This window comes from Larkinella ripae (genome assembly GCF_054780775.1).
The window spans coordinates 1-115,343 of the sequence record NZ_BAAGVR010000033.1; the positions used below are offsets into that span (position 1 = coordinate 1).

Here is a 115,343-nt window from a genome sequence, read left to right on the forward strand (position 1 = left end):
TTACTGAATTGTCTCTTCTCATTTTCACCCATTTTGTCCACTTTCATTTGACGACATACAATTCAAAGGATAAGGGATGAACTTGTCGAGAGTTTAAAAAAGCATTCTGAAGTCTGCCAACATCCTGACTCGTGTTCTGAATCCTTAGGTTCAGAACAAGCTATAAACTCTATGAACAAGCGGTTAGACGAAATGGAAAAATATATTGAACCTGCTTTTCTTCAAAATATCTCTCCTGAGCAATCGCCCAATCATCCAACAGAACACACAACTGCCCGGCAAGTGATCGCTATTCGTTTTTTGCTACAATACGCAAAAATTAACGTGTTGAATGACAAATCTGCTGAACGTTTCATCCATTTTTTAACGGGAAAAAGTAAAGACAATATCTATAAAGCTTGGAGGGTAGCATCAAATAAGGATTTAGAAACAAACCGAGTCGATGATTTACGCTTTGTAAGAAAATTTTTTGAAGATTTAGGAGCAAGCGAAATAGTGAAAATGATTAATAATGAGATAGATACTGAATAGGTCAATAAGTTTGGGTAACTGATTTGGGTTACCTAAATACTTTTTACGCCTGAATATTTGGCCCAACGAAAACGCATAAAATCGTTGAGCCAATGGAAAATATAGTTCTTACACAGTTATCAATCCCTGAAGTACGGCAACTTTTCCGGCAAGAACTGGAAAATTTCTTCACCGCCCGTCCACCTGCACCGCCAAATTCGGCGGCTTCTACTGAAGACCTGTACACCCGTCAACGAACGGCGAAAAAGCTAAAAATTAGCTTACCAACATTGGATGACTATACCCGCCGGGGCATTATCAAAGGCTACCGGGTTGGCCGTCGTGTTTTGTATCGTCCCGACGATGTAGAAGCTGCTTTAAAGGAAATTAACACGGTCAAGTATCAAAGAGCCTAAATAGAAACGGGCTTGTCCCCACAAGCCCTTATTTCTAACCTCAAACATAAAGCAAGGCTATGACAAACGATGCTTCACGGGGCAAATATACGAGGTTGAAACGTACACCGAATATTGACCCAACTTTCAATTTTGATGTGTGGCAAGCTAGCCAACCCGAAACGGCCATTCCGATTGATGAGCTAAGACGGGACACCGAACCCGGTACTACTGAGCCGGATTTGACTGAAAGTACAAGCGGTTTCCAATTGGAAACGGAAACATTTAATGCCGAATACTTTACCCAGGATATTTACAGCAACTTACCAGACTTATTAAAAAATGGCTGTTCAATCCTTACTGACCAAATTGAGAAAGAGGTTTTCTTGGTGGGTGCATTGGGCGTTGTTAGTGGTTTACTACCCAACGTTCGAGGTTTCTACGATACTCGGTTTTACAGTCCTAATCTGTACTGCTACATTTTAGCCCGTTACGGTTCGGGCAAAGGCTCATTAAACCTTTCGTACTGGTTGGGCGCAGTTGTACATCAACGTAAGAAAGAACAATATCAGAAAGCTTTGGCTGATTACAAGGTCGATCTAACCCGGTATCGCAAAGACCTGAAACGCTTTCAACAGGACAAAACAGGCAATGTTGAGGAGCCTACTGAGCCTACCGAACCGCCGTTAACTGTCTTGTTCATTCCGGCCAACAACAGCCGGACCGGAGCATTTGAAATGCTCAACAACAACGAAGGGCGGGGTATCATTTTTGAGACTGAGGGTGATACGTTGGCTGAAACCGTAAAGCAGGATTACGGTAACTACAGTGACGGTTTACGTAAAGCATTTCATCACGAACCGATTACTTACTACCGCCGTACCAGTAAAGAGTACTGCGAAATTGAAAACTCTCAACTGTCGGTTGTCCTTAGCAGTACGTTCGACCAGCTACTATGCTTGATACCCACCGTTCAAAACGGATTGTTTAGCCGGTTTCTTTTCTACGAACTGACCCCTAATCCAAAGTTCAAGGACGTATTCGATTCTCGGAAAAGTCAGTACCCGGCTTTCTTCAAGGGATTAGGTGAGCAATTTGCCGAAATCTATGATCACTTGTCAGGACTGAATGAACCGTTGACCATCCAATTAACGACCGATCAGCAACGCCAATTTGTCCAATTATTTCAGCATTGGAAAGACGAAGTTCGGGAGTACGTAAGTGAGGATTTAGACGGTTCAGTAAACCGATTAGGCTTGATTGCATTTCGGGTAGCAATGATTCTAACCACACTCAGAGCCTTTGAGACGGGCGAAATCCCCGACGTACTAACCTGTAACGATTTAGACTTTGAAAATGCCTTACGGATTGTTGAGACGTTGAAACGACATGCGCTACGGGTGTTTTATCGGCTACCAAAGCCCAAAGAAGGGAATACAAACAATAAATACGCTGTCAAAGCTGATCAATTAGCAAAAGCCCGACAACTATTTAGCCAGGGGAAGAATTACGCTGAGATTGCGGCTGAAGTGTTAGGCGACGCTAAGAAGAAAGGAACAATCTGGAAATGGTTAAAAGCGTGAAAATGGGTTTCCCTGTTTCCGGTTTCCAAATGGAAACGAGGTTGATTCTGCACAAGGAAATGAACCAGCACCGCTACATCCTGCAACCCTATAAAGGGCCAGCCAGCCGCTACACTTGCCCAGCTTGTGAGCAACCCCGACAATTAAGCCGATACATAGACACTGAGACGGATGAACTATTACCCGATCATGTTGGCCGCTGCAATCGAGAATCGAGCTGCGGCTATCACTATACCCCTCGCCAATATTTTGAGGACAATAAAATTATGCTGGTGGGTACCCAGAAAAGAGATGAAAGGAGCATGCAGGATTGGATAAAGGACGTGCCTATTAATAAACGGCCTCAAACAATTTCTCAACCGTCGGTCCTGCCTTTTAAGCTATTCAAACAGAGCTTGAATCATTATGATCAAAACGAGTTTGTCAACGGCTTGTATGACCTGTTCAACGATAAAATCACGAACGATCTAATAAGTCGGTTTTATATAGGCACGTCGAAGCATTGGCCAGGGGCAACGGTTTTTTGGCAGATAGACCAGTACGGACGTATTCGAACGGGTAAAATTATGTTGTACGATTCGCTGACGTTAAAGCGAATTAAGCAACCTTTCAACCATATTGATTGGGTGCATAGCATTCTCAAAAAGCAGGGACGTTTAAAAAACTTCGAGTTAAACCAATGTTTGTTTGGACTGCACCAGCTAAAAGACCAACCCGTTAACCGGCAAATTGCTATTGTAGAAAGTGAAAAAACGGCTATTCTGGCAACGGTCTATTTGCCTGAATACATCTGGTTAGCTTGTGGCAGTTTGAGCAATTTAACGACTGAAAAATTACTACCCGTAGCTGGTCGCCCGGTTACGTTGTTTCCTGACCTCAACGGTTTTGAGAAATGGAGCCAGAAAGCTGAAGAGCTACGGTCGGTTATAGGTCAGCAACTTTCTGTTTCGACTGCTTTGGAAAAGCGGGCTACTGACTATGATCGACGGAAAGGCTACGATTTAGCCGATTATCTGATTCGTAACCGTGACTCCGTAGCGGGTTGGGCGTTGACCGATGCCGGGTATCCGTTATATTGGGATTATATACCGTTCACAATTTCGGTAGATTCAACAGATGGAACGCATGAGCCGACAAGCAAGAATGATTCGGCTAGAATAGCTTTGCCGCTAAGCCTGACCGAACGGGCATTGCAGCGGATGAACCAACGCAATCCGGTCTTGAATGACCTGATTGAAACGCTTGATTTGGTGAATCCCAAAACCGGCCAACCGTTTCGACTGATGGACCAATAACAGGCTATTAACAGGTTATGCTTCCCAGACTATGCGAGATGATATTTATAAAGACGGTATTGCGACTCGGTTTCAGAAAGGAAGGAGCGGCAACCCCAAAGGCAGACCGAAAGGTACCAAGGGCAAAGCCAAAATGATACGGCGTTGTTTGGGGGTAACGACCAAAGCAGATAATCAAGTTACAAGTGAGCAAATGATGCTAAGTGTAGAAGAGTTAATAACGCTTGCAATTCTTGCAAATGCCCTAAAAGGAGACTCGGCAGCTTACCGGGCAATTATGGATTCGGCTTATGGAAAAGTACGATAACCCACTAAACTGATGCAAAACGAACTAACCTTAACGGCCCGACAACGGAAGTTTGTTGAGGTATTTTGCGACTGCCTGAACGCAACTAAAGCCGCCAGAGCTGCGGGATACTCCTATGCCAACGCCCGGATTATTGGCCGTCAGAACTTAACAAAACTTAACATTGCGGCCTCTATTGAACAGCGAATGGCCAAATCAGTTATGACCCCCCAGGAAGCGGCTTACCGGCTTACCCAAATAGGGCGCGGAACGTTTGGACATTTTCTGGCAGTTGACCCGATTACCAATTTGGTTCGTATCGACCTCAGCACGGCCGATGCCCAGCAAAATACACACCTGCTAAAAAAGGTAAAGCAACGCCGAACGGTTCGATATACAAAGGGAGGGGAGATAGTAGAATCGACATACACCGAAATAGAACTATACGACGCCTTAGACGCGGTTTGGAAGATTCTGCAACTGCACACTCGTTTCCTTCATCTAAAATAAGCCGTCGGAAGTAGTTAACACGGTGGCTTATCGATCATTAGATGGTTAGTGAATTCGCATTTGATACGAGCAACTTAAAAATCGTAAAATTTCTAAGGGCAAATCTCTATTTTCGCCTTATTCTTCCGAGCAAATCTATGATTTTAGACATCCAGCAACAAAACGATAAAACCCAACCCAACAGCGACCAGCTCGCCATTCTGAAAGAGCATTTTCCGGCCTGCTTCCGGGCTGATGGTTCATTTGATATAGAACGTTTTAGAGCCGAAATAGCCGACAAAATCAACGTTGTGCAGGAAGGCTACGAACTTAAATTTCTGGGTAAGAGCTACGCCAAATTACTGGCAAGCACCGACACTACTACCGTCATTCAACCCAACGAATTCCACAACAGCCTGCCCGAAAATGTCCATAGTCAGAACATTTACATTAGTGGGGACAACCTCGATGGCTTGAAACACCTACTCAAATCGTACTATCGAAGCATTAAGTGCATCTACATCGATCCGCCTTATAACACTGGCACCGATGGCTTTGTGTATCAGGATAAGTTTAACTACACCAAAGAGAGCTTACAGGAAAAACTCAGCATTAGCGAAGAGGAAGCTGCCCGCATTTTGGACTTAACCAAACGTGGCTCGGCCTCACACTCGGCATGGCTTATGTTTATGTACAGCCGCCTGCTGCTCGCCCGCGACTTACTGACTGACGATGGCGTCATTTTTATCTCTATTGACGACAACGAGCAAGCTAACCTCAAACTGCTTTGTGATGATGTGTTTGGGGAGGAGAATTTTGTAGCAACATTTCCGTGGAAAAAAAGAACAGCAAAGAGCGATGTTCCTTTTGGAGTGTCGCAAGACTATGAGTGGGCATTAGCTTATACGAAAAAGCAATTTCAAGCAGGATTATCTATTGAAAGAAAATACTTTCAAACTGATGACATTCCAAATGACCGTTGGAGATTATCGGATTTGACAACACAGAGAACAGAAATTGAACGGCCCAATTCAGCTTTTAAAATGGTTGACCCGAAGACGGGTATTGGTTATAAGTATAATCCAAAACGAGTTTGGGGAGTTTCGAAAGACACATTCCAAGGTTACTACGACAAAAGGAAAATTGTATTCCCTGGTGACTATAATTTTTTAAACATTAATGGACCGTCCTTCAGAGTTTTTGAAAGCGAAGACAGAGCAAAGGCTCTAAAAAAGTATGGAACCGAAGATGCACAAAAAGCGATTTCGACATTTCTGCCCAAAAGTGTTGGTATGAGCGAGGATGGAAATGAGAATATTATTGAGCTTTTTGATCAAAAATTGTTTTCTTTTCCCAAACCGGTTAATCTATTAAAGTTTTTTCTGAGCACGATTTCCGATAATGATTTCACGGTACTGGATTTTTTCTCCGGTTCTGGAACTACTGCACATGCTGTTCTGCAACTTAATGCCGAAGATGAGGGTCAGCGGAATTTTATAGCTGTACAAGTACCTGAGATATTGAGTGAAGAAAATACGTCGCAAAAGACTGCCTTTCAGTTTCTTCAAGAAAGCAATCTCCCCACCACTTTAGACTACATCGGCATTGAGCGCATCAAGCGGGCTGCTGTCAAAATCAAAGCGAGGTATCCGGACAAAGAATTGGATTTGGGCTTTAAACACTTCATCCTTCAGGAGCCTGCTCAAAACACATTGGATAAACTTGATAGTTTTGATAAATCGGCCTTTATTGTTGATACTAGCATTTTGGACGATTTTGGCAAGCCTACCATTTTAAATACCTGGCTCAACTCTGATGGCTATGGCCTTACCGCCACCGTTGAAGCGATTGATTTGGCCGGTTACACGGCCTACTATTGCCAGAAACATCTCTATCTCATAGACGGAGGCTTTACGCTCCAAAGCATGAAAGCTCTGCTCAGTAAATACGATGCTGAAGGACGCTTTAATCCTGAAAATCTGGTTTTATTCGGCTACAGTTTTCCCGATTGGAGCATCAATGAAATGGTGGAAAAAAACCTCCGGGTTCTCAACGACAGCGAGAAAAATTTGAAAGTTAATTTAAGTGTAAGGTACTAATCAAAGCTATGGAACTGATTCTAAAGAATGATTTACCTCATCAGGTAACTGCCTTTACCGCCATAGCTAATGCCCTGAGTGCGGAGTTAATTCAAAAAAACACGCTTTACTACCAGAACCCCATACTGGAATTAGACCCGCAAAGCTTGATGGCCAATCTTGCAAAGGTTCAGAAAGACAATGCTATTCCCAGCGAGTACAAAGCCAAGAATGAAATTGGCAAATATCTCAATCTGGATGTGAAGATGGAAACCGGCACAGGCAAAACCTACGTCTACACCACGGCTATGTTTGAGTTGCACAAACGGTATGGCATTAATAAATTTATTGTCATCGTCCCGACCCTTCCCATCAAAGCCGGTGCCAAACAGTTTATGCAGGACGGCTACACCAAGCGACATTTTAAAGACCAATGTGGCTTTGGTACAGAATTGGATGTGCTTGTCTTAGAAGCCACCAAGAAGAAAAAAGGAAAAAACTTTTTTCCGAGTGTGGTGCGCGAGTTTGTGACTGGTAGTAGTCAGAACACCAACAAAATTTATGTCTTGCTGACCAACATGAACCTATTGGGCGGCACCTCCAAAATACTGACCGATAACTACGACTACGGTGTAGAGGGTTTTTATAAGCCTATTGAGGGCATCAGAGCTACGAAACCGTTTGTTATTATCGACGAGCCCCACCGCTTCAGCAAGTCTCAAAAAACATGGGAGTTTATCGAAAAAGAAATTTGTCCGCAAGTCATTATTCGGTTGGGTGCTACGTTTCCTGATATAGAGATAGGTAGAGGTAGAAATAAAACAAAGCAGAAAGATTACCACAATCTGCTATATGATTTAAATTCCTTTCAAGCGTTCAATCAGAACCTCATTAAAGGCATTGCTAAAGAGCACTTTGAACCGATTAGTCGGAAGCCGATCAAAGTGAAGCTCATAGGGGTGCAAAGCAAAACGGCCGCCCGCTTCAATCTGATTCAAAAAGACGGCCCGACTCAACCATTTGAGCTTCGTAAAGGGGATAGCCTCGGCCTGATTGCGCCGGAGCTGGAGGGCATTGTCATCGAGGCTATCACAAACAATACGGTGGAGCTTTCTAATGGTCAGATAAAATCAACGGGCGAAGAGTTTAGCACGGATATTTACTCCACCTCTTATCAAGAAAGTATGATGCGGCTGGCATTGGAGCGTCATTTTGAAACCGAGCGAACAAACTTTAGCCGAAATGCCAAAATAAAAACATTGGCCCTGTTTTTCATCGATGATATTTATTCGTATCGCGTAAACGATGGGCAGGAAAAGCAACCATACCTGAAAGAAGCGTTTGAACGACTGTTAACCGAAAAGATAGAGGCAGTTTTGCCAAAACTCACCGAGCAGGAGAATGAATACAGGGACTATTTGCTGGCATCAAAAGCGGATTTAAACGCCACACATGCCGGTTATTTTTCGCAAGATAACAGCATTTCGGACGAAGCCATCGCGCAGGAAGTACAGGAGATTTTGTACGAAAAAAAGAAGCTACTTTCTATTGAAGACGAACAAGGTAAATTCAATACCCGACGGTTCTTGTTTTCGAAATGGACCTTGAAAGAAGGCTGGGATAATCCGAATGTATTTACGATTGCGAAGCTCCGAAGCAGCGGCAGCGAAAATAGCAAAATACAGGAAGTGGGTCGGGGCTTGCGCCTGCCCGTAGATGAGTTTGGGAACCGCATTTCCAACGAAGAGTTCAAACTCAATTATATCATTGACTTTACCGAAGCTGATTTTGCTGAAAAGCTGGTGAGCGAAATAAACGCCGATATACCACAGGGCTTTATTATAACAGATGAGGAACTGGCTAGGGTAGCAGAGAAATTAAATATCAGTCGTAACGATTTATTCAAAAAGTTGTTGATCAGTGACTATATTGACATGGACAGGAATATTGTGGTCGAAAATTCAGTAAAATTTTTTGAAGAGTACCCTGAATTTACAGTTGGTTTACAGCCGGGTAAAGTAGAAGACCGCAACAAAAATCAGAATAAAAAGATCAAAATTAGAAAAGCGGTTTTCGACGAGCTAAAGACCCTTTGGCAGGAAATAAACCGCAAATACATTCTGCACTACGAAAAGATAGAACAGGACAACTTTTTGTTTCGGGAGCTGCTTGAATTATTGAATAACGGGGTTTTTGCAGATACCTATATCATTAGCCGACGCGAAGAGCTTAACAGCAGCGGCACACAAGCAACTGTAAAAGAAGGTTCAGGTGTTCAATTTAAAATAAATAGACCGCTGCCTTATAATGAATTTTTGAAGCGTATCAACCGTCAGACCAATCTTCCGATCCAGTTATTGCATTCCGTAATCACAGAATACGCGGAAACGCATACTATCCAGTCTGAACGAATTAATGAACACAGCGCATCCAATTTTGTTAAATCATTTCAAGACTGGAAAATAAAGAAATTAAACGGCCGGTTCAGCTACTCAAAAGCTAACTTATTTGTAAAGGCAACAGCGTTGACTTATTCGGATGGAACGCCAAAATCCGAAATCACACAAGGAGTAATCGGCACTAAATTTATTGAGGGTAATCCTTCAAATAAATATCTCTACGATGTATACGCTTTTGACTCACAATTGGAAAAAAATAATTTGCTGGTAGATGGCATTCAAGAAATTATTGTGTATGGTAAAATTCCCAAAAGTAGCATTGCCATTCCTACGATTACCGGGCAATCTTATAGTCCCGACTTCATGTATGTAGTCAAAAAAGATAATGGAGAGAAAGTGCTCAATGTCATTGTCGAAACAAAAGACGTGGAGAATCAAACCACACTTCGTGCCATTGAACAGGCAAAAATTGACTGTGCAAAGGTGTTTTTTGAACAATTAACCATTGACGGATATAAAGTGGAGTTTAAAACGCAACTAAATAATAAGAAAATTAAACAAATAATTGATGAGGTAGCGGGAGAGTCAAATCAACCTGTATCAACTATTCTATAAATACTATTTTCTCTAAGAATTTAGGTTTCAACTGTGTGAAAGCACTCTTCATCTATGGCACGGATACCAACTTTTCGGGACAACTTTAATGATTTGCTGAAATTTAATCTTGCCGATTTGAAGAGACACGGTTACTTAGTTGGTTGGTGTTCACAAGTCCTTACTTGGACAAGAAACGGTAATAAACGAGGTAGCATACGTATCTCGGTCAATCTTGACTGCTTCTATCCTGGAAACTTTGTTGAGTTGGAGTACACAATTCATGAAAAAAAGATGAAGTACCGGATTGGCTTAGAACAACTTCCAAGCAATTTAGGGAAAGGGCAAGTCTGGTACTTTATATGCCCGTTGACGGGTGAACGTTGTAGGACGCTCTACGAGATAGGTAATTACTTTGCATCCCGTAAAGCCCAAAAGAATACGCTCTACGAATCGCAAACCTACTCCAAACATTATCGTTGGTTAGACAAGACTTTCGGTCCTGCTTTCAAATTGGACAATGCCTTTGATGATCTGTATAAACCATATACTAAGAAGCACTATCGTGGCAAACCAACACCTAAAGCTCTAAAAGTGTTGAAATGGAATCAGCTTAACCAAACTTCAGAAAAGCAGTATCCAGGCGGTTTAGATGGTTATATAAGTATTTAGGTTGTGAATATTTTAGAGAATGATGTTTAACTTAATAATTTTATTCAAAATTTATGATTCAACAGTTTCAAAATTCGTTCAAGATATTCTGGAAAGTAAAGGATAAGTACATTTTTATCTTTTTGATTATTATTTTTTATATATTAACAAAGTTGTTTGCATTTTATCCATTAAACGAAAAGGCTGATGTTAGTCAACTTCTTAATAATGTCGTACAGTTTTCTGCAATATTTTCTGCTATACTCATTACTTTCATAGTATCAAAAGTAATCCAGATCAGACAAGAAAGAATGGAAAGATACAAAGAAATAATCCAGCTTTCTAATAAAATTACTGATTTTAGAAGAATTGCCAGAGCTCTAAAAGATTGCCGTAATTTTTGGAACGAGCAAATGTTAAATAAATTAAATAATAAGTATAGAGAATTAGATCATTTTGCTATTCGTTTATGGGATCACGAGGATTATGCAGTCCCTGAAAAAAAGAAATTACTCGATGATTTTAATGCAGAGACTAATATTTGTGGAGCTTATTTATATCTTGAAATAAGAAGTCTTGTTATGGAGAATGTTTTTATTGATCAGACTCACTTGTATTCAGAGTATGATTACAATAAAGTATATACATTTGAAATATTAGAAAAGTGGTTTGAAGCTGATTCTGGTAATACAATTTGGACGTCTTTAGAATATAAGTGGGCATCATATTCCGGTTGTTTTAATTTCAATGCCTTTAGTTTAATTCAGCAAGAAGAAATAATTACACTATGTAAAAAAATAAATTTGCAAAAGTATAACGATAAACCATTTGATAGGCATTTAATAGCATCAATTGGTGATGAATTTCATACATACATTATACCTAGATTATACAGATTGGTATATTATAATTCTTTACCAATTCCTAATTCTTTAACTTTTATATTAACTATACTATTCTTGACTATAGTATCAGGAGTACTAATACCATTGCTGTTATCAGCTATTAAAGTTAATTTGCAAATACAATTAATTGCATCAAGTTTTGTTGCATATGTACTGATCCTGAGTTTGTTTTATTTTTTGCTTAAATTTAAAGGTATCTTAAATGAAGAAATTCAACTAAATAAAAGATGAAAAATATTTATTAGCTAAATTAATATACTTAAAATAGAATTTAACAAGCCGGATTATATATCTAGCAAAATATAGAATTTGAAAATTGTTCGAGAATTTGTAAGAGCTTGCATCAAAATTTTAATAATTAGAATAGAAGCGTTAAAATTAAATTTAGGCGATCAAATATAATGATCTCCAATTCTTGTACCAGCACTTAAGTTTGTGGAATGGTTGCTAACTTAGTCAATCATGAAAACAAAAAGCCGTCGTCAATTCACCTCAGAGTTCAAGGTGGAGTTAGCTTTGGAGGTATTATGTCAAAACATAAACCTGGCTCAGATTGCCAGTGAGTATCAACTGCATCCCCAAATGGTTCAAACTTAGAAGCTGGTGTTGCTAGCGGCTTCCCTGCTAGTATTTAAGCAACAAAAAAGAGCAGAGAAGCATTTAGATGAAACCGGGCCACTTTTCGACCAAATTGGTCGGTTACAACTGGAAGAGAGTTGGCTCAGAAAAAATTGGAGAACAGTCTCTAAGTCAACGGCGAGCCATGATTGAACGATCCCATGTTGAGTTAAGTCTCCGTCGGTAGTGTTGGCTGTTAGATATTAGTTGGGCGAGGTTATCTTATCAACCGGTAGCGGCTGACGAAAAAACCTAAAAATTGATGCGACGGCTTGATGAATGTGGCCCATCCAGCTCTGGGTCATCGGTGTTTGGTAGTACTCCTAAACCAAAATGGTTGGACGATCAATATTAAACACGCCCGTCGGTTAAGAGCTTTGATGGGCTTACAACGCAGTTTCCCCGGCCCAATATATCAACGCCCGGCGTACTTGAGAGGACTTTTGCATGGGACGCAAAATTGATTTAGTGCACAAAAACTACTTTTTGCTCGCCCCCAACTTTTCCGATTGATCCGATAAATCCTACGCACTCCACAACATTATGATTTGATCCTCCTTGATCCATAGTCAATCCGTCAACAAACCCGTCAACAGAACAAAAGCAAAAAGCCCGTATATATTTAATATACAGGCTTTTATAGATTGACTTATGCGGACCGGACGGGACTCGAACCCGCGACCTCCGCCGTGACAGGGCGGCATTCTAACCAACTGAACTACCGATCCATTTATTCCGCCTTCGGTTATTTCCCGAAAACGTGGTGCAAAGGTAGATGCTTTTTGAAAGAACGCAATACCTTTACAGAAAAAAACGATAAAAATGTATGAAAAAACCGTCGCCGTCCGAGTATCCAAACGGGAGTAATTTCGCTACCTACATCGATCTGGTTGATACCGAGAACGTTATTGATATTCTGCGGCAACAGTTTGCAATGGTCGAAAGTTTGTTTAAAAATTTAACGGTTGTGCAGCAGGAGTACCGCTATGCCGAAGGCAAGTGGTCGCCCAAGGAAATGCTGGGCCATATGATCGATACCGAACGCATTTTTATGTACCGGGCGCTGTGTATCGCCCGCGGAGAACAGCAGTCGCTGCCCGGCTTCGACGAGAATGCGTACGCGGATACCGGCAATTTTAGCCGCCAATCGCAGCAGCAGCTCCTCAATCAGTACGGTTTTGTGCGGCAATCCACGCTGGCGCTGGCCGAAACGCTGACCGACGAAGCCCAGGAGCGCATCGGAACGGCCAACGGACTCGCCCTATCGTCCCGCGCTTTCTTCGCTATTTTGGCTGGTCACGAACGCCATCACCTGAACGTGCTGGCGGAACGCTATGGATTCAAATGAGAATAAAGGATATTACAAACCTGCTGGAAGCCTGGGCCCCGCTGGCTTACCAGGAAAGCTACGACAATGCGGGTTTGATGGTGGGCGACGGGGCCGTTGAGGTGACAGGTGTGCTGGTGACGCTCGACATTACGGAAGCGGTTCTTGAGGAAGCCATTCAAAAAAAATGCAATCTCGTCGTGGCGCATCACCCGATCGTTTTTCGCGGATTGAAAAAGCTGAACGGCCGGAATTACGTGGAGCGCGTTGTCATCAAGGCGATTAAAAACGACATCGCGCTCTATGCCGCTCATACCAACCTCGACAACATCGCCGGTGGCGTCAACTTCCAGATTGCGGATAGACTCGGCCTGCAAAATGTCCAAATCCTGGCTCCGAAAACGCAGGTACTGACAAAACTGGCGGTTTTTACGCCCTATGAAGCCGTGCAAACGGTCTTGAAAGCGTTGTACGAAACCGGTGCCGGGCAAATTGGAGCGTACGAACACTGTTCGTTCCGGACGGGCGGAACCGGGACGTTCAAACCGCTGGCCGGAGCGAATCCGACCGTGGGAACCGTCGGAACAGACGAGGAGGTACAGGAACAGCGTATCGAGGTAATTTTTCCGGCCTATCTGGAGAAAACGATGGTGGCTGCCCTGAAAAAAGCCCATCCGTACGAAGTGCCGGCCTATGATCTGTATCCATTGATCAACGAAAATCAGGAGGTGGGTTCCGGGGCGGTTGGTGAGTTGCCGGAAATGCTGAGCGAAACCGCCTTTTTTGCCTATCTAAAGGAAAAAATGAATCTTTCGGTCATTCGTCATACTTCCTTGCGGGGGCAGCCCGTGCGCCGGGTGGCGGTGTGTGGTGGAGCGGGCGGTTTTTTACTGAACGATGCGGTTCGGGCCGGAGCGGATGTATTTATTACGGCTGATTACAAATACCACGAATTTTTTGACGCCGACCAGCGTATTATCATTACGGACATTGGACATTACGAAAGCGAAGTATTTACTAAAGACTTGATTCAGCACTATTTGTTGAAAAAAAATCTTACCTTTGCGGTAATTTTGTCCGAAATAGACACTAATCCGGTGTCCTACTACTTTTAGGCAGCAAAAACCGCACGAATGGAACTGACGATTGCGCAAAAACTCGAAGCACTTCTTAAACTTCAGTCAATTGATTCTCAGCTTGATGAACTAAAAAAGATCCGCGGTGACCTGCCGGAAGAGGTGCGCGATCTGGAAGACGATATTGCTGGATTTGAAACCCGTATTGGTAAATTTAACACCGATATTCAGGGGTTAGATGAGGAAATCGACCGCAATAAAGCCGTCAAGAAGGACGCTGAAAAGTTGATTACCCGCTACAAGGACCAGCAGATGAACGTCCGCAACAACCGCGAATTCGACGCCATCTCCAAAGAAGTGGAGCTGCAAACGCTGGAAATCGAACTGGCCGACAAAAAAATCAATGAAGCCTCGTTCAAAATCCGGAATAAACAGGATGAAATTAAGGCAACGCAGTCGGCGCTCGACGAACGCAAGGAAGATCTGAAAGCCAAGATGCAGGAGTTGAACCAGATCACGTCCGAAAGCCGCGATGAGGAAAAAGCCCTGCTGAACGACCGTGATGATCAGGCGACGCATATCGAAGAACGCTTGCTGAAATCATATAACAAAATCCGCGAGAACGCTTTGAACGGCCTGGCCGTCGTGATCGTTAAACGCGGTGCCTGTGGAGGCTGCTTCAATGTGGTACCCCCGCAACGGCAGGCCGACATTCGGGATAAAAAGAAAATTATCGTGTGCGAACATTGCGGCCGGATCTTCGCCGATGTCGAAGGTGTTCCCGAGCCGGTATCGTCGCGCCGGTAATCAAACCTATTCTTTTCCATTAAGAGGTCGCCCGGTGGTGGCCTTTTTTTGTTGTCTTTGTGCGGTTTTAAATCCGTTGCCGACAAATTCTTAATTTCGTACCATGCGGGTTTTCTTCCTTTTGTGGATTCTGATTGGCGCCGTAAATTCCAGTCTTGCGGCTGATTTTGACTTTTCACCCAATCTCCAGCGCGCCTATGCCGACATTCTGAAACTGAAAGTGCAGGAAGGTCGGCGGACCCTGGCGGGTGAAGGGAACCCGAAGAATGGAATTGCCATTTACGTTGATGATTTGGCGGAAATGGTGACCCTACTGGTTTCCGACGACCGGAGGGCGTTTGAGCAGTGGGAAGACCGGGAAGATCGTCGGCTCGATCAGCTCCGGGATCTGGACGGAAACTCGCCCTGGCAGCGGTTTACGCAGGCCGAGGTGCGCTTACACTGGGCGTTCGTCAAACTCAAGTTCGGGCAGGAAGTGAGTGCGTGCTGGGATGTTATTCGGGCGTATAAACTGCTGGAAGAAAACCGCAAAAAATTTCCCGGTTTTTTGCCGACCTATAAATCGCTCGGTTTGCTGCACGTGATGATCGGCGCGGTTCCGGATAATTTTAGCTGGGTGACCCGGATGTTGGGGTTGCGTGGCAACATCCGCCAGGGGATGCAGGAAATCCGGTCGGTGGTGCTGAAAGATGCGGTTTTTCAGACCGAAGCCCAGGTGATCGACCTGCTGATCCGGGCGTATGTCCTGAAATTTACGCCGAACGATGCGGCCACGCTGAAAAAACTGGTGGAGGAAAACCCGGATAATCTCCTGCTGCATTTTGTGGCCGTTTCGGCCCTGATGAAAGAAGCCCAGAGCGAAGCGGCTCTCGCCCTGCTGACCGACCGGCCCGGCGGCCCGGAGTACCTGCCGTTTCCGATTCTGGAAAATTTGAAAGGCGATATTTTCCTGCAAAAAGCCAGTTACCCGCAGGCCGCCAGTGCCTACCGGACGTTTCTGAACCAGTATAAGGGCGTCAACTTTCTGAAGGATGCGTATTACAAGCAGTTTTTGTGCTACTGGCTGAACGATGACGACGCCAAGGCCGTACCGCTGCTCCGGCAGGTAACGCAGGTGGGAGCAACCGTGGTGGAGTCGGACAAGGCGGCTCAGAAATTTGCGGAATTGTACTTCAGGAAAGGCCTTTCACCCCGGCAGAAAATTCTGATGAAAGCCCGGCTGGCGACCGATGGCGGTTTTTACGATACGGCTTTGCAGACCCTGCGGCCTTATGCAGAAACGGCTTTTCCGCTGGTGAACGAAAAAGCCGAATTCAACTACCGCAAGGGACGGATTTACCAGCGCCGGGGCGATGTCGACGAAGCCGTGCCGTATCTCGAAAAAGCGATCAGTTTAAGCGAAACTGACCAACTTTCCCACGGCGCGACGTCGGCCCTGCAACTGGGCTATATTTATCAGCAGAAGCGAAATCTGGCCAAAGCCCGGCAGTATTTTCAGAAGGCGCTGAGCTACAAAAAACACGAGTACAAAAACAGCATCGACAACAAAGCCCGGGCGGCCCTGAACGAACTCGCTACAAACTCATCAGCTCCTTGAACCGGATGGCCTGACGACGGCTGATCTCAATTTTGTCACCGCCCTTCAACGTCACCAGCAACCCCCCGCTAAACCAGGGTTCGATCTTCTCGATCCAGGGCAGGTTGATGATGTGCTTGCGGTTGGCCCGGAAAAACGTGTTCGGGTCCAGACGATCTTCCAGACTGTTCAATGATTTCAGAACCAGCGGTTTCTGATCGTCGAAGTGCAGCCGAACGTAGTTTCCCATCGACTCGAACAGGCGAACTTTGCCCAGTTTGACAAACCAGCACTTCTCGCCGTCTTTGACAAACACCTGGTCGTTTTCGCCCAGAATCTTGTTCGTGTCCCGGCGGGGGGCTTCGGTCTCGGGGTGGTGGTTGTTTTCTTCGATGCGGTTAATCGCTTCCGAAAGCCGGTTCAACTCGATCGGTTTCAGCAGGTAATCCAGCGCATTGTATTCAAAAGCTGTGATGGCGTATTCGTCGTAGGCCGTCGTGAAAATCACTTCCGGGGATTTGCCGTCGATGGACGAGAGCAGCTCAAACCCGTTTTTGCCCGGCATCTGAATATCCAGAAACAGGAGTTCCGGTTGCAGGTCATCAATCATTTTGAGGGCTTCGTCGGCGTTGGCGGCTTCGCCAATCACTTCAATTTTAGGGAAATTGTCCAGCAACCGGCGGAGTTCGTTCCGCGCCAGCCGCTCATCATCAACGATCAGGGTCTTCATTCGTTAGAGTTTACGGTTTTGGGTTTTCGGTTTTGGGTTTACGGTTTTCAGTTTGCGGTTTTCGGTGGCTTGCGCTTAAATAAGATTGCGTCAAGTGCCGTATACCGTAAACCCAAAACCGTACATCTTGAACCTTAAACCCTTTTCAATTCTTCGGTTCGTTTAAAAACGCCCGCGGACTGCATCGGGATTACGACGTGGGCGCAGACAATATCGGCCGTTTCCTGCTGAATACGGAAGGTGGCTTCCGGGCCATAGAGCAATTCCAGCCGTTGCGACGTATTTTTCAGGCCAAAACCGCCCGAGGCTTCGGTGTTGCCCAGCACCCCGGTATTGCGGATGCGAATGAACAGCAACCGGTCTTCCAGCCAGGTTGTCAGTTCGACAAAACCGCCGGTAATGGCTTTCTGAACCCCGTGTTTGATGGCATTCTCAACCAGCGTCTGGAGCATCATGGGCGGCACCTGCAGGTACTGGGTTTTGGGATCGATTTCCAGCTGGCAGTTCAGCCGGTCTTCGTAACGAACTTTTTCGAGGGCCAGGTAATCCTCAACGGTTTTGATTTCTTCGCGAAGTTCGACGGTTTTGCGCCGGTCGGCCAGCAACGAATTGCGGAGGATGTTGGAGAGTTGCGTGATGCTGTGCTGGGCTTTGGTGGGGTTTTCGAGCACCAAGGCGCGGATGCTGTTCAGGGCATTGAAGACAAAATGCGGATTGAGCTGGGAGCGCAGCACCTTGGCTTCGGATTCGCGGATGGACGTTTTCAGCAGAATTTTCTCGATTTCGGCATCACGGGAACGCTCGACGTAATGGTAGGCGGTGTAGCTCAGCACCCAGGCCAGCATGCATTTTCCCCAGTTGAGCAGATAGCCCAGCACAATCGAAGGTTCGTCGGCCAAGTACTGCGGCAGCACCTGTTTATCAATGGGCAGGTTGATAATCGTCATGATAACGGCCAGCACGAAAACCGATAGAATGACGCGCGGAACCAGCTGAAAAAAAGGCAGTTGCACCCACCGCCATCGCTTGATCATCAGGCGGTACAGGTGGGTCAGCAGAATGCACAGAATGATGGTGGCAATGGCTTCGTAAAAGAAATCCGCTTTGTAACCTTCCGCAAACGTAAAAATGGCGAATTCCGCCATGATAAGCATCGTCCACCCGACAATCTGGCAAAACCAATATATTTGATTCTTAGACATGCGTTCACTTCAAAAATCTACTCCAATAGACACTGTATGCATAGCGAATATAGTGTTTTGTAGATGAAGTGCGGTTATTTTTACAGGAGTGGTAATATAGAATTGCCAGTTGCCGGTTTTTGGTTATGTAACGGGGCCGGTTTTCGACGGCGGTTCTTCAGCTGGGTTTACTGGTGCATAACCAGCGACAGCAAATGCGTGCTGTCGTTCGAGACCTCGATGGTGAATTTCTGGGTGTCGTAGTGATAGGTAAGTTGATACAGACACAGGTTGCTGTGTTCGTAAATGTCCATCGTTGCCAGCGACTCATCCATGAGCCACGACAGCAAAATCCGGATGGCGCGCCCGTGCATGCAAATCAGAACGGGGTTTTCGTCGGGCCGGGACAGAATCAGGTCAATCACCGGTTTTTGCCGGCGGGCCACCTGTTCGGGGCTTTCGCCGTCTTCGGTCGGGTAGTCGGTATGACCAGCGGCCCAGTTTTCGATGAGCGTACGGTAATATTCGTTGTCGAAACTGTTGGGTGTTTTGCCTTCGCGCGCGCCCCAGCTAATTTCGTTCAGCCCTTCGTAACTCTCGTGCGGAAGACCGGCGTCAATGAAATACCGCACCGACTGCATCGTCCGCCGGAGCTTCGAAGTGTATACTTTAGTGAAGGGAATGTGCTGGTATGCCTGGTAAAAGGCCAGCGCCTGGGCCTGCCCCATTGCATTCAGATCCGAATCAACACCACTGCCCTGCACAATGCCCTGCCGGTTGTAATCGGTTTCGCCGTGGCGAATGAGGTATATCGTTTTTTGTTTCAATCTCGCTTGTATAATATTGACGATGAATAACGAACGGCCGAATAACGAATTGAATGCTGACTGCGATTTAACAACGGAATGGTTCGTTCTTCACTAGAACCTGTTTTCACCGGCGGTTTTCCGAAAACGCCTGCAAAATTACGAAAAAATCTTCATAGAATGAAGCCAACCTGGACATTAGAATCCTTACAGAAGTTTCATGCCAATTCCATCGTCAATCATCTGGGAATTGAGCTTACCGAACTGGGCGACGGTTTTCTGACCGCCCGAATGCCCGTCGATCACCGGACCCACCAGCCGTTCGGAATTCTGCACGGCGGAGCCTCGGTGGTGCTCGCCGAAACGCTGGGAAGTGTAGCGTCGGTAATGCAACTCGATGACCCCAATCGGCAGCGGGCCGTGGGACTGGAAATCAACGCCAATCACATTCGCTCCGTGAAAGAAGGCTGGGTTTACGGAAAAGTGACGCCGATCCATGTGGGCCGGACCACCCACATCTGGGATATTCGCATTACGGATGAAGCGGGCAAGCTCGTTTGCATCAGCCGGTTGACGGTAGCAGTCATCGACAACCGTTAAAACCGTCTTTGAGTCTCTACTTATCATTTTGCGCAATAAACCGTCAGTTAACAGACAAAAATAGCTCGATTTTTAATGAATTTACGGGCGCTGGTACCGAAAACTAACTAAGTATTTATAGAAGAAGATTTTTGCCTGATAATTGCTTGTAAGAGATTCGGTTAAGTATTTATATTTAAGCGATTTCACGGAAACGATATGGGTAATTCTGAAAACAGTAGTTTTTCCTTTTCGACGAGTCGTCAGGCTGCGGTTGGGTTCGGCCCCACACTCTACATCATTGAGGATAACGATGACAATTTGATGCTCTATGAGTGGATATTTACCCGCCACCTGCCCAACTACACCTTCCATCTTTTCTCCGATGGGCTTTTCCTGCAAAATCACCTGAAAATGGCTTTGAAAAAACCGGATTTGATCCTGTTAGACCTCAAAATGCCTTATCTGAGCGGATTTGAAATTCTGGATCAGCTGAAGCAGGACCCACAATGGCAAGCCATTCCGGTTATTATTTATTCCCATTCAACTTCGGAGAAAGAGGCCGAAGCCTGCTACAAAGCCGGAGCAGTTGATTTTGTGAGTAAGGACATTTCGGTCCACGGCATCCGGTCCCAGCTGGAAGGCATTTGCAAGCAGTGGATAAATCACAACCGTTCATTTGCCTGACTTGTATTTATACTTATATATTTTGTTTGTTAATTGGTGTTTTTATAAACCGTTTTTACGTTAAAATTGTCTCCGTTGTTGGAGACAATAACGGAACACCGACTAGAAATTTTTCGTCATCGTACTGAATCGTTACCGACGAATGGGCGAGTAGTTTGTATTTGATCATGATGTTCTGCAAACCGATCTGACTGGACGGAACGGCCACTTTCTTTTTCTGCAAATTATTCTCCACAAACAGGTGACCGTCGCTCGTGTAAAGCTTGATGGTGAGCGGGCGACTGACGGCAATGACATTGTGTTTGATGGCGTTTTCGAGCAGAATCTGGAGCGTCAGGGGCGGAATCAGGTACGCCATGAAAGGGGGCTCAATGGCGATTTCCATGAAAATGCCGTCGCCATACCGGGTTTTGAGCAAATGAAAATACGCTTTAATGAACTGCATTTCGTCGTGAAGCGGGCACAAGTCCCGGTTGTTCTGCTGAAGCAGGTAGCGGTAAACCGACGAAAGTTCATCCACAAACTGTTCGGCCTGCTCGGTGTCGCTCGTGATCAGTGACGACAGCGAATTGAGGTTGTTGAACAGAAAATGCGGATTGATCTGGGTTTTCAGGGAGTCAAGCTGGCTTTGGAGATTCACTTTTTTCAGCTCCTGCGCTTCCGAATACGAAACCTTCCAGCGCTGGTAGAGGTAAACCCCTTCGTAATAAGCCGCGATCTGCACGGTTCCGATCACCGAAACAAGCGTGTTGAAAAAGTAGGGTTTGAACAACAGATAATCTTCGCCCGGCCAGAGTCCGATGAGTTCATAGAAAAAAGTCTGGGTGATGCGGATCAGACTGGCAAAAAACAGAAACCAGAGCAGTTGGTACAGCACCCGGTGCCGCGTCTGGGTCAGTTCCGGATACTTCCGGCGGGAGAGAATGATGCCCCAGCGGTTGGTTTCCCAAACCGCCACGCTGCCCAGAATAAAGAAGAAAGGAATCCGCCAATCGTCGGGATAGGGGACATTCGTGTACCCGTACATGGTCCACTGCCCCGTAAATGCCAGCAAAGGAACGCCAATCAGGCGCATCCATTTGTCATCGAGCTTCTGCATTCTATCTGACGATCCACGCTTTGAAATCCCGGGTGCGGTCGCGGCTGACCACCACGTCCTGCACTAAACCGCCGGATTTCAGATCCAGTTTAAGTTGCCCGTTAAGGTAAGCATGAATTTGCGAAACGGCTTTGAATTCGACAATAAACTGGTCGTTGACCCGGAAAAAACAGGAGGGTTCGAGCACTTCTTCCAGCGCGTCGAGCGAATAATCCACCACATACCGCTTGTTGTCACGGCTGTACAGATACGTAATGCCATCCTTGGCGAAGAAAAAACTGACATCGGGCGCGTCGACCGACACCAGTTGCTGCTGGTAGCGGGCCAGAAACTGGCTTCTGAATTCGGGTTTTAGGGTTTGTTTCCGCAGATCATCGATCAGAAAACCGATGTCGGAGGAAGTAACGCTGGCGGATGGACCTTCCTGATGTTTCCGGAAAACCTGCTCCAGCTCCTCTTTCTTAACGGGTTTCAGGAGGTAATCGAAGCGGTTAATCTGAAACGATTTGACGGCCGATTCGTCGTAGGACGTGGTGAAAACGACCGGGCATTCGATGGAAACCAGGTTGAAAATCTCGAAGCTCTGACCATCGGAGAGTTCAATATCCATCAGGATCAAATCCGGTGACGGATTGGCGTTCAGCCAGTCCACCGTTGATTCGATACCGTCGGTGACACCGATGATCTGAACCGTCGAATCCACCAGATTTACCAGTTTAACGAGTTTCTGAACGGCCAGGGGTTCGTCTTCAACGATCAGGATGTTCATGATGGGTACAAGTTAAAAAGAGACGAAGTACCGCTTATTCGGGTAGCAGACAAACGGAATCGGACACAAACTGTATGAAAGTCGGCATGAACTGTTATTTTGCAAACCTGAATTGTAAACCGGCTGAAAAGTCGTATTTGAGCTGAAATTGTGGAGCAAAGAAAAGAATTATCATGATTTTTTCGGGTTGAAGGCGGTTTAGCGCACAAAAAATAAGAACAAACTGTTATTGAATTACAGCTCATTTTGCAGCGCTGTTGTTTATATAATGCAATTTTCAACGCACTTGTCATCAACCGTACAAACGCAGCAAACCTTCCGGTCGCTCTGGCAGGCTGCTGTTCTGGAAGGGTATCCCGCAGCGCTCTGGCGGCAGCCCAACCGAACCGATCGGGAATTGATTATCGACGCTTCCGGGACGGTTTCGACCGTTGCGATGGATCTTGAAGAACTACCGATGGGGTTTGCCATCAGCTCGTTCATCAATCCGGATGCCGAGCATACCCGGTTTTTGAAAGCCGACTTTTACTGGCGTTTTGATGAAGAAGGTACCATCATTGCCTCCCAGAACAAAATGCCCGACGGCCACCCGGCAGTTGACGCCCTCCTGGGGCAAAACCGGCCCGTTACTCAATCCGACCGCATCCCGGCCATCCGGATCGTTGACTCGACGGATCACCAGCAGACGCAATTTGAGAAAACCGTCAACCAGGCTATCCGGCAGATGGAACGCGGGAAGTTTCGGAAGGTAGTGCTATCGCGGACCAAAACCGTCCGGTTTGAGGAGCAGCCCGACATTCCAACGCTGTTCAACCGCCTGTGTCACGCCTATCCGAACGCCTTTATCTCCGCCGTTTATTTGCCGGACCGCAACCAGATCTGGATTGGCGCCACGCCCGAGCGGCTGGTGAGTGTCGACGCAGCCGGAATTTTCCACACCGTTGCCCTGGCCGGAACGCAATCGGCTTTTGATTCCGAAGGACGGCCCAAACGGACGGCCGATGCGCCCTGGACGCAGAAAGAGATTGAAGAACAGGCGCTGGTGAGTCGGTACATCATTGGGTGTTTCAAAAAAATCCGGGTGCGAGAATACATTGAAGAAGGTCCCAAAACCGTAACGGCCGGCAACCTGATGCACCTGCGCTCCGATTATTCGGTGGATACGCAGGCCGTTAATTTTCCGCAATTGGGCACGGTGATGCTGCGCCTGCTGCACCCAACTTCGGCGGTTTGTGGCATGCCCCGCGAGGCAGCCCAGGAGTTTATTCTGCAAAATGAAGTACACCACCGCGATTTTTACAGCGGTTTTTTGGGACCGGTCAACATCTACCAACCCGAAGGGGCCGAAACGCATTTGTTTGTTAACCTGCGCTGCATGAAACTGGAAGGGCAGGAGGGAACGCTCTATGCCGGAGCCGGCTTAACCGCCGATTCCGTTCCGGCCAAAGAATGGCGCGAAACCGAGCTAAAATGCGCCACTCTCCTGAATGAGTTAGGAGGAAAAAAGTAAGCGTAAGGAGTTGGTTGACGCAAACCGAAAACAAGTGCATCAGTTAACTCCTCACGCTTACCATGTACCGTTCTAAGCGCCCTCTGCCGGCTCGTTTGGGGCCAGATGTTCGTCCGTACCGCGGTTGCCCTGCGCACTGCTGGCCGACGACTGGGTGTCGCTATCGGGAGCGGTTGCTTCCGATTCCTGATCGGTTTTCTCGGTTTCTTTCGGTTCCATTCCTTTTATGGCGTTAAAGCTTCGTATGACTAAACGTCATCATCTTCGTCTTCTTCATCGTCAGCGAGATCTTCGTCCTCGTCGTCGATGGTAAGTTCTTCTTCATCATACTCCTCCTCATCATCGGCCGGTTCGGGGGCGGCCGAATAGCCGCCGTAGCCGCTGGTGGTCATGTTTTCAGGATATTCGGCAGTGGCAGTACGGGTTTCAGTTGAGGCAATGGGGGTGTTTGGAAGTGACATAACAAAACAGGTTTGATTGGAAATACCACTAAAACGCGACGCGCGAAAGAAGGTTTCAAAGATTTTAGCACATTGACAGAATGGTAACGATTATTTAAAATGACAATCGTTCTTTTCTAGCTATTTGCCTGGCTACGAACACTTTACTGGAATGCTTCGGTTTAGGCGTTGTTTTCGGTCCAATCCGATGCGGACGCGGAAAGCCGGGTGGAATGGGAACACCTAAAACCGCCTTTTCAAGCCGTTGTATAGGTGTAGGGCGGATATAAGCGGTTTAAATCATTGATAGGTTCAACATCCGAAGAACCGTAACGTATACCCTTTATAGGAGAAAAGTAGGAGCGGAGAAAGGCATTAACTCCCTTCCTCCACTCCTCCTTTTCTCCTCTTTTAAAACCTGCCTCCCAGGGCTTTCAGGAGTGCAACGGTGTACGATGCCCGCTGACCCTGTAGCACTACCAATTGACGCTCGGAATCGAGCACGGTACGCTGGGCATCCAGCACTTCCAGAAACGTGGTTAACCCCTTGACGTACAGTTCGCGATTAAGCCGTTCGGTGTAACGGGCCGACTCCAGCGCGATGTTCTGTGCATCGATTTGCTGGCGGGTGTTCTGCAGATTGTCCAGAGCGGTTTCGGCTTCGCGCTGGGCCGTCAGCAACCGTTGCTGGTACGACAGGTCGGCAGTCCGGAATTGCTGCTGAGCCAGGACGATGTTCTGCTGGTTGCGTTTTCCTTCAAAAATCGGAACGCTGGCGTTAACACCGAGCAGATAGGTCATACTGGCCGGAAAAAACAAACCGCCGATCCGCCCGGTGAGCGTTCCGCCAGAACCGAGCAGGTTGATACGGGGGTACAGCGCCGAGCGATTAACCTGAATCTGTACATTAGCCACCTGGCTTTGCTGATCGGCCTGTACGATGTCGGGGCGACGGCGGAGCTGCTCGGCAGAAATCGACGCAAACGGCAGTTCGGGCAAGGCAGTTCCGAGTCGACCGGGCGCCAGGCTGAAGGTGGCCGGATTTTGCCCGCAAAGATTGGCCAGGCCGTTGATAAGTTCGGTCCGGCTGCGGTCCAGACTCAACAAAAGAACCCGGATGTTAGCCAGATCGGTTTCGGCGCGTTTGGCGTCAATTTCGTTGGTCAGACCGGCCTGAAACCGGGCGCGGATGATCGAAATGGTGGAATCGCGCAGCACGATGTTCCGGCCAACGACGGTTTGTTCGCTGTCGTTGGCCCGAATCAGGTAGTAAATTCGGGCAATCTCCGACGCCACGATCAACTGCGTGATCTGCACATCCGACTCGGAAACCTGCCGTTGCAAATCCGTTACCCGAACCGTATTGCGAATGCGTTTAAACAAATCGACTTCGTAACTGGCGTCGATTGGCAGAATCTGGAGCGTGTTGAGTTGCAGGCGGGGTAGTCGTTCGCTGGTGACCGGAACGGCCACCGGGCGGTATTCCGATAAACTCTGGGTGTTGAAGTTCAGGCTGCTGCGAATTGAAGGCGACAGATATGACTCGGCCACCCGCACCCGAATCCGGGCTTCTTCGACCCGGCTGACGGCCACCCGAATGTCGGGATTGCTGGTTAAACCCAGATCGATCAGGGAATCGAGCGTGGCATCCCGAAAAACCGCCCAGCCGTCGCGGACCGAACCCACTGATGAAACCGGGGGCTGGGCCGGTGAAACCGTACTGGCAACAACTAAAACCGTAAAACTGAAAAGAAGCAATTTTCTCATACTTTTTGATTTGTGGCCGATCGCTAGCCCTGCAATTAAATCCGAACCTACTGCCCGTCTTTCCGCCGGTCGTTGGGGTTGGTTACGACCTGTCCCGGCCCTGCAAACCCGATAACACCCAGAGGGTCGTCTCGAAATCCCGGTTCAGCGTAATGGACTGGAAATGCCGCACCCCGTTGGGCTGAACCACCACGATGCGCGGCCCTTCCAAAGTTACCAAAAAAGCATTGGCCGGAATGATATGGAAGATTCGCTGGAAAAACAGGAATGCTACGCTCAATAAAACGGAACTGATCGAAGGTGAGATGGCGCGGAAGCAGAATGATGGAACAACAGCTATCGATTTTGAAAAGGTTCGGTAACCTCATGGATTTATGTAACTTCTTTGAATTGCCAAATTGCTCTATCGTAAACCGTGATTTTAGACCCGAATGATCTGTTGATCAGACCATAGTGAATTTGGGCTAAAACCGACTTCCGTCGTGGGTGCGTCAGAACTGGCGATCATCCCGATCCGGAAGCGCGGAGGTTTCCGCCGGTGATGCCGGAACCGTGTTGGAGGGCCGCTCGATGGGCGTGGGGCGGGGCCAGACCCCGGGTTGGGGCGGTTCCGGAGCCGGGCCAAACAGCCGGTTGAACGAGCGGGTGTACTGAATGCTCATGCCGCCCCCGGTCGTAAGCGTGCCGTAGTTGGTGGCGCTGAAAATACCGAGCTGGTTCTGGTTGCGGTTGTACATTTTCAAACGGAGTTGCCCGTCGGGCGACAGCCAGTACTCCAGCGTCCATTCGCCCAGCAAACTGGCCACGCTGGTCTGGTTTTGCCCGTACGTAAAACCGCCGTCGCGGCTGATCCGGAAGCGGTCGTTGAAGCGGTACGAAAGCCGGACCTGCAGGTTGTTGACCAGATTCTGATCCAGACCATTCAGCGAAACGCCCACATCCAGATTTTTGTCCAGGGTCGAAGCGAGCCGGCTGATCTGATTGGAAAGCAACTCGCTGAGGCTATTGGTCAGGCCCGATCCCACGATGCTGTTGTTGGCCGATGCGGGGTCGATCAGGCCGAGTCCTTCGCCGGGGGCTAACTGACTGAACAGCAAAATGCTGCTGACCTGCCGTCCCAATTCCTGATCGTTGCTTTTCAGGCGCGATTCAAAAGCCGCCACCGCCTGCCGGAAATCCGGTTGCTGCGGGTATTCCTTTACTTTTAGATCGTACGAAATTTCCGGTTTTAGCAGCCGTCCGTTCAGGTTAATTAGTAAATCGACCGGATACCGGCGGTTTCGGTCGGGATTGTTGGACGAGGTGGCCGAATAAAATTGCAGAATCGGGGCCAGCGAGGCATATTGGGTATAGGCGGTTTTTACGTCCACCATCGCTTCGTACGGGTCGCCTGTCCAGGTGATCCGGCTGTTGGGCAGCATCTGAAACCGCTTGTTGATCACATTTTCAAAGGTGAAGGTATACTCACCCTGCTGGATTTCGTACGAGCCGGTCATGGTGAAATCACCTTTGGTGTCGATCCGCATGGCCAGCTGGCCGGTTCCGTACGCCTTGATGATGTCGCCGGTCTGGCGGTCGAGCTGAATTTCACAGTAGGCTTCGGGCGTGATCGACAGATTGAAATCCATCCGGATTCCCGACAGATCGACCACCGGTTCGGCGGTTTTGCCGACACTATCGCGCTGGGCGGGGTTAACGTTGATAAATCGGATGACCTCTTCCTGCGAAACCGTAGCCGCCTGATCGAGCGGAATGAAAATGCGTGTGCCCCGGCTGCTGGTTACATTGGCCCGAATCGCCAGATTATCAATGGGGCCTTCGATGCTGGCTCGTCCGCTGGCTACGGCGGTGCCGTAAAAATCGTCGTTGTCCTTCAGCGTGGTGTTCATGATCTTGAAATCCTTCATATCCAGGATGTTCATGTCCACCGTGAAATACTTGAAATTATCGTGAAAAACACCGCCCCGCAAGGTTGCGCGACCGCCGTTCGGGTCGGTCAGCAGCATGTTGCGGGCGACGATTTCGTTGGGGCCAAAGTGAATTTTATCCGAGAAGCCGATGTCGGCCTTCAGGTAGTCGAGGGTCAGCCGGCCGTTGGTAACATCCACTGTTCCGCCCAAAACCGGACTCCCGGCTTTGCCTTTGATCGTTACCACGCCCGTGGCGGTTCCGCCCATGTTGGTGGCTAACCCTTTGACGAAAGGTTCCAGAATCCGCAGGTCCGTTCCTTCAAGCACCGCCCGCAGATCAAGCGGGTTTTCGGCTGATTTGCCCGGTGAATACACGCCGGTAATCGCCAGAATTTCACGATCCAGCCGGCGGATGCGGGTGTCCAGATTGATCCGGTTCGACTGGTCGAGCGTGCTGCGATTGACGATATTTCCAATCAGAAAATCATTGTATTTCAGCGAATCAATCGTGATGTTTCCGTCGAGCAGCGGCAAACCGTAGATACCCCGAATGGCTACTTTCCCGTTGGCAAGTCCCGAAATTTTGGTGTTGAAAACCGGGTTGAGCGTAGCCAGCGAGAAGTTTTTGGTTTCGACCTGAAGCGCTTCCAGCGAATCCTGCGAAGCCCGGCCGCTCACCGAAATCAGTTGATTTCGATTCGAGACAGACAGGTTTCGCACCGTAATTTCCGGGCCGACAATCCGGATCAGGTTGTCGGGCGAAATGGTCCAGGTGCTGTCCAACAGCCGAAACCGGGATTGCTGGAGTTCGATGTCGATGGCGTCGCCTTTAAACGTCAGCGAGCCGTTCAGATCGGCGCGGTTGGTACTTTTCTGCTGTTGCAGGCTGGTGGTGAAATCAATGTGGTTGACATCCCAGGATGCTTCGGCCTGCAGGTTTTCAGTAGCGGCCAGCGACGCAAATTGCTGCTGTTGCGAATTAATAATCAGGGACGCCAGGACCTCCGGCGAATTGATGTACTTCGAGGTATTTAGGTCAATCGTACTTTGGTAAAAATTATATTCGTCGAATTTCAGGGTGTCAATGGTTCCGTTGACCGTCAGGAGCGAGGACTGATCGACGCCGAACCGCCCGTCCAATCGCGTATTGGGCGAGACATACAGGGACGGATAAAGCAGGGCCAGCAGCGGCTGCGAGTTCTTCAGCAGAAAGGAATAGTCAATTGCATAAGGCGTCAGCGGAGCCGGTTTTCGCGCTTTTTCCTGGTAGTAGCTGGCCAGACCAGCGGCATTTCCGGCAAAATTCAGGCGGTATTCTTTGGCAATCCGGTTCAGGTCGTCGGCCACCTGCGTCAGTTGAAAGTTGCCTTTCAGGCTGGCATCCAGGTAATCCGAGTTGACGGAAACCGTGCGGTCGCTGCCCTCAACCGACGACGCCAGGAAGAGCGTGTCCAAAACCAGGCTGCGTTTTCCGTACGTCAGGGCGGTGTTCAGAAGCCGGGCGTTGCCGACCAGTTCGTTGAGCGTGTTGCCCATCAACTTCACATCCAGATCGCTGCGCACTACCAGGCTGTCGTTCAACAAGTTGGTCGCCAGAAAATCCGCCTTCTGGACGGTGCCGCGCACATCGAATACGTTTTTCGGCCCCCGCAGGTCAAACTCCCCCTGCAAACCAAAGTTCAGGTTGGTGTCCTGCACGCTGACCTGTCCCCGGAAAAACGACTGTTGTAAATTTCCCCGCACGTCGAGGTTGCGGTAGTTGTATTGCCGGAAACCGACGCGGCTAAAGCGGGCGTTCAAATCGAGAGAGCCGTCTTTGATGGTCAGGCCCCGGCCTTCAAACTTGCCCTGCCCGTCGATCCGCTGCAAATCCGGCTGGCCGAGGAGCGACCCCAGATTGACATTGGACAGGTTCAGATTGCCCCGGTAGGTCGTCGCCCGGTCACCATTCAGGTGCAGCGCCAGATCACCCGAAACCGTGCCGATCTGGGTCCGGAAGGTTCCGACGGTTTTGAAGTCGATGAACCGCCCGGCGTAGGTGGCGGCAAAGCTGACCGTACCCAGCTTCCGGGCGATGGAATTGAAGGCTGAGTCGGAATAATAGGGCCGCAGATCGATCATGTTCACCTGCGAGGGCTTGAACCGGAAATCGACGATGGTGTTGACGTCAGTATCGGGCAACCCTTTGAAAGCCAGATCGCCCACCAGACGGCTCCGGCGGTTTTGACCAAACCGGATGTCGGCATTGGTGACTTTAAAATTCCGGATGTAGCCGACGTAATCGCCCGATGCCTGGGCGGCATCAAAATTTTTGTCGAAATACGAGGTGAACGGAGCCAGGTCCTGCGCCCGAACAAAGGAATTGCGCAGATTGGCCCGCATGATCACCTCGTCGTTGAATTCGTTGAAGGCCGAAAAACTGTCGTACGAAAACACCAGGCGGTTTCGCACCGTTGAGCCGTTGATGTGGGCAAACAGCCTTTCCAGCCGCATTTCTTTGGCGCAGTACAGAAATTTCGTGTCGAGTTGGTGAATGCGCAGATTGGCCTGTTTTTCCAGCCCTTTCATGCGTTTGATGTCCACCGCAATGGTATCTCCCAGGAGCAGAAAATCTTTCAGGTTGGCGCTCAGGCCGTTGACCACGAAGTGATTGTAGTCGAACCGGCGGCCCGTCATCGCCGGTTTTCGCTGATCGTGGTAAGTAAACTTTCCGTCGATCAGCGTGGCTTTTCCGATGGTGAACGGGACATTCTGGTTGGCAACGGAAGGCTTGGTGGTGTCACGGGTCATTTCGTTGATCCGTTCCAGAAAATCATCCATGTTCAGGTTGCCGGTTTTGGCATCCTTCACCAGCACCACATCGGGTCGGTAGAGCAGCACTTCATCGAGGTGAATGTCCTGATCGGCGTTGTTGATGAGTGTTTCGAGTTCGAGCGAAACTTCCAGCCGCCCGACGCTGATCATGGGCTGAAGGTCGCGGTTCCGGATCGTGACTTCTTCCAGCGTGACGGAATTTACCCAGATTTTTGGTAGCGAGAAATTGATATCAATGCGTTGGATGTCAACCGGAAAGAGAAGTTTTTCCGAAACACGTTTGGCAACATACCGCACCATTTTCGTCTGTACGGCCGGTATTTGCAGACTGACTCCCACAATTCCGACGACGAGCAATACGACCAGAATGGTGTACAGCAACGTCTTGAGAAGTATGGTGAAAAACGAACGCATTTATTTTCTAATGAACAATGAATAATGAAAAATAAACAATGCGTGTCCGTTCTGATAGGCTGGTTTTGGAACAAACCAGGCAAGTCGGAATCGATATTCATTATTCATTGTTCATTATTCATAAATTTCGAGATTCATTATTTTTGAAAAATGACAATTCTGGCAATTGAATCTTCCTGCGACGAAACGTCGGCTGCTGTTTGCTTTAACGGAAAAATACAATCTAATGTTGTAGCAACGCAGCTTATCCACGAACAATATGGCGGAGTGGTCCCCGAACTGGCCTCCCGCGTGCACCAGCAGCGGATTGTGCCGGTCGTCGAACGGGCCTTGCAGGAAGCAAACATACAAAAAAACGCGCTAACTGCCGTGGGTTTCACGCGCGGACCCGGTTTATTGGGATCGCTGCTGGTCGGCACTTCCTTTGCGAAAGCGCTGGCGCTGGCGCTCGACATTCCACTCATCGAAGTTCACCACATGCAGGCTCACGTGCTGGCTCATTTCATCGATGAACACAACGCGCCCCGGTTTCCGTTCCTGTGCCTGACCGTCAGCGGGGGACACACGCAGATTGTGCGGGTTCGGGATTATTTGGAAATGGAAATTATCGGACAGACACAGGACGATGCCGTGGGGGAAGCTTTCGATAAAACCGCAAAACTGCTGAATCTGCCGTATCCGGGCGGGCCGCTCATCGACCGCTACGCCAAACAAGGCAATCCAAACGCCTTTGCCTTTCCTGACGTTGAAATGCCCGGTCTGGATTTTTCTTTCAGCGGGATAAAAACCGCCTTTCTGTATTTTCTGCAAAAACAAACCCGGGCTAATCCGGATTTTGTTGCGCAAAATTTACCGGACATTTGTGCCAGTATTCAACACACGCTCATCAAAATTTTGCTGACCAAACTGCGAAAAGCCGCCCGCCAAACCGGCATCCGCGAAATTGCACTGGCGGGTGGGGTGTCGGCCAATTCGGGCCTGCGGACCGCGCTGGCTGAGCTGGGACAGCAGGAGGGCTGGAACGTCTACATCCCGAAGTTTGAATATTGCACCGACAACGCGGCCATGATTGCAATGGCCGCTCACTTCAAGTTTTTAAAGGGAGAATTTACGTCGCAGGACGTGAGTCCGCTGCCCCGTTGGTAAAATAGTTCGGCTAACCGTCGAGTCCCTTTGTGTACATTTGCGCCATGAACACCCCCGTCTTAAAAGAAATCCGGATTTACCCCATCAAGTCGCTGGGCGGCATTTCGCTGACCGAAGCTATTGTCGAGCAAAAAGGGTTTCGCTACGACCGCCGGTGGATGCTGGTGAAGCCCGACGGCGTGTTTCTGACCCAGCGCGAAAACACCATTATGGCGCTGGTGGAAGTCGAACTCACCGACCGGAGTCTGCGGGTTTTCCACCGCCAGCACCCGGACGAAGTCCTGGAAATTCCGCTCGAACAAACCTCCGGGGAAGCCCTGACGGCCTACGTCTGGAATGATCAGGCCGTTGATTCGCTGGTCGTAAGCCCGGAAGCCGATGCCTGGTTCAGCCGTTTGCTTGGTTTTCCGTGCCGCCTGGTGTACATGCCCGAAAATTCGCTGCGCCCGGTCGATCCGAAGTACGCCGAACCTGACGATGTGGTGAGCTTTGCCGACGGTTTTCCGTATCTGGTTATCAGCACCGACTCGCTCGACGAACTGAACCGCCGGGTTGACAAACCGCTGGAAATGATCCGGTTCCGGCCCAACCTGGTGGTGGAGGGGGCTAGTCCGCACGACGAAGACACCTGGTACCGGTTTCAGATTGGTGCGCTGACTTTTTACGGCGTAAAACCCTGCGCCCGTTGCGTGCTGACGACCATTGACCCCGAAACCGCCCAGAAAGGCAAAGAACCGCTTAAAACGCTGGCAACATACCGGCGGCTGGATAAAAAAATCCTGTTCGGGCAAAATGTCCTGGCCGGGGGCACCGGAACGCTGCGCGTGGGCCAGCCGGTAACGATTCTGGAACGACGCCCGGCGCGGCTGCCTTTTTCTTAACGATTCAGGTTCTGTTCGGTTATAGCGATGCGAACGGAAGAAAGGATATGAAGTTTTTTAAGTCGATTACGGAGTTTTTACAAACCGCCCACTACCTCAGCCTGGATGTGGTGATCGGGGCGGTTTTTGCGCATATCATGGTCGCCCGTTTACCGGACGGTCACCGGCCCGTTGACTGGGCCACGACGGTTTTGCTGGGCATCTGCGTGTTTGTCATTTACGCGGCCGACCGCTTGTACGACGCCCGGAAAGGATTGCTGGCCCGGACCCAACTGACTGCCCGGCACCGGTTCCACGCCGAAAACCGCCTGGTTTTGCTCCGTGTCCTGATGGGCTTGGCGGCAATTTGTGTCATTCTGCTTTTCTGGCTACCCAAAAGTGTGATTCTGTTCGGCACCGGCCTGGCGCTGATTGCCGGCGCTTACGTCTGGGGCGTTTCGCGGCTGCCGGCTTCCAACCGAAAACTGATCTGGAAAGAACCGGCGGTGACGCTGGTCTATACCGTGGGCGTCTGGGGTAGTTCGTGGGCGCAAAAACCGACCATCGGCTGGTCCGAAATCGGCCTGGGCGTGTTGTTTCTGCTCATCGTTTTTCAGAACCTGCTGCTGTTTTCGGTGATGGAAGCCTACGAGTTTCCGGACAGTTCGTTTTCGCTGGCGACCACCTGGGGGTTCGACCGGAGCGACGTGGTGCTGCGGACGCTGACCGTAGTGGTGACGGTGTTGGCGCTGGTGCTTTTCTTCCTGTCCGGCGAACGGTTTGCCCAGCGGGCGGCCGTAATCGAGGGCCTGATGAGTGCGGTTTTGTACGCGATTCAGCGGTATCCGACCCGGTTTTTAGCCAATGAACGCTACCGCTGGATTGGGGACGGCATATTTTGGCTGCCGGTTTTGATTCTGTGAGCGGTTTTGCCGGCGGGTTTGGGGCTTGAAAAGCTTTTACCAAAAGGATTTGACTCCTTCCTTAAGAACTGTAACTTGGCAGCCGATTCTAACAAATTCAATGATATGACAACTGCGATTGATTCTGCAACCCAGGCTACCATCGACCAATGGCTCAACGGAAATTATGACGCCGATACCAAAGCGGCCATCCGCCAATTACAGGACAACGGCGAAACCACCGAACTGACGGATTCTTTCTATAAAAGCTTGGAATTTGGAACGGGCGGTCTGCGCGGGGTCATCGGCGTGGGCTCCAACCGCATGAACCGCTACACGGTGGGCGCGGCCACGCAGGGTCTGGCCAATTACCTGAATGCGGCTTTTCCGGATATCGATATTAAAGTGGCGATTGCCCACGACAGCCGCCGGATGAGTCCGGAATTTGCCCGGATTGTAGCCGATATTTTTTCCGCCAACGGCATCGAAGTGTACCTGTTCAGTGCTTTGCGCCCAACCCCCGAACTCTCGTTTGCAATCCGCCAGCTGGGTTGCCAGAGCGGAATTGTCGTAACGGCGTCGCACAACCCACCGGAATACAACGGGTACAAAGCCTACTGGAACGACGGCGGGCAGGTGGTGGCTCCCCACGATAAAAACATCATCACCGAAGTCAACAAGATCACCTCGATCGACGACGTGAAGTTTGAAGGGGTGCCCGAAAAGATTCACCTGATCGACGAAGAAATTGACAGCGTATACGTGGAACGGATCAAGTCGAACTCCATCAATCCGGACGTTATTGCGCGGCAGAAAGACCTGAATATTGTGTTTACGCCGATCCACGGCACCGGTATTACGCTCGTGCCGCGCGTGCTGGAAGCCCTCGGTTTTACAAACGTGAGCATCGTGGAGGAACAGGCCAAACCGGATGGAAACTTCCCGACCGTGAAATCGCCGAACCCCGAAGAGCGTGACGCCATGAAGCTGGCGCTGGACAAAGCTGAAGCCCTCAATGCAGACCTGATTATGGCCACTGACCCGGACGCCGACCGCGTGGGCTCGGGTGCGCGCAACCACCACGGCGAGTTCGAATTGCTGAACGGCAACCAGATGGCGAGTCTGATCATTTATTACCTGCTGCAAGCCTGGCAGGACGCCGGCAAACTGACGGGCAAGGAATTTGTCGCCAAAACCATTGTGACCACCGACCTCATTGACAAGATGTGCGGAGAGTACGGCGTGGCCTGTTACAACACGCTGACCGGTTTTAAGTACATCGCCCAGATCATTCGTGAACTGGAAGGGCAGCAGCAGTTTATCGGCGGGGGCGAAGAAAGCTACGGCTATCTGATCGGCGATTTCGTGCGGGATAAAGACGCCATTGCCTCCTGCGCCATGATTGCCGAGCTGACGGCCTATGCCAAAGACAAAGGGCTGAGCCTGTTCGACCTGCTGATGGAAATGTATCAGAAATTTGGCTTCTACTACGAAGGGCTGATCTCGCTGACCAAGAAAGGAAAAACCGGGGCTGAAGAAATCCAGCAGATGATGGCCGATTTCCGGGCCAATCCGCCAAAGCAAATCGCCGGTTCGCCGGTGGTTCGGGTGGATGATTACAAATCGCTGGAACGGACGGATCTGAAAACCAGCGAAAAAACCGCCATCGAAGCCGGAAAAATGGGCATCGAGTCGTCGAACGTTTTGCAGTTTTTTACCGAAAACGGCACCAAAGTTTCGGCGCGTCCGTCGGGGACCGAACCGAAGATCAAATTTTACGTTAGTGTGAATGAACCGCTGGCAAGCAAGGAGCAATTTGATGCGGTTTACGAAAATCTGAAACAGAAAGTCCAGTCTGTGATGACCGACTTGAATCTGTCGTAAACGGACTCATTACCAGCTAATTCAACTTTTCAGGAAAGCCGAAACTGTGTTTCGGCTTTTTTGTTGGCATTTTTTTACTGAACGGGAAATAATTTTTTTTCATGTGAACTACAAAATTTGATTTTAGGCAATAAAAAAAGTTACTTTGGCAAGTCTGTGCGGCTTTTCGTTCAATCAGATGACCAATTAGTACAAACCATCTACCATCTCTATTTTTATGAAAAAACAGTACCTGAAACCGATCCGATCGGTGGCAGTCATGGCATTGCTGTGTTTGCTTACGCTTTCAGCCTGGGCGCAGGAACGGAAAGTGAGCGGCAGTGTCATCGACAGCAACGACAAAAACCCACTGCCCGGTGTCAATGTTCTCGTGAAAGGCACCACAACCGGGGTGTCGACCGACGCCAATGGCCGCTTCACGCTTAATGTTCCCACCAGCAACGATGTCCTGACAATTTCCGCCATTGGGTACATGGCCCAGGAAATCACCGTTGGGAACCGCTCCGACCTCACCATTTCGCTGAGCTCCGACACCAAAACCCTGTCGGAAGTTGTCGTAACCGGGTATGGTTCGCAGCGGAAAAAAGACATTACCGGGGCCGTAACGGTGGTGAAAGGGTCCGAACTGACGGCGGTTCCGGCCGCCAGCCTGACGCAGCAGTTGCAGGGTCGGGCCGCCGGGGTAACGGTCGGAAATGACAACTCGCCGGGTGGGGGCACGATGGTCCGGATTCGCGGTTTCGGAACCATCAACAACAACTCCCCGCTGTACATCGTCGACGGGGTGCCGACGACGGGTTCGCTCAACAACATCAACCCCAACGACATCGAGAGTTTGCAGGTGCTGAAAGATGCGTCGGCGGCTTCCATCTACGGGGCGCGGGCGGCCAACGGGGTGGTCATCATCACGACCAAAAAAGGAAAAGCCGGTGAGCCGAAAATCACCTTCGATATGTACGCGGGCGTGCAGCGTAACGGTAAACTGCTGGAACTGACCAACTCGCAGGAGCTGGGCCAATTGCTGTGGGAACAGGCTAAAAACGTCGGGCAGACCCCGACGCACGCCCAGTATGGCAACGGCGCCGAACCCCGGATTCCGGATTATATTTATCCGTCGGGAGCGATGGAAGGCGATCCGCGGCTGGCGAAAGACGCCAACGGCAATTTCCTCAACTACACCTACGATCTGACCGACCCGGCTTTGGGCAGCACGAAATTCATGATTACCAAAGCCAACAAGGAAGGGACGAACTGGCAGGATGTGATCTTTAATCCAGCTCCGATCCAGAACTACCAGATTGGCGCCAGCGGGGGCACCGACAAGGGAGCGTATTCGATTTCGTTCAACCACTTCAACCAGAAAGGGATTCTGGAACACACCAACTACAAGCGGTATTCGATCCGGGCCAACACGGAATTCAAGGTGAAAAACCGCCTGAAACTGGGTGAAAACCTGACGGTTTCGTACGACGAGCGGGTCGGTTTTACGAACAACGACGAATCGAACCCGATTGCCTTCGCCGTGCGGTCGCACCCGCTGATTCCGGTCTATGACGTGGCCGGTAATTTTGCCGGAGCCAAAGGCCTCAACCTGGGCAATGCCCGCACGCCCCTGCAGGAATTGTACCGGGCCAAAGACAACAAAACCAAGGGCGTTCACCTGTTCGGAAATGCGTTTGGTGAGATCGATCTGCTCAAAGGACTAACGTTCCGCACCAGTTTCGGGGTGGAATACAACCTGTACAACTTCGATCAGTATACGCCCCGCGACCCCGAGTCGCCCGAAGCCCGGAACGCCAACAGCTTCCGCTCGGAAAACCGCTACGACAACTCCTGGACGTGGTACAACACGCTGACCTATAACCGCACGTTTGGCAGCCACAGCTTCAACATCCTGGCCGGCACCGAGTCGATTGCTACCTATGACTTTATTTTCGACGCAACCCGGAGCAACTACGCCTTCGATGACCTGGATTACCGCTACCTGAACGCCGGTAGTCCGCTCGGTCTGCAAAACAGTGGCCGGGGTGCCAACCGGACGCGCCTGTTTTCGCTGTTCGGCAAGGTCAACTATTCCTACAAAGACTTCTTCCTGGCCGATTTCACGCTGCGTCGTGATGGCTCGTCGCGTTTCAGTGCGGCCAACCGGTATGCGGTTTTTCCGGCGGCCAGCATCGGGTTGCGCCTGACCGAACTAGACTTCATGAAGAGCGTCGATGTGCTCTCTGACCTGAAACTGCGCGTCGGTTGGGGGAAAACCGGGAACCAGAACATCCCGAACATTTACAACGCCTACACCCTGTATGAGTCGCGGCCGATTGAAAACCATTACGACATCAACGGAGCCAAAACCTCGATTGTGCCGGGCTTCGACCTGGTGCAGTTTGGCAACCCGAACGGCAAGTGGGAAACCACCACGTCAACGAATATTGGTCTGGATGCCAGCCTGTTGAACAATAAAATCGAGGTGGTTTTCGACTGGTACATCAAGAAGACCACCGATATGTTGACGCAGATCGACATTCCGTATACGCAGGGTCAGGCCACGATTCCGTACACCAACATCGGTGATATGCAGAACAAGGGTATCGACCTGAGCATCAACTACAACGGCAAAGCGGCCGGGGGCGATCTGCGTTACTCGGTGGGCGGTAACTTCTCGACGTACCGGAACGAAGTGCTGAAAATCAACAACGACCCGAACTCGATCAAGTTTGGTTTTGCCACCCGGCTTCCGGCGATGAGCGCCACCAAAGTCGGCTATCCGGTGGGATCGTTCTACGGCTATTTCATCGACGGTATTTTCCAGGATGCCGAATCGGCCAAAAATGCTCCGCAGTTCGGGACGTATAACCGGGCCGGCTCGTTTATTTTCCGGGATACCAACGGAGATAAAGTCGTCACCACGGCCGACCGCGCCATCATCGGCAATCCGCACCCGGATTTTACCTACGGTCTGAACCTGAGCGTGGGCTACAAAGCCTTCGATCTGACGGTTTTTGGGCAGGGTGTTTACGGCAACGACGTTTTCAACTACATGAAATACTGGACGGATTTCAACACCTTCCAGGGCAACCGCAGCAAACGAATGCTGTACGACTCGTGGCGGCCCGGCAAAACCGACGCCATCCTGCCGGAACTCCGTTCTACGGATGCCACCAGCGCCCAGATTTCGACCTACTTCCTCGAGAAAGGCTCGTATCTGCGGATGAAAAATGTCCAGTTGTCGTTTACGCTGCCTTCCGGCATTCAGCGGAAACTGGGGCTGGGGGCGACGCAAATCTACGTTCAGGGCCAGAATCTGCTGACGTTCACCAAGTATTCCGGACTTGATCCGGAAATCAACCTGCGTCGGTCGGGCGACAACAACCAGGATACGCACATCGGGGTAGACGAAGGCGCGTATCCGGTGGCAAAAACCGTATTGGTTGGTTTGCGATTAAGCTTATAAATGGTTGAATGGTTTGGGATGGGTAAAAGGGATTTGAACGGTTAAAAATGGTTACCAGCCCTTCACAACCCTCTAACCCCCCAGCCATCCTTTACCCATTCAACCCTCAAAAACCATTAAAATCGTTGACTTTCAGATGAAAAAGATATTGTTATTGACCTCAGTGCTAACGGCCGGTCTGGTGACCTCGTGCAGTGAGTCTTTTTTGGATGTGCGGCCGCAGGGCGTGGCTTCGCTGCAGCAGCTGTCGACCAAAAGCGGGGTGAACGCCCTGCTGATCGGAACTTATTCGCTGCTCGATGGCATCGGTTCGGGTACGACCGACTGGCACGCTGCGGTTTCCAACTGGGTGTATGGCGGGGTGGCTTCCGACGACGCCTACAAAGGAACGGATGCTAGTGACCAGCCGGAAATTACGGGCATTGAGCGCTACGAAGTGCAACCCGGTTTTGTGCACATGCGCGGCAAATGGCGGCACGTCTACGACGCGATTTCGCGCTGTAATGAAGTGATTCAGACCGTCGCGCTGGTGAAAGACATGACCGATGCCGAAAAAAACCAGGTGATTGCGGAGTCTCGTTTTTTGCGCGGACACTACCACTTCGAGGCCAAAAAGATGTGGAACATGGTGCCCTACATCGACGATAAAATCTACAACGCCACCGATCCCAATTCGACCAAAGTGCCGAATGACAAGGACATCTGGCCAAACATTGAGGCTGATTTCAAGTTTGCGGTGGATAATTTACCGGAAAATCAGACGCAGAAAGGTCGGGCTACCAAATCGGCTGCGCGGGCTTTTTTAGCCAAAACCTATTTGTTCCAGAAAAAATATGCGGATGCAAAACCGCTGCTGGAAGCCATCGTGAGCAGTGGCAAATACCGGCTGGTCGATTACCTCGATAATTTCCGGGCCGCTACCAACAACAACGCCGAATCCATTTTTGAAGTGCAGTTTTCGGTGAACGACGGCACCAACGGAAACAACGGGAATACGGGTGAGACGTTGAACTGGCCGTATTTTTCCGGTGCACCGGGGGGCGGCTGCTGCGGTTTTTACCAGCCATCGCTCAATCTGGTGAATGCCTACAAAACCGACGCGACCGGTCTGCCGCTGCTGGAATCGTTCAACGACACCGACCTGAAAAGCGATCAGGGGCTGAAAATCACCGACGCCTATTCGCCCGATATGCAAACGCCGGTCGATCCGCGGCTGGATCATACGGTGGGCCGCCGGGGCATTCCGTTCCTGGACTGGGGCGCGATGCCGGGGGTTACCTGGGTGCGCGATCAAACCTACGGCGGACCGTATACGGGTAAAAAATGGATGTATTACAAAGGAGAGGAAGGGACCAACACCCACTCGACCAACAAACGCCGGGTGGCCAACAACTACCGCATGATCCGGCTTTCGCACGTCCTGCTGTGGCTGGCCGAAGTTGAAACGGAAGTCGGAAGTCTGGAAAAAGCCCGTGAATACGTTAACATGATCCGGAAACGCGCCAAAACCAGCGTTGCGGTTTCGACGGCGGACGGAAAACCGGCGGCCAATTACCTCGTCAACGAATACCCGGCGGGGTCGCCGGCGTTTGCCAGCAAAACCGAAGCCTGGAAAGCCGTTCGGCACGAGCAGCGCCTGGAGTTCGCCATGGAAGGCCACCGGTATTTTGACCTGGTGCGCTGGGGCATTGCCGCCGAAACGATCACGAAATACCTGTCGGTCGAATCGAAGAAACGGGCGTATCTGGTGGGAGCCGCCTACACCAAAGGCAAGCACGAATATTTCCCGCTGCCCGTCGATGAGATTAACAACAGTTACCTCGACGGGAAACCGACCCTGAAACAGAATCCGGGGTATTGATTCCGTTGAAAAGTGAAAGACAAGAGACAAAAGAGGTTCTTTTCTTCTTTTGTCTCTTGTCTTTTTGGTCTTACGTAAACTTCAGGACTTTTTTCTGCTGGCTGCTTTCGTTGGCCAGTTCGATAATTCGGATAACCGCGATGGCCTGCTCGGGGGTTACCTCCTGCGGAATTTCGCCGATGATGGCCCGGTACAGGTTGTCGTAAAAATAATGGTAGTTGCCGGGTAAGCTCGGAAACGTAAAACGTCCTTTGGGGGTGGTCAACGTACCAAATTGACTTTCGGGTTCCGCGCCCCAGTCCGTCGTGTTGGGCAGAATGTTTTTGCGCTGCGTTTCTTCCTGAATATCCAGGCCGTGTTTGACAAACGAGCCTTCGGTGCCGTGAATAAGGTAGCGCAGGCTGCTGTCGACGGTCAGCATCGACGATTTCAGAATGACGCGCTTGTCGGCGTAAAACAAGCGGACATCGAAGTAATCATCCAGAACACCACCGTTCCGAATGATGCGAATGTCGCCCGAAACTGCTTCCGGGAAGCCGAACAGGGCCACGGCCTGATCGATCAGGTGGGAGCCCAAATTAAACAGATTGCCGCCCCCTTCGGGCTCCTGTTCCTTCCAGCTGTTGACAATATCGGGGCGGTAGCGGTCGTACCGGCATTCGTATTCCACGACATCGCCCAGTTGCTTCTCCCGCAGAATCTCCTGAATGGTCCGGAAGTCGGCATCATACCGCCGGTTTTGGTACGGAATGGCCACCAGCCCTTTTTGCTGCGCCAGGTCAAGCAGTTCGCGGGCCTGCTGGGCGGTGTTGGCGAACGGTTTTTCAATCAGAACATGCTTCCCGGCTTCGAGCGCGGCTTTGGCGTACGAAAAATGGGTGTCGTTAGGTGAGCTGACGATGATCAGGTCGAGGTCCGGATCGGCCAGCAGGTCTTCGTGGCTGCGGACAGTCTGGATGGAGGAGTCGAAAGCTTCGGCTTCGTTGCGGTGCCGTTCCACCACTTTAGCAAGTTTGAAATGCGGGTTAACCGTCAGGAAAGGCGCGTGAAAATACCGGCCCGACAACCCAAAACCGATCAATCCAACCTGAATGGTACGAGACATAGGATATAGGAAACAAAAGTTGAGGGGCGAAGATGGCTAATTTTACCCAGAAGGTCAACTATCGGCAATGGCCTGTCGGAGACCAAGAAAAGTGTTATCTTTGGCGTTGGAACGGTTTTTTCGGAATGACACTACGCCTTCGAAACCTTGCTGAATTGGATGCTGTTGCCGGACAGTTGATTGATGCCGGACGGTTGCATCCGGTCTGGCTGTTCAAGGGCGGGATGGGTGCGGGCAAAACCACGCTGATCAAGGCCATCTGCCGGCGGCTGGGGGTTGTCAACACGGTGCAGAGTCCCACGTTTTCGATTGTTAATGAATACGTTACCGATGCCGGTGAGCCCGTTTATCATTTTGATTGCTACCGGCTTCGGGACGAAGAGGAAGCACTCGACAGCGGACTGGAAGAATACATTGATTCGGGGGAACGCTGCCTGATTGAATGGCCGGAACGAATTGCCGGACTGTTGCCACCCGATGCCTGGACCATTCACCTGCGGGTAGCGGACGATGAACGAATACTGGAAACCAATTGATACAAAGTATGAATGAAGGCCCGAATTTGACGGTCTCTTGGATAGGATTCCTGAATTAGCAACCTAAAAGATCCGAAATTCACAGTTCAGCATTCATAAAATCCCGTTTATAGTGACTGGGTTTGAACAATTAGCAAAACAAACGGCACTCTATCCGCAGGAAGCGCCTGCCGCTGTTAGAAAACAAAGTGGCAGCCTGATGATCGGGCTCCCAAAAGAGGTCTCATTGCAGGAAAACCGCATCGCGCTGACCCCCGAAGCGGTCGCCATTCTGGTGCGGCACGGCCACGAAGTGCTGGTGGAAAAGGGTGCGGGCGAAGGCGCCAAGTTTTCCGACAACGACTACAGCGAAGCCGGAGCCCTCATTGCCCCCTCGCCCAAGGAAGTGTACGACGCCAACCTGATTCTGAAAGTTGAACCGCTGGTGGAGCAGGAGTTCGAGTACATCAAAACCGGCAGCACCCTGATTTCGGCGGTCAATTTGCCCAATCACGAAAAGAAGTACTTCGAAAAGCTGAACAGTAAAAAAATCACGGCCCTCGGGTACGAATACATTGAGGATAAAGTCGGCGGTATGCCGGTGATTCGGGCCATGAGCGAAATTGCGGGCAGCACGGTCATGCTGATTGCCGGCGAATACCTGAGCAGCGCCAACAACGGCCGGGGGGTCATTCTGGGCGGCATTACGGGCGTTCCTCCCACTAAAGTCGTCATTTTAGGCGCCGGAACCGTGGCCGAATATGCCGCCCGGACGGCGCTGGGGCTGGGGGCCGAAATCAAGATTTTTGATAAATACATTTACAAACTCCAGCGGCTGAAATACGCCATCGGGCAGCACATTTATACCTCCATCATCGAAACCGACACCCTCTCGGAAGCCATTCAGCGGGCCGATGTGGTCATTGGGGCCATGCGGGCCGACGACGGCCTGAGTCCGGTGGTGGTTACGCAGGAAATGGTTTCGAAGATGAAACTCGATGCGGTGATCATCGACGTTTCAATCGATCAGGGCGGGAATTTTGAAACTTCGCGAATGACGACGCACAAGGAACCGACTTATAAATACCAGAACGTCATTCACTACTGCGTGCCGAACATTGCCTCGCGCGTGGCCCACACGGCGAGTCTGGCGCTGAGCAACATTTTTCTGCCGTTTCTGTTAAAAACCGGGACCATCGGCGGCATCGAAGAAATGATGTTTGCCAACCGCTGGTTCATGAAGGGCGTTTACAGCCATAACGGTTTGTTAACCAATGCTTACATCGCCAAAAAATTCAACATGCGGTTTAAGGACCTGAGTTTGTTGCTGGCCGCGCGAATTTAGTTTGTCGGTTTACGGTTTTCAATATAGGGTTTGGGTTTTCAGTTTATGGTACGTTGACGAGGCAGAATAAGGCGTCAGTACCGGCGGGCAGCCGCAGCGAAACGTCGGCCCGGCGAAAACCGTATCCTGAAAACCGAAACGTCGGCCCGGCGAAAACCGTATACCGAAAAATCGTAACCAACATGATTCACCACAGCAACGAAAACACCCTGCTCGACGACGCCAATTCGCCGGAGATTAACCGGAAACTGATGAGTGCGGTTTCGTCGGATTTTATCAAAGTGGCCGATGCGCTGCGTGAGGCTTCCTACCAGATCCGGAAACGCGGTTTTTCGGAAAATCCCATCTTTGTCGCTTCCCGCCGGCCGGTTGATATTGGTCAATTGTTGCTTGGCCCGAATGAGCTGGCCGAAAATGCCTGGAATTACCGGGCGTCGCTGCTGGACGAGTTTGTGCAGCGTCGGCTGGTGGGCGAAGAATCAATTGAGTTATTCAAAGAGAACTACAAAAATCCCGACGAATTTTGCTGCCTGTTCGTTATCGAGGGCGAATTTGCCGGTTTTATCTTCATTCCTTTTCCGGAAGACTAGAGGCAATAAACGGTATACTGTTTTCGGTTTACGGTTTTCGCCGGGCCACCGTTTTGATGCGGTTGTCCACCGGTACTGACGCCTTATTCTGCTGCGTCAACGTACCGTAAACTGAAAACCTAAAACCGTAAACCGTATCCTGAAAACCGTAAACCGGTAGCCTACTTCCCAATCCGGTACTTGTAATAATCCCAGGTTTTGCGGATTCCGGCGTAGATGGCGCTGCGGGTGGGAAACAGATCGCCCTGATCGGCGGCTGCGGAGAATGTGACCTGTAAGCCCCGCTGATCCAGCGGTAATTCCAGCATCAGGAGGGAGGAAAACTGCCGGGCGGTTTCGGTAAAGGGCATTTCGTAGGTGCCGTAATTTTCGCTGTATGAGAATTTAAACTGGAAGCCGCACATTTTGGCAAAATTGCCCTGAATGCCGGCGTGATACGCCCGAACCCGGTTGTTGTTGAAGAAACCGTATTGAGCCAGGTTCGTGCGGGTATCCGTCACGGGCGTGATGAACGGCGTTCCGATGGTGCGTCCAAAATACGACCAGCCGTCGCGGTATTGGGCGTGATTGAAATAATTGTCGCGGCCCCGCAATTTGTTCTGGTCGTCGAAGACGCTGCCGCCCTGACTTTTGGTGTAAAGAAACTCCACAACGGCGCCGGTGATCCGGAAGCCGGAGGAAGCCGGATTCAGGTTCCGAAACCGCAGGCCCGTCAGGCCGTCTTCAATATTGGTCAGGTAATACAGCGAACCATCTTCGTACACACTCTGGTGATACAGCAAAAGCGAGAGGTTCCGCGTGCTGTATTCAATGCCCAGATCGATGCTCCCCAGGTGGTTGCCAATCCGGTTTTCCCGGTCGAACTTGCTGTAGCGGGCGGTATCCAGATCAATGAGCCTTCCCAGGCTGTTGCCCATCACTACAAAAAGATAGTCCTGAAAGCGGGAGGGAAGCTGCCCGTTTTTAGCCATGGATTCCGGCAGTTCTTCCGTCGTGCCGCTCCATTGCACCTGGTGATTAAAACCCGCGTAGAGCTTGATGGGCCAGTGCGGTTTTCCCAGTCGGGCATACAGGCTTTTCTGGTGGAGATACGAATGATCGACTTTGCGGTTATGGTTGCCAAACCAGCCGTGGGCAAAATTTCCCCGAAAGGCCACCAGCCCTTTCGTAAAACCGATGGGCGTGTAGTTCGGTAAACTGATCTGGATTTTGGGCATCGGCAGGGCGTTGCCCGACCAACTGTACGAACCCGAACTCAGCGTGGTATCAACCAGACCTACCACCTCGCGCCGACGACCGGCCAGGATTTCAAAGCCACCGGCCCGGATTTTTACGTAGGCTTCCGGAAGCAGGATACTGTTTTTTGCTTGTGCACCAAAATTATTGACCAGTTCTAAACCGTATCCGATGCCAAAAAAATCCCGCCGTTTGGGAGCGGTGATGTCGGTAAGCGGGTAATAGCGGTAGTCCTGACGAACGCCCGCCCGCAGCGTCGCATAGGGCAGGGTGTTGGGCACAATACCGTGCTGATTGGTGCGGAGCCAGAACGGCGTTTGTTTACCCGGCGCGTAAAAACCGCCCAGTTCCGCAAAGAAACGGCTGGGCCGGGTTTCAATTACGGGCTGGCCAGCGGCAAAAAGGGGAACCAGCATAAAGAGTAGCAGTGCTCTGATCATCGCTCATCCGACTAAGAGTTTCACGTTTTTTGAGCACTTCAGGGGACCGAACAACGGGCTTTGCGCTCTTGCTCAGCAAACTGACAAACCGTTGCCGGTAATGGGGCAGGACAGGCCGCAGCTTTCCAATTCAAAACTAGACGAGTCGGGAAAGATTCCTGGAGTGTATTTTTGTATATACAAAAATTGTTCCAGTTTGCCGGTTACCCAATGACGCGCGGACCTTCCTTGTTGATGCCCGACACATATTTCTCACTACCGATCCCGACCGCCTGGAACGCAGCCTGCATACTGTGGCCCACCTTTTCCGCCGTCTCCTGATCGCGACTCAGGGCGAACATGGAAGGACCCGAGCCCGAAATGCTGCATCCGAGCGCACCGGCATCGAGAGCGGCCTGTTTCACTTCATTAAATTCCGGAATCAGAATGGCCCGGATCGGTTCAATGATCACATCCACCATCGAGCGGCCAATCAGGTCGTAATCCGGCTTCATCAAACCTGCAATCAAACCCGCCACGTTGCCCATCTGGATGATGGTATTTTTCATCGACACCTCATTTTTCAGGATATGACGGGCGTCTTTTGTGTTGACTTCGATTTCCGGGTGGACAATCGTCGCGTAGAGTTGAGCGGGCGTCGTGATCGGGATGATATCCAGCGGGTTATAACTGCGGATAACCACAAAACCGCCCATCAGGGAGGGGGCCACATTGTCGGCGTGGGCCGACCCGCAGGCCACAAATTCGCCTTTCATGGCAAAGGGCAGCAGGTCGATCTGGTTGAGCGGGCGACCCATTAATTCGTTGATGGCAAACACCCCGGCAACGGCGCTGGCGGCACTCGAACCCAGCCCGCTCCCCAGCGGCATTTTTTTGTGCAGAATCACCTCAAGGCCCTGGTCGGATTCGATGTGTTCGAGGTAAGACTGGATGGCAATACCGGCGGTGTTGCGTTCCACCTGTTTCGGCAAACGGCCTTCGTCGCCAACGATGGCTTTAATTCGGACACCCGGTTCCGTGCTTTTCCGGATAATTATTTCATCGCCGGGATTATCGACCGCAAAACCAAAAATATCAAAACCGCAGGCAACATTGGCTACGGTAGCAGGGGCAAAGACTTTTATTGAATCCACGGTTCGTAAGTTACTGCCGCAGCAATAACGATTTCAGATGTTGGTCGATGGGCTGGCCGTCACGCTAAGGCACTGGTTTGACCGGCGGTTGAGTTGGTCGGCCGGGCCGGTTCCTGTTTATTCTTTCTTTGGTCAAAGATACAAAATCGGCTGGCTATTTGGTCATGCCAGGTAACTTCCGATGCTGACCACATCCGCAAAAACACCCGACGCCGTCACCTCCGCACCCGCGCCGGGTCCCTTGATCACCAGCGGGCGCTCTTTGTAGCGTTCCGTTGTAAACGAGATGATGTTATCCGCTCCCGAAAGCGCGTAGAAAGGGTGGTCAAAACCGACCGACCGTAATTCGATGGTCACTTTGCCGTTCTCAAACGTGGCTACATACCGCAACTTTTCCGTGCGGTTTTCGGCTTCCTGCAACAGATTCTCAAAGTAGGCGTTGTTTCGCTCCAGTTCCACAAAAAAAGCCGGAATGTTCGGGGCCTTGATGCAGCTTTCGGGCAGGAGGTTGTTGATGGTTACATCGGTCGGTTCCAGATTAAAACCGGCTTCCCGGGCCAGAATCAGTATTTTTCGGGCCACGTCCATCCCGCCGAGGTCTTCCCGTGGGTCGGGTTCGGTAAACCCTTTTTCCTTGGCTTCCTGCACGACCGCTGCAAACGAAACGCCGGGTCGGAACGTGTTGAAAATATAGGACAGCGTGCCCGACAGAATGGCTTCGATTTTCAGAAACCGGTCACCGGAGGTAACCAGCCCCTGGAGGGTATTGATGATGGGCAAACCGGCTCCGACGTTGGTTTCGTACAGAAACTTGACCCCCCGCCGAAGCGCCGTTTGCTGCAATTTTCGGTAAGAGGCATAGGAGCCGGAATTGGCCACTTTGTTGGGCGTAACCACCGACACGTTGGCGTCGAGCAGTGCCTCATAAAACGAAGGGATTTCCTTATCCGCCGTGCAGTCGATGAAAACGCTGTTCGGCAGGTTGAATTCTTTGATCCGGTTGACAAAACCCGGCAGGGAGGTAATGTAACTCTGGTCATCGGTATCCAAGCGCCGTTTCCAGTCGGACAGGTCGATACCGGCGGAATCGAGCAGCATTTTTTTGGTGTTCGAGACGCCGACCAGTTTAATGCGCAGCGATTTTTCGCTTCGGAGGTAGGCGTGCTGGGCCTGAAGCTGTTGCAGCAAGGTGCGGCCAATCAGACCGGTGCCGATCAGGTAGAGATTGAGGTCCCGGGCGCCGGGCTGGAAAAAGACATTATGGATCGCATTCAGCGCCTTTGAAAGATTCTTTTTGTTGATGACGACCGAAATGTTGATTTCCGAGGAGCCCTGCGCAATGGCCACCACGTTGATTCCGTTTTTGCCGAGTTCGGAGAAAAGTTTGCCCGAAATCCCGGAGCTTTTTTTCATGCCCTCGCCCACAATGGCAATGATCGACAGGTCTTTTTCAATGAGAATGTGATCGTCGACTTTGCCAACGCGGATTTCGTTCGCAAACTCGGTTTCCAGTACCCGGCTGACCCGCTCGGCATTGCGGGGCTCGACGGCGATGCAGATGGAGTGTTCCGACGAAGCCTGGGAAATCAGAATGACATTGATTTTTCGCTCCGCCAGTACCTGAAACAGTTTCGCCGAAAAACCGGTCACGCCCACCATGCCGCTGCCCTGAATATTGACCAGTGAAACATCGTCGATCGACGAGATGCCGGTGATGGTATAGTCTCGCCGGTGGGCATCTTTGCTGATCAGCGTCCCTTCGTGCGTGGGATTGAAGGTATTCAGAATGCGAATCGGAATGTTTTTGGCAAAGGCGGGTTGCAGCGTGGGCGGGTAAATGACTTTTGCGCCGAAGTGACTTAACTCCATCGCTTCGGTATAGGTGATGGTTGGAATCGGCAGGGCGTCCGTCACCTTGCGGGGGTCGGCAGTCATCATCCCGTCCACGTCGGTCCAGATGTCGATGCAGGTGACATCGTCCAGCGCAGCCGCCAGAATCGACGCCGTATAATCGGAGCCCCCGCGGCCCAGCGTGGTGGTTTCCTGGTTTTTGGTTGACCCGATAAACCCGGTGACAATGGGCAATTCCGGGCTGTTTTCGCGGAAATAGTCCCGGATCTGGTCATTGGTCGTGGCTTCGTCGACGGTTGCATTTCCGAACTGGTCGTCGGTGCGGATGAGCGCACTGGCGTCACAATACCGGGCCGGAATGCCCGCTCTTTTCAGGCATTCGCTGATCACGAGACACGACAGCTTTTCACCAAAGCTCATGACCAGATCCAGCGAACGGTCGGATAATTCACGAATGAGAAATACGCCCCGGAGCAAATCCTCCAGTTCGTTAATCAGACTGCGGATGTTGCCTTTTACTTTGCTTTGCTCTTTGATCGGAATCAAGGCCTTGATGACGTTGAAATGCCGTTCCTCAACTCCCCGGATCAATTCCAGGTAATCCGGATTTTTAACGGCGGCCATCCGGGCAATTTCTATCAACTGATTGGTCACTCCGCCCATTGCCGACAACACAACGGCTTTGATCGGCTCGTCTTGCTGGCGTTGGTTTTCAATAATGGCAATAACTTTCCTGATATTTTCAGCCGACTTGACGGAGGTCCCGCCAAATTTCAATATGTTCATGCAGTGGGATGTTATAAAATAGCTGACGGTCGGTCGAAGCAACCAACAATCGGTTTACGTCTTGATGATGAAGGGAAAAGAAGCGCAAATATAGGTAAAATGCGGTTTTTGTATGATAAAGAAATTGGAATCAAAACAAACTGCCCGGCGCGCTGTCCGGGAGTTCCTGCGTTCGGATGCAGTGACGGATGCGATCGATGGTTTGTTCCGGGATCAAACGGGGCGGTTTTAGCTCCGGATGACTGGCGGTTTCTGATTTTATTCTGAACAAAGGGTAAGATTCGTTGGGAAAAAGGAGTTTCTGCCAATGAAGGAATGGGTGGATTCAATGTATGCCGCGCAAATTGCTTGCCAAAGCAAAAAGCCGGCTGCCTGGCCGATTTCGGAAAGCGGGCCGCCGTGCTGTCGGAAGGTACGAACCGGACGGATGGAAGGAAGTGGCCCGGCAAGGCCGACCGTAGCGAAAATGCCGGAAATTTCGTAGTTTCACCTAGCGAACAAATCCGCCTGACACGCTGTTCTTCCCATAACGACTGCTGACTAACCACCATACGCCATGAAAGGCTTTGAGTTCTCAAATTATATTCCGCCCGAAAAAAAAGAAGGCAGTAAGTTCGACCAGCTGCTGAACATTTTCCAGCAGCTGCTCCTGATGACATCCGGTAATGTGGAGCAGGCCCTGGCGTATCTCAACGATCTCGACCGGCGGTATGGACTGACCGACGACAAATACGGTATCGGCAATTTTGTCGAGGAAATGAAGGAAAAGGGTTACCTGACCGAACAGAACGAGGAAGGCACGCTCGCGATGACGACCAAGAGCGAACAGTCCATCCGGCGGTCGGCGCTGGAAGAGATTTTCGGAAAGCTGAAACGCTCGAAATCCGGCGGCAACCACCATACGCCGTACACCGGCGTGGGCGACGAACTGAGCAGCGACCTGCGCGATTTTCAGTTTGGGGATACGCTCGAGCAGATTTCCATGACCGAATCCATCCGAAACGCCCAGATCAACAGCGGGGTGGAGGAATTTACGTTGATGGAGCGCGACCTGGAAGTGGTGGAGAAAGAGCAGAAAACCCAAACCTCGACGGTGTTGATGATCGACGTGAGCCACTCGATGATTCTGTACGGCGAAGACCGCATCACGCCCGCCAAGAAAGTCGGCATGGCGCTGGTGGAACTGGTCAAGCAGAAATACCCGAAAGACACCCTGGACATTATCGTGTTTGGCAACGACGCCTGGCAGATTCAGGTGAAGGATCTGCCGTACCTGGAAGTGGGGCCATATCACACCAATACCGTCGCCGGGCTCGAATTGGCGATGGATCTGCTGCGCCGTCGGAAGAACAAGAACAAGCAGATTTTCATGATCACCGACGGAAAACCGACCTGCCTGAAAGAAGGGATTAAATACTACAAAAACAGCTTCGGGCTGGACCGTAAGATCGTCTCAAAAACGCTGACGCTGGCCGCTCAATGCCGTCGGCTCGACATTCCGATCACCACCTTCATGATTGCCTCCGATCCGTATTTGAAGCAGTTTGTGCACGAATTTACGAAGGTAAACAACGGCCGGGCCTACTACAGCGGTTTGCAGGGATTGGGCAACATGATGTTTGAAGACTTCCAGCGAAACCGCCGGAAAAACATGAAATAATTACCGGTATGACGACGATTCAAATTTCCATAGACGACAGCCGTTTATCTAAATTACAGGAGAAGGCCCAGGCAATGAATTTGCCGTCAGTCAGCGAATTGGCAAAGCAAATAGTTGAGCAAGCGATTGATGCAGAGGCTTCTTCCCCAACCCATACAACGCTATCAGCCGAACGAAGCGTGTTACTGGAAGATATTATTAACGAAAATCGGGAACTACTCCAACGGTTAGCTCAATGATCACAGTGGATGAAGTATTGCTAATTCATCGCCGATTAATTGAGGAATTTGGAGGGAGTGACGGAGTTCGTGATGAAGGTAGTATGCTTTCTGCCATTGGTAGACCATACTCGGGTTTTGGTGATACCGAATTTTACCAGAATCCCGAGGAGAAAGCGGCCGCAATCATCGAGAGCATTGTAACAAACCATCCTTTTGTTGATGGCAATAAGCGCACGGGATATGTGCTCATGGAGATTATTCTTCGTACCAATAACGTATTCATTAATGCCAGCCTGCAAGAACGGTATGACTTTGTTATTCAAATTGCAACGGGCGATCTGAAGTATAATGGCATTGTGGATTGGATTAAGAAGCACACGGCGTCTCCATTTATTATTTAAAGCCTTAAACGACCAGAAATCCGGTTAAGACAAAAACTTTATTCAATATTCACAACGATTTCATGAGCTATTCATCCCTGAAGAGTAAAGAGTTGATTAAAATAAAAACCCTCGGCGAACTGAAAGCCGCTGGGTACAAACCCAAATCCATTAAACAGGAACTTCGCGACAACCTGATTGAGAAAATCAAGGCGAAAGAAGTGGTTTTTCCGGGCATCTGGGGCTACGAAGATACCGTCATCCCGGACGTGGAGCGGGCCATTCTGTCGATGCACCACATCAATTTGCTGGGCTTGCGCGGTCAGGCCAAAACCCGGATTGCCCGTCTGATGGTCAATTTGCTGGACGAATACATCCCGGTTCTGGAAGGTTCCGAGCTGAACGACGATCCGCTGCAACCGCTGTCGCGGTTTGCGCACGATGTCATTGCCGAGAAAGGCGATTCGGCTCCGGTTTCCTGGCTGCATCGCGACGACCGGTATACCGAAAAGCTGGCGACGCCCGACGTGTCGGTGGCCGACCTCGTTGGCGATGTTGATCCGATTAAAGCCGCAACCTTGAAGTTACCGTATTCCGATGAGCGGACCATTCACTTTGGGCTGATTCCGCGCTCGCACCGCGGCATTTTTGTAATCAACGAATTGCCGGATTTGCAGGCCCGGATTCAGGTGTCGCTGTTCAATATTTTACAGGAAGGCGACATTCAGATTCGCGGTTTCAAGCTGCGTCTGCCGCTGGATATTCAGTTTGTGTTTACGGCCAACCCGGAAGATTATACCAACCGGGGCAGCATCGTAACGCCTTTGAAAGACCGGATCGACAGCCAGATTGTGACGCACTATCCGAAGTCGCTGGAAGTTGGTAAAAAGATTACGCAGCAGGAAGTCATCGTCAAAACCGAACAGAAAGGCATGGTGAAAACCAACGATCTCGTCGCCGATCTGATCGAGCAAGTGGCGTTGGAAGCCCGTGAAAGTGAGTATGTTGATGCTAAAAGTGGTGTTTCAGCGCGCCTGACCATCGCGGCTTACGAAAACCTGCTGTCGGCCGCCGAGCGCCGGGCCTTGCTGAACGGCGAAAAGGAAACCTACGTCCGGATTTCGGATCTGTACGGCGTCATTCCGGCCATTTGCGGAAAAGTCGAACTGGTGTACGAAGGCGAAGTGGAAGGCCCGGTGATTGTGGCTCAGAACCTGATCGGAAAAGCCATCCGCACGCAGTTTCTGAATTATTTCCCGAATCCGGAAAAAGCCAAGAAGCAAAAAGGGGGAAATCCCTACAAAAAAATAACCGACTGGTTTGGCGACGGCAACATCATGGAATTCCTGAACGACCTGCCCACCCGCGACTACGAAAACCGCCTGCGGGCCATCGACGGTCTGGACGATGTGGTTGATTCCCTGCATTCGCGCTTGAGTCGCTCCGAAAAACTGTTCATGATGGAATTTGCGCTGCACGGTTTGGCCGAATATTCCCTGGTGGGCAAGAAGGCAATGGATACCGGCCAGCAATTCAAAGACCTGTTGGGCAGCATGTTCAGTCCCGGCAACGACTTCGGTGAAGAGGACGATGATGATGACGAAGACCGGTTTTAATAAAGAATGATGAGGTATGAATGATGAACGATCGATGGTAAATGGGCTAACACAATGCAATTCATCGTTCATCATTCATACCTCATCATTCAAAAAAAAGGCAATCTGGTAAGCGGATTGCCTTTTTTGTTGTCGTAAAATGCTACAGGGAAACTACGCAATTGAAAAAATACGTAGTTCTTCTCTATCCGATTTTTATTTAACGTCCTACTTTTGCAGCACCAGTAACAACAAATACACACTGAATTTACTAAATCACCCAAATGAAAGCATCCTTATTCACCATTTGCCTGGTTGCTGTCGGCTTGCTGGCCGAAGCCCAGACGACAAAACCGAAAGCGACGGCAACGGCGACAAAGCCGAAAACCGTGGCAGCCGCCCAAAAGAAACCGGCGACGGCAGCAAAACCCAAAGCCACGGCGGCTAAGAAACCCGCTCCAAAACCGGCGGTAGCGACGGCCCCTAAAGCAACCACGACAGCAGTGGCCTCCACCACCACGGTCATGGCCGAAGAACAGCCGGTGCTGGCCCAGCAGCAGACAATCGTCGAAACGAAACCGCAGGCTGAGGTCGCCGAAAAAGAAACCTCGAAGCGGTCGAAAAAAACAAAAACCGAAAAACCGGAAGCCGTAGCGAAGGTGAAACCGGAAAAACCCGCTAAGATCAAAGCCGAAAAAGACTACTCCAACAGCGGTTTGTCGGTTGGGATTCGCGGAGGTGCCAACGCCTGGCTGAATGAATTTGTGCCCGACGATCTGGCCGGAACCGGCGGAGAGCAGGCCCTGGCACCGGGTTTCACGGGCGGCATCATCATCAATTACGGGATTGGAAACGTGTTCTCGATTCAGCCGGAAATTTTGTACACGCGCCGGTCGGTAAAGTTTGCGGGTGAAGAACAGGGCCAGAAATATTCGTTTCAGTTGTCGACCAATGCGGTTGAAATTCCCCTGCTGCTGAAATTCTCGTTTGGTCAGAAAACCCGGTTTTTTGTCAACGCAGGCCCCTATGCCGCTTACGGCCTGGACGCCAGTGCCAAGTTTGTGGTGGACGGCGAGACCCTGTTAAACGAAAAACAGAAACTGACGAAAAACGACGCCCGACTGGAGTACGGTGTAACCGGGGGCCTGGGCATTGCGATTCCGGCCGGACCGGGCTCGCTGCTGATTGAAGGCCGCTATACGTATAGTCTGGGCAATAACGCCGATCCCAAACCGGCTGAATACATCAGCCAGCAAATCGGAACCATTTCGGTGGGGTATCTCTTCCCGCTGGGTGGAAAATAAAACGTTCAGCCTGGAGCGGTGACAGTTGCTTCAGGCTGAACCCCGCTTAGTCCGTCACGACAACGGCCGTGCCGTTGGCGCTTACCATCAGCAACCCACCGTTTCCGCCGATGGTTTGATAGTCCAGATCGACGCCAATGATCGCATTGGCACCCAACCGCTGGGCCTGTTCGATCATTTCCTTCATGGCGATACTTTTTGCTTCGCGCAGGGCCTGTTCATACGCGGCAGAACGGCCGCCCACAACGTCGCGCACGGTAGCAAAAAAGTCTTTGATAAGGTTGGAACCAATAATGGCTTCACCGTTGGCAAGGCCGAGGTATTGAGTAATCCGTTTGCCTTCGATGGATGAGGTAGTTGTTACCAGCATAGAGTTGATCTGAGTGTAACCGTCTGGCGGCTCCTGATGTTGAGATGACGCGATGGCCCAAAATTAAATACCGGGAGCACACGGTTTTACAGAGTTACACAGAAGATTATTTTTTAAGTATAGGGTATTTGTTTTGCCGTACAGGCGGTATCCGGTAACGTATCTATTTAAAGGTAAAGCCGCCCAATGCATCACGGTAACCCGGGTGCAGGAGCGAAAAAACCGGGTATGCACTTCAACAGGTGGAAGTTACCATTTAAACATAAATATAGTCATTTCAGAAGTAAGGTCTTGGGCGACCCAACCAATTTTACCCAAATTTGAATCATAAACCAAATTTTCTAAACAAGTCAACTTAAAACAAGGATGAAAACGACAACAACACTTTTGAACCGTATTGCTTTCCGCCAGGGCTGGACATTCCTATTTTTACTGGCGTTACCGCTGTGGTTTGCCAGCTGTAGCAAAGACAAAGATGCAGACGGCAATCCGGATGTGAAGCCGAATGCGGTGGAAGGAAGCTGGAAAATTTCGGGCATGAAATCAAATGTTGATATTGACCTCGGCAATGGCACCAAAACCAAAGACTTTTTTGTCATTCTGAAAGCGGTTCCGGGTGGAGATGCCCTGATTGCCTGCCTGACCGATACGAAAATGACCTTCAATGGCAACGGAACCATTACGGGCACTCCATCGCCGAACTGCCAGTCGACCGGTTCTGACGATCTGAACCCGATCGATGACAAATCAACCTGGAAAGTGGATGGCAACAAACTGACCATCACCAGCTCCGGTACGGCCGAAGTGTACGATATGACGATCAGTGGCAATACGATGACCCTGTCGTCGCCGACGGATGATCTGAACGATGACGGCAAAGCCGATGTCCTGACGCTGGAATTGAAAAAAGCGTAACCTCCCCTGAGTCATAAAACCGCAGCCCACCGATTCGTCGGTGGGCTGTTTTTTTGCGAACCGGATATTACAGCGCCACGCAATCCGCTAGCGTAGTTACATAACGATCCACGTACGATTCGATATCCCGGCTCCGGTATTGCAGAATATACCGTGGATGATCGAGCGTGACAATCCGGCCGAAAAAACCGTGTTCCCGGTTAACTTTTTGCAGAAAAGCTTCGTTCTTCCGACCCAGACAAACCGCCACGTTCCGGTTGCAACCAAAGGTAAGTTGCTGCTCGATGGAAGCAATAATGGCGGGCCAGAGGGTGGCGGTAGTGGCTTTGTCGTCGTAAAAATTATAATTTTTGCCTTCCTTCACCAACGCCAGCGGATACAGCGAGCTGAGGAAAAACCGCCCATAAAAAGCTTCGGCACCCCCGAACGCTTCGACAATCTGGTAAATAAACCGGCTCGAAAGCTCCGGCGTCGGCGGCAGGTTGTTGTCAATGCCGCAATACCGTTTTAGATTCTGCGGAGTGGTAAAGGAAATTCCGGTAACGCCCGCGCCAAATCGCCCCGGATTAATCCCCAGCACGTAAACCCGCGGGTTCGTGTCACGGAAGAAAGTATCGTAAAATTGCCGGACAATCGACTGAACTTCCGGTTGCCGGTATGGGTTCAGGGCGCCGACCCCCGGCGGCAGGTTTTCCGGTTCGGTCAGGTGGTAATAATACGGAATGGCACGGTCGGCAAAAGTTTCCATTTACTGAAAATGAGTATAACAAATTCGGGCCATTTCGCCAATGATTCGTTCTGCGTCAGGCGTGGTGGTACCCTGTACAAAAACCGAGAGCAGAAACGGTTTGGTTCCGTAAAAAATCCCGACATCGCCCCGAACGGACGCCAGCTCGCCGGTTTTGTGGGCAATCACGGCGGACGGCGGCAGGAATTGCCGGAACGTTTTCTGATCCCGGTTGTCTTTCAGAATCCCGATCATCTGCGTACATAGCGCGGGCGTCGCCACTTCGTTGCGGTCTATTTTCTTCAGGAGCGCGTTCATCTCCCGGGCCGTCACCCGGTTTTCGCGGCCCTGTTTCGCGGCCAGGGTGTCCATCATCATCCGGTTGAGCCGGCTCTTCGTCAAGCCCAGCGCCTGCATTCGCTGATTAATCGGCTCCATGCCCAGCGCCCGAATCAGGATGTTCGTGGCCGTGTTGTCACTGTGGATCATCATCAGGGTCAACACCGCACGGTTGGTGAGTCGGGTCTGATCCGGATACGTCTGTAAAACTCCCGAACCGCCGGTTTTTTCCGCATTCTGCAAGACGTGAAACTGGTCCAGATCAAACTGCCCGGTTTTGACCCGTTCCATGGTTTCGACCATAATCGGCACTTTAATAACACTGGCTGCGGTCACGGGCTCGTCGGCCTGGTGGTAAAAAACCGTCTTGTCGGTCAGTGCTTCCACGGCCACATTCACCCGAATGGTGGCCGGAAGGTGGTGCAGGTAAGCGCTCAGTTGATCGGGTAGCTGCTGGGCCGTTGCCAGGGCCGGCAGCAGCAAGAACAGGAATAGTTTCATCGCAGTTCTTTCAGTTGGCTCACCAGCACCTCGTTGATCCGGACGTAGCTTTCGTGGGTCCAGCCGGCCACGTGGGGCGTTAGCAGCACCTGGTCCGAGTGGCGCAGGTAATCAAAAGCCGCCTGCTGATCGGGGGTTAGGGTCGCCAGTTTTTCGTTTTCCAGCACGTCGAGGCCGGCTCCGCGAATTTTTCCGCTTTCCAGGCCCCGCACGAGCGCCGGCAGCGACACCACTTCGCCCCGGGCGATGTTGATCAGGTAGAACGGTTTTTCGAACCGTTCAATAAAAAGATCGTTGACCATCAGCCGGGTTTCGGTTGTTAGCGGAACATGCAGACTCAGCACGTCAGCTTCTTCCATCAGCTGTTCCAGTTCCGCTTCCTGGGCGTATGCCCCCCCGTACTGGGTCAGGTATTTATCATAACAAAGAACCCGGCAGCCAAAACCGCTGAGCCGACGGGCGGTGGCCCGGCCGTTGTTGCCAAACCCGATTATGCCGACCGTCAAACTGCCCAGTTCGTAGCCCCGGTTGCCTTCGCGGTCCCAGATCCCCCGCCGTACTTCCCGGTCGCCCTTGGCAATGTTGGCCAGCAAACCCAGCAACATGCCCACGGTATGTTCCGCAACGGCATCACGGTTTCCTTCGCCCGCGTGGAAAACCTGAATGTTCCGGCGTTCGGTACTGGCGAGATCGATCAGATCCAGGCCCGCGCCGGCCCGTCCGATAAACCGCAACCGACCGGCTTTTTCCAGCACTTCGGCATCGACTTTTGTTTTGCTCCGAATGATCAGGCCGTCGTATTGGGGCAGGGCGTCGATCAGGTCACGGCGTGAAAGTTGTGGTTGATAGTCGTACGCAAATCCGGCCTGATCGAGCATGGCGAACAGGGAGGAATGCATTTCGTCGGCAATCAGGATTATGGGGCGATTCTGGGACATCCGTACGGTTTTTGTAACTTGCAAAGAAAACAGAAGACAAATGAACAAGGATCAATGAATAATGAACACTAAAAAATGGCGCATTCGGTCTTCAGCGATACGTTGTTTTCACTATTCATTGGTGCTTGTGCATTGGAAAAAGCGAAACTACTAACTTAAATGGAACCGCGCCAATCGGAGAAAAATAACGATCGTCAACCGGAACCCCAGACCCGGCGGCCCGTCATCGGGATCACCCTCGGCGATTACAACGGAGTGGGGCCGGAAGTTATCTTGAAAGCGTTGCAGCACAACCGCTTGCAGAAAATCTGCACCCCGGTTATTTACGGTTCCATGAAGGTTTTGAACCGGTATCGGACGATGTTGCAGCAAGGTGGGCTGCCGCTGAAAGACTGGAACCTGAACGGCATTCAGCAGGTCGGGCAGGCCAATCCGAAATTTACCAACGTCATCACCTGCTGGAACGAGCAGGGAGGACCCGACCGGCAGAATCAGGATGTACAACCCGGAAAAGTGACGCCCGAAGCCGGGCAGGCTGCGCTGGCGTGTCTGCAACGGGCCACGGAAGACCTCAAAGCCGGGCATCTCGACGCCCTGGTGACGGCCCCGATTAACAAACACAACATTCAGACCGAGACGTTCAAGTTTCCGGGTCATACCGAATATTTTGCCGAAGCTTTTGAGGTAAAAGAGAACCTGATGTTTCTAGTAAGCGATGAACTGCGGGTGGGCGTTGTGACGGGGCATATTCCGCTGGGACGGGTTCGGTCGAACATCACCAAGGAAAAAGTGTTGCAGAAACTGCAACTCATGCACCAGTCGTTGCGGAGTGATTTCGGAATCCGGAAGCCTCGGATTGCGGTTTTGGGGCTGAATCCGCACGCGGGCGAAGAAGGCCTGCTGGGCAATGAGGAGCAGGAGGTGCTGAAACCGCTGATTCAGGAACTGCGCAACAAAGGGCAACTGGTTTATGGTCCGTTTGCCGCGGACGGTTTTTTTGGAACGCGGGCCTACCGCAAATACGATGCGGTGCTGGCGATGTACCACGATCAGGGATTGATTCCGTTCAAAACCATCGCCTTCGACGAAGGCGTCAATTTTACGGCCGGCATGCCGGTGGTTCGCACCTCGCCGGATCACGGAACGGCCTACGACATCGCCGGGAAAAACCAGGCCGATGAAACGTCGATGACGCAGGCTATTTACCTGGCTTGTGACGTGGCCCGGTACCGGAAGGAAATGGCCGAAATCGAGCAAAATGCGCTCAACAAAAAGACAGTCAGTGGAAAAATAAGTGAGCAGTCCGCTTAAAAAACTATGCTAAAATCAATGACGGGGTTCGGCAGCGCAACCCAGGAAGCCAACGGGCTGACCGTAACCGCCGAAGTGAAAACGTTAAACTCCAAGTTTCTGGATATTTACTGCCGACTGCCGCGGGTCTTTTCCGACAAGGAGGTTGAACTGCGGAATTTGCTCACGCAGCGGCTGGAGCGGGGCAAGGTCGAGTTGTCCTTGAACATAACCCGCCTGACCGATGTCCGGCCCGGGGTGACGGTCAACCGCCCGCTGGTGGGAGCCTACCTGAGCGATCTGCGCGAGACCTCCCAGGGACTGTTGCTGGATGTCTCGGACAGCGATCTGTTCAAACTGGCGCTGCAACAACCCAATGCATTCAATTCGGAGGCTTCGACGGCTTCGGATACGGCCGCCAGCGATTGGGAACTCATTCAGCTGACGGCGCTGGAAGCCATCCGGAAATGCGATGAATTTCGGCAGCAGGAGGGGAACGGGCTGGAAGTCAAGTTTCGGGAGTATATTCAGATCATAACCGACCGGCTGACGCTGATCGAAGTGCAGGATGTGAAACGCATTCCCGCCGTTCGCGAGCGGCTGCGCACCATGGTGACGGAGCTGATGGGCAATGACGAATTCGACCAGAACCGCTTTGAGCAGGAGTTGATTTTTTACATCGAAAAATTTGATATTTCGGAAGAAAAAGTGCGGCTGAAAAATCACCTGAGCTATTTTCAGGAAGTGCTGGCGGCCGAAGAAGCCAACGGCAAAAAACTCAATTTCATTGCGCAGGAAATCGGACGGGAAATCAATACCATTGGTTCCAAAGCCAACGACGCGGCCATTCAGCGGCTGGTGGTGCAGATGAAAGACGAACTGGAAAAGATCAAAGAGCAGACGCTGAACGTGATCTGATTCGGTCGAATGGCCAGAAAAGCGCAGCCCACGCCGAAAACCGTGGGCTGTTTTTAGTTTTCAACGCCAAAAAAGGCCCCGTTCTGGGTGCCCAACAGGAGTTCAAAGGGAATTTCTTCCTGCTTGATAAAGCCCCGTTGCGGTAATAGCCCGTCGGCCACCAGTTCGACCACGGCGGCCACCGAACCGGCGGTGGTCCAAGAAATGGCGCGCCAGGCCTGGCCGTCGATCTGGCGCGGGTGGTAGGCCCGGAAAAACTCCTCGCGTTCCAGAACGGGGCCTTTCCAGCCCTCCACCACCGCATACACATACACCACATCGGCCTGAACGGGCGGTTTGGCTTCCGTCAGAATCTGCTCCACCAGCACCCGTTTGTCTTTCAGAATCAGCTCGTGGAGTAAAAACCGCATCAGTTTGGCGTGGCCGGGGTAGCGAATGGTCTTGTAGTTGAGCGTATCGACCAGGCCGGCAAAAGTTTCGCACATGGTTCCCAAACCGCCGGACGTGCTGAACGCTTCAAATTCCTGGCCTTCGATGTTGATGACTTCGATGCCATCGAGCGCCGGAACGGTTTTGAAAACGCCGTTGGCGATCACTTCGCAATCATTCAGGTATTCGTTGATGACCCCGGCGGGCGACCACGTAAACGAATAGCCCAGCAAACCGTTCGGGTAGCGGGGCAGGGCGCCCACCCGCAATTCAATGTCCCGGAGTTTGGTAAACCGGGTGGCCAGATCAGCCCCGATGATGCCGATCAGACCCGGCGCCAGGCCGCATTGGGGCGCCATCACGCCCTTGGCGGTTTCGGCCATCAGCCGAATGGCTGTGGTGGTCGGGACATCCTCCGTTAAATCGAAATAATGCAGACCCAGTTGCCAGGCGATTTTGGCGATGGGCAGGTTCAGGTTGTAGGGCAGACAGGACACCACCCCGTCGAACTGGGCCAGCGTGTTCACGAGCGTTGCTTCGTCGGTAACATCGCCCTGCACCACCGGAAACGGGAGTTCATAGACCGGCGGGAGTTTATCAAAACCGGTGATGGTGAATCGTTTGCTGAGCAGAATCCCAACCAGCGAGCCGACCTTGCCCATCCCAACTACGACTATTTTTTTCATATGTTCCACCGCCCGGCTACCGAAGGGCTCATTTTCTTGCCTGAAAAATTCTGAATTTTACGCCTGATTTTCGCGCGTTCACGTTCTAAACTACGCATTTGGGACAAAATTCGCAATGGAGTTTTGCGCTTGTGAATTTCCTGTAAGCGGTTTTTCGTGCGGGACAAATCGCCGGATGGGCAGGCTCGGAAAACCGCTGCCCCGTTTATGGGTTATTTGAAAATGAAACTTCCCGTTGAATTTTATCAGGAACAGGACACCATCACGCTGTCGCAACAGCTTCTCGGGTGTGAACTCGTGCACGAGAGTCCCGAAGGCATCACCGCCGGCATCATTGTGGAAACGGAAGCGTACCTGACCGGCGATCCAGCCTGCCACGCTTACCGGCGTAAAACCGCCCGAAATGCGGCCATGTTCGGTCCGGCGGGCACCTTGTATGTCTACCTGATTTACGGTTTTTATTATTGCCTGAACGTGGTAGCCGGGCCGGAAGGGGTGGGCGAAGCCGTGCTGATCCGGGCGCTCGAACCCACCGAAGGCATCGACTTGATGGGCGAACGCCGAAACCTCGATCCGGCGACCAAAACCGGCTTGCGCGGACTAACCAGCGGCCCCGGTAAATTGGTGATTGCCATGGGCATTTCGCGGGATCATAACTTCCATTCTCTGACGGCGCCAACGGCGGTTTCCCCGGTTTATATCCGCCCCCGCGTCTCCGACGACGTTGAAATGGTAACAACCACCCGCATCGGAATCACGCAGGGCGCGGACTTGCCGTACCGGTTCTACGTAAAAGGAAACCAATTCGTCAGCAAGTGGTGATGGGAGGGCGGTTTTCTGTGATCTGTCGTTTATGCTTGACATTCTGAGCAGTTGATTATTGACGAGGTAATACGATAATAGACGGTTTTTTTTGAATAAAAGCTGGATAGGGCGCTATCTGGCTATTTTTTTGTCGAAAAAGTTGGAAGTCAAATTCTCAACGCTATACCTTTGTAATTATAATTAGTCTAAATAACATCCGTATTTATAGTTTCTATGTCTCATTCTACCCAAAATTTTCGTTTGGTACTGATCGCCCTGGCGTTGCTAACCGGCTTGTTCAGTCTCCCGGCGATGGCCCAAAATACCGGTGGTATTGCCGGAAAAACCTTCTCGTCTGACGCCCGTCCGCTGGTTGAAGTCAGCGTTCGCGTGGCGGGCACCCGGCTGGGAACCATCACCAACGGAGCCGGCGAATTTACCATCACCAACGTGCCCGTCGGCCAGCAGGTCCTGATCATCACCCGGGTGGGCCACCAACGCATTCGGCAGGCCGTTACCGTTACGGCCGGTCAGGTAACACAGGTTCCGGATCTGACAATGGTCGAAAACGCCGAACAACTGGCGGAAGTAGTGGTTGAAGGCCGGAATTCGTACAAAACCGATATTCCGTCGAACAGCCTGCGCCTGAAAACGCCCCTGCTCGAGGTGCCCCAGAACATTCAGGTGGTGAGTCGGCAACTGATTGCCGATCAGCAGATTTTTGATATGCTGGAGGGCGTATCCCGCAACGTCAGTGGGGTTACCAAAAACGAACACTGGGGCAACTACGCCCGGCTGAACATGCGTGGGTCGCGCGTTTCACCGTTCCGGAACGGCATGAACGTCACCTCGGTCTGGGGACCGCTGGCCGAAGACATGTCGATGGTGGATCGGATTGAATTCGTGAAAGGCCCGGCCGGTTTTATGATGGCCAACGGCGAACCCAGCGGTTTTTACAATGTCGTTACCAAAAAACCGACCGGTGAAACCAAAGGGGAAGCCACCGTCACGGTGGGCAGTTTCGATACGTACCGGGCTACGGTGGATCTGGACGGCAAAGTGAGCCAGGACGGCCGGTTGTTATACCGCCTGAATGTGATGGGTCAGTCGAAGGGATCTTTCCGGGATTTTGAATACAACGACCGCTACACGGTTGCGCCGGTGCTGAAATACAAGCTCAGTGACCGCACGTCCCTGACCGCCGAATACACCTACCAGTACTCGCGGATGTCGGCCATTGGGTCGGCCTATGTTTTCTCGGGGAACGACCTGGGGAGTCTGCCGCGAAACTCCACCATTGCATCGGCCAACCTCGAACCAACGAACATCAGGGATCACAGCGCTTTTGTGTATCTGGAACACCAAATCAACGACAAATGGAAGCTGACGGCGCAGATGGCTTATCTGAATTACAGCCAGGTTGGCTCGTCGCTCTGGGCCGATTCGGCGAAGGTTACGGGTGAAGTCTACCGTACTGTGGGCATCTGGGATGCACTCGACGAGAGCAAATTCGGCCAGATTTTTGTCAATGGCGAAGTAACGACTGGGCCGATTACGCACCGGATTCTGGGTGGTCTGGACCTGGGAACCCGCCGGTACATGGCCGATTGGAGTTCTTCGTTTCCGCAGTACGACAGCGCCTTTGTTTTCAATGCCAATACGCCCAATTATTACCTGCCCACCCGCTTGCTGCCCCGGTTTGACCGGTCGCTCAGCCTGCTTCAGCGGGCGGGAACCAACGTGATGACGCAGTCGTACACGGGGCTGTACGTACAGGATGAATTGCGGTTTTTCAACGACCGGGTTCGCCTGACGCTGGCGGGGCGGGTAACGTCGGCCCGCGACAGTCAGTATGGTTCTGGAACGAACGAAACCGTGTTTACGCCACGGGTGGGAGCCAGCTTCTCGGTCAACAAACAAACGTCGGTCTACGCGCTGTACGATCAGGCTTTCGTGCCGCAGTCGGGAACCGACCGCAACGGCCGGGCGTTTGACCCGATTACCGGCAACAACCTGGAAGCCGGTTTGAAAAAAGACTGGGCAGAAGGGCGCTGGAACTCCACGGTATCGGTTTATAAGATTACCAAAAATAACGTGCTGACCACTGATCCGACCAACCCGAACTTCTCGACGCAGCTGGGACAGACCCAGGCCAGCGGAGTCGAGGTTGACGTGCGGGGGGAAATCATTCCGGGCTTGAACCTGGTGTTGAACTACGCGTATACCGACGCCAAAATCAGCAAGGACACCCGCGAGTCAAACGTGGGCATGCCGGTACCGGGTTTCGACAAGCAGGTGACCAATGCCTGGCTGTCGTACCGGCTGCGGAATGGCGGTTTGCAGGGACTCGGCTTTTCGCTGGGCTACCAGTGGGAAATCGACCGCTACGGCTGGTTCAGCGAAGCCACCACCAAGGACCCGACGCTGCCCAACGTATTCCGGACCGACGGTTCGGTTTCGTGGAGCAACAACCGCATGAGCGTGGCCCTGAACGTTAACAATATTTTCGATGTGAAGTCGTATTCGGGCGCGTATTATTCCTGGAGCCAGGCCTATTACTGGCAGTATGATCCCCCGCGGAATTTCCGTCTGAGCATCGGATATCGGTTCTAGTTTTAAACGGACAGTCCTAAATTGTGCTGATCTGGCAACGTATCGTATGACAGTAAAAAAAGTGGTTGGAAAACTGCACCTTTGGCTCGGACTGGCGTCCGGGCTACTGGTGTTTTTGGTGGCGATTACCGGCTGTATCCTGGCTTTCGAGCACGAAATCAAAAGCGTGGTGCGCCCCTTTCAGTACGTCGAGCCGGTTGCCAATGGCGAAGTGCTGCCGCCTTCCCGGCTGAAGGCCATTGCCGAAAAGCAGGTGCCCGGAAAACCGGCCCGGGGGGTCAACTACGGCGAGCTGGGGCACAGTGTCAACGTGCCGTTTTACGGCGCAGCGCCCGATTATTATTACCAGGTTTACCTGAATCCCTACACCGGCGCGGTGCTGAAAGTGGTGGATGAAGAATCGGATTTCTTTCATTTCATTCTCCACGGGCATTACTACCTGTGGTTACCCGAAGAAATCGGCCAGCCCGTCGTGGCTTACGGAACCCTAGTTTTTACAATTCTGCTCATCACCGGCATGGTGTTGTGGTGGCCCAAAAATCTGAAAAAAGGCAATCGCGACAAGAGTTTCAAAATCAAGTGGAAAGCCCAGTGGCGCCGGGTCAACTACGACCTGCACAATGTACCCGGTTTTTACGCCCTGTCCATTGCATTGGTTCTGGCCATCACCGGAATGATTTTCGGGATCGAGTGGCTGTCCAATTCGATTTACTGGACTACCTCGGGGGGAAAAACACTGCCCGAATACCAGCAGCCTTTGTCCGATTCGACGGCAGCCCGCCGGTTTTCTGACCCGATGGATCAGCTCTGGAAGCGGTTTTATCCGGTCAAAACCGAAACCGCATCCCTGTTTATTTCGTCGCCCGAACTCGCTTCCGAATCCTTCAGTGTATCCATTAACCACCGGCCAGGCACGTATTACAAAACGGATTACTACAATTTTGACCAGTATACGCTCAACGAACTGTCCGGCAAAGGGCCGTATTTTGGGGCCTACAGCAAGGCTGATTTTGGCGACAAACTCCGGCGGATGAACTACGACATCCACGTCGGGGCTATTCTGAGTTTGCCCGGGAAAATACTGGCGTTTTGTGCCAGCCTGATCTGCGCCAGTTTACCCGTCACCGGTTTCGTTATCTGGTGGGGCCGCCGGAAGAAAAAAACCGCCAAACCGCAGCGCCAAGTTTCCAGAGCGCAGACGGTTTGACGGTTTTTCGTTTACGGTATACGGTTTTCGGTTTATGGTATACGGTTTTCAGTTTCGCCGGAACAGACGCCTTCACTGACTAAGCGTGCGTCAGCCACCGTAAACTGAAAACCGTATACTGTATACCAACTTTTACGGCTTGCAATACGGTTTGCTTTCTTCAGCCGTCAATTTGATGGGCCAGTTGGTGCTGGTGACCTTGTAGTTATTGTACTCCAGATCCAGGTGGTCAGGAGCCGAACCGGCTCGCAGATCGTAGGCTTTGTTCAGTTGCACGGTCACTTTGGTGCTCAGATTCGGCCAGCTTAGCGTTGGCAGATCAACCCAGTCATCCTGCGTTCCGGAGGCCCGGTATTGGGCATACAGCACTTTAAATGGCAGTTTATTCGGGTCAACGCTCTGATTGCCACAGTTGAAGACCAGCGAAATGGTCACTTCCTTGCGGCTGTCGGGTGCCGGTTCGGGAAGCGGAGTGAACGGAACCGCCGTCAGGTCGAAACCGACTTCCGTGTTCGAACAGCCGTCAATTTCGGGCGAATCGTACGCCTTGTTGGCCTTGTCGTACAACCGGAGCCGAACGTTCAGCCCTTTCCTTAAATTCGTTAGTCGAACGGAGGTGCCGTTGTTAATGGCCCGCCAGAAGCTGAACGCACCGTCGACGCGCTGCACGACATTGTTATTCTGATCGACGACGTCAATTCGGTAGTCCGGACTCAGTCGGCTGTAGCGGCTGTTGAATTTAAACGTCGGTCCCTCGGCACATACTTCTTCCGTAAAAGCCGCCATCCAGAGCGACAGGTGTTTGATGTCGGCTACGTATTCCAGATTGCCGCTGGCGTTGCGCTGCACTTTTCCGGCTTCTTCCCGCGTCCACTTGTTCGTCACTTCATCAAAACTGAACAACGGAATCTGATCACCCGCCTGAATGGGTCGTCCGGCGTTGGGATTCTGCAGCTGCGGATGAAGCGCGAATGTGATCCGAATCGGTTGCGAGAACGTTTTCGCCAGTTGGTAGGCGTCGTTGTAAACCGTAATCCGAACCCCGCCCGCGACGGCTAGAATCTGCTGATTGCCCAGGTAGCTACCGGATGGGGTAGACGCGTTGATGATGCCGTTTCCGGGCATTTCGGAAGCTGCTTTGGCGGTCGAGCTGTTGTTGACCGGATCCGCCGTGATCGTCAACGAACCGCCCACCGGGTGTCCGGCAATGTCTTTTACTTCACTGCCCTGCGGTACCGTTACGGTCGCCTGACTGACGTTGGCTTCGGTCTTGGTTTGCACCGTTGCCGCCGTTTGTACGGTGCCGCCGTCGGAGCTTTTGAAAGATTGCTGGGCGGGTTGACTGGCGGTACTGACCAAGGCAACGGTCAGGTTCCGCGGACTCCCGTTTTCCAGCTGAACGGGCAGAATATGGTCGGCTGATTTGTCCGACAACGCGGCAATGTTAAAGCGGATGGGAGCAGTAGCCGAGGGTGTCGTGGAGGGCGACAAACACAGAAATAGCTTTCCGTCCGAGGTCAGTTTGAATTTTTTTGTGTTGAGCGTGGTAACAACTTTGTCGGCATCCGGTCCCCCGATTTTGATGGTAATTTTATCCGCTGTCAAACCGGCCGGAATCCCGTATTTGACCTGAACCGCCACGGCCAGCGGATCTTTGAATTTAAGTTCAACATTTTCGACCGGATTCTGGCACGCATCAAGAAGCCACACAGCCAGCACACACACGATTGATAACAAGCGTTTCATAACGAGTAGATTAAATGAAAAACAAAGGGGGATCGTAAGGAGAGAACAAACGGAGAGGAAAGAAAAAAGAAACCAGACCCAATGCTTTCGTCTGCCATCTTTAGCCTGTCCTCATCCGTCTATTTTCTGAATAAACCATAGGTTACTAGGAATTGCAGGGAGGGCAGAAAACGGTAACTTCGCATGTTGTTTTCGATCACCGGAATTTGTTCATCAATGGTGGTCGTTTCCAGAAAACCGGTGTAGTTTAAATCAACCTGGGGCGACCCGAGGTAATAAGCGCCCAGTTCGACGGCAAAACCAAGCCGACGGATGGGCGTGGAGCGGCCATATCCCAAACCGGCGTAGCCCAGCGCCTTGTTCCAGCGCAGGGACGCATTCACGACGCCCACATTTTCTTCCGAAATCTGGAGACCGCCAAATTTTACGTTACCTTCCGCAATGACATTGGCCTTCACATCGGGGCGCCAGGTGTAGCCTACACCGCCGGTTAAAAAGAAGGCGTTGGATTTGAAAGGATGCCATTTGACGGACGCCAGGGCGATTCCCATGACCAGGTCCGGGGTAATGTTTAATTTGCCTTCCCCGGCTTTTACCCGAAAAACGCGGTCGTAGGCAAAATAACTGACGCCCACACGACCGACCAGCCGGGCCTCTTTGTCCAGGACCCGGGCGAGCTGCAAACCGGCTCCGGTTGTACCGAGTTGGATGCCAATGGAATAGGGCGCCGGTTTCGGCGCAGTTGAATTGGGGGCGTCCTGGGCGTGGAGTTGCGACGGAGCCAATCCAATTAACAAACAAGATAAATAGGAGGTAAGTAGTTTATTCATACGTTTCCAATCGCTAATACTCAGTTTTACAATGTAAAATTACTGAATTATCAGACAAAAATTAGGCCAAATGTACGGATGGATTGAGGAACTGACCACGCTATTTGCTGAATTATAACTATTATCGGGTTTGATATAATAATTTTGAAGTCAGTTCCGTGAAGATGAATTTTGGCGTTCTCCACCGGAGCGGTTTTCGAAAAAATACGGATATGCAACAATTCCTTCAAAAACTAAAAACTCAGCCGGTGATGTCAGGCACCAGCACCGGGCAGGCATTCTGGCATTCTTCGGCAGGCGAGGAGACAACGACGCTGCTGGAGTCGTATTCACCCGTTGATGGTCAATTGATGGCCCGTGTATACCCGACTACTCCGGAAGATTATGACCAGGTGGTGGAAACCGCTCAGTCGGCTTTTCTGATCTGGCGGAATGTTCCAGCGCCAAAGCGGGGTGAGATTGTTCGACAAATGGGGGAGCAGTTTCGGCTGTATAAGAAAGACCTGGGTACACTCGTCTCCTACGAAATGGGGAAATCTTTGCAGGAAGGCATGGGCGAGGTGCAGGAAATTATCGACATCTGTGATTTTGCCGTTGGGCAATCGCGGCAGTTGTACGGATTGACCATGCACAGCGAGCGGGCCGACCACCGAATGTACGAACAGTGGCATCCGCTGGGCGTGGTGGGCATCATCTCGGCCTTTAATTTTCCGGTAGCCGTTTGGTCGTGGAACGCCATGCTGGCCTGGGTGTGTGGCAACGTCTGCATCTGGAAACCATCGGAGAAAACACCACTGACGGCGCTGGCCTGTCAGCAAATTATCAAGGAAGTGCTCGAACGGAATGAGGTGCCGGAGGGTGTTTCCTGTCTAATTACCGGCGGGCGGGAGGCCGGTTCATGGCTGACAGCAGATCCGCGGATTTCGCTGGTGTCGGCAACGGGTTCGACGCGCATGGGCAAAGCCGTTGCCCAGACCGTGGCGGGGCGGCTGGGTCGTTACCTGCTCGAACTGGGGGGTAACAACGCCATCATTATTTCGCAGCACGCTGACCTGAACGTGGCCATTCCGGCGATTGTCTTTGGGGCCGTCGGCACAGCGGGGCAGCGGTGCACCTCAACGCGCCGGCTCATCATTCAGGATTCCATTTACGAAGAGGTGAAAAACCGCCTGGTGAAAGCATATGGGCAGCTTCGGATTGGCAACCCGCTGGAGGAGATAAACCACGTCGGTCCGCTGATCGATCAATCGGCGGTGGCGGGGTATCAGTCGGCCCTGTTTCAGATCAAGGAGCAGGGCGGGCGGTTGCTCATCGACGGCGAGGTGCTGGAAGGCCCCGGTTTTGAATCAGGCTGTTACGTGCGACCCGCCATTGCGGAAATGCCCGCGCAAACCGCCATTGTGCAGCACGAAACCTTTGCCCCGATTCTGTACCTGTTAAAATACAGTCGTTTTGAGGAAGCCATTGACCTGCAAAATGGTGTGCCGCAAGGCTTGTCATCGGCGGTTTTTACCCTCAATTTGCGCGAGTCCGAGCGGTTTTTATCGGCTGCCGGTTCCGACTGTGGCATTGCCAACGTCAACATCGGCACGTCCGGCGCCGAGATCGGCGGGGCATTCGGCGGGGAAAAAGAAACCGGAGGTGGTCGTGAATCGGGTTCCGATTCCTGGAAAGCCTACATGCGCCGTCAAACCAACACCATCAATTACGGCACCTCGCTGCCCCTGGCGCAGGGAATCAAATTTGAATTATGAATTAGGAATGATGAACGATGAATGGGCTACCGCATTCATCGTTCATCATCCATCCCTCATTATTCCCTTAACTCACCCACACTTTAATCGTTCCGGTTGTTACTTCGTTGGGTTCCAGGACGATCAGGCCCTGGCCGTTGTTGAGGGCGTTGACGTTGCTCGTCAGCGATTCGATGGCAATGCTGGTACGACCCAAGGGCGTGAAGACGACCAGGTAATTGAATTTTTTCGGGCCGGTTTCCTGCCAGACGTTCAGTTGCAGCTGCTGCTGAGCCGAGCGTAAAACCGTCGTGGCCCCTTCACCCCCGTTTTCTTCCACCAGAAAAGCCGCATCCAGTTTGCGCTTGTGCAGGGCGATTTCTCCTTTTTGTACAAATAGCTCATCGCCGACGGGCAGCAGGTTGTCATCGAGGATAACCTGCCTTTCGGCGGGCAGATTGATGCTGAGCTGGTCGATCGGTTCTTCGTTGAGCGTAAAATACGGATGCCAGCCAAAACTGACGGGAGCCTTCCGGGTGCCGGTATTCTGGGCTTCGTACGTCACCGAAAGGCCCTCAGCTGATAAGATATAGCGGACCCGGAACTCAAACGGAAAAGGATACCCCGGATACGTACCGTCGTGGAGATACCGAAGCGTCAGCGAAGCTTCCGTGTCGGTGATGCTTTGTCCGACTAATTCAAACGCTTTTCCCGCCACAAAACCGTGAATGGCGTGATCCTGCTTGGCTTCATTCATAGGCAGGGTAAACATTTCCCCTTCGAACGAATAAATCCCGTGCCGGATGCGGCTCGGAAACGGGAACAGGAGCGCACCGGCGTAAGTTTCGTCGGCCTGCAAGGCCTGTTGCGAATTGGGTGCCCGCAGCAGAGAAACCGGTTTTCGATCCGAAGGAACAGCTCCCTGCTGCCGCAAAACCAGTTGCCGGGCAACGGCGCCGTGGGCGGGTAAAATACTAATTAATTCACCCGTCCCGGTATTTTGAATGATGTATTCGGTAAGCGACCCAAACGGCTGGTGGTGGATTTCAAAAGACATTGTTCAGCGGATTAAAGTGTCAGAACTGGGGAGGTTATTGTATAAGTCAAAGACCATATTCGGGGAAAAGTTCATTTTTTCGATTAAATGGAGCCCAAAAATGTGACTTCGGGGCGGCTCTCACGTATATGTAATATACTCCACTACCTAAATTGATCAGATACCGTGTTTGCGTCCGAAGAAGTCCTATCGCTTGATGAACTTTACAAAGCTCAGAATGAAATCAACCAGCTAAAACAGATGCTCGAGCGGGAAGCCCTGTTCGGCGAGGGAAAGGTACCGAAGCAGGAAGTCGATAACCGGGAACGGATTCATAATTTTCTGTATTACCAGTTGTCGCTGACTGCGCCGTTGATAAAAATTTACGATTTCATCGGTCGGCCCGTCTGGCAACCGGCACCGGCTCTGACGGACCGGCAAGTAATGCATGAAGTGGATCGTCTGCTCCTGCTGCTGGCACAAAAGGGAATTGAAATTCTGATCTCGGATCCGCACCAAAACGCGGACGACCGAAAAGTTTACCAGTTTATCACGGAAGTAGTATTTCCGAAGGAGATCAAGGACGTGCGGCTGCCGGGCGTTTGTTACAGCATCGACTACAATTATTACGAACCCGATGATGCCCATGCCTGTATTTTTATCGCCGATGAATTGTTGCTTGGGTTGGCAGAACCTGATTACGGACGGCTGGGAAGCTGCCTGGCTTCGCATTTTTACATCAATGACAATGTCGAGGATGAACTTTACCACTCGGTGGTCGAAAAACTCGACGCCTATAAAGCGTACACCAAGGGGTATCACGTAGTCGACTGGACCATCGAAACCATCGATTTAGATGCCCACCTTCGACGGGGCGTGGTTCATCTGGTTTTGCATTACGGGCGGGCGGGCCACAAAAAACCGCTATTTACGAGTCGGGGGCAGTTAGTCTGCTACGGGAATGAAAGCAACTGGTGGAATATCCACCGGATCGACCTGCCCGGTTTGTTACTGGAATAATCTCCCCGTTTACATTTCGCCTTCAACGCCCAGGCCAAACAGGGCAAAGTCGTACTTGACTGGATCGTTCGGATCAAACTGCTTCAGGGCTTCGGTTAATTCGAGAGCGGCCTTCCAATCGGTTTGGGGGCGGTTTATAAGGCCGAGTTTGCGGGCAACGCGCTCAACATGAACGTCGATTGGCATCACGAGTTGCGCCGGTTCGATGCGGTTCCATAGGCCAAAATCAACCCCCCGGTCGTCGCGCCGAACCATCCACCGCAGAAACATATTCAGGCGTTTGCAGGACGAATTCCGGCTGGGCGTTGCGACGTGTTTGCGGGTTCGCTCGGGGAAAAACGGATCGCTGCAAAACCGGGTGTGAAAGGTCTCCAGAAACATACCGACGGACCGGAGAACGGTCCCGGTTGTTCCAGCTTCCGGTTCATCCGGACTGAGGCCCGCAGGAACGAACGCATCCTCCAGCGTATCATGCTGCTGGTAATAGGTGTGAAAAAAATGGAGGAAGTAAAGGGTATCCGTCGCGTTGAAGGTGCGGTGTTTGAAGGTTAAAAACCGCTTCAGATCCGTATCCTGATGATTCAGGACGAAATCATACGGCGCTCCGTCCATCAGTTCCACCAGTTCATTGGCCTTTTTGAGAATAACCGGGCGTTGTCCCCAGGCCAGTACGGCCGCCCAGAACCCCATGATCTCAATATCCTGCTGCCGGCTAAACCGGTGCGGAATACTGATGGGGTCTTTCGCAATAAATGACGGCTGGTTATACTGCTCGACTTTTTGATCGAGTAAGGCTTTGACGGACTCGTAATGCATCTGATGGAAAAACCGCATCAAAATTGGCGGCCGGAGAAAATAGGGGAGATCAGCGGCTTTTTCCTCCGCTCAACACCCAAACGATGCCTTGTGAAATTTTGGAAAATACGGAAACAATCACCGAAAAAACCGCCGTAAAAACGGCAATAATTGGGTAGGAAAGCGTGAAAACCACACTCCAGACTTTATAGCCGGTGGTTGCTCTCATTCTATCGTCCCGCTCTTTGTGCCGACGGGCAATCCGCTCAGCCTTTTGTTCCGGAGTAATCATAAATACGGTATAACGTCGAATTGGATGGTTAAGGCGCTACGTAGCTAACCTCAGCACGAAAACGCCGATCGACGGGAGAAAGTTTCTCAAAGGCCCGCGCCGAGATTTTGACAATCACTTTATCGTTGATGCTGGTGGCGGGAAGTCGGCCGATCACTTTCACCCAGATGGATTGCTGGTTCATGTCGTTCCGGACCAGCACCAGGGTTCCGATGGGGGCCGTGCGGTGGAGGCCGAGGTACTTGTTGGAATTGCCGGATTGCTCGATGATTTCGGCCAGACCGATTTCGGAAACCCGCCGGGAATTGTCGTTTGGAAACGGCCCGGTATCGCCGGGGCGGATGATGCGCGGTTCGTTTGGAACCGACGTCGTGGGTTCGGTTCGCTCGGGTTCGGGTGGGCGGGGAGCCTCCTCGTGCGGAGTCGGAACGGTGCGCGGAGGGGCTGGCCGTTCGGTTTTCGGCGAGTCATTCCGCGAGGTTCGGGAACTTTCGGACGCCGAATCGGACCGGTGGGTCGTGACGGTTTTGGGCGACGGTTCCCGGACGCGCCAGGCTTTTTCGGACACGATCAAAGCCTGACCACTCACAATGTTGTCGGACGAAAGATTGTTCCATTTCCGAACATCCTCCATCGATACCCCAAAACGGGCCGCCAGGCTGTACAACGTTTGCCCCGCTTCGACCTGGTGAATGCCGCTGTTGGCTTCTTTGGCGGTTTCCTGTTTTACTTCCCGCTCTTCGCGCTTCTGTTCCTTTTCTTCTTTTTTCAGGACTTTTGTGACGGCTTTTTCCACCTTTCGGGACAGGTTGCCGGCCGGAACGCGTACCACCTGATCATAGCGTACATTGTCGGGCAGCCCGGGATTTGCTTCTTTGATGGCCTGAACCGATGTGCCGTATTTGCGGACCAGCGAATACAGCGTTTGCCCCTGCTCAACGCGGTGCAACACGAACAGTTTGCCGTCTTTCCGCTCCATACCCAGCGAATCCAGCACAAAAGGCCGGGCCTGAATGTCTCCTAAACTGATGAGCAAACCCGCTACAAGCAGCGGCCACAGTCGCTTCATGGCATTGGTGTCAAATAATAACTGATAATACACGTCGCAGAAGATTGAATAATTAGCTGGTTTTGCCAGACGCAGAAAGAGCCATTTCCGAACAACGACCGAGCGTTTGATTCGGAGAGAGGCCAGTTGGTTTCGGAACCCTGACCGGAATGCTGGTGGAACCAGATGGTTTGTAAACGGTCGGTTATCAACAGAGATGCACGAAGCTGATTGTTGGTTTCACGATAATAATACGAAAAAATCAATTTGTCGGCAACTTCTAAATAGTCGACCGAGTCGATTGCCTGATCCGGGATGATTTTTTTTAGAAAACGGTCAACAACCGGCCACCACGAACTTGCGTTTGTGTAGGAAATGGGAAACCGTAAGCGGGAATTGTGAACAGAAGGCGGTTTTTCGGGACCCTGAACGGGTTCGCCGTCCGTCAGCCGAAACGATACCGGCGGGGCAGAAACCGCATCCGCCAGCGAGGTCCGTTGCGCCCAGACATGTTCGGCGTCGGCCGTCGTCAGCGCGTGTTGGGGCCACTCCCAGACGCTCTGACCGGTTTTTAAATCCACCCTGCCTAGCGCCGTCGGAACCGGCAGCCGGCTGTTGTCAAAGCGGTGGTACAGGGCATTGCCGTTCCAGACCCCGGCCAATGACGAGTGAAACGGCAGCCTAGGGTGGGTTTCAGAGCGAATGGTGCCGTCGGGTAGGTGCACCGTAACCAATGAAAGCCGCTGCTTTTCGCGGCTTCGCAGTTCGGCGACGAACACGGCCGGCGCGGTATCGACCTGTTCAAAAACCAACCGCCAGATCGGTTCAGAGAACTGCAATTGGAACGCAATCGGTAACAAATTCGGATTCACGCGGGTAATTCGATAAGTCGATCGGGCAATAATCAGAACGCCGATGCAGCGGTGTAAGCGGAGTTCAGAGTATCTTGCGTTAAAATTACCGAAAAACAACGAATGAATATCCTCGGAATTATCCCGGCCCGGTATGCATCAAGCCGTTTTCCGGCCAAAGCGCTGGCCGAAATCGACGGCAAGACCATGATTCAGCGCGTGGTGGAACAGTCGCGGCAGTCGAAATCGCTCAGTCAGGTGGTAGTGGCCACCGACCACGATGCCATTGCCGACCACGTTCGCTCATTTGGGGGGGAGGTGATCATGACGTCCGAAAACCACCAGAGCGGCACCGATCGCTGCTTTGAAGCGTTGCAGACCGTGGGCGGATCGGTTGATTATGTGATTAATATTCAGGGCGATGAACCCTTCATCAAACCGGAGCAGATCGACCTGCTGGCGTCGGTGCTGGATAAAACCACGGAGCTGGCAACGCTGGTCAAAAAAATTGCCGACCCGCAGGTGCTGACCAACCCCAGTACGCCGAAGGTGGTGCTGAACAGCCGAAGCGAAGCCTTGTATTTCAGCCGCCAGACGTTGCCGTATTTGCGGGAGCGAAAACCGGAGGAGTGGTTGCAACACCACACGTTTTACAAACACATTGGTATTTACGCCTACCGCGCGGACATTCTGGCGCAGATTACGCAACTACCGCCCTCGCTGCTGGAAAAAGCCGAAGCGCTGGAGCAACTCCGCTGGCTCGAAAATGGCTACCGGATTCGCTGCGTGGTCACCGAACTGGATAGTTTTGGCATCGACACCCCGGAGGATCTGGCGCGGTTGGTGAGCAAATAAGGCACACTGCCGGGTCGCTAGCAACTGTTAATTACTGTTAAAATCGAACCAGCCAAACAGTTTTGGGCGTTACCAGTTGAACATAGTAAGCAATCCATTCAATCTAACCACACAGAAAACCGTATCATGCAGAACTATTCCATCCTCTGGGCCGACGACGAAATCGATTTATTGAAACCTCATATTCTGTTCCTGAACAACAAAGGATATACCATTACTCCCGTCAACAGCGGGGCCGATGCGCTCGAAAAGGTCGATCAGGAAAATTTCGATCTGGTTTTTCTGGATGAAATGATGCCGGGCATGACCGGTCTGGAAACCTTGCAGCAGATCAAGCAGATGCGGCCTAATCTGCCGGTGGTGATGATCACCAAGAGTGAGGAAGAACACATCATGGAAGGAGCGATTGGGGCCAAAATCGCCGATTACCTGATCAAGCCGCTGAATCCGAACCAGATTCTGCTGTCCGTTAAAAAAATTCTGGACAACAAACGGCTGGTGACGGAGCGCACCAACCAGAGCTACCAGCAGGATTTCCGGAATTTGTCGATGCTCTACAACGACCGGGTCGATTTTGAGGACTGGGTCGATATTTATAAAAAGCTCATTTTCTGGGAGCTGGAATTGGACGGCACGCAGGATAAGAGCATGGCGGAAGTTTTCAACATGCAGAAAAGCGAAGCCAATTCAACGTTTTGCAAGTTTGTGATGAACAATTACGAAGACTGGCTGAACGAACCGAAAATGGACAAGCCAATCATGTCGCACCAGTTGATGCGCAAAAAGGTTTTTCCGTTGCTGGAACAAAACAACCCGCTTTTCTTTGTCCTGATCGACAATTTGCGGTACGACCAATGGAAGGTGATCGAGCCGATTATGGCCGAATTTTTTACGGTAGAAGAAGAATCCTCGTATTATTCGATTCTGCCCACCACCACCGCATTTGCCCGCAATTCCATTTTTTCGGGCATGTTGCCGAGTGAAATGGAGAAAAAACATCCGGATCTCTGGGTGAACGACGACAACGAAGAAGCGGGACTGAACAACAACGAAGACCAGTTCTTAAAGCGCCAGATCGACAGCAGCCGGTTAAACATCCGGTTTTCCTACAACAAAATTCTGAACATCAATCAGGGCAAACACCTGGTCGATAACTTCAGCAATTTGATGCAGAACGATCTGAACGTCATCGTTTACAACTTCGTGGATATGCTGTCGCACGCCCGCACGGACATGGCGATGATCAAGGAACTGGCGCCCGACGAAGCGGCTTACCGCTCCATTACCCGCTCCTGGTTCACGCATTCCCCCCTGCTGGAACTGATTCGGAAAATCTCGGAAAAAGGCGGACGGCTGATCATCACGACGGACCACGGCATGATTCGGGTGCAAAAACCGGCCAAGATTGTCGGATACCGCGACACCAATACCAACCTGCGCTACAAACAGGGGAAGAATCTGGGCTTCGACGACAACCACATTTTTGTGTGTCGCAAACCGGAAAATTTCTTTCTGCCCCGGATTCACGTTTCAACGGCTTACGTCTTTACGCTGGAAGATTACTTCTTCGCGTACCCGAACAACTACAATTACTACGTGAATTATTACCGGGATACGTTCCAGCACGGGGGAGTATCGCTGGAGGAAATGATCATTCCGTTTGTGTACCTGAAAGCGAAGTGATCAAATACAGCATACCGAACACCGGATAGTGGTCAACATGTCGACATTCGGGGTTCGGTATGCCGTATTTGATCGTGTTATTATAACCCCTGCTCCACTACTTTTCCATCTTCCACGCGTAGGATGCGGGCGGGGTATTTGCGGAGAAAGTCATAATTGTGGGTAGCCATCAGAATGGCGGTGCCGGAGTTGTTGATGGTCTGAAACACCTGCATGATCTGTTCGCCCACCGCCGGGTCGAGGTTTCCGGTGGGTTCATCGGCAATCACCATCATGGGTTCGTTCAGCATGGCGCGGGCCACCACGACGCGTTGCTGCTCGCCACCCGAAAGCTGGTGCGGCATTTTCTTGTGCAACGTGCCCAAACCGACCTGCATCAGCACCTCCGAAATGCGGTTTTTCATTTTGGTCTGATCGGTCCAGCCGGTGGCTTTCAGCACAAACCGCAGGTTCTCTTCAACATTGCGGTCCATAAAAAGCTGAAAATCCTGAAAGACAATTCCGATTTTCCGGCGCAGGTATGGCACATCCTTCGGTTTGAGTTTTTCCAGTGCAAAACCGGCCACCCGCCCTGTTCCGGCTTGCAGCCAAAGGTCGGCATACAGCGTTTTGAGCAGTGAACTTTTTCCGCTGCCTGTCCGGCCAATCAAAAACACAAAATCACCTTTGTTAATGTCAAACGTCACATCACCCAGGACAATTCGTCCACCCTGGTAGATATCAGCCTGATTTAGAGACAGAACGGGTTCGGTTGAAAACATTGTATGGAATGATGAATGATGAACGACGAATTATGAATGATAAAAAAGCTGCGTCGCTAACGTTGGCTAATTCATTGTTCATAGGGAATCGTTCATCGTTATTTTATGGCGGCTTTCTGGTGGTCGGCCAGGAATTTGGCGAGACCGCTGTCGGTTAGTGGATGGTTGAAAAGGGCCGAAATCGCACTGAGCGGGCCGGTCATGACATCAGCCCCCACTTCGGCACACTGGATGATGTGCATCGGGTGACGGATTGAAGCCGCCAGAATCTGCGTTCCGTAACTGTAATTCCGGTAAATGAGGGCAATCTGCTCGATGAGCGCAACGCCGTCTATCGAAATATCGTCCAGCCGACCGATGAAGGGCGAAACATACGTGGCGCCGGCTTTGGCCGCCAGCAGCGCCTGCCCGGCCGAAAACACCAGCGTACAATTGGTCTTAATGCCTTTTTCGGAAAAATAATTAATGGCTTTCACGCCCTCTTTAATCATCGGAACTTTCACCACGATCTTATCGTCGATTTCGGCCAGTTCTTCGCCTTCTTCGATGATTTCCTTAAACGTGGTGGCAATTACCTCCGCACTGACGTCTCCATCGACAATATCGCAGATCGCCTTGTAATGTTGCATGACCTTATTTTTGCCGGTAATGCCTTCCTTCGCCATCAGGGAAGGATTGGTCGTTACACCGTCTAAAATGCCTAGATCCTGAGCTTCACGAATTTCGTTGAGATTGGCGGTATCGATGAAAAATTTCATTTTCGTCTAAACGGGAATAAAGAGTTTACGGTCTACGGTTTTCCAGTCGGCGTTAGCATGACCGAAAGGCATCAGTTCCGTCAGGAAACCATAGGGGGTAAGAATACTTAGAATGGGTTCAGAAACAAAGATAATCCGAAGAATTTGTTTACCAATCATGGCGTTGTTAAACACAACCAGAGCGCCGACGGAAAGTCTGAAAACAAAAAAAGGCAAACCGACATCTCACCGCTACGACCGCCTACCCTTGCTTCCGTCAAGACCTGGGGGATTCAGCAGGAGCTGGTAGTGCCTGTTTGCCGGGTGCAAAATTAGGAAATAATGCAGGAAAATAAAAGCCGCCGGCTACTTTTGTAGCAACTTCGAGTAAAGATCATGCTAAATACTGTTTTTAATACAATTCAGGGCGGTCGCCATCGGCCACCAATAAAAAAATATACCCTCCGTTGCTGCCGGTTTTTGGTCCTACTGGTTACGGTTGGGGGCATGCAGGCCTGCACCTCGTCGGCAGACAAACTGGCGGAAGGCCGGACGCTCATGCAACAGGGAAAGTTTCGGGAGGCCATCCAGCCCTTGAATGCCGCCATTGATGCCGATGGCAGCAATTTCGAAGCGTTTAACAGCCGGGCCGTGGCTTATTTTGAAGTGAAAGATTACGAAAACGCCCTGCTGGATTACGATCAGGCGATCAAGCTCAACCCGGAATTTTATAAACCGTATTACAACCGGGCGAAACTGAAAACCGTCCGCGGTGAAACCGATGCTGCTTTGAAAGACTTTGCCGAAGCCATCCGCCGGGCCCCCGATACCTCGGATATTTACCTGGATCGGGGCCAGTTGTTTGCCAATTCGGGCAACCTGACATCGGCTTTGTCGGATTTCAACCAGGCCATTCAGCTTGATCCGAAAAATTCGCTGGCGTATTTTAACCGGGGTAACATCCGGTTTCAGCAGGATGAATTCGCAGCCGCGCTCGACGATTTTACCAAAACCGTGCAACTAGACGCAAAATTTGGCAAAGCCTTCAATGCCCTGGGCGTTACGCAGGTGATGCTGAACCAGCGCGAACCCGGCTGTTTGAGCCTGAAACAAGCCAAGCAACTGGGATACACCGAAGCGCAGGCGTATATCACCGAATATTGTCAGTAAGGAGAAACGGATGAAGGAAGAAGGGGAGAAGGGTATAGCCAACCTGTATTCTTATCCCTTCGCCCCTTATTCCCTTCCTGCTTTTTTCTTTTCTTCCTTAACCCTTACAACTATGCGTAAAATTATTTCGATTTTCTTCGGCCTGATTTTTCTGCTCTTTGCGGTTTTTCAGTACAACGATCCCGATCCGCAGGTGTGGGTTCCGATTTACGGCATTGCGGCTGTAGCCAGTTTTCTGGCCCTGGGCAACCGGATTCCGTCCTGGTTTTATTTTGTTGCGGGCGTGGCGTATCTGGTGGCAGCCGTTTATCAGTGGCCACCGGCTTTTGAAGGCTTTCTGCTCGACGAAATGGGCATGAAAACCGTTAACATCGAACTGGCCCGCGAATCCGGGGGCCTGGGCATTTGCGCCCTTGCCCTGTTTATCCTGGGCGTGTTGACCCGCAACAAGGCGGTTTCTTAAGAGAAGCCGGATTGGGGATTATTCCATTCGGTCGGCTTTGATCTGGAGCGTACCCCAGTTGCTATAATTCGGTAACACCATTGCCAGTTCGGTGCGGGAATCGGGCGTGAACAGCAGTTTGGCCGACCCGACCGCTTTGGCGGGTTGCAATCCGTAGTGGGGTGAGGAACTGGCATACCGTCCAACCGCTTCCAGTTGCAGCGGTTTTCCATTTTTTTCTTTCGCGCTGAGGGTGTAGCGGCCCACCGGCACGTTCATAATCAGAATGTTGGAGTTTTGCAGACTTACGGTTTTGTTGACAACAAACGTTTTATTTTCGCCGTAATAACCGGGTCCGTCCGGGGTGAGGGTTACCTGAATTTCTAATCCGTCGGGCAGGTAGTTGGGGGGCGTGTAGTAATCGGAGGGATCGCCCACGTTGTAGGTGATGTAAAACGAGCCGCCCGCATAATTCGACTGATCCCGCGGTTTCTGATCGTAAACAGCTTTGCTGTACACACCGTAAGATAACAGCACAAAGTTCTTCACCAACCCGTCGCCCGACGGAAAGCTCCCGGTTTTTCCATCGGCCGATGCCAGGCTCATCATGGTCTTTCCGGTGCCGTAATCAATCGTATACCCGGCGGCATAAAACTCGGCGGCCCCCCACGGAACCGTGATTTCGTAATAGCCATTAGCATCGGTTTCGTCGGATGCGCCGGAATAGAGTCCGCCCGTGGCCGTGGACCGCACGCCGATATAGGCTCCCTGCAAGGGTTTGCCGCCCAGATCGGCCACGTACCCCCGGACCATTCCTTTTTTGGGTGACAGGACCGGAAAGTTGGGCATCCGGGGCGTGGTGTTGTCCATCACGCTGACGTAATCATCGGCGGCTTTCAACGTGAAGGTCGCTTCGCCGGTCACGGCCGGTAAGGCGGGCTGGTCACCCCAGCTGGCGGTTTCGCCCCCACCCATTTCGGCCGGATCTTTGGAGCAGCCCGCCATCAGCAGCGCTGCGAAAAAATACACTTTAGGATTCATAAAACGCATCTGTTGTTCAGTTTGGGACAAACCTAAAACCGGGAATGCGCCTGATAAAGATTTATTATCTCAACCCACCGGATGGCTGTTTGGACGACGAAAATGGGGCTACAAAACCAATCCTAGTTTTTGTTGTACCGCGGAGTTTCGCGGAGAAAAGAGAGTTTAGCGGAGCCTGTTCGGTTAAGTGCGCGGTACAAATGGATCAAAATAAAAAACCGCCGGATCAGCGATCACGGCGGTTTTTTATTTCAGGACCGGTTTTTCAAGCCGGCTTACATCGTCTGGGCGTTGAACTGGATGCCGTCCAGCGCAAACAGCGGTTTTCCGCCCGCACTGGGGTTGACGTAGACGAAGTACAGTTTGTGCAACCCGGAAACCGGTGCCTTGACAGCGATGTTGACGGCTTCCATTTTATTGCTTTTCACATCGCCCGCGCCCACCAGCGTACCCGTTGGCGAATCGAGCCGGATTTCGAGCTTGCCACCCGCCATGTAGGACGAGGATGCCGAGCCCATGACGGTCAGGCTCTGAATACCGGCCAGGTCGATGTCGTTGAAAACGAAATACCCGTTGTTCTCATTCGCAAAGACGATTTCGCCCCCCGTCGGCAGTTTGTATTTCGAAACCCCTTTGGCGGCATCGTACGAAGCGGCTTTGGCTTTGGCACTGCGCAGAGCCACCGTCGACGAACCCGTCAGCGGACCAATCACCGAACCGCCTTTGTCCGTATAGCTGGCCGAGAACAGGTACGAACCGTCTTTCTGTTTGGCTTCCGTGGTGTAAGCACCTTTCAGCGGTTTTTTGTCTACCTGCTTTTGGTCGCCGAGCGACATCACGAAGCTCACCATTTCCTTCGCTTCGTCTTCCTTCAGCTGCGGGTGGGCGCTCATGGCCTGTTCACCCCAGACTCCGCCACCCCCTTCGATGACTTTCTTGGCCAGTTTGTTGACGATTTCCGTCCGGCGCTCTTTGGCGTATTTCTTCGCTACGTCCATGTAAGCCGGACCGATCGATTTTTTGTCGATGCTGTGGCAGGCTTTGCAGTCGCTGAGCTCGATCAGGCGCTTGCCGGTGGCAAAACCGACGTTGGCCTGGTGGCCCTGGGCCAGCAAGGTCTTGTCGAAGCCTTCGAGGTAGTTGATCGTCATCGTGACGTCTTCGGCGCTGATCTTGCCGGCCGTCAGGCTGCCATCTTCCTTATCCGCTACCTTGACTTCGTACTCAACCGGTTTGTTGTCAAAATAAAACGTCTTGTTGCCCTTCACGGCGACTTCCACTTTCGGCACATCGTTGCCCACCCGGATTTCGAGTTTTTGGGTCGAAACATTGCCGGCGGCATCGGTCACTTTCAGCACAGGCGTATACGTACCCGGTTTTGCGTAGGTGTACGTGGGGGAAGGCTGGGTGCTTTTCGGCATACCCGGACCGAACGTCCACTCGTATTTGATGGCATCACCGTCGTAATCCAGCGAGCCTTTCGAGTCGAATTTGACGGCCAATGGCGCTGCGCCTACGGTTTTGCTGGCGTTGGCAACCACGAGCGGTTTGCGGTTTCCGGCGTTGTAAGTGATGTGCGTCAGGCGGGCATCGTCGTTCTGCGCAAACCAGTTCTGGCCGTATTCGAGCACGTACAGCGAACCGTCCTTGTGGAACTGCATGTCGATCGGGTGGCTGAATTTCGTATTCGGCATAAACGTTTCCATCTTCACGAAATCGCCGTCTTTGGTCATCGTCACCGGGTGAATCCAGTCGCGAATCCAGTCGTAGGCAAAAAACTTGCCGTCGTAATGCCGCGGAAATTTCACCGGACTGTCGGCGTAATCGTCGTAGTAATAAACCGGGCCGCCCATCGCGTTCCGCCCACCTTTGCTGACAATGGGGCCAAATTCCGGCGAATCGGCATACGGATAATAAATGAACGCTTTCTGCGCCGGAGGCAACTCGCTGATCCCTTTGATCAATTTCGACGGATTGATCGGTTTGGCCGAATCGAAAGCCGGGCCGGAGGTGCTATCGGCAAAGTTGTAGTGACGATACGCCCGGTTGTCGGCCACGAACAGCGGCCAGCCGTAATAACCGGCTTTGCGGGCCTGATTGACTTCATCGTGACCACGCGGACCGTATTTATCAATGTCGTTGGCGGCATCCGGACCAACTTCGCCCCAGTACAGGTAACCCGTGCGCTGATCAACCGAGATGCGGTAGGGGTTGCGGTTTCCCATCACGTAAATTTCGGGCCGGGTGTTGGGCGTTCCTTTCGGAAACAGGTTGCCTTCCGGAATGTCGTAAGTGCCGTTGTCGAGCGGTTTGATGCGCAGGATTTTGCCGCGCAAATCCATCGAGTTGCTGGACGTGGTCAGGGCGTTGAAGCTTTCGCGGCCGGGCCGGTCGTCGGACGGACTGAAACCGCGTGATTCGAACGGGTTCGTATCGTCGCCGGTGGACAGGTAGAGGTTCCCCGATTTGTCCCAGGCCACCGAACCGCCGGTGTGGCAGCATTCGTTGTTGCGTTTCACGGGTACGCGCAGGATGACCTGCTCGGTTTCCATTTTCAGCTCGTTCTTCTCGGCGTCGAACTTAAACCGCGACAGGTGCTGGGCGGTGTCGGTTTTCCACTTTTCGACGGTCGGCGAATAATACAGGTACAACCACTGATTGTCTTTGAATTTCGGGTCGATGTTCATTCCCATCAGACCGTATTCCTGTTTGGTGTAAACCGGCAGGTTCGCAACCAATTTGGTGGCTTTGGTTTTCGGATCGTAGACTTTCAGGGCTCCTTTTCGCTCGGTGAACAGAACCTTGCCATTGTCGAGCACGACGAGTTCGGTCGGTTCGTCCAGTTTATCGGACAGAACCTCCTGGTTAAACCGATTTTCTTCCGGGAACGGCATCGTTTTGGCTTTGGCGTAATCCAGTTTCGGTGCCATCACCGATTGGATTCCACCCAGCAGGTGTTTCAGGTAAACCGGGTTGACAAACGTTTCGTCGGGGTGGCCGAAGTTGGTATAAAACACCTTGCCACCGTCGTAGTCGTGGTACCACGACATCGGGTGGTTGTCGCCCATTTTGCCTTCTTTGTACGTTTTTTCGTCAATTTTGACGAGCACGGTCACCGCCGGATTGACGTTTTTGAAGTCGTAAAATTCGTCCTTGATTTTCCAGCGTTCCGGAAAACCAAACATCGAGCCGTGGTCTTTGTTGGTCACGTACGCTTCGCCTTCCTGCACGTTCGGGTTGCCGGGGTGGCTGGCAAAATAACCGCCGACCAGTTTGCCGTACCAGGGCCAGTCGTATTCGGTGTCGGCCGCTGCGTGAATCCCGACGTAGCCGCCCCCGGCCTGAATGTAGCGTTCAAAGGCCGCCTGCTGCAGGTCGTTGAGAACGTCGCCCGTGGTGCTGAGGAAAACCACGGCATTGTACCGCTTTAGGTTGTCTTCGGTGAATTTGGCCGCGTTTTCGGTGGTGTCGACCGCAAAACCGTTCTCTTTGCCGAGTTTGATGATGGCCATTTTACCGGCCGGAATCGAACTGTGTCGAAAACCGGCGGTTTTGGAAAATACTAATAATCGCTTCTGGGGCGTCTGGGCGATCGACCACAGGGCCGAAACCGTCAGGCAGCACACCAGCATCCACGAACGGATCGCCCGGGAGCGCAGCGAAAACCGGGAATTGTAAGAATACATAGAGGTTAGTTAAAAAACCGTGTTGTTTGGAAAACCGCCTTATAAAAATTCGGATTTCAAATAGACTTTTACAAAGCTTCAAAAGTACAAAAAAAACCGTTCCGCTAGCCACACCTGTCCGTATCTTTGTGGGCTCATCATTCCCGTTTTTAAATGGAATTTACACACCTGCTGACGACCATTGTTGCCGACGATACGCTGCACGCCCGCTGGCTGAATACGCTCTCGATGATGGAAAATACCGGGGCCCGCAAAATTTCGGCGGCCGAACCCAAAACCACCGTCGATTTGCTGATGCTGAAACACGCGGCCGAAGAAGCCCGCCATGCCTATTACCTGAAAAAACAAATTCAGAAACTGCCAAAAACCGACTGCCCGACCTACGAACCGGCCTATTTGCTGGCGCCCACCGACAGCCATGCCTACCTGAACCGACTCGATGTGCAGGTGTGCCGCTACCTGAAAACCGCCCTGGGATTGTCGGGCGCGGAGCTGAAGTACGCGGCTTATCTGCTGGTGACCTACGCCATTGAGGTGCGGGCCGACGAGTTGTACCCGGTGTATCAGGACGTTCTGACTGAAGCGGGCAGCAAGGTGAACGTGCGGTCGATCATTGTGGAGGAGGAAGGGCACCTGGCCGAGATGCTGCGGCAGATGGAAACTTTCTTTGGCGACGACTGGCAGGGCCATGCCGCCCGGGTGGTGGAGATCGAAACCGGCCTGTACTCCGCCTGGCTGGTGAGTCTGGGTGCGCTGAAAAAAAACGAGGGTGCGCGGGAAAACTAATTTTCGTAGTTTTGTGTTCTTTAGTACACGCATCTGGGGACGACCGGAATTGACAGCTTGTTGATGCTGCGTGTAAGCATGTCGGGAGTTGAGGGCATTTCCTGTATAACAAACCTTCAAACAATAACTGGCGAATATAACTACGCCATGGCTGCTTAATCCGGAGGATTAGCATTTAGCCATTGTCTCCCCGGCCTCTGTGCTGCTGGCTGGATCAGGAGGCATCGACTCGCAGTACTGGCCTGGTTTATGGTGTTAACGACCGGGTAAGACACAAGCACCTACGGATGAGGTTTTGGCCTGATGCGAGCCTGACCGATTCCCGACAATCCCAATCGCAGCTAAACATGTAGAAAGCACGACGGTTTCCTTGTCTGGACCAGGGTTCGACTCCCTGCGTCTCCACTGATTATCTAAAATCCCCGCAAGTCTTTGGCTTGCGGGGATTTTTTTGTGATGGGGCCATTTTTCAACTAAAACCTTTACCGTTTTCTTTTGATCCGAGCTCAGTTGATTATTTCCTGCCAAACTTCCTAAAAACTTGCACTTTCGCCATGTCCTGCCAAAGGATATCACCGTTTCTAGGTGGCATTCTTAGCAAACCGGATAGATAGGTTTTCAAAAACCGCCCCGACGTATATAGCCATTCAAGCGATCATTCAGTTCGTTGGTGCTATTAATCGGGTAGTTCATTGCACTTTAAAGCACAATCTGGAGCAGGTACGGTTTTAGGAGTAACAACGGAGCTGGTGCTAGGCTGGCTCTTTTCGAACAGTCCGGCAACTTTGTCGCCGGACTGTTTTTTGCAATATCCACCCGGCTCATCGCCGGAATTTCCCCATCTCAAGGGCGGTTTTTCCGATTCGGGTCTTTAAAATACGATCGGCACGGCCACCATTGCCGTATCCCAGCCCAGGTACATCGTAGCGGTTTGGGCGTCCTTTTTGGCAAACTGGATGGAGAAGTTCTCAATCACCGCATCCGGTTTTTGCACCGGCACGGTCACCCGGGCTACGTCGAGGGCTTCGTTGTAACTGTAGGCGCCCCACTGGTCCAGGTCGGAGCTCAGGATGATCGTCCACTCGGTTTCGGTCGGGATCGTCAGCAGGGCGTAGGTTCCGGCTTTGATTTTTTTGCCACCAAACGTCACATCCTGGTAAAATTTGATCTCCGGGGCTTCGTTCGCGCCCGCCCGCCAGACCTTGCCGTAGGGCGCCAGCTTCGTCCCGAAAAGCTCCCGGCCATTTTTCGCCGGTCGGCTGTACGTGATCCGGACCATCGCCTTGTCGGTCCCAATTTTGGCGGGGGCAAACTTGCGGTCGTGGGCGTAATCGTCGGGGTAGTAGGCCATGTCCATCGGCGACTTGTCGGCACCCCGGAACGTGAAGGTTTGCGCGTGGGCTCCGGCCAGCGCCATAAAGAGAAATCCAGTCAGAAAGGCGGTTTTTTTCATTGGTTTTGAAGATAGCTTCATCGATTGAAGCCGGAATTTAGAAAGTTTTTGGAAGAAGTAGAACCCCGCCTGAGGGTAAACCAACCCCTTTTGTGCATTGGCGAACGATCTGTTCCCGGCGAAGGAGCCGTTTCCGGAAGTAAATCCGGCAAAACCGGGACTTTATAGCGGTGTTACCCACCACCCTTGAGTGCGGTAACACCCGACACGATTGGTAATCAGTTCGAATGGCTAACAGATTGGAAAGGATGGCAGGCCCGCTGAGCGACGTAATAAAACCGCTGCTGCTGGCAACCGGAATGGTGCTGCTTGCCGTGAGTTGCCGGAAAGAAGAGTCCCTCCCGGAGCCAACCACCGAAGGACGCAACATTTTTGCCTGCAAGATCAACGGAAAAGCCTGGATTGCGAATGGCAACCCTGCCGGGCAACCCCATCTGGTGAAACCCCTGGAGGTCGAGTTCCGGCAGGCAGGCAAGGATCGTTTTTACCTCTTGATTTACACGAATGCGCGCTCGAACGATCATGTGCAGCTGCTGTTGCACAAAGGGCAACCGGGGGTCAATACGCTGTCAGACTGGTACGGAAAACCGGATTCCCTCGGTTTTGCCGTGTACTACGATGCTTCGTTCAGGCATTTTTACTCCTACGGTTCGAATCCGGGCCAGGTCGTGATCACCCGCCTGGATACCGTCAACCGAATTATTTCGGGAACCTTTGAATTCAAAGGGCAGGAAATTCTTCAAAAACAGACCGTCGAGGTTACGGAAGGTCGCTTTGACATTGATCTGAAAACGCTGTAATGACCGATCAGGCTGCGGTTTTGGCGTGAACGAGCTACTTCCGGCCTTCCACGTACAAAGACGGTTCCAGCGCGTAATCGCCGTAGGCCGACCGGTCGAAATGGTAGCGCTCCCAGTGCTCGATGCCGGAGGTTTTGTAATCCCGTACGACCACCTCCCGAAAACCGGCCTGCTCGAAAAGCCGGGTCAGCGTGACGGCATCATAAATCCATAAATTTTTCTCCCGGCTCAGGTGCAAATGCCACGGGCGGTAGAATTTGGCGATGGCTTTTTGCAAACCGACCCGCCAAAAGGCATTCAGCCGAAAACCGGGGCTGACGGGTGTTCCATCAATATACCGGATGTCGTTTTTCAGAATTTGCTTCAGCGAGGGGTTGGGCAGGTCCCGAAGCGCCCGCAGCAGGTCGCCGTTGAGGTGCATCAGGTGTTCTTCCACAAAATCGTTCGTCACAATGGCGTCCAGCATTTCTCCGCCCGACTGCTGCCGAACCGACTGGTCAATCACGTTGAACAACGCCCACTGGTACTGCTGAAACTGCGCTGGGCCCGGCTGCTGGCGGTACTGCCGGAGTTGTTTGAGGTAATCGTCCACGAAAAATTCCAGGTCGGGCGTCGAAATGCGGCAAACCGCTCCCGGTTTCAGCAGCCGGTGGGCTTCTTTTAAAAACTGCGCCCCGGCCGCCAGCGAAAGGTGTTCGTTGACGTGAAAACTGTAGAGTGCATCGAACGTATTTGCGGGAAAAGGCAGCGGTTTTTTGAGGTTGGAGTTGATAAGTTTCGGCTCAGCGGGCTGCGGGAGCCCCGTAAACCGGACGTGCGACCACTCGCCCGCCAGCTGCCGTTGCTGCGGGGTGTAAAAGATAAATTCGGTGCGCCAGACCAGCAGGTATTTCTTGCCAAAAGGATTCGTAACCAGGTTCATGCTTGCGGAGGAGATAGGGTAGATTGACAAATGGACCGGAACCCACGGGCAAATTGCCGAATGCGTTCGTAATATTCCGTTTCGCCCGCGGCTTCGGCGGAGTGATCGGGGCCGGGCAGCAGCCGGTTCCAGTGCCGCATCAGGCAGTCGGCGATCTCGGGGGCGGAGTACGGATCGAAAAAATAGGTTTGCCCGCTGCATTGCTCCCGGTGCATCGGAACGTCGGACGCCAGCACGGTTTTCCCCAACGACCGGCAGTCTTCGAGCAGCGCGCTCCATCCCTCGAACAGCGAAGGTTGAACGATAGCGGCCGCGCCCCGCATCAACTGCACCTGATCGGCGCGCGGCAACAGACCCAAAATCCGGACCGCCGACTGGAGCTGGTGACGGTTCAGAAAATCCCGAAGTTCGTCGGCATACGCCGGATGGCGCGGGTCGTGCGGGTGTCCGGTGCAAACGAGGGTCAGCTCATCCAGACCCGCCTGACGGGCCAGCCGTACCGCTTCAAACAGCCGCAGATGGTTTTTGTGTTTCCAGAACTGGCTGGGAAACAGCAGGTATTTGTTTGGTAACTGGTATTTCTTCGTAAAAACCGCCACTTCCGGCTGGCGCCAGTTCTCGCTCAAGAGCATCGTAAAATTCAGGATGGCGAATTTCGACCGAAAAACCGGGTAGAGCCGAACCGCATCCTCATAACTGTGCCGGTTGCTGACGATGACCCGGTCGGACCGGCGCACGATCCGTTCAAAATCTTGGTTGCGTTTGTAGAGTTGGTAGGCGGTGAAATAACCGGGCAGGTGAACGTGCTGGAAATCCGGAATCCAGCTAATTTGCTTATAGGTAGCCTGTTCCTGCACCACCTCATTGGCCGGAAAGATCAGGTGCGTCCGGTTTTGCTGCAACAGCCCCGGCAAATTGTTTTGGGGATAACGCGGCCACTGCCGGTTTTTAAGCTGCTGGGCCATCTGGTAGCTTTTTCGCACCAGCGGGAACGCATGGCCCGGAAAATAATCAAAAAACTGGGTGTTTTGCAGATACGGCTGCACGGTTTGGAAATCCGCCGGGTGGTGAATGTCTTTGTGCAGATACAACCGAAACTGAAGCTGCTGATCGGTGGGGAGCAGCGAGTTGCCACGGAGCAAACTGTGCAGGTATTGCACGCCCGCAATCCAGCCGGCATTGCCGTTGCCGATCAGCCCCACGTTCGTCATGGAGTATTGGGGCTTATGGGTTGCATGAACCGTTTTCGAAGCCGGGATTTGAGATTACCCAGCCCCCATTTCCGGCGCCAGAACCAGGTGTATTGCTGTAGCAGGCAGATGCCCTGAATCCACCACCGGACCGGCGGGCGAAACAGACGCTGGTGAATTTGCCGGATTTCGGTAAACCCGGTTTTGGGGTCGCGGCTGCTGATGCCCGATTCGCCGTAGATGGCAACGATCTTGTTGGTGCGCCGGTAAGGAGCGCGTTCGAGCGCCAGCCGCAGGTTCAGTTCGTAATCGGCCGAGATTTTCAACCGGTCGTCGTAGCGAAAGGGCGCAAAAACCGACCGGTGGTAGAACGTGCCCTGGTGGTGAATGTTCCAGTTGAGCCAGTACACCGATCCGCAGTGCGCCGGAACCACAAAGTCTTTGCTCGGATAGAGCACGCTGCCGGTGACGAACTGAACGGGCGTATGGATGGTGAAATACCGGGAAATAGACGACAGGGTATCCGCGTCGAACAGAAGGTCGTCGCAGCCCATAAAATACAGCCATTCGCCCCGGGCCTGTTCGATGCCGTAATTCATCCCGGCATACAGCCCCACCTTGGGAATCTCGTACCAGCTCAGGGGGAGCTGCGGCTGAAATTGCCGCAGGATCGAAACGGTTGCATCGGTGCTGCCTCCATCGACGACGACAACTTCAAAGTTTGTAAACGTTTGACCCGCCAAGCTTTTTAAACACCGGGCCAGGGTTGCTTCCCCGTTTAAAACCGTAATAATGATGGATAGGAGTGGGCGAACCATAGCGGACACATCGTTCCGCAAAATAAAAAATACCGTGAACAGGAAAGAAGGTTGATATGAGAATCGACCGAAGTTTTTCGTAACCGGTTGCCGGGCCCGCCGGAACCAGAATTTGGGTTGTCAAACCGAGCGGTCTGGAACCAAAAAAAACAGATACGCAAAACAATTGCCAAAAAGCTTGATTCCCGGCGCTCAACTTGATTTTCGGGATGGCGCAAAATTTTCCCGGATTCGCGGACCGGGCGGATCAGCAAAACGGACTGATTGGTTCTAAAACCGGCTTCTGCTGGGCCGAAATCCGAAAAACCGGGGTTTCCTGGTTGCGGGAGGCCACAATCAGCTCCGTGCTGTTAAGGTAAGGCAAAAACAGATCCCGGACCAGTTGCGGGTTGTTGTTGTCCTTCGACAGGTGGGCCAGCAAAACGTGGCTCATGAAAGCCGGTCGGTGCTGCCGGAACAGATCCAGCGCCTGCTGGTTGGATAAATGCCCTTTTCCGCCCCGAATGCGTTGTTTCAGAAAATACGGATACCGACCCCGGTCCAGCATTTCATCGTCGTAATTGGCCTCCAGAAAAACCGCGTGGCACTGGCTGAAGTGATGAATGAGGTGTTCGCAGGGCGTACCGATGTCGGTAAACACGCCCACTTTCGTATCCTGATACGCCACCGTAAAGCTGTGCGGATCGGCGGCATCGTGGTGTTTGGGAAACGCCGTGATGCACAGATCACCCACCCAGATGGGCTCGTTGGCGTATAACGGATTGACCGGGAGTCCCTGAAGAAATAACCGGCTGTTTTGCAGCGTTTTGACGGTGATAAAAACCGGCAGTTTGTATTTTCGGGCCAGGCGCTCCAGGCCGCTGATGTGATCCGAGTGTTCGTGGGAAATAAAAATGGCCTTAACGCTCCGCATGGAAAGGCCCAGTCGCTGGAGCCGCATTTCGGCCTGACGGCAGGAAATACCGACGTCGATCAGCACCGCTTCCTGCTCATTACCCACATAATAACAGTTTCCGTTGCTGCCCGAATTCAGGGATGAGATAAACAGTGGCATACACGGGTAAAGATAGTAATAAATCGTCAGGACTCGGCCGGAAAAAACAAATCCCGGCCAAGCTGGCCGGGATGTTCCACTTACCAATCTCTATTAATATGAAAGGAGACACGCATGTTCCCTCAATTAGTAAGAGGAGCTAAATTCTATTTTATCACCTATTTTTTAGAATTAATTTTTGAAAAATCATGTATGTTTCTGATGGAGAGAAGGTTACAATATGTAAAAAAGACATATTAAACCGCAGGTTTAGCGGTTTTCCCGCTTATTTTTCGGGTTCGGTTGGTTGCGCTTTGGCGTCAACGATGGTGACGGTGGCCGATTTGGCCGCGGGCACCACCGGACCATCCGGGATTTCGCCGACCGACAGCGCGGCCCGGGGACCGATGGGCTGATCCAGAAGGTGGGTGGACGAGCTGATTTTGTGGTAAGTGCTGTCAAAATAATCAAACCGCACTTCAATCTGTCGGTATAAATACGAATCGGAGGTGTTGGTCAGCGTAAACTGGTGCACGTTCGTCGGAGCCGCTTTGGAATTGTTTGCTTCCTTTTTTTTCCAGACCATCCGATCGACCAGCAGATCGCGGTAGGCGTTCGGTGGGGTTTTGTCGCCGGTTTTTTCCGACTGGCAGGCCAACGTCGCCACGAAAGCCAGGCTGTAGAAGATGCGAAAGGTGGTGGGCATGGGAATGGTTGAAAGAAGCGGAAGAAAAACGCAATGTTGGGCAATTTTTGTAAAAACTACAAAGCCCGGCTACAAGTGTAACCGGGCTTTGCGCGATTTATCTATCGTACTATGAAATGAACTCATTCATACCAATACTGAAAAAATCAAAAAACGACTAGTTCATGGATGGTCTGAATCACAAATTTAACTAAATAGGGCAGAAGATCAGGAGGAAACGCCGTTGAATATTCAGAGAAATAAGTATATGGTCCCGAACAAACCGGCTGAAAAATCAGATTTAAGAAAATATGCGCTACAATCTGACCGAATTAATCGCCCAGGGCGAAGGCACGCGGCTCGAATTTAAATCGACGATCCACACGGCCTACCGCATTGCCCGCACGTTGACGGCCCTTTCCAACACCTCCGGCGGTCTGCTGGTTATTGGGGTGTCGGACGACGGCCGGGTGCCGGGCGTGGAGTCGGAACTGCACGAGATGCAGAAAATTGAAAAAGCCACCGATTTTCTGATTGATCCGGCCATCACGGTCAGCTACGAGGTCATCACCGAAAACGGGCGGCAGGTCATTCTGATCCGGGTGCCGGAAAGCGAAGAAAAACCGCATTATGCCATCGACGAGAAAGGAAAACGCACCATTTACGTCCGCGTCAAGGACAAGTCGGTGCCCACCAACAAGTTGATTCTGACCAGTCCGGTATCGCCCGACGGGCAGCTTTTGCAAACTTCCAACGTGCGCAATCTGATTCAGGCGCTGCGCAAAACGGACTCGATCACGGCGAAACAGTACGCCCAGTTGGTCAACATCTCCGAATACCGGGCCAGCAAGCTGCTGCATCAACTAACCACTCAGGGCCTGCTCATCCTGATCGACAAACCCCGGCCCGTACGGTTTTCCCTTAAAATCAGTGAATAGCGGGGCCACGAACGTGAAACCGGGAAGGGCTATTTTTCATAAGCAACCAGAATCACGAACTTAAGTCGGCGGGTCCGTTATCTTTGCCGAAAAACCGCATTGTCTCCGAATGGCTGTTGATAAACAAAGCATCACCGATTTTTTTACCGGATTACAGGACCGCATTTGCCAGGCGCTCGAAACTACCGACGGGTCGGGCACCTTTCACGAGGATCGCTGGGAACGCCCCGAGGGCGGTGGGGGCCGCACCCGGATCATGCAGCAGGGTGCGGTGATTGAGAAGGGGGGCGTGTTGTTTTCGGCGGTTCACGGCCCGGCTTCCGAAGCGGTTTTGAAACAGATGAACACGACCGAGCCCGCCGAGTTCTACGCGACCGGCGTTTCCATTGTGCTCCATCCGCACAATCCCATGGTGCCGATCATCCACATGAATGTCCGGTATTTTGAGTTGAGCACGGGTGCCTGCTGGTTCGGGGGCGGCATCGACCTGACCCCCCATTACGTGGACCGCCAGGACGCCCGCTGGTTTCACCAGCAGTTGAAAACCGCCTGCGACCGGCACGATCCGCAGCTTTATCAAAAATACAAAGCCTGGGCCGACGATTATTTTTTCATTCGTCACCGGGCCGAAACCCGGGGCATTGGCGGTATTTTTTTCGATTACCTGATGCCCGACAATGAAACGCACAAAGCCGCCCTGTTTGCTTTTGTGCAGGAAATTGGCAACGCCTTCGCCCCGATCTATACGCATTTCATGGTCAAAAACCGGAATCTGCCGTTTGGCGAACCGGAGAAAAAATGGCAGATGTTGCGCCGGGGTCGGTACGTGGAGTTTAACCTGGTCTGGGACCGGGGCACCAAATTCGGCCTGGAAACCAACGGTCGAACGGAGTCGATTCTGATGAGTATGCCACCGCAGGCCGATTGGGTGTATGATTTCCAGCCCGGGCCGGGTAGCCGGGAGGAGCAAACGCTCCTTGCGCTGAAAAAAGGCGTTAACTGGCTGGACGAACCGTCATGAACCCGCGCTATCTCGACCAGTTACAGCGCTATATGAACCGGACCATCGGACCGAAACCCGATCTCTGGGAAGCGTTTGGCCAGTCGTTCGAGTACGCCGAATACCCTAAAAAGCACTTTTTAATCCAGGAAGGCGAACGCGAAAACTACCTGTATTTTATTCTGGAAGGCGGCACGTCGTCTTTTTTCGTGCACGATGGCCGGGAAAAGTGCCTGGATTTGTGGTTTGCCGATCACTTTGTTTCGGCTTACACCTCGTTTCTCACGCGCCAGCCCTCGCAGGTGTTCATTCAGGCGCTTTTTCCGACCAAAACCCTGCGCATTCATTACGACGTGTTGCAGGAATTTTACGTGCGAAGCGACGAAAGCAACAAAGTCGGGCGGTTGTTTGCCGAAGGCTTGTACATCGCCCGCACGCAACGCGAAATCCGGTTTTTGAGCCAGACCGCCGAAGAACGCTACCGGGATCTGCTGCACCGACAACCCCAACTGGTTCAGCAGCTTCCCGTTAAAATTATCGCTTCCTACCTCGGCATTCATCCCGAAAGTTTGAGCCGCATCCGGAAGCAGTTGCTGCCGTGATTTCCTAACCCAGATCATTTTTTCGGGGCGGGACCGTCCCGAAATTTGCCGGAAATCATTGGCAGACGAACATGGCTTTCTTTCTTTTATTGGTTTCAATTGGGGCGGTTTTGTGGCTACTTTCCCGCTTCGCTTTCCGGCAGGAACTGGCGTCGCACGCCAAAAAAGGCCGGCTGGCGGCCGCTATCGCCTTTGTGTTGATCGGGATTTCGCACTTTGCGGCACCCGAAAAAATGGAATACATGATTGCCGGGTGGTTGCCCTATTCGCACGAACTGGTGATTATCAGCGGGATCGCTGAAGTGGCCGGCGGCATCGGCCTGCTGCTGCCCCGGTTTCGGCGGCTGGCGGCCATGGGGTTGATTCTCCTGCTCGTAATGATTTTTCCGGCCAATCTCAACGTGGCCATCCATCAGCTGCCTCCGCCGGGTGGTTTGCCCGCTTCCCCCGGGTACGTCTGGTCGCGCCTGTTGTTTCAGCCGTTGTACATCGCCTGGATCTGGTGGAGTGCGCTGCGGAAAAGCAAATAGAAGGTCCGGGCCACCGGTCCTGAATAGTAAACAGATACCGGAAATTTTTACGGATACCCAATGCGGTTTTGAACGCGCTCCTCCAGCGGCACCCCCCGCCGGGCTTCCGTGAGGTCGAGTTTCCAGCCCCTAAACGCATCGGTTTTGAGAAAACCGTTTTCGATCACCAGCGGACTTTCCAGGTTGTTTTGGTAAAGCTGACCGGTTCCGAGGCCCTGCGGCAGGGGATTTTTAAACTGGGCGGTATACTGCGCGATGGCATTCAGGCCAATGTTGGATTCGAGGGCGGAGGTGATCCACCAGCCAATGCCGAGCAGATTGGCAATTTCGATCCATTGGCTGCAATGGCTAAAACCGCCTAAGAGCGTGGGTTTCAGGATTATAAACTGCGGCTGGAGCTTTTTCAATAGCCGCGTTTTGTCCACGTATTCCATGTGGCCGATCAACTCTTCGTCGAGCGCAATCGGAACCGGCGACTGGCGGCAGAGTTCGGCCAGTTCGGCGTGTTGCCCCGGTTTTATGGGTTGCTCGATAGAGTGCAGGTCGTAAGCCGCCAGCTGGTGGAGTTTTTCCAGGGCTTCTTCGGTTGGAAATGCGCCGTTGGCATCCACCCGAACCGTAATCTGATCGGCGCTAAACCGGGCGCGGATGGATTCGAGCAGGGCACATTCCTGCTGAAAATCGATGGCGCCGATTTTTAATTTGATGGTGGTGTAGCCCGCTTCCAGTTTTTCTTCGATCTGTCGGCGCATGGCGTCCGGTTTTCCCATCCACACCAGCCCATTGATCGGGATGGCCTTTTTTCCGGTGGCAAAATCATTCTCGAAAACCGTCCGCTTGCCGCCGTTGATGTAATCATGCATGGCGGTTTCGAAGCCAAACTGAATGGACGGCAGCTGATCGCTGATGAGTTGCAGCACGATCGGAATGTTCCAGTGAAAAAGCTGGAGGTCCAGTTGATTGAACAGATCGCAGGTGTGACGAAGCTGGTCGGCAAAATCGGGCCGGTCGTCAATGCTCAGACCCCGCAGGGGAGCGCATTCCCCCCAACCCACCACCGTCGGATCCTCGTCGTCGCAAATCCTGACGAAGTAACTATCTTTCTCCGTTAATACTCCCCGCGACGTTCCGGCCTCGAACGCAAAATGCAACGTGTATTTCAGGAAATCGGCCTTGAGACTCATGAGAATGGGAAAGGGACGGGCATTCACCATTAAAAGTAGTAATTTTGGGTGTCACTGAACAGGCTTGTTAAGAAATTATTACGTAAAACTTAGTGTCCGAACGATTGCTTTATCCGTTAAACTGGCTGTATGGGAGAATAACTGATCTTCGTAACTACTTGTACGACAGTCAGATTATTGCAACGTTAAGTCCGCCGATCTATACCATTGGTGTAGGGAACCTCACCGTGGGCGGAACCGGCAAGACCCCGCACGTCGATTATCTGGTGAGCCGGTTGAAAAACACCGGACCCCTGGCGACGCTCAGCCGGGGGTATGGCCGCCGGACGCGCGGGTTTCGGATTGCCACCGCTGCCGACACCGCCGACACCATCGGGGATGAACCCCTGTTGTTATTCCGAAGGCACGGAAAACCGGCGCGGGCCGGGGAGTCTGCCGTGCTGGTGAGTGTGGGCGAAAAACGGGCGGAGGCCATTCCGCAGCTGCTGGCGGCCCGGCCCGACCTGCGCACGGTGGTGCTGGACGATGCCTTTCAGCACCGACCCGTTCGGCCGCACCTGAACCTGCTGCTGACGGACTACAACCGGCTTTTTTATACCGATCAGCCCTTTCCCGGCGGTCGGCTGCGCGAACGGCGGCACGGTGCCCGCCGGGCCGATGCGGTGCTGGTGACGAAATGCCCCGATGCGCTTGGTCCGGCCGAACAAACCGCCATTCGGGAGCAAATCCGGTTGCATAGCCGGGCCGATGTGCCGGTTTTTTTTACGGGTCTGCACTACGGAAAACCGGTTTGTTTCCTGCCGGAAAACGCGCAGCCGGAGCGGCTAAAAACCGTGGTGCTGGTATCGGGCATTGCCCGGCCCGAACCCCTGGAAACATACGTCGAAACCCACTTTTCGCTGGTTCGGCACTGGCGTTTTGCGGATCATTACCGGTATACCCAAGTCGATCTGGCGCGGATTCAAGGCTCAATACCGGAGAAGGGGGCGGTTTTAACGACCGAGAAGGATTTTGTTAAACTGGAGCCGCTGCTGGCGGAAACCGGCGCAGATGCTTCAAATTTTTATTACATCCCGATCGAAGTGAAATTTTTGACCGGCGAAGCGGACTTCAACGCAATCATTGACCAGTTTGAGCCCGCAAAAACCGGGTCTGTTGTTAAAAAAAGCTAATAACCGAAAAAGGATCACCGCGAATCAATAATTTGGCGGAATTTAGAGTTCACAACGTATGAATCGTTTTTTTATCCTGAGTATCTGTTTCCTGTTGGGTTGGGCCCTTCGTCCGGCGAAAGCGCAGTTACCATCCCGGCTGCCGACCTTTCCGCAGGGCGGCAACCGAACCGGCGGCCAGACAACGGCAACGGGCGGGCAGGGGGCCAATGCCGGAGGAGCCCTTCTCGACGATTCGACGAAACTGGTGTACGGACCCACCACCACGCGGTATTTTTTGGAAAGTGACGTGCTCAACAACCGGAAAAAGCTTTTCCCGATCGACACGACGCTGGAAGGAACCCACCGCACCAACTACCTGAGTCGCTACGATTATCTGTATACCGATCTGGGCAATCTGGGCACGGCCCTGCGCCCGGTTTTTTACGAAACGCCCGCTTTTGGTTCCCAGACGGGTTTGAATGCCTACGGACTTTACGGCTATCAGACCCAGAACATCCGGTATTTCGACACGCGCTCACCGTATACCAACATGTACCTGGTGCTGGGCGGTCTGGGCCAGAACATTCTGAATTTCGATTTCGCCCGTAACATCAGTTCGCGTCTGAATGTCGGGTTCAACATCCAGCGGATGACCTCCGACGATCAATACAGTGAAAACCTCAATTCGGTGCAGCGGCTGATCGAAAACTGGAACTTTGTAGCCCACGTTAATTACCGCTCCAAAGACGACAAATACACGCTGCTGGCTCACTACAACAACCTCAATCACCGATCCAAAGACCCGGGCGGAATCATCGAACCGGACAGTTTGACCGACCCTGATCTGCAACTCAGTCCGATTCTGACTGCCGCCAACTCGCACGAGAAACGCAACGAACTTCATGTCTATCAGCAATATGTACTCGATACGGCGTTTCAGGTCTACAACACCCTCGACTTCCGGGCGCAGAGCTACCGCTTTGACGACACCAACCTGGCGAACGGGCTGGATACGATCGCGCAGTTTCCCCGGCCGTTTTATCCGCGCTATTATTTCGATAACCTGGAAACCCGGCAAACCACCCTGTTCCGGTCAATTGACAATCAGTTTGGCCTGAAGGGTCAGTTTTCGATGCGTCGGTCGGCGTTTAATTACCGCGCCTGGCTCCGGACCCGGATTTACGGGGCAACGAATAAATTCAATGCCGGTCCGCTTTTGCCCGATTCGTCCTATAAACAAAACCGGTTTGAGACTTACCTGGGCGGTTGGCTGGGCTATTACTTTCCGGACAGCCTGACGCGGGCCACGGCCGAAATTGAGTACCTACTGGGCCGGGATTTCCGGTTTCAGGGGCGGCTGGAAAGCAAGTTTCTGACGGCGGGTTACGAGAGTGTGTTCACGTCGCCAACGCTGATTCAAAGCCGGTTTATCAGCAATATTTACCAGTGGGACCACACCAACCGGCTGTCGTCGCAGTTCGATCTGCGGGGTACGCAACACGCCTACGGCCAGTTGAACCTGCGCCTGGGCAAGCTAACGCTGAATCCCGGCCTGGATTATTACCTGCTGACCAACTACATTTATTTTGATACGGAGGCCGTGCCGCAGCAGCTTTCGGATGCCTTCAGCATTTTGCGGACGGGTCTGGGTCTGCAGTTTCGGGCCGGCAAGTTTACGGCGGTGGGGCAGGGTTTTTACACGCTGGTATCACGCGATGAGGTGCTGCGGATTCCAAAGCTCTTTGCCAATGCGCGGGCCGAATACAGCTTCCTGCTGTTCAAGAAGTTGTACGTGCTGGCGGGCGTTCAGTTTCACTACAAATCCGCCTATTTCGCCGATCAGTACATGCCGCTCACCCAGCAATACCACCTGCAGAATGATGTGAAGCTGAGCGACTACGTTGTGGCCGAACCGTATGCCAACTTTCGGATCAACCGGGTGCGGCTGTTCGTAAAAATGGCCCACGCCAACCAGGGGCTGTTCGACCGGATTTACTACAGTGCGCCGTATTTCCGAACCATCAATCGTTCGGTTTCTTTTGGTGTGCATTGGTTATTATTTGATTAAATTCGTCCTGTGAAAACCTTACACATCCTCAACGGCGACGCTACGGCCAACGCCTTCGTTGAATCGAACATTGTGCAACCGTCTGATTCATCCGTCGTTGCGATCTGGCGGGAAGCCCTGTCGGAAGGGCCGGTACGGGCCGACGTTGGCACCCTCCAGGAACTTTGGGAAATCCGGCAGGCCTGGCTGCGGGTGTATGCGGATACCGAATCGCCTGCGTATGGGCCGATGGTGGAGCAGGAATTTGAAAAAATAAGCCATCCGGACCAATACGATGAAATTTGCCTTTGGTTCGAACACGATTTGTTCTGCCAGATCAACCTGGTTTTTCTACTGGCCCAACTGGCGCAGCGGCCCTTGGGCACGGTTAAAATCAAACAGGTTTCGGTGGATGCGTTTCCGGGTGAGCCGTTTTTTAAAGGCATGGGGCAACTCCGTGGTGCTCAAATCGCAACCTTGTATTTGCAGGCGGAGGAACTGACCCGGCACGAGCTGGATCTGGCGGTGCGGGTGTGGACCGCCTACGCCGGGAATGATCCGCTGGCCGTTCAAAACCTGCTTCATGCCGATTTTGGCCGACTGCGGTTTTTGAAAAACGCCCTTATTCTGCACTTGCAGCGTTTTCCGTTTACCGACAACAACCTGAATCTGATCGAGCACCTGCTGACGGCCATTCTGATGGAGGGGCCGCTGCCCGAACCGCAGTTGATCGGGCGGTTTTTGCAGCAGGACCGGGTTTTTGGAATCACGGATCTGAGCATTGGCGAAACCATCCGGCAGTTGAACGGGAAAGTCTGGGCCTACACCGACGAGGGCGTGAGCCTGACCGAAGCCGGGGCCGATGTCATTGCCGGACGCCGGACGCTTCACCCGGTGGAACGCTGGCTGGGGGGATTTTACCAGACCGCCGATTCGCCGTACCGCTGGGACCGGGAAGCCGAAAAATTAACGGAACTGTGATTACAACCCTAGGCTTAGAACTTCCTACTGATCCACGCTGGGTCGATATTGCCCGGATGAATCTGGGCGATATTCTGATCGATCACGCGTTCTGCGAACAGAAAGCCGCGTCGTCGTGCATTTCGCTCATTGTGCAGTTTCCCGAACGGGAAAAGCTGGTGGAGGTGCTGACGCCCGTGGTGGCCGAGGAGTGGGGCCATTTTCAGCGGGTTTTGAAAGAACTTCGGAAGCGGAACATTCCGCTGGGAAAACCGCGGAAAGATGAGTACGTCAATCAGTTGCAGCAGATTGTGCGCAAACCGGGCGATCGGAACGAGCAGCTGATGGAAAAACTGCTGCTGAACGCGCTCATTGAAGCCCGGAGCGCCGAGCGGTTTAAGTTGCTGTCCGAAAAGCTGACGGACGAATACCTGCAAAAATTTTACCGCGAACTGATGATTTCGGAAGCGGGGCACTACCGCAACTTCATCGAACTGGCCGAAGAATACGTGCCCAAAGATGCGGTTCGCAAACGGTGGAAAGAACTGCTGGAAGCCGAAGCTGAGATTATGAAAACCCTGGAAGTGCGGGCCGACCGGTTTCACTGATCCGCTGTTATTGCGTAACTAAAAATGTCATTTTTAAGTGAAGTCGCCAGCCATATTTTCCAGCTCCACCAGACGCGGATGGAAAACGTGTGGGTGATCGTGCCGACCCGCCGGGCGGTTTCGGTATTTCAGCAGCACCTGAGTCAGCACGCCGATACGCCTTTTTTATCGCCCCACGTGCTGGCCGTCGATGACTTCATCACGCAGAGCGCCGGGGTGTTGCTGATCGATCCGGTGAGTCTGCTGTTCGAGCTCTACGAAGTGTTCCGGGAAATTGACCCGGCGCTGGAGTTCGGGCGGTTTTTGAACTGGGCGAGCGTGTTGCTCACCGACTTCGACCGAATCGACCAGTACATGATTTCGCCCACGGAGTTGTTTAGTTACATGACAGCCGCCAAAGCCCTCGAACGCTGGAAACTGGACCTGCCCGAGGGCCGCGCGGCCAAATTCGAAACAACGGGCACCCAGCGGTATTTCAAATTGTTCGAAAACCTGCAAACCGCCTACCAGGCCCTGCACGACCGGTTGCTGGCGAAAGGCTGGGCCTACCGGGGCATGGCCTACCGGCTGCTGGCCGATCAGGTGGAGGAGCGGGTGCGGGATAATCCGGCCTACGAGCAGCTCTATTTTGTGGGATTCAATGCCCTGAGCCGCTCCGAGGAGCAGATTGTCCGGACCCTGGTGAAGGCGCAGAAAGCCGAAATGCTCTGGGATACCGACACCTACTACATGCAGTCGAAGCGGCAGGAAGCCGGCAAAATGCTCCGGACCTACAAATCCGCAAGCTGGAGCCACCCCTGGACCTGGGAAAGCCAGCACCTGACCGAAACGCCCAAACACATTCAGGTGATCGGGGTGCCGAACGCCAGCATGCAGGCCAAAGTTGCCAACCAAATCTACCAGCAGGCCAAAACCGGCACGGATGTCAAAACCACCGCCCTGATTCTGGGGGACGAAACCCTGTTGTTACCGGTTTTGTATTCGCTGGGCGGTTCGGTGACGGATCTCAACGTTACGATGGGGCTTTCGTTGCAAAATTCAAACCTGTTTACCCTGGTCGATGCCCTGTTCGAGATGCAGCGGACCGTGGTGGCTTTTCAGAAAAAAGACGGCAGCGGCACCATTCTCATCCCGAAATTTAACCACCGGCACGTCATCAAGCTGCTGAATCACCCGTTTGTGCGGCAGTATGAGCAAATGCAGGGGAAAGCGTCCAGTGGCCTGGCTCCCCGCATCGTCCAGAAAGCCATTCTGACGATTACGACGGATAACCTGGTGTATCTGGACGAAAAGCAGTTGCTCCAGATGGGCGAGGGCAATCCGCTGTTCGAGGTGTTGTTCCGGCGCTGGCCCGACGATAAACCGCTGGTGATCATCCGGCAGTTTTACGTTCTGATCGATCTGTTGAAAAGCGTGTACGCCGAAAAACAGGACGCAATCGAGACGGAGTACCTTTATTTGTTTGAAAACCTGCTGCGGCAACTGGAAACCACGCTTGAACGCGAGGATCGGAACGAGCTGGTGACGATCAAGAGCCTGAAACAGTTTTTATACGAACTCATCCGGCACACCAGCATTCCGTTCGAGAGCGAGGGCGGCAGTGCGTTGCAGGTGATGGGAATGCTCGAAACCCGGGCGCTGGATTTTGACCGGCTGATTATTTTGTCGGCCAACGAAGGAACCCTGCCGCAATCGCGCAAACTCAATTCGCTGATTCCGTTCGATGCCTGCGTGGAGGTGGGCCTGCCGACCTACCAGGATCAGGAGTCGGTGATGTCGTACCATTTTTACCGTCTGCTGCAACGGGCCAGGGAAGTGACCCTGCTGTATGTGACTTCGGCCGACGCCTACGGAACCAGCAAGGGCGAGAAAAGCCGGTTTATCCGCCAGATCGAACACGAACTGGTGCCGGCTGCCAAGGGCAACATCACCCTCAGTTACCCGAGCGTGCGGTTTGGGCAGGTGGCCGATAAAAAACCGGACTTGTTTCCGGTCGATACCCTCGAAATTCCGAAAAGTGAAGCGATTCTGGCCCAGCTCCGCAAAGATCTGGCCGGCCAGTTCAACGCGAACAAAAACCGGGTTTTCGGCGGTTTGTACCCCACGTCCCTGAATAATTTCATGAGCTGTTCCCTCAAGTATTATTTCAGCCGGGTGATCAGTATGGAGGAGGACGAGGAGGTGAACAACGAAATGGACGCGGCCGAATTTGGGCAGTGGATTCACAACACGCTGGAGGTGCTCGACCAGCAGCACCGGATGGTTGGGCAGGAAGTGAACGCCGAAACCGTCGTGGAAACGCTGAAAGTAAAGTACGAAGAACAGTTTGCCAACCGCATGACCGAGTCGGGCATGAACCGCCTGTTGTACCGGGTGGCCGAAGACCTGATGGTGCGCTTCAATGCCCTGCAGATCAAGACCTACGGAGACCGCCTGGAAGTGTTGCAGACGGAAGAGGAGTGGGACACGGAACTGGACGTCGAAACGGCCATTGGCGTGCTGCGCGTCCGGGTCGCCGGAAAAATCGACCGGGTGGAACGGCTGCAACAGCCCGACGGCTCGAAGCTGATTCGGGTGGCGGATTATAAAACCGGAAAAGTGGAAGCCCGGGATGCCGACGTCAAAACGATGGAGATCCTGCTGACCGATTCCCAGAAGGAAAAAGCGCGCCAGTTGTGGCTGTATCAGTACCTGGTTTACAAAAAGATGCTGAAAAACAACGGGCTGCAATTCGGCAATGAATGGATCGACGGAACGAATACGCAGGTGGTGGCCGGTTTTTATTCGTTCCGGAATCTGGAAGGCGGTTTTCTGGAAAACAAGCTCCACCTGGGCACCCCCGAGGAGTTTGTGGCGCAGACAGAACTTCAGCTCCGGAAGCTCATCGCCGATCTGTTCGACCCGAACCAGCCGTTCCAGAAAACCGTAGACAAAAAGATTTGTGAGTGGTGTAATTACCGGAAATTATGCGGCCGCTGAGCGCAGAGCCTTTCTCCCTCCACTTTTCCTCCCTCGCTGCGCTAAAAACTAGCCCCGGTTTTTCTGAAAAGGAGCCGGTTTTTCCTTCGATGTTTCGTTGAGCAGGATGGCCTCCTGCAACACCTCCCGAATCAGGTCTTCGTTGAAATCGTCGGCCCGGACCACTAAGGAGCGGACGGTTCGGCGGCCCCGGTTTTCGAGCAGCTCCTGATGGTTGGCTAATTCGTAGCCCCGCATGAAACAAAGGTCCACGGCAGCCTCCGTCGTTCGGAGCGGATTCAGGTAACAAAGAGGCCCTTTGTGAAAATAAAAAGGCACTCCCCAACTAATTTTTTCCTGAATACGGGGCGAAGCGGCCAGGATTAGGCGACGTAATTGAGTCAATAGGCGATGAATTTCGGGTGTTTGTCGATTTATGTATTCCTCAACTGTCATGGTATGTTATAATGGAGTAATTTCGGTGCTAAGTTAGCTGAAAAATCAGATTCCGACAGTAGCATGCTGTTGGATGTTACTTTCTCAACGGGCGCAATGCCGCGGCCGCTTCAACGACTATTTCTGTGAAAAGGTGGATTGCAATAGGATTGGTGCTGCTGGTTGTTGGCGGCACTATTTATTACAACAAGTTTTATAAACAGCAACCGGGCGGAAATGGTGGCTCCGGCGGTCGGGGTGGCGCTCCGGCGGGCGGACCGGCCGGGCGGGCGGGTGGCCCAACGGCGGTCACCGCGTATGTGGTTGCCGCGCAGAATTTAAAAGATGAGGTCGTTGCCACGGGTTCCCTGCTGGCTTCCGAACAGGTTGATATTTACCCGGAAGTGTCCGGGCGGATCGTTCAGTTAAACATTCAGGAGGGTCGCTCAGTTAGTCAGGGTACCTTGCTGGTGAAGTTATATGACGGTGATTTACAAGCCCAGTTGCTGAAATTGAAAGCCGTCGAGGAAAACAACCGCCGGATTGAAGAACGCAACAAGCAACTGCTCGAACGGGGCGGCATCAGCCAGCAGGAATACGATGTCATTGCGACGAATCTGAAGGGAACGCTGGCCGATGTTGAAGTTACGAAAGCGGCTTTGCGCCGGACCGAAATCCGGGCGCCCTTTTCGGGAACCATCGGTTTACGGAATGTCAGCCTGGGCGCGGTGGTCGGTCCCAATTCGCTGATTGCCCGTTTACAACAGACCAGTTCGATGAAACTGGATTTTTCGGTGCCGGAAAAATACGGCCCGTCGGTCAAGATCGGCAGTACGATCTCGTTCCAGATCGACGGATCGGACAAAACGTTTAACGGCGCCGTGTACGCCATCGAACCCGGGGTGGAAGAAGCCACCCGGAATCTGCGCATTCGGGCGCGGGTGGCCAACAACTCGTCCAACCTGCGGCCCGGAACGTTTGCGAAGGTGAACCTGGTGATCAATACCTCCAATGCGTTGGTGGTGCCGACCCAGTCGGTCATTCCGCAAACGCGGGGAAGCCAGGTGGTTGTCATTAAAAACGGAAAGTCGGTTTTTACCGATGTCAAGATTGGTTTGCGAAATGCCAGTGTGGTGGAAGTAACCCAGGGGTTGCAGCAGGGGGATACGGTGGCTACCACCGGGTTGATTTTCCTCCGGCCCGATTCTCCGGTGAAAGTGACGAAAGTGGACCGCCTGTCGGGTCAGAAGCAGCCTGCCGCCGGGTCGGGAGCAGGCATGAGTGCAAGCATGTAATAATTAGCTAAATCGATGAGTCTACCTTCTTTAAGCCTCCGACGACCGGTTTTTGCCATGGTTATGTCGATCGTGATCATCCTGTTCGGGGTGATTGGCTTTACCTTTTTGGGTGTCCGCGAATACCCGGCCATCGATCCGCCGATTATTTCGGTACGGACCAGCTACGTGGGCGCCAACCCGGAAATTATCGAATCCCAGATTACGGAGCCAATTGAAAAATCGCTCAATAGCATCGAAGGAATTCGGACCATTTCGTCGAACAGCGCCCTCGGAAGCAGCAACATCACAATCGAATTTGAACTGAGCGCCGATCTGGAGCGGGCGGCCAACGACGTCCGCGACAAAGTATCGCAGGCCCAGCGGCAACTTCCGCAGGACATCGACGCGCCACCGGTGGTGAGCAAGGCCGACGCCAACTCCGACCCGATTATTTTCATGCCGATTCAAAGCACGACGCGCAACCCGATGGAGTTGTCGGATTACGCGGAAAACGTGCTTCAGGAGCGCCTGCAAACCATTCCGGGGGTGAGCCAGGTTATGATTTTTGGGCTAAAAAGACCCGCCATGCGGCTTTGGATCGACCCGCATAAACTTTCGGCGTACCGCCTGACGGCGCAGGATATTCAGGATGCCCTGTCCCGCCAGAATGTGGAATTGCCCGGTGGTAAAATCTACGGAAACAATACCGAGCTGACCGTCAAAGCCGCCGGACGTTTATCAACCGAAGAAGATTTTAATAACCTGATTCTGCGCCAGACGGCCAACCAGATCGTCCGGTTCAAGGATGTGGGCTATGCGATTTTAGGGCCGGAGAACGAGGAGTCGGCCGCCAAGCAAAACAACGCTTCCGGAGCCATTCTGGTCATGATTCCGCAGCCGGGGGCCAACTACGTGGCCATTGCGGACGAATTCAACAAGCGTCTGGAAGACATCAAGCGGGATTTGCCGCCGGATATCAAGATCCGGAACGGGATCGACCGGACGATTTTTATCCGCAAATCGATTGAAGAAGTGGGCGAAACCATCATCCTGTCGTTTGTGCTGGTGGTTATCATCATCTACTTGTTCTTCCGCGACTGGCTGATCTCGATTCGCCCGCTGATCGACATTCCGGTTTCGCTGATCGGAACGTTCTTCATCATGTACATTTCCGGATTCAGTATCAACGTACTGACGCTGCTCGGTATCGTACTGGCGACGGGGCTGGTGGTCGATGACGGGATTGTGGTCACCGAGAATATTTTCAAGAAAATTGAGGAGGGCATGGACCTGAAACGGGCCGCCAAGGAAGGCTCGGAAGAGATTTTCTTTGCGGTTATTTCGACCTCGGCCACCCTGGCCATCGTGTTCCTGCCCGTTATCTTCCTGGAAGGATTCACCGGTCGGCTTTTTCGCGAATTTGGGGTGGTCGTAGCCAGTTCCGTGTTGATTTCGGCGTTTGTTTCGCTGACCCTAACGCCGGTTCTTAGCGTGAAACTGGTGAGCAAAGACCACGGCCAGGGCTCGTGGTTTTACAAGAAAACCGAACCCTTCTACCGCTGGCTGGACGATTCCTACCGCTCGGCTCTGACGGATTTTATGAAGCGTCGCCGGTGGGCTTTTCTGATGATTGGGGTTTGTGTGGCCATCATCTTCGGCATTGGTTCGAGCCTGAAATCCGAGCTGGCGCCGATGGAAGACCGCGGCCGGGTTCGGATTCCGATTACCGCGCCGGAAGGAACGAGCTACGAAGCGATGAGCCGGATTTCGGACCGGGTCAACCAGTTTGTGCTCGATTCGGTGCCGGAAATCAATTTTACCTTCAGCGTCATTGCGCCCGGTAATTCGGGAGCGGGCGCGGTCAATTCGGGTTTTGTGGCCCTGAACCTGACCGATTCGCGGGAACGCCAGCGGTCGCAGCAGGAAATTGCCGATTACCTGAGTAAACACCTGAAAGGCTTCACGGAAGCCCGGATGAATGCCACCCAGGAGCAAACCATTCAGGTGGGTCGCGGTGGTGGTGGGGGCGGAGGTGGTCTGCCGGTGCAGTTCGTGATCCAGAACCTGAGCTTCGAAAAACTGCGTCAGGCGCTGCCCAAATTCATGGATGAAGTGCAGAAAGATCCGACGTTTCAGGGCTTCGATGTGGATTTGAAATTCAACAAACCGGAGCTGAACATCACCATTGACCGTGAGAAGGCCACGAGCCTGGGTGTGTCGGTTCAGGATGTGGCGCAAACGCTGCAACTGGCGCTCAGCAACCGGCGGCTGGCCTATTTCCTGATGAACGGGAAGCAGTACCAGGTCATCGGGCAGGTATCGCGCGACGACCGGGACGAACCCGTCGATCTGGCGTCGTTCTACGTAAGGAACAATGTCGGCAATCTGGTTCAGCTGGATAATCTTGTGAAGTTTGCGGAAGTATCGAGTCCTCCGCAGGTCTATCACTACAACCGGTTCAAGGCTGCCACGGTAGCGGCTGGTCTGGCACCGGGCAAAACCATTGGCGATGGCGTCGAAGCCATGCAGGCCATTGCGGCCCGTACGCTCGATGACACGTTCCAGACCGCGCTTTCCGGTTCATCCCGCGACTATGCCGAGAGCTCATCGAATACGCTTTTTGCGTTCGTGCTGGCCCTGGTCCTGATCTACCTGATTCTGGCGGCTCAGTTCGAGAGTTTCACCGATCCGTTCATCATCATGCTGACGGTGCCGCTGGCTATTGCCGGGGCGGTTTTGTCGCTCTGGATGTTTAACCAGACCCTGAATATTTTCTCCCAGATCGGCATTATCATGCTGGTGGGTCTGGTGACGAAAAACGGGATTCTGATTGTGGAGTTTGCGAATGAGAAACGGAAAGAAGGCATGAACAAAGTCGAAGCGGCCATTGAAGCTTCGGCCCTGCGCCTGCGCCCGATCCTGATGACCAGTCTGGTGACAGCTTTCGGGGCGCTGCCGATTGCCCTCGGTCTGGGTGCTGCGGCCAAAAGCCGGATTCCCTTGGGGGTGGTTATCGTCGGTGGAATTATGTTTTCGCTGGTGCTGACGCTCTTCGTCATTCCGGCCATGTACTCGTTTATGTCGCGGTTTAAAGCCGTTGACAACTCGGCCTACGAAGATCATCCGCAACCGCTGCCCGCTCCGGAACAACCCCGAAAACGGAAAAGCGAGGAGCTATACGAAGAAGAAGTTTAAAATAAAAAAACCGGCGACGAGCCGGTTTTTTTATTTTTGCTGGAACGGGTCGTAAAACCGCCTAGACCTGTGGAGCCCGGACGAGTCCGGCTCCCACATCCGAAGGATCAAAACCGGTTTTCAGGCCGGTTTCGGTACCGGAACCGATCAGCCGGGCGGTCAGGGTCAGGGGAGTCAGCAAGCCGGTTTTGGTGATTTTTTCGGCCCACAAAGCCGCCACACCCGCCACGTGCGGAGTTGCCATGCTGGTGCCGCTCATCTGCACAAAACCGCCACCGGGTTTGGCCGACAGAATCTTGACGCCCGGTCCGGAAACGTTGGCGCCGGTATTGGAAAAAGAAGCCACCGTTAAACCCTGCGCACTTTCGCCGAGGGCCGCCACCGAAATAATGCCTTCCGACACGGCGGGCGGACTCACCGAGATTTCAAAATCCGGATTCACGGTCCGCTGGCTTTCGTTACCGGCTGCGGCAATGATGACCGTCGCCTGCGAGAACGATCCCTGGATCCGGATCAAAGCCGCCAGCCGCTCAAAAAGCTGCACATTGGCGCGGTAGCCTTCCAGTGCGTAAGAAGTCGCCAGTTCAGCGGGGTACCCTTCATCGATCAGTTGTTTGACAAAACCGGGGAAGTCCATGCCGAGCGACATCGAAATAACGTTGGCGCCGTTCTGACCCGCCCATTGAATGGCGCTGACGATCTGTTCGCTGGAACCGCCCCCGTTGGTACCCAGTACCTTGCCAATCAGGGCTTTCTGCACACCGGGGGCCACGCCAATCCGGGTGTTGCCGCTGATCCGGCCAAAAATCGTTCCGGCGCAGTGGGTGCCGTGTCCGTGCCCGTCGCCGTTGCCTTCGCCCGTAAAATCCTGCTCGATCACCTGCACCCCGGCAAAAGCCGGATGGGCGGCATCGATGCCCGTATCCAGAACCGCTACGACAACACCGGCTCCCGTAAACGGCGAGGTGTCGGCACCAACCGCTTTGACGCCCCAGGCCACCGTCGGGGCAGAGGGGGTGGCTACGGTTTTCACGTTCAGTGGCTCAACCAGTTTCATCGGAATGGCCGGCGCTACGGCCAGAATTCCGGAATCGCGCGTCAGGGCTGAAATGTGGCGCTTGTCAATTTCGTCGATTTCGATCGACAGACCAGCGGCCACCGATTCGATGGTGCGGGATTGCGAGAGGGCGCCCAGAAAAGGGTCGCGGGTGGTGATTTGCGTAGTTCGGAGAATGATGTGTTTTTGTTTCATTGGGCAAGGGAGTTTGAAGGCCAGGCACCAACCCCACTTTTGGGCAGGTGATCAATCAAAGTTACGAGGATAACCGATTCGGAAACAGCGTATTACTACCCGATTTTCAGACTGCGTAGTTTCTGTAAACGGCACCGGGCCACGCAGTTGAATCCCGATGATTCAATTGCGTGGCCCGGTTTCCTGGGCCTTTTTTAGTGGCTTGCAGGCGTTTTTTTATAGAACTGGGAATAGCGAATATTGAATGGTGAAGAACGAATGATGAACGGTTATTTCGTCCTCCTCAATTCGGTGTCCGTTCTTCAATACTACTTCATCATTCCGAACGAAGCGATTTGACGGGGTTGCTCACGGCGGCCCGGATGGACTGGAAGCTGACCGTGAAAAAGGCAATCAAAACCGCCAGGGAAGCCGCCGTGACAAACGTCCAGATGCTGATGTCGATGCGGTACGGGTAATTTTGCAGCCACTTGTCGATGGTGTAGTAGGCGGCCGGAAAAGCCAGAATAAACGAAAAACTCACCAGTTTAAGGAAATCCGACGAAAGCAGCTGGACAATGCTCGGCACGGATGCACCCAGCACTTTCCGGATGCCGATTTCTTTCGTCCGTCGTTCGGCGGAAAGGGTAGCGAGTCCGAACAACCCGATGCAGGAAATAAAGATGGTCAGAACCGCCCCAAACAGCATGATCTGTTTCCATTTGGCTTCCGATTCGTACCGCTTCCGGTTTTCCTCGTCCAGAAACTGGTACGTATACGGATTGAGCGGAAAGAGTTTGCTGAACGTTTTACCAAGGTTTTCCAGACTGGCGGTTTCGGTCCCCGGCTTGATTTTGACAAAAAACCGGCCATACTTATTGCTGGGGTTCATGGTGAACACCTGCGGCCCGATTTCGTCATTCAGGGAAGCATAGTGGTGATCCCGGACCACGCCGATCACCGTGTATTTGAGGTTTTCGTACCAGAAATCGACGGTCTGTCCAAGTGGTTTTTTCCAGCCGGCCTTTTTCACGAAGCTCTCATTAACCAGCACCGATTGCGTCGAATCGCTCGGAAAGGCGGGGGAAAAATTGCGTCCTTGCAACACCGGAATTTTGAAGAGCGGCAGGTAGGCCGGGTCCACGGTTTCGTAGGTAAACGAAATTTCGGTTCCTCCCCGGATTTTCGCACTGGTGTTCCACCGGCCACCGTTTTTGGGCGCCACCGCCAGAATCGTTGCGGTTTGCTCCAGTTCCGTTCTGAGCAATTGCGCTTCCCGACGGCTCAGATTTTGTTTTTCGATGCTGATTATCTGCTTGTCGTCATAGCCCAAGTCTTTGGTAATAAGGTAGTTGAATTGGGAATAAATGGTCATTGTTCCAATAATCAGGAAAGACGCGATGGCGAACTGAACCACCACCAGCGACTTTTGCAGGTAATTTTTGCCGGAAAGATTAAAGCGGCTGTACAGCGTCTGAATGGGGTTGTAACTGGACAGAACCAGGGCAGGATAAAAACCGGCTAACAACCCGGTTGCCAGAAAAAGACCGATGTAGCCGAGAACCAGCCTGGTATCAAATAAATACGACAGGTCCAGGACTTTATTGGCCAGTTGGTTAAACGTTGGCAGCACCAGTTGCACCAGAATCAGCGCGAACAAAAATGCGCCGAAGCACAGCAATAACGACTCGCCCAGGAACTGCAGCGTCAATTGCGTTCGGCCCCCGCCCACGACTTTCCGAACGCCGATTTCCTTGGCGCGCTTCAACGAACGTGCCACCGTCAGGTTGACAAAATTGATGCAGGCAATCAGCAGAATGAACAGCGCAATGCCCGACAAAATGTACGAAAACATCAGATTGCTCGAATTGGCCAGGCCATTGTCGGCCGGTAAGTCCTGGCTCAGGTGCATTTCCGTAAACGGCTGAAGCAGGTACTCTTTCCGGTTTTTGAATCCGTATTTTTCGGCAACCTCCTGAATGGCTTCCTTCGCGTCCTCCTGGTAAATGCGGTTCATCTTCGCTTCAACCATCGTCCGATTCGCATTCGGAACCAGCACGACGAAGGTGTTCAGAAACGTATTGAACCAGTTCTGATTCCGTTCCATGTCCTCCTTTTTGGCCACAAACGGCACCAGAATGTCAAACTTGATGGACGAGTTCTGGGGCGACTTTTTGGCGACCCCGGTAACCGTGTAAGGTTCAAACTGGCTGTCTTTTCCGTACGACTCTTTGAGGAGAATGATTTTGCCCAGCGCGTCGGTGGTCCCGAACTGTTTTTCGGCCATCTCTTCGGAAAGGACCACCGATCTGGGTTGGCGCAGCGCGATTCGGGGGTTGCCGCTCCGCAACGGGAAGGAAAAAACCGTAAAGAAGCTCGTATCGGCCCGAAAAACCGGTTCACTCTTGATCTCCGTTCCTTTTTTTGTGTCATACCGGGTTTCGTGAAACCGCACGTAGGACCGGATTTCGGGCACCCCGGCCCCGAATTTTGGCCCTTGCAGAAAACCGGTAT

Annotated in this window: 97 protein-coding genes, 1 tRNA gene and 1 other RNA gene (1 of these 99 running past the window's edge); 57 read left to right on the top strand and 42 right to left on the bottom strand. The window is 52.2% G+C overall.

The features are described from left to right. Positions 1 to 171: 171 nt before the first annotated feature. From ACYVHX_RS28350 to ACYVHX_RS28395, 10 genes are all read left to right on the top strand, one after another. A complete protein-coding gene (locus ACYVHX_RS28350; protein WP_460675095.1) occupies positions 172 to 531 on the top strand; it encodes a hypothetical protein in 360 nt (119 codons plus the stop codon). Between the two features lie 92 nt (positions 532 to 623). Next, a complete protein-coding gene (locus ACYVHX_RS28355) occupies positions 624 to 926 on the top strand; it encodes a helix-turn-helix domain-containing protein (RefSeq protein ID WP_460675096.1) in 303 nt (100 codons plus the stop codon). Positions 927 to 985: 59 nt separating this feature from the next. Next, complete coding sequence (locus ACYVHX_RS28360) at positions 986 to 2,488, top strand: DUF3987 domain-containing protein (protein ID WP_460675097.1); 1,503 nt, start codon at positions 986 to 988, stop codon at positions 2,486 to 2,488. A 59-nt stretch (positions 2,489 to 2,547) separates the two neighbouring features. Continuing rightward, the gene (locus tag ACYVHX_RS28365) at positions 2,548 to 3,783 is read left to right on the top strand and encodes a DUF6371 domain-containing protein (RefSeq protein WP_460675098.1); all 1,236 of its coding nucleotides are present in this window, start codon (positions 2,548 to 2,550) and stop codon (positions 3,781 to 3,783) included. Positions 3,784 to 3,814: 31 nt separating this feature from the next. Further along, positions 3,815 to 4,090: a DUF5681 domain-containing protein gene (locus ACYVHX_RS28370; RefSeq protein WP_460675099.1), complete on the top strand. Its 276-nt coding sequence runs from the start codon at positions 3,815 to 3,817 to the stop codon at positions 4,088 to 4,090. 12 nt (positions 4,091 to 4,102) lie between these two features. After that, positions 4,103 to 4,579 carry a terminase small subunit gene (locus ACYVHX_RS28375; RefSeq protein WP_460675100.1) on the top strand — a complete coding sequence of 159 codons (477 nt, stop codon included), beginning with the start codon at positions 4,103 to 4,105 and terminating at the stop codon, positions 4,577 to 4,579. 137 nt (positions 4,580 to 4,716) lie between these two features. After that, the gene (locus tag ACYVHX_RS28380) at positions 4,717 to 6,657 is read left to right on the top strand and encodes a DNA methyltransferase (protein WP_460675101.1); all 1,941 of its coding nucleotides are present in this window, start codon (positions 4,717 to 4,719) and stop codon (positions 6,655 to 6,657) included. Between the two features lie 8 nt (positions 6,658 to 6,665). Then, positions 6,666 to 9,650, top strand: a complete 2,985-nt coding sequence (locus tag ACYVHX_RS28385) for a type III restriction-modification system endonuclease (protein WP_460675102.1) — start codon at positions 6,666 to 6,668, stop codon at positions 9,648 to 9,650. Between the two features lie 54 nt (positions 9,651 to 9,704). Beyond that, positions 9,705 to 10,301, top strand: coding sequence for a hypothetical protein (locus ACYVHX_RS28390; protein WP_460675103.1), 597 nt, complete (start codon positions 9,705 to 9,707; stop codon positions 10,299 to 10,301). A gap of 290 nt (positions 10,302 to 10,591) precedes the next feature. Beyond that, positions 10,592 to 11,416, top strand: a complete 825-nt coding sequence (locus ACYVHX_RS28395) for a hypothetical protein (RefSeq protein WP_460675104.1) — start codon at positions 10,592 to 10,594, stop codon at positions 11,414 to 11,416. 1,041 nt (positions 11,417 to 12,457) lie between these two features. On the opposite strand, the gene ACYVHX_RS28400 is transcribed toward ACYVHX_RS28395, so the two are convergent. Then, positions 12,458 to 12,531 (bottom strand) — tRNA-Asp (locus ACYVHX_RS28400). A 98-nt stretch (positions 12,532 to 12,629) separates the two neighbouring features. Here ACYVHX_RS28400 and ACYVHX_RS28405 point away from each other — a divergent pair. The 4 genes from ACYVHX_RS28405 (at position 12,630) to ACYVHX_RS28420 (ending at position 16,610) form a co-directional block, all read left to right on the top strand. Beyond that, a complete protein-coding gene (locus ACYVHX_RS28405; RefSeq protein WP_460675105.1) occupies positions 12,630 to 13,151 on the top strand; it encodes a DinB family protein in 522 nt (173 codons plus the stop codon). After that, positions 13,148 to 14,245, top strand: a complete 1,098-nt coding sequence (locus ACYVHX_RS28410) for a Nif3-like dinuclear metal center hexameric protein (RefSeq protein WP_460675106.1) — start codon at positions 13,148 to 13,150, stop codon at positions 14,243 to 14,245. Before ACYVHX_RS28405 ends, ACYVHX_RS28410 begins: the two co-directional genes overlap by 4 nt. Before the next feature lie 18 nt (positions 14,246 to 14,263). Continuing rightward, a complete protein-coding gene (locus ACYVHX_RS28415) occupies positions 14,264 to 15,013 on the top strand; it encodes a zinc ribbon domain-containing protein (RefSeq protein WP_460675107.1) in 750 nt (249 codons plus the stop codon). A gap of 103 nt (positions 15,014 to 15,116) precedes the next feature. Continuing rightward, positions 15,117 to 16,610, top strand: a complete 1,494-nt coding sequence (locus tag ACYVHX_RS28420) for a tetratricopeptide repeat protein (RefSeq protein WP_460675108.1) — start codon at positions 15,117 to 15,119, stop codon at positions 16,608 to 16,610. On the opposite strand, the gene ACYVHX_RS28425 is transcribed toward ACYVHX_RS28420, so the two are convergent. The 3 genes from ACYVHX_RS28425 to ACYVHX_RS28435 all read right to left on the bottom strand — a co-directional run bounded on the left by ACYVHX_RS28425 (position 16,588) and on the right by ACYVHX_RS28435 (position 19,327). Next, entirely contained in the window at positions 16,588 to 17,319 is a 732-nt protein-coding gene (locus ACYVHX_RS28425) for a LytR/AlgR family response regulator transcription factor (RefSeq protein WP_460675109.1), read from the bottom strand. The genes ACYVHX_RS28420 and ACYVHX_RS28425 overlap by 23 nt on opposite strands. Before the next feature lie 134 nt (positions 17,320 to 17,453). After that, positions 17,454 to 18,521: a sensor histidine kinase gene (locus ACYVHX_RS28430; RefSeq protein ID WP_460675110.1), complete on the bottom strand. Its 1,068-nt coding sequence runs from the start codon at positions 18,519 to 18,521 to the stop codon at positions 17,454 to 17,456. Between the two features lie 167 nt (positions 18,522 to 18,688). After that, the gene (locus ACYVHX_RS28435; protein ID WP_460675111.1) at positions 18,689 to 19,327 is read right to left on the bottom strand and encodes a histidine phosphatase family protein; all 639 of its coding nucleotides are present in this window, start codon (positions 19,325 to 19,327) and stop codon (positions 18,689 to 18,691) included. A gap of 159 nt (positions 19,328 to 19,486) precedes the next feature. On the opposite strand from ACYVHX_RS28435, the gene ACYVHX_RS28440 reads away from it, so the two are divergent. Further along, entirely contained in the window at positions 19,487 to 19,906 is a 420-nt protein-coding gene (locus ACYVHX_RS28440) for a hotdog fold thioesterase (protein ID WP_460675112.1), read from the top strand. Positions 19,907 to 20,104: 198 nt separating this feature from the next. Then, positions 20,105 to 20,572: a response regulator gene (locus tag ACYVHX_RS28445; protein ID WP_460675113.1), complete on the top strand. Its 468-nt coding sequence runs from the start codon at positions 20,105 to 20,107 to the stop codon at positions 20,570 to 20,572. Between the two features lie 55 nt (positions 20,573 to 20,627). Here the strand turns inward: ACYVHX_RS28445 and ACYVHX_RS28450 are convergent, their stop codons facing one another. After that, on the bottom strand, positions 20,628 to 21,671 hold the full coding sequence (locus tag ACYVHX_RS28450; protein ID WP_460675114.1) for a sensor histidine kinase: 1,044 nt from the start codon (positions 21,669 to 21,671) through the stop codon (positions 20,628 to 20,630). A 1-nt stretch (position 21,672) separates the two neighbouring features. Next, positions 21,673 to 22,440: a LytR/AlgR family response regulator transcription factor gene (locus ACYVHX_RS28455; RefSeq protein WP_460675115.1), complete on the bottom strand. Its 768-nt coding sequence runs from the start codon at positions 22,438 to 22,440 to the stop codon at positions 21,673 to 21,675. A gap of 286 nt (positions 22,441 to 22,726) precedes the next feature. On the opposite strand from ACYVHX_RS28455, the gene ACYVHX_RS28460 reads away from it, so the two are divergent. Further along, on the top strand, positions 22,727 to 23,950 hold the full coding sequence (locus ACYVHX_RS28460; protein ID WP_460675116.1) for an isochorismate synthase: 1,224 nt from the start codon (positions 22,727 to 22,729) through the stop codon (positions 23,948 to 23,950). A 72-nt stretch (positions 23,951 to 24,022) separates the two neighbouring features. Here ACYVHX_RS28460 and ACYVHX_RS28465 read toward each other — a convergent pair whose 3' ends face one another. From ACYVHX_RS28465 to ACYVHX_RS28485, 5 genes are all read right to left on the bottom strand, one after another. Then, positions 24,023 to 24,169 carry a hypothetical protein gene (locus tag ACYVHX_RS28465; RefSeq protein WP_460675117.1) on the bottom strand — a complete coding sequence of 49 codons (147 nt, stop codon included), beginning with the start codon at positions 24,167 to 24,169 and terminating at the stop codon, positions 24,023 to 24,025. A gap of 29 nt (positions 24,170 to 24,198) precedes the next feature. After that, positions 24,199 to 24,411, bottom strand: a complete 213-nt coding sequence (locus ACYVHX_RS28470; RefSeq protein WP_460675118.1) for a hypothetical protein — start codon at positions 24,409 to 24,411, stop codon at positions 24,199 to 24,201. Positions 24,412 to 24,801: 390 nt separating this feature from the next. Beyond that, positions 24,802 to 26,157, bottom strand: coding sequence for an efflux transporter outer membrane subunit (locus tag ACYVHX_RS28475; protein WP_460675119.1), 1,356 nt, complete (start codon positions 26,155 to 26,157; stop codon positions 24,802 to 24,804). An 82-nt stretch (positions 26,158 to 26,239) separates the two neighbouring features. Further along, positions 26,240 to 26,437 carry a hypothetical protein gene (locus ACYVHX_RS28480; protein WP_460675120.1) on the bottom strand — a complete coding sequence of 66 codons (198 nt, stop codon included), beginning with the start codon at positions 26,435 to 26,437 and terminating at the stop codon, positions 26,240 to 26,242. A 211-nt stretch (positions 26,438 to 26,648) separates the two neighbouring features. Beyond that, positions 26,649 to 31,295, bottom strand: a complete 4,647-nt coding sequence (locus ACYVHX_RS28485; RefSeq protein ID WP_460675121.1) for a translocation/assembly module TamB domain-containing protein — start codon at positions 31,293 to 31,295, stop codon at positions 26,649 to 26,651. 150 nt (positions 31,296 to 31,445) lie between these two features. On the opposite strand from ACYVHX_RS28485, the gene tsaD reads away from it, so the two are divergent. The 6 genes from tsaD (at position 31,446) to ACYVHX_RS28515 (ending at position 41,399) form a co-directional block, all read left to right on the top strand. Then, positions 31,446 to 32,441: a tRNA (adenosine(37)-N6)-threonylcarbamoyltransferase complex transferase subunit TsaD gene (tsaD, locus tag ACYVHX_RS28490; protein ID WP_460675122.1), complete on the top strand. Its 996-nt coding sequence runs from the start codon at positions 31,446 to 31,448 to the stop codon at positions 32,439 to 32,441. Between the two features lie 44 nt (positions 32,442 to 32,485). Next, a complete protein-coding gene (locus ACYVHX_RS28495; RefSeq protein WP_460675123.1) occupies positions 32,486 to 33,322 on the top strand; it encodes an MOSC domain-containing protein in 837 nt (278 codons plus the stop codon). Positions 33,323 to 33,369: 47 nt separating this feature from the next. Further along, positions 33,370 to 34,224 (top strand): hypothetical protein, encoded by an 855-nt coding sequence (locus ACYVHX_RS28500; RefSeq protein WP_460675124.1) that lies wholly within the window; start codon positions 33,370 to 33,372, stop codon positions 34,222 to 34,224. Between the two features lie 105 nt (positions 34,225 to 34,329). Then, entirely contained in the window at positions 34,330 to 36,087 is a 1,758-nt protein-coding gene (locus ACYVHX_RS28505) for a phospho-sugar mutase (RefSeq protein WP_460675125.1), read from the top strand. A 217-nt stretch (positions 36,088 to 36,304) separates the two neighbouring features. Beyond that, complete coding sequence (locus ACYVHX_RS28510) at positions 36,305 to 39,538, top strand: SusC/RagA family TonB-linked outer membrane protein (RefSeq protein ID WP_460675126.1); 3,234 nt, start codon at positions 36,305 to 36,307, stop codon at positions 39,536 to 39,538. Between the two features lie 136 nt (positions 39,539 to 39,674). Then, positions 39,675 to 41,399 carry a RagB/SusD family nutrient uptake outer membrane protein gene (locus ACYVHX_RS28515; protein ID WP_460675127.1) on the top strand — a complete coding sequence of 575 codons (1,725 nt, stop codon included), beginning with the start codon at positions 39,675 to 39,677 and terminating at the stop codon, positions 41,397 to 41,399. Positions 41,400 to 41,469: 70 nt separating this feature from the next. Here the strand turns inward: ACYVHX_RS28515 and ACYVHX_RS28520 are convergent, their stop codons facing one another. Beyond that, the gene (locus ACYVHX_RS28520) at positions 41,470 to 42,504 is read right to left on the bottom strand and encodes an oxidoreductase (RefSeq protein WP_460675128.1); all 1,035 of its coding nucleotides are present in this window, start codon (positions 42,502 to 42,504) and stop codon (positions 41,470 to 41,472) included. A 125-nt stretch (positions 42,505 to 42,629) separates the two neighbouring features. Here ACYVHX_RS28520 and tsaE point away from each other — a divergent pair, with 125 nt between their 5' ends. The 3 genes from tsaE to ACYVHX_RS28535 all read left to right on the top strand — a co-directional run bounded on the left by tsaE (position 42,630) and on the right by ACYVHX_RS28535 (position 44,954). Further along, the gene (gene tsaE / locus ACYVHX_RS28525) at positions 42,630 to 43,040 is read left to right on the top strand and encodes a tRNA (adenosine(37)-N6)-threonylcarbamoyltransferase complex ATPase subunit type 1 TsaE (RefSeq protein ID WP_460675129.1); all 411 of its coding nucleotides are present in this window, start codon (positions 42,630 to 42,632) and stop codon (positions 43,038 to 43,040) included. A 112-nt stretch (positions 43,041 to 43,152) separates the two neighbouring features. After that, a complete protein-coding gene (locus ACYVHX_RS28530; protein ID WP_460675130.1) occupies positions 43,153 to 44,364 on the top strand; it encodes an alanine dehydrogenase in 1,212 nt (403 codons plus the stop codon). Positions 44,365 to 44,546: 182 nt separating this feature from the next. Then, positions 44,547 to 44,954 carry a hypothetical protein gene (locus ACYVHX_RS28535; protein ID WP_460675327.1) on the top strand — a complete coding sequence of 136 codons (408 nt, stop codon included), beginning with the start codon at positions 44,547 to 44,549 and terminating at the stop codon, positions 44,952 to 44,954. Between the two features lie 161 nt (positions 44,955 to 45,115). Here the strand turns inward: ACYVHX_RS28535 and ACYVHX_RS28540 are convergent, their stop codons facing one another. From ACYVHX_RS28540 to ACYVHX_RS28555, 4 genes are all read right to left on the bottom strand, one after another. Next, positions 45,116 to 46,606 carry a capsule assembly Wzi family protein gene (locus tag ACYVHX_RS28540; RefSeq protein ID WP_460675131.1) on the bottom strand — a complete coding sequence of 497 codons (1,491 nt, stop codon included), beginning with the start codon at positions 46,604 to 46,606 and terminating at the stop codon, positions 45,116 to 45,118. A 227-nt stretch (positions 46,607 to 46,833) separates the two neighbouring features. Beyond that, positions 46,834 to 47,763 carry a homoserine kinase gene (locus ACYVHX_RS28545; protein WP_460675132.1) on the bottom strand — a complete coding sequence of 310 codons (930 nt, stop codon included), beginning with the start codon at positions 47,761 to 47,763 and terminating at the stop codon, positions 46,834 to 46,836. A gap of 162 nt (positions 47,764 to 47,925) precedes the next feature. Continuing rightward, positions 47,926 to 50,400 carry a bifunctional aspartate kinase/homoserine dehydrogenase I gene (gene thrA / locus ACYVHX_RS28550; RefSeq protein ID WP_460675133.1) on the bottom strand — a complete coding sequence of 825 codons (2,475 nt, stop codon included), beginning with the start codon at positions 50,398 to 50,400 and terminating at the stop codon, positions 47,926 to 47,928. An 11-nt stretch (positions 50,401 to 50,411) separates the two neighbouring features. Beyond that, positions 50,412 to 50,951, bottom strand: a complete 540-nt coding sequence (locus ACYVHX_RS28555; RefSeq protein WP_460675134.1) for a hypothetical protein — start codon at positions 50,949 to 50,951, stop codon at positions 50,412 to 50,414. Between the two features lie 5 nt (positions 50,952 to 50,956). Between ACYVHX_RS28555 and ACYVHX_RS28560 the strand changes: the two genes are divergently transcribed. The 5 genes from ACYVHX_RS28560 (at position 50,957) to ACYVHX_RS28580 (ending at position 55,560) form a co-directional block, all read left to right on the top strand. After that, entirely contained in the window at positions 50,957 to 52,060 is a 1,104-nt protein-coding gene (locus tag ACYVHX_RS28560) for a vWA domain-containing protein (protein WP_460675135.1), read from the top strand. 8 nt (positions 52,061 to 52,068) lie between these two features. After that, on the top strand, positions 52,069 to 52,299 hold the full coding sequence (locus tag ACYVHX_RS28565) for a hypothetical protein (RefSeq protein WP_460675136.1): 231 nt from the start codon (positions 52,069 to 52,071) through the stop codon (positions 52,297 to 52,299). Beyond that, positions 52,296 to 52,682 carry a type II toxin-antitoxin system death-on-curing family toxin gene (locus tag ACYVHX_RS28570; RefSeq protein ID WP_460675137.1) on the top strand — a complete coding sequence of 129 codons (387 nt, stop codon included), beginning with the start codon at positions 52,296 to 52,298 and terminating at the stop codon, positions 52,680 to 52,682. Before ACYVHX_RS28565 ends, ACYVHX_RS28570 begins: the two co-directional genes overlap by 4 nt. A 62-nt stretch (positions 52,683 to 52,744) precedes the next feature. Beyond that, positions 52,745 to 54,277, top strand: a complete 1,533-nt coding sequence (locus ACYVHX_RS28575; protein WP_460675138.1) for a sigma 54-interacting transcriptional regulator — start codon at positions 52,745 to 52,747, stop codon at positions 54,275 to 54,277. 263 nt (positions 54,278 to 54,540) lie between these two features. Next, complete coding sequence (locus ACYVHX_RS28580; RefSeq protein WP_460675139.1) at positions 54,541 to 55,560, top strand: porin family protein; 1,020 nt, start codon at positions 54,541 to 54,543, stop codon at positions 55,558 to 55,560. A gap of 46 nt (positions 55,561 to 55,606) precedes the next feature. Here ACYVHX_RS28580 and ACYVHX_RS28585 read toward each other — a convergent pair whose 3' ends face one another. Next, positions 55,607 to 55,930 carry a heavy metal-binding domain-containing protein gene (locus tag ACYVHX_RS28585; protein ID WP_460675140.1) on the bottom strand — a complete coding sequence of 108 codons (324 nt, stop codon included), beginning with the start codon at positions 55,928 to 55,930 and terminating at the stop codon, positions 55,607 to 55,609. 387 nt (positions 55,931 to 56,317) lie between these two features. Between ACYVHX_RS28585 and ACYVHX_RS28590 the strand changes: the two genes are divergently transcribed. Continuing rightward, positions 56,318 to 56,845, top strand: a complete 528-nt coding sequence (locus ACYVHX_RS28590; RefSeq protein WP_460675141.1) for a lipocalin-like domain-containing protein — start codon at positions 56,318 to 56,320, stop codon at positions 56,843 to 56,845. 67 nt (positions 56,846 to 56,912) lie between these two features. On the opposite strand, the gene ACYVHX_RS28595 is transcribed toward ACYVHX_RS28590, so the two are convergent. From ACYVHX_RS28595 to ACYVHX_RS28605, 3 genes are read right to left on the bottom strand one after another with little or no spacing between them, the layout of a single operon-like run. Continuing rightward, positions 56,913 to 57,593: a uracil-DNA glycosylase family protein gene (locus ACYVHX_RS28595; RefSeq protein WP_460675142.1), complete on the bottom strand. Its 681-nt coding sequence runs from the start codon at positions 57,591 to 57,593 to the stop codon at positions 56,913 to 56,915. Then, the gene (locus ACYVHX_RS28600; RefSeq protein WP_460675143.1) at positions 57,594 to 58,412 is read right to left on the bottom strand and encodes a serine hydrolase; all 819 of its coding nucleotides are present in this window, start codon (positions 58,410 to 58,412) and stop codon (positions 57,594 to 57,596) included. After that, complete coding sequence (locus ACYVHX_RS28605) at positions 58,409 to 59,350, bottom strand: 2-hydroxyacid dehydrogenase (RefSeq protein WP_460675144.1); 942 nt, start codon at positions 59,348 to 59,350, stop codon at positions 58,409 to 58,411. Before ACYVHX_RS28605 ends, ACYVHX_RS28600 begins: the two co-directional genes overlap by 4 nt. 159 nt (positions 59,351 to 59,509) lie before the next feature. Between ACYVHX_RS28605 and pdxA the strand changes: the two genes are divergently transcribed. After that, entirely contained in the window at positions 59,510 to 60,661 is a 1,152-nt protein-coding gene (gene pdxA, locus ACYVHX_RS28610) for a 4-hydroxythreonine-4-phosphate dehydrogenase PdxA (RefSeq protein WP_460675145.1), read from the top strand. A 6-nt stretch (positions 60,662 to 60,667) separates the two neighbouring features. After that, positions 60,668 to 61,558, top strand: coding sequence for a YicC/YloC family endoribonuclease (locus tag ACYVHX_RS28615; RefSeq protein ID WP_460675146.1), 891 nt, complete (start codon positions 60,668 to 60,670; stop codon positions 61,556 to 61,558). Positions 61,559 to 61,611: 53 nt separating this feature from the next. Here ACYVHX_RS28615 and ACYVHX_RS28620 read toward each other — a convergent pair whose 3' ends face one another. Next, on the bottom strand, positions 61,612 to 62,673 hold the full coding sequence (locus tag ACYVHX_RS28620; protein ID WP_460675147.1) for a saccharopine dehydrogenase C-terminal domain-containing protein: 1,062 nt from the start codon (positions 62,671 to 62,673) through the stop codon (positions 61,612 to 61,614). A 222-nt stretch (positions 62,674 to 62,895) separates the two neighbouring features. Between ACYVHX_RS28620 and ACYVHX_RS28625 the strand changes: the two genes are divergently transcribed. From ACYVHX_RS28625 to ACYVHX_RS28635, 3 genes are all read left to right on the top strand, one after another. After that, positions 62,896 to 63,495 (top strand): DNA-3-methyladenine glycosylase, encoded by a 600-nt coding sequence (locus tag ACYVHX_RS28625; protein ID WP_460675148.1) that lies wholly within the window; start codon positions 62,896 to 62,898, stop codon positions 63,493 to 63,495. 216 nt (positions 63,496 to 63,711) lie between these two features. After that, positions 63,712 to 66,090 carry a TonB-dependent siderophore receptor gene (locus tag ACYVHX_RS28630; protein WP_460675149.1) on the top strand — a complete coding sequence of 793 codons (2,379 nt, stop codon included), beginning with the start codon at positions 63,712 to 63,714 and terminating at the stop codon, positions 66,088 to 66,090. 46 nt (positions 66,091 to 66,136) lie between these two features. Beyond that, positions 66,137 to 67,297 carry a PepSY-associated TM helix domain-containing protein gene (locus tag ACYVHX_RS28635; RefSeq protein WP_460675150.1) on the top strand — a complete coding sequence of 387 codons (1,161 nt, stop codon included), beginning with the start codon at positions 66,137 to 66,139 and terminating at the stop codon, positions 67,295 to 67,297. Between the two features lie 132 nt (positions 67,298 to 67,429). Here the strand turns inward: ACYVHX_RS28635 and ACYVHX_RS28640 are convergent, their stop codons facing one another. After that, positions 67,430 to 69,043, bottom strand: coding sequence for a hypothetical protein (locus tag ACYVHX_RS28640; protein WP_460675151.1), 1,614 nt, complete (start codon positions 69,041 to 69,043; stop codon positions 67,430 to 67,432). 119 nt (positions 69,044 to 69,162) lie between these two features. Then, positions 69,163 to 69,873, bottom strand: coding sequence for a hypothetical protein (locus tag ACYVHX_RS28645; protein WP_460675152.1), 711 nt, complete (start codon positions 69,871 to 69,873; stop codon positions 69,163 to 69,165). A gap of 212 nt (positions 69,874 to 70,085) precedes the next feature. Here ACYVHX_RS28645 and amaB point away from each other — a divergent pair, with 212 nt between their 5' ends. Continuing rightward, entirely contained in the window at positions 70,086 to 71,627 is a 1,542-nt protein-coding gene (gene amaB / locus ACYVHX_RS28650; protein ID WP_460675153.1) for an L-piperidine-6-carboxylate dehydrogenase, read from the top strand. A 67-nt stretch (positions 71,628 to 71,694) separates the two neighbouring features. Here the strand turns inward: amaB and ACYVHX_RS28655 are convergent, their stop codons facing one another. Next, complete coding sequence (locus ACYVHX_RS28655) at positions 71,695 to 72,663, bottom strand: aldose epimerase family protein (protein WP_460675154.1); 969 nt, start codon at positions 72,661 to 72,663, stop codon at positions 71,695 to 71,697. 165 nt (positions 72,664 to 72,828) lie between these two features. On the opposite strand from ACYVHX_RS28655, the gene ACYVHX_RS28660 reads away from it, so the two are divergent. Further along, entirely contained in the window at positions 72,829 to 73,662 is an 834-nt protein-coding gene (locus tag ACYVHX_RS28660) for a hypothetical protein (RefSeq protein WP_460675155.1), read from the top strand. 9 nt (positions 73,663 to 73,671) lie between these two features. Here the strand turns inward: ACYVHX_RS28660 and ACYVHX_RS28665 are convergent, their stop codons facing one another. The 4 genes from ACYVHX_RS28665 to ACYVHX_RS28680 form a co-directional block, all read right to left on the bottom strand. After that, a complete protein-coding gene (locus tag ACYVHX_RS28665) occupies positions 73,672 to 74,478 on the bottom strand; it encodes a TIGR02757 family protein (protein ID WP_460675156.1) in 807 nt (268 codons plus the stop codon). A gap of 49 nt (positions 74,479 to 74,527) precedes the next feature. Then, positions 74,528 to 74,686, bottom strand: a complete 159-nt coding sequence (locus ACYVHX_RS28670; RefSeq protein ID WP_460675157.1) for a hypothetical protein — start codon at positions 74,684 to 74,686, stop codon at positions 74,528 to 74,530. A gap of 91 nt (positions 74,687 to 74,777) precedes the next feature. Continuing rightward, positions 74,778 to 75,818: a septal ring lytic transglycosylase RlpA family protein gene (locus ACYVHX_RS28675; RefSeq protein WP_460675158.1), complete on the bottom strand. Its 1,041-nt coding sequence runs from the start codon at positions 75,816 to 75,818 to the stop codon at positions 74,778 to 74,780. After that, complete coding sequence (locus ACYVHX_RS28680; protein WP_460675159.1) at positions 75,815 to 76,669, bottom strand: hypothetical protein; 855 nt, start codon at positions 76,667 to 76,669, stop codon at positions 75,815 to 75,817. The genes ACYVHX_RS28675 and ACYVHX_RS28680 overlap by 4 nt, the downstream gene beginning before the upstream one ends. 102 nt (positions 76,670 to 76,771) lie before the next feature. Between ACYVHX_RS28680 and kdsB the strand changes: the two genes are divergently transcribed. Together kdsB and porX are read left to right on the top strand one after the other, a co-directional pair. After that, the gene (kdsB, locus tag ACYVHX_RS28685) at positions 76,772 to 77,503 is read left to right on the top strand and encodes a 3-deoxy-manno-octulosonate cytidylyltransferase (RefSeq protein ID WP_460675160.1); all 732 of its coding nucleotides are present in this window, start codon (positions 76,772 to 76,774) and stop codon (positions 77,501 to 77,503) included. Positions 77,504 to 77,629: 126 nt separating this feature from the next. Continuing rightward, complete coding sequence (porX, locus tag ACYVHX_RS28690; protein WP_460675161.1) at positions 77,630 to 79,186, top strand: T9SS response regulator signal transducer PorX; 1,557 nt, start codon at positions 77,630 to 77,632, stop codon at positions 79,184 to 79,186. 80 nt (positions 79,187 to 79,266) lie between these two features. On the opposite strand, the gene ACYVHX_RS28695 is transcribed toward porX, so the two are convergent. Together ACYVHX_RS28695 and fsa are read right to left on the bottom strand one after the other, a co-directional pair. Continuing rightward, a complete protein-coding gene (locus ACYVHX_RS28695) occupies positions 79,267 to 79,947 on the bottom strand; it encodes a cell division ATP-binding protein FtsE (protein ID WP_460675162.1) in 681 nt (226 codons plus the stop codon). Positions 79,948 to 80,045: 98 nt separating this feature from the next. After that, positions 80,046 to 80,705, bottom strand: coding sequence for a fructose-6-phosphate aldolase (gene fsa, locus ACYVHX_RS28700; RefSeq protein ID WP_460675163.1), 660 nt, complete (start codon positions 80,703 to 80,705; stop codon positions 80,046 to 80,048). A gap of 459 nt (positions 80,706 to 81,164) precedes the next feature. Between fsa and ACYVHX_RS28705 the strand changes: the two genes are divergently transcribed. Then, positions 81,165 to 81,854, top strand: a complete 690-nt coding sequence (locus ACYVHX_RS28705; protein ID WP_460675164.1) for a tetratricopeptide repeat protein — start codon at positions 81,165 to 81,167, stop codon at positions 81,852 to 81,854. A gap of 112 nt (positions 81,855 to 81,966) precedes the next feature. Continuing rightward, positions 81,967 to 82,317, top strand: coding sequence for a transmembrane 220 family protein (locus ACYVHX_RS28710; protein ID WP_460675165.1), 351 nt, complete (start codon positions 81,967 to 81,969; stop codon positions 82,315 to 82,317). 18 nt (positions 82,318 to 82,335) lie between these two features. On the opposite strand, the gene ACYVHX_RS28715 is transcribed toward ACYVHX_RS28710, so the two are convergent. Both ACYVHX_RS28715 and ACYVHX_RS28720 read right to left on the bottom strand, forming a co-directional pair. After that, the gene (locus tag ACYVHX_RS28715; protein ID WP_460675166.1) at positions 82,336 to 83,337 is read right to left on the bottom strand and encodes a peptidase associated/transthyretin-like domain-containing protein; all 1,002 of its coding nucleotides are present in this window, start codon (positions 83,335 to 83,337) and stop codon (positions 82,336 to 82,338) included. Positions 83,338 to 83,612: 275 nt separating this feature from the next. Continuing rightward, positions 83,613 to 86,969: a ThuA domain-containing protein gene (locus tag ACYVHX_RS28720; RefSeq protein WP_460675328.1), complete on the bottom strand. Its 3,357-nt coding sequence runs from the start codon at positions 86,967 to 86,969 to the stop codon at positions 83,613 to 83,615. A 207-nt stretch (positions 86,970 to 87,176) separates the two neighbouring features. Between ACYVHX_RS28720 and ACYVHX_RS28725 the strand changes: the two genes are divergently transcribed. Together ACYVHX_RS28725 and ssrA are read left to right on the top strand one after the other, a co-directional pair. Continuing rightward, positions 87,177 to 87,809 (top strand): hypothetical protein, encoded by a 633-nt coding sequence (locus tag ACYVHX_RS28725; protein ID WP_460675167.1) that lies wholly within the window; start codon positions 87,177 to 87,179, stop codon positions 87,807 to 87,809. Between the two features lie 35 nt (positions 87,810 to 87,844). Next, positions 87,845 to 88,217, top strand: a transfer-messenger RNA (tmRNA) gene (ssrA, locus tag ACYVHX_RS28730). A 463-nt stretch (positions 88,218 to 88,680) separates the two neighbouring features. On the opposite strand, the gene ACYVHX_RS28735 is transcribed toward ssrA, so the two are convergent. Beyond that, the gene (locus ACYVHX_RS28735) at positions 88,681 to 89,262 is read right to left on the bottom strand and encodes a DUF2911 domain-containing protein (protein ID WP_460675168.1); all 582 of its coding nucleotides are present in this window, start codon (positions 89,260 to 89,262) and stop codon (positions 88,681 to 88,683) included. Positions 89,263 to 89,510: 248 nt separating this feature from the next. Between ACYVHX_RS28735 and ACYVHX_RS28740 the strand changes: the two genes are divergently transcribed. Continuing rightward, positions 89,511 to 90,062, top strand: a complete 552-nt coding sequence (locus ACYVHX_RS28740) for a Riean_0653 family protein (RefSeq protein WP_460675169.1) — start codon at positions 89,511 to 89,513, stop codon at positions 90,060 to 90,062. Between the two features lie 34 nt (positions 90,063 to 90,096). On the opposite strand, the gene ACYVHX_RS28745 is transcribed toward ACYVHX_RS28740, so the two are convergent. From ACYVHX_RS28745 to ACYVHX_RS28765, 5 genes are all read right to left on the bottom strand, one after another. Then, positions 90,097 to 90,984 carry a class I SAM-dependent methyltransferase gene (locus tag ACYVHX_RS28745; RefSeq protein ID WP_460675170.1) on the bottom strand — a complete coding sequence of 296 codons (888 nt, stop codon included), beginning with the start codon at positions 90,982 to 90,984 and terminating at the stop codon, positions 90,097 to 90,099. Continuing rightward, on the bottom strand, positions 90,981 to 92,195 hold the full coding sequence (locus ACYVHX_RS28750) for a glycosyltransferase family 4 protein (protein WP_460675171.1): 1,215 nt from the start codon (positions 92,193 to 92,195) through the stop codon (positions 90,981 to 90,983). Before ACYVHX_RS28750 ends, ACYVHX_RS28745 begins: the two co-directional genes overlap by 4 nt. Beyond that, positions 92,192 to 92,992 (bottom strand): glycosyltransferase family 2 protein, encoded by an 801-nt coding sequence (locus ACYVHX_RS28755; protein WP_460675172.1) that lies wholly within the window; start codon positions 92,990 to 92,992, stop codon positions 92,192 to 92,194. The genes ACYVHX_RS28750 and ACYVHX_RS28755 overlap by 4 nt, the downstream gene beginning before the upstream one ends. A gap of 247 nt (positions 92,993 to 93,239) precedes the next feature. Then, positions 93,240 to 94,046 carry an MBL fold metallo-hydrolase gene (locus tag ACYVHX_RS28760; RefSeq protein WP_460675173.1) on the bottom strand — a complete coding sequence of 269 codons (807 nt, stop codon included), beginning with the start codon at positions 94,044 to 94,046 and terminating at the stop codon, positions 93,240 to 93,242. Between the two features lie 265 nt (positions 94,047 to 94,311). Then, positions 94,312 to 94,731, bottom strand: a complete 420-nt coding sequence (locus tag ACYVHX_RS28765; protein ID WP_460675174.1) for a hypothetical protein — start codon at positions 94,729 to 94,731, stop codon at positions 94,312 to 94,314. Positions 94,732 to 95,021: 290 nt separating this feature from the next. On the opposite strand from ACYVHX_RS28765, the gene ACYVHX_RS28770 reads away from it, so the two are divergent. From ACYVHX_RS28770 to ACYVHX_RS28785, 4 genes are all read left to right on the top strand, one after another. Then, entirely contained in the window at positions 95,022 to 95,648 is a 627-nt protein-coding gene (locus ACYVHX_RS28770) for an AlbA family DNA-binding domain-containing protein (RefSeq protein WP_460675175.1), read from the top strand. Between the two features lie 109 nt (positions 95,649 to 95,757). Beyond that, positions 95,758 to 96,669, top strand: a complete 912-nt coding sequence (hemF, locus tag ACYVHX_RS28775; protein WP_460675176.1) for an oxygen-dependent coproporphyrinogen oxidase — start codon at positions 95,758 to 95,760, stop codon at positions 96,667 to 96,669. Next, positions 96,666 to 97,250 carry a Crp/Fnr family transcriptional regulator gene (locus ACYVHX_RS28780; RefSeq protein ID WP_460675177.1) on the top strand — a complete coding sequence of 195 codons (585 nt, stop codon included), beginning with the start codon at positions 96,666 to 96,668 and terminating at the stop codon, positions 97,248 to 97,250. The genes hemF and ACYVHX_RS28780 overlap by 4 nt, the downstream gene beginning before the upstream one ends. A 71-nt stretch (positions 97,251 to 97,321) precedes the next feature. After that, a complete protein-coding gene (locus ACYVHX_RS28785) occupies positions 97,322 to 97,780 on the top strand; it encodes a DoxX family protein (RefSeq protein WP_460675178.1) in 459 nt (152 codons plus the stop codon). Positions 97,781 to 97,827: 47 nt separating this feature from the next. Here the strand turns inward: ACYVHX_RS28785 and menC are convergent, their stop codons facing one another. Beyond that, on the bottom strand, positions 97,828 to 98,964 hold the full coding sequence (gene menC, locus ACYVHX_RS28790; RefSeq protein ID WP_460675179.1) for an o-succinylbenzoate synthase: 1,137 nt from the start codon (positions 98,962 to 98,964) through the stop codon (positions 97,828 to 97,830). Between the two features lie 92 nt (positions 98,965 to 99,056). Here menC and lpxK point away from each other — a divergent pair, with 92 nt between their 5' ends. From lpxK to ACYVHX_RS28815, 5 genes are read left to right on the top strand one after another with little or no spacing between them, the layout of a single operon-like run. Beyond that, positions 99,057 to 100,136 (top strand): tetraacyldisaccharide 4'-kinase, encoded by a 1,080-nt coding sequence (gene lpxK, locus ACYVHX_RS28795; protein WP_460675180.1) that lies wholly within the window; start codon positions 99,057 to 99,059, stop codon positions 100,134 to 100,136. Positions 100,137 to 100,194: 58 nt separating this feature from the next. Beyond that, positions 100,195 to 102,186, top strand: a complete 1,992-nt coding sequence (locus ACYVHX_RS28800; RefSeq protein WP_460675181.1) for a putative porin — start codon at positions 100,195 to 100,197, stop codon at positions 102,184 to 102,186. Between the two features lie 9 nt (positions 102,187 to 102,195). Beyond that, entirely contained in the window at positions 102,196 to 103,146 is a 951-nt protein-coding gene (locus ACYVHX_RS28805) for a DUF1835 domain-containing protein (RefSeq protein WP_460675182.1), read from the top strand. Beyond that, positions 103,143 to 103,733: a MiaE family protein gene (locus ACYVHX_RS28810; protein WP_460675183.1), complete on the top strand. Its 591-nt coding sequence runs from the start codon at positions 103,143 to 103,145 to the stop codon at positions 103,731 to 103,733. Before ACYVHX_RS28805 ends, ACYVHX_RS28810 begins: the two co-directional genes overlap by 4 nt. 24 nt (positions 103,734 to 103,757) lie before the next feature. Then, positions 103,758 to 106,712: a PD-(D/E)XK nuclease family protein gene (locus ACYVHX_RS28815; RefSeq protein ID WP_460675184.1), complete on the top strand. Its 2,955-nt coding sequence runs from the start codon at positions 103,758 to 103,760 to the stop codon at positions 106,710 to 106,712. Positions 106,713 to 106,760: 48 nt separating this feature from the next. On the opposite strand, the gene ACYVHX_RS28820 is transcribed toward ACYVHX_RS28815, so the two are convergent. After that, on the bottom strand, positions 106,761 to 107,096 hold the full coding sequence (locus ACYVHX_RS28820; protein WP_460675185.1) for a DUF1801 domain-containing protein: 336 nt from the start codon (positions 107,094 to 107,096) through the stop codon (positions 106,761 to 106,763). Between the two features lie 176 nt (positions 107,097 to 107,272). Here ACYVHX_RS28820 and ACYVHX_RS28825 point away from each other — a divergent pair, with 176 nt between their 5' ends. Continuing rightward, positions 107,273 to 108,421: an efflux RND transporter periplasmic adaptor subunit gene (locus ACYVHX_RS28825; protein WP_460675186.1), complete on the top strand. Its 1,149-nt coding sequence runs from the start codon at positions 107,273 to 107,275 to the stop codon at positions 108,419 to 108,421. Between the two features lie 15 nt (positions 108,422 to 108,436). Continuing rightward, positions 108,437 to 111,598 carry an efflux RND transporter permease subunit gene (locus ACYVHX_RS28830; protein WP_460675187.1) on the top strand — a complete coding sequence of 1,054 codons (3,162 nt, stop codon included), beginning with the start codon at positions 108,437 to 108,439 and terminating at the stop codon, positions 111,596 to 111,598. Between the two features lie 61 nt (positions 111,599 to 111,659). On the opposite strand, the gene ACYVHX_RS28835 is transcribed toward ACYVHX_RS28830, so the two are convergent. Beyond that, positions 111,660 to 112,850, bottom strand: coding sequence for a S8 family peptidase (locus ACYVHX_RS28835; protein WP_460675188.1), 1,191 nt, complete (start codon positions 112,848 to 112,850; stop codon positions 111,660 to 111,662). Positions 112,851 to 113,166: 316 nt separating this feature from the next. Beyond that, on the bottom strand, positions 113,167 to 115,343 hold the 3' portion of the coding sequence (locus tag ACYVHX_RS28840) for an ABC transporter permease (protein ID WP_460675189.1). The gene runs 457 nt beyond the window's last position; 2,177 of the gene's 2,634 nt are visible here — the last part of the coding sequence; its start codon lies beyond the right edge, outside the window — the gene reads right to left on this strand; it ends in the stop codon at positions 113,167 to 113,169.

Excerpts from the sequence above, each read along its gene's own strand:
- ACYVHX_RS28350 (WP_460675095.1), top strand. The coding sequence starts at position 172 with ATGAACAAGCGGTTAGACGAAATGGAAAAATATATTGAACCTGCTTTT.
- ACYVHX_RS28355 (WP_460675096.1), top strand. The coding sequence starts at position 624 with ATGGAAAATATAGTTCTTACACAGTTATCAATCCCTGAAGTACGGCAA.
- ACYVHX_RS28360 (WP_460675097.1), top strand. The coding sequence starts at position 986 with ATGACAAACGATGCTTCACGGGGCAAATATACGAGGTTGAAACGTACA.
- ACYVHX_RS28365 (WP_460675098.1), top strand. The coding sequence starts at position 2,548 with ATGAACCAGCACCGCTACATCCTGCAACCCTATAAAGGGCCAGCCAGC.
- ACYVHX_RS28370 (WP_460675099.1), top strand. The coding sequence starts at position 3,815 with ATGCGAGATGATATTTATAAAGACGGTATTGCGACTCGGTTTCAGAAA.
- ACYVHX_RS28375 (WP_460675100.1), top strand. The coding sequence starts at position 4,103 with ATGCAAAACGAACTAACCTTAACGGCCCGACAACGGAAGTTTGTTGAG.
- ACYVHX_RS28380 (WP_460675101.1), top strand. The coding sequence starts at position 4,717 with ATGATTTTAGACATCCAGCAACAAAACGATAAAACCCAACCCAACAGC.
- ACYVHX_RS28385 (WP_460675102.1), top strand. The coding sequence starts at position 6,666 with ATGGAACTGATTCTAAAGAATGATTTACCTCATCAGGTAACTGCCTTT.
- ACYVHX_RS28390 (WP_460675103.1), top strand. The coding sequence starts at position 9,705 with ATGGCACGGATACCAACTTTTCGGGACAACTTTAATGATTTGCTGAAA.
- ACYVHX_RS28395 (WP_460675104.1), top strand. The coding sequence starts at position 10,592 with ATGGAAAGATACAAAGAAATAATCCAGCTTTCTAATAAAATTACTGAT.
- ACYVHX_RS28405 (WP_460675105.1), top strand. The coding sequence starts at position 12,630 with ATGAAAAAACCGTCGCCGTCCGAGTATCCAAACGGGAGTAATTTCGCT.
- ACYVHX_RS28410 (WP_460675106.1), top strand. The coding sequence starts at position 13,148 with ATGAGAATAAAGGATATTACAAACCTGCTGGAAGCCTGGGCCCCGCTG.
- ACYVHX_RS28415 (WP_460675107.1), top strand. The coding sequence starts at position 14,264 with ATGGAACTGACGATTGCGCAAAAACTCGAAGCACTTCTTAAACTTCAG.
- ACYVHX_RS28420 (WP_460675108.1), top strand. The coding sequence starts at position 15,117 with ATGCGGGTTTTCTTCCTTTTGTGGATTCTGATTGGCGCCGTAAATTCC.
- ACYVHX_RS28425 (WP_460675109.1), bottom strand. The coding sequence starts at position 17,319 with ATGAAGACCCTGATCGTTGATGATGAGCGGCTGGCGCGGAACGAACTC.
- ACYVHX_RS28430 (WP_460675110.1), bottom strand. The coding sequence starts at position 18,521 with ATGTCTAAGAATCAAATATATTGGTTTTGCCAGATTGTCGGGTGGACG.
- ACYVHX_RS28440 (WP_460675112.1), top strand. The coding sequence starts at position 19,487 with ATGAAGCCAACCTGGACATTAGAATCCTTACAGAAGTTTCATGCCAAT.
- ACYVHX_RS28445 (WP_460675113.1), top strand. The coding sequence starts at position 20,105 with ATGGGTAATTCTGAAAACAGTAGTTTTTCCTTTTCGACGAGTCGTCAG.
- ACYVHX_RS28450 (WP_460675114.1), bottom strand. The coding sequence starts at position 21,671 with ATGCAGAAGCTCGATGACAAATGGATGCGCCTGATTGGCGTTCCTTTG.
- ACYVHX_RS28455 (WP_460675115.1), bottom strand. The coding sequence starts at position 22,440 with ATGAACATCCTGATCGTTGAAGACGAACCCCTGGCCGTTCAGAAACTC.
- ACYVHX_RS28465 (WP_460675117.1), bottom strand. The coding sequence starts at position 24,169 with ATGGAACCGAAAGAAACCGAGAAAACCGATCAGGAATCGGAAGCAACC.
- ACYVHX_RS28470 (WP_460675118.1), bottom strand. The coding sequence starts at position 24,411 with ATGTCACTTCCAAACACCCCCATTGCCTCAACTGAAACCCGTACTGCC.
- ACYVHX_RS28475 (WP_460675119.1), bottom strand. The coding sequence starts at position 26,157 with ATGAGAAAATTGCTTCTTTTCAGTTTTACGGTTTTAGTTGTTGCCAGT.
- ACYVHX_RS28485 (WP_460675121.1), bottom strand. The coding sequence starts at position 31,295 with ATGCGTTCGTTTTTCACCATACTTCTCAAGACGTTGCTGTACACCATT.
- tsaD (WP_460675122.1), top strand. The coding sequence starts at position 31,446 with ATGACAATTCTGGCAATTGAATCTTCCTGCGACGAAACGTCGGCTGCT.
- ACYVHX_RS28495 (WP_460675123.1), top strand. The coding sequence starts at position 32,486 with ATGAACACCCCCGTCTTAAAAGAAATCCGGATTTACCCCATCAAGTCG.
- ACYVHX_RS28500 (WP_460675124.1), top strand. The coding sequence starts at position 33,370 with ATGAAGTTTTTTAAGTCGATTACGGAGTTTTTACAAACCGCCCACTAC.
- ACYVHX_RS28505 (WP_460675125.1), top strand. The coding sequence starts at position 34,330 with ATGACAACTGCGATTGATTCTGCAACCCAGGCTACCATCGACCAATGG.
- ACYVHX_RS28510 (WP_460675126.1), top strand. The coding sequence starts at position 36,305 with ATGAAAAAACAGTACCTGAAACCGATCCGATCGGTGGCAGTCATGGCA.
- ACYVHX_RS28515 (WP_460675127.1), top strand. The coding sequence starts at position 39,675 with ATGAAAAAGATATTGTTATTGACCTCAGTGCTAACGGCCGGTCTGGTG.
- ACYVHX_RS28520 (WP_460675128.1), bottom strand. The coding sequence starts at position 42,504 with ATGTCTCGTACCATTCAGGTTGGATTGATCGGTTTTGGGTTGTCGGGC.
- tsaE (WP_460675129.1), top strand. The coding sequence starts at position 42,630 with ATGACACTACGCCTTCGAAACCTTGCTGAATTGGATGCTGTTGCCGGA.
- ACYVHX_RS28535 (WP_460675327.1), top strand. The coding sequence starts at position 44,547 with ATGATTCACCACAGCAACGAAAACACCCTGCTCGACGACGCCAATTCG.
- ACYVHX_RS28540 (WP_460675131.1), bottom strand. The coding sequence starts at position 46,606 with ATGCTGGTTCCCCTTTTTGCCGCTGGCCAGCCCGTAATTGAAACCCGG.
- thrA (WP_460675133.1), bottom strand. The coding sequence starts at position 50,400 with ATGAACATATTGAAATTTGGCGGGACCTCCGTCAAGTCGGCTGAAAAT.
- ACYVHX_RS28555 (WP_460675134.1), bottom strand. The coding sequence starts at position 50,951 with ATGGTGGTTAGTCAGCAGTCGTTATGGGAAGAACAGCGTGTCAGGCGG.
- ACYVHX_RS28560 (WP_460675135.1), top strand. The coding sequence starts at position 50,957 with ATGAAAGGCTTTGAGTTCTCAAATTATATTCCGCCCGAAAAAAAAGAA.
- ACYVHX_RS28565 (WP_460675136.1), top strand. The coding sequence starts at position 52,069 with ATGACGACGATTCAAATTTCCATAGACGACAGCCGTTTATCTAAATTA.
- ACYVHX_RS28570 (WP_460675137.1), top strand. The coding sequence starts at position 52,296 with ATGATCACAGTGGATGAAGTATTGCTAATTCATCGCCGATTAATTGAG.
- ACYVHX_RS28575 (WP_460675138.1), top strand. The coding sequence starts at position 52,745 with ATGAGCTATTCATCCCTGAAGAGTAAAGAGTTGATTAAAATAAAAACC.
- ACYVHX_RS28580 (WP_460675139.1), top strand. The coding sequence starts at position 54,541 with ATGAAAGCATCCTTATTCACCATTTGCCTGGTTGCTGTCGGCTTGCTG.
- ACYVHX_RS28585 (WP_460675140.1), bottom strand. The coding sequence starts at position 55,930 with ATGCTGGTAACAACTACCTCATCCATCGAAGGCAAACGGATTACTCAA.
- ACYVHX_RS28595 (WP_460675142.1), bottom strand. The coding sequence starts at position 57,593 with ATGGAAACTTTTGCCGACCGTGCCATTCCGTATTATTACCACCTGACC.
- ACYVHX_RS28600 (WP_460675143.1), bottom strand. The coding sequence starts at position 58,412 with ATGAAACTATTCCTGTTCTTGCTGCTGCCGGCCCTGGCAACGGCCCAG.
- ACYVHX_RS28605 (WP_460675144.1), bottom strand. The coding sequence starts at position 59,350 with ATGTCCCAGAATCGCCCCATAATCCTGATTGCCGACGAAATGCATTCC.
- pdxA (WP_460675145.1), top strand. The coding sequence starts at position 59,510 with ATGGAACCGCGCCAATCGGAGAAAAATAACGATCGTCAACCGGAACCC.
- ACYVHX_RS28615 (WP_460675146.1), top strand. The coding sequence starts at position 60,668 with ATGCTAAAATCAATGACGGGGTTCGGCAGCGCAACCCAGGAAGCCAAC.
- ACYVHX_RS28620 (WP_460675147.1), bottom strand. The coding sequence starts at position 62,673 with ATGAAAAAAATAGTCGTAGTTGGGATGGGCAAGGTCGGCTCGCTGGTT.
- ACYVHX_RS28625 (WP_460675148.1), top strand. The coding sequence starts at position 62,896 with ATGAAACTTCCCGTTGAATTTTATCAGGAACAGGACACCATCACGCTG.
- ACYVHX_RS28630 (WP_460675149.1), top strand. The coding sequence starts at position 63,712 with ATGTCTCATTCTACCCAAAATTTTCGTTTGGTACTGATCGCCCTGGCG.
- ACYVHX_RS28635 (WP_460675150.1), top strand. The coding sequence starts at position 66,137 with ATGACAGTAAAAAAAGTGGTTGGAAAACTGCACCTTTGGCTCGGACTG.
- ACYVHX_RS28640 (WP_460675151.1), bottom strand. The coding sequence starts at position 69,043 with ATGAAACGCTTGTTATCAATCGTGTGTGTGCTGGCTGTGTGGCTTCTT.
- ACYVHX_RS28645 (WP_460675152.1), bottom strand. The coding sequence starts at position 69,873 with ATGAATAAACTACTTACCTCCTATTTATCTTGTTTGTTAATTGGATTG.
- amaB (WP_460675153.1), top strand. The coding sequence starts at position 70,086 with ATGCAACAATTCCTTCAAAAACTAAAAACTCAGCCGGTGATGTCAGGC.
- ACYVHX_RS28655 (WP_460675154.1), bottom strand. The coding sequence starts at position 72,663 with ATGTCTTTTGAAATCCACCACCAGCCGTTTGGGTCGCTTACCGAATAC.
- ACYVHX_RS28665 (WP_460675156.1), bottom strand. The coding sequence starts at position 74,478 with ATGCATTACGAGTCCGTCAAAGCCTTACTCGATCAAAAAGTCGAGCAG.
- ACYVHX_RS28670 (WP_460675157.1), bottom strand. The coding sequence starts at position 74,686 with ATGAGAGCAACCACCGGCTATAAAGTCTGGAGTGTGGTTTTCACGCTT.
- ACYVHX_RS28675 (WP_460675158.1), bottom strand. The coding sequence starts at position 75,818 with ATGAAGCGACTGTGGCCGCTGCTTGTAGCGGGTTTGCTCATCAGTTTA.
- kdsB (WP_460675160.1), top strand. The coding sequence starts at position 76,772 with ATGAATATCCTCGGAATTATCCCGGCCCGGTATGCATCAAGCCGTTTT.
- porX (WP_460675161.1), top strand. The coding sequence starts at position 77,630 with ATGCAGAACTATTCCATCCTCTGGGCCGACGACGAAATCGATTTATTG.
- ACYVHX_RS28695 (WP_460675162.1), bottom strand. The coding sequence starts at position 79,947 with ATGTTTTCAACCGAACCCGTTCTGTCTCTAAATCAGGCTGATATCTAC.
- fsa (WP_460675163.1), bottom strand. The coding sequence starts at position 80,705 with ATGAAATTTTTCATCGATACCGCCAATCTCAACGAAATTCGTGAAGCT.
- ACYVHX_RS28710 (WP_460675165.1), top strand. The coding sequence starts at position 81,967 with ATGCGTAAAATTATTTCGATTTTCTTCGGCCTGATTTTTCTGCTCTTT.
- ACYVHX_RS28715 (WP_460675166.1), bottom strand. The coding sequence starts at position 83,337 with ATGAATCCTAAAGTGTATTTTTTCGCAGCGCTGCTGATGGCGGGCTGC.
- ACYVHX_RS28720 (WP_460675328.1), bottom strand. The coding sequence starts at position 86,969 with ATGCTGGTGTGCTGCCTGACGGTTTCGGCCCTGTGGTCGATCGCCCAG.
- ACYVHX_RS28725 (WP_460675167.1), top strand. The coding sequence starts at position 87,177 with ATGGAATTTACACACCTGCTGACGACCATTGTTGCCGACGATACGCTG.
- ACYVHX_RS28735 (WP_460675168.1), bottom strand. The coding sequence starts at position 89,262 with ATGAAAAAAACCGCCTTTCTGACTGGATTTCTCTTTATGGCGCTGGCC.
- ACYVHX_RS28740 (WP_460675169.1), top strand. The coding sequence starts at position 89,511 with ATGGCAGGCCCGCTGAGCGACGTAATAAAACCGCTGCTGCTGGCAACC.
- ACYVHX_RS28745 (WP_460675170.1), bottom strand. The coding sequence starts at position 90,984 with ATGAACCTGGTTACGAATCCTTTTGGCAAGAAATACCTGCTGGTCTGG.
- ACYVHX_RS28750 (WP_460675171.1), bottom strand. The coding sequence starts at position 92,195 with ATGACGAACGTGGGGCTGATCGGCAACGGCAATGCCGGCTGGATTGCG.
- ACYVHX_RS28755 (WP_460675172.1), bottom strand. The coding sequence starts at position 92,992 with ATGGTTCGCCCACTCCTATCCATCATTATTACGGTTTTAAACGGGGAA.
- ACYVHX_RS28760 (WP_460675173.1), bottom strand. The coding sequence starts at position 94,046 with ATGCCACTGTTTATCTCATCCCTGAATTCGGGCAGCAACGGAAACTGT.
- ACYVHX_RS28765 (WP_460675174.1), bottom strand. The coding sequence starts at position 94,731 with ATGCCCACCACCTTTCGCATCTTCTACAGCCTGGCTTTCGTGGCGACG.
- ACYVHX_RS28770 (WP_460675175.1), top strand. The coding sequence starts at position 95,022 with ATGCGCTACAATCTGACCGAATTAATCGCCCAGGGCGAAGGCACGCGG.
- hemF (WP_460675176.1), top strand. The coding sequence starts at position 95,758 with ATGGCTGTTGATAAACAAAGCATCACCGATTTTTTTACCGGATTACAG.
- ACYVHX_RS28780 (WP_460675177.1), top strand. The coding sequence starts at position 96,666 with ATGAACCCGCGCTATCTCGACCAGTTACAGCGCTATATGAACCGGACC.
- ACYVHX_RS28785 (WP_460675178.1), top strand. The coding sequence starts at position 97,322 with ATGGCTTTCTTTCTTTTATTGGTTTCAATTGGGGCGGTTTTGTGGCTA.
- menC (WP_460675179.1), bottom strand. The coding sequence starts at position 98,964 with ATGAGTCTCAAGGCCGATTTCCTGAAATACACGTTGCATTTTGCGTTC.
- ACYVHX_RS28800 (WP_460675181.1), top strand. The coding sequence starts at position 100,195 with ATGAATCGTTTTTTTATCCTGAGTATCTGTTTCCTGTTGGGTTGGGCC.
- ACYVHX_RS28815 (WP_460675184.1), top strand. The coding sequence starts at position 103,758 with ATGTCATTTTTAAGTGAAGTCGCCAGCCATATTTTCCAGCTCCACCAG.
- ACYVHX_RS28830 (WP_460675187.1), top strand. The coding sequence starts at position 108,437 with ATGAGTCTACCTTCTTTAAGCCTCCGACGACCGGTTTTTGCCATGGTT.
- ACYVHX_RS28835 (WP_460675188.1), bottom strand. The coding sequence starts at position 112,850 with ATGAAACAAAAACACATCATTCTCCGAACTACGCAAATCACCACCCGC.